The organism is Aestuariibaculum marinum (assembly GCF_014596975.1).
GTDB lineage: Bacteria > Bacteroidota > Bacteroidia > Flavobacteriales > Flavobacteriaceae > Aestuariibaculum > Aestuariibaculum marinum.
This window is the reverse complement of the sequence record NZ_JACVXD010000002.1, coordinates 423,951-539,293: the sequence shown is the minus strand read 5'-3', so window position 1 is coordinate 539,293 and position 115,343 is coordinate 423,951. Positions and strand designations below refer to the sequence as shown.

Annotated in this window: 103 protein-coding genes and 1 pseudogene (2 of these 104 cut by a window edge); 44 read left to right on the top strand and 60 right to left on the bottom strand. The window is 35.6% G+C overall.

All coding sequences use genetic code 11. The features are described from left to right. The 4 genes from ICJ85_RS06290 to ICJ85_RS06275 form a co-directional block, all read right to left on the bottom strand. A protein-coding gene (locus ICJ85_RS06290; protein WP_188222920.1) for a MutS-related protein crosses the window boundary here: on the bottom strand, nt 1–490 show its beginning. It extends 1,280 nt beyond the left edge of the window; the window shows 490 of its 1,770 coding nt (coding positions 1–490); its start codon is at nt 488–490; its stop codon lies off the left edge, out of view. Nucleotides 491–610: 120 nt separating this feature from the next. Beyond that, nucleotides 611–1,309 (bottom strand): zinc metallopeptidase, encoded by a 699-nt coding sequence (locus tag ICJ85_RS06285; protein WP_188222919.1) that lies wholly within the window; start codon nt 1,307–1,309, stop codon nt 611–613. A 162-nt stretch (nt 1,310–1,471) separates the two neighbouring features. Then, nucleotides 1,472–2,572 carry an alanine dehydrogenase gene (gene ald, locus ICJ85_RS06280; protein ID WP_188222918.1) on the bottom strand — a complete coding sequence of 367 codons (1,101 nt, stop codon included), beginning with the start codon at nt 2,570–2,572 and terminating at the stop codon, nt 1,472–1,474. 290 nt (nt 2,573–2,862) lie between these two features. Further along, nucleotides 2,863–5,838, bottom strand: coding sequence for a leucine--tRNA ligase (locus ICJ85_RS06275; RefSeq protein WP_188222917.1), 2,976 nt, complete (start codon nt 5,836–5,838; stop codon nt 2,863–2,865). A gap of 200 nt (nt 5,839–6,038) precedes the next feature. On the opposite strand from ICJ85_RS06275, the gene ICJ85_RS06270 reads away from it, so the two are divergent. After that, nucleotides 6,039–6,956 carry a DMT family transporter gene (locus ICJ85_RS06270; protein ID WP_188222916.1) on the top strand — a complete coding sequence of 306 codons (918 nt, stop codon included), beginning with the start codon at nt 6,039–6,041 and terminating at the stop codon, nt 6,954–6,956. 133 nt (nt 6,957–7,089) lie between these two features. On the opposite strand, the gene ICJ85_RS06265 is transcribed toward ICJ85_RS06270, so the two are convergent. Continuing rightward, a complete protein-coding gene (locus ICJ85_RS06265; protein WP_188222915.1) occupies nt 7,090–7,695 on the bottom strand; it encodes a porin family protein in 606 nt (201 codons plus the stop codon). Nucleotides 7,696–7,938: 243 nt separating this feature from the next. Between ICJ85_RS06265 and ICJ85_RS06260 the strand changes: the two genes are divergently transcribed. Both ICJ85_RS06260 and ICJ85_RS06255 read left to right on the top strand, forming a co-directional pair. After that, entirely contained in the window at nt 7,939–8,817 is an 879-nt protein-coding gene (locus tag ICJ85_RS06260) for a cell division protein FtsX (protein ID WP_188222914.1), read from the top strand. Between the two features lie 72 nt (nt 8,818–8,889). Next, nucleotides 8,890–9,141, top strand: coding sequence for a DUF3098 domain-containing protein (locus ICJ85_RS06255; RefSeq protein ID WP_188214574.1), 252 nt, complete (start codon nt 8,890–8,892; stop codon nt 9,139–9,141). Here ICJ85_RS06255 and ICJ85_RS06250 read toward each other — a convergent pair whose 3' ends face one another. Then, on the bottom strand, nt 9,142–10,269 hold the full coding sequence (locus ICJ85_RS06250) for a glycerate kinase (RefSeq protein ID WP_188222913.1): 1,128 nt from the start codon (nt 10,267–10,269) through the stop codon (nt 9,142–9,144). It abuts the gene before it with no gap. Nucleotides 10,270–10,378: 109 nt separating this feature from the next. Between ICJ85_RS06250 and ICJ85_RS06245 the strand changes: the two genes are divergently transcribed. From ICJ85_RS06245 to ICJ85_RS06235, 3 genes are read left to right on the top strand one after another with little or no spacing between them, the layout of a single operon-like run. Continuing rightward, entirely contained in the window at nt 10,379–11,176 is a 798-nt protein-coding gene (locus ICJ85_RS06245) for an undecaprenyl-diphosphate phosphatase (RefSeq protein ID WP_188222912.1), read from the top strand. A 1-nt stretch (nt 11,177) separates the two neighbouring features. Continuing rightward, nucleotides 11,178–11,879 carry a tRNA pseudouridine(55) synthase TruB gene (gene truB, locus ICJ85_RS06240; RefSeq protein ID WP_188222911.1) on the top strand — a complete coding sequence of 234 codons (702 nt, stop codon included), beginning with the start codon at nt 11,178–11,180 and terminating at the stop codon, nt 11,877–11,879. A 45-nt stretch (nt 11,880–11,924) separates the two neighbouring features. Further along, nucleotides 11,925–12,650 carry an energy transducer TonB family protein gene (locus ICJ85_RS06235; protein ID WP_194420822.1) on the top strand — a complete coding sequence of 242 codons (726 nt, stop codon included), beginning with the start codon at nt 11,925–11,927 and terminating at the stop codon, nt 12,648–12,650. Here ICJ85_RS06235 and ICJ85_RS06230 read toward each other — a convergent pair. Then, complete coding sequence (locus tag ICJ85_RS06230) at nt 12,634–13,251, bottom strand: thioredoxin family protein (protein ID WP_188222910.1); 618 nt, start codon at nt 13,249–13,251, stop codon at nt 12,634–12,636. The genes ICJ85_RS06235 and ICJ85_RS06230 overlap by 17 nt on opposite strands. A 95-nt stretch (nt 13,252–13,346) precedes the next feature. On the opposite strand from ICJ85_RS06230, the gene ICJ85_RS06225 reads away from it, so the two are divergent. Next, on the top strand, nt 13,347–13,913 hold the full coding sequence (locus ICJ85_RS06225; RefSeq protein ID WP_188222909.1) for a DNA-3-methyladenine glycosylase I: 567 nt from the start codon (nt 13,347–13,349) through the stop codon (nt 13,911–13,913). A gap of 74 nt (nt 13,914–13,987) precedes the next feature. Then, a complete protein-coding gene (locus ICJ85_RS06220) occupies nt 13,988–14,668 on the top strand; it encodes a DUF2490 domain-containing protein (protein ID WP_188222908.1) in 681 nt (226 codons plus the stop codon). A gap of 14 nt (nt 14,669–14,682) precedes the next feature. On the opposite strand, the gene aat is transcribed toward ICJ85_RS06220, so the two are convergent. The 3 genes from aat to ICJ85_RS06205 all read right to left on the bottom strand — a co-directional run bounded on the left by aat (nt 14,683) and on the right by ICJ85_RS06205 (nt 16,661). After that, the gene (gene aat, locus ICJ85_RS06215; protein ID WP_188222907.1) at nt 14,683–15,306 is read right to left on the bottom strand and encodes a leucyl/phenylalanyl-tRNA--protein transferase; all 624 of its coding nucleotides are present in this window, start codon (nt 15,304–15,306) and stop codon (nt 14,683–14,685) included. 71 nt (nt 15,307–15,377) lie between these two features. Then, nucleotides 15,378–15,755: a DUF3127 domain-containing protein gene (locus ICJ85_RS06210; protein ID WP_188222906.1), complete on the bottom strand. Its 378-nt coding sequence runs from the start codon at nt 15,753–15,755 to the stop codon at nt 15,378–15,380. 36 nt (nt 15,756–15,791) lie between these two features. After that, entirely contained in the window at nt 15,792–16,661 is an 870-nt protein-coding gene (locus ICJ85_RS06205; RefSeq protein WP_188222905.1) for a flavin reductase family protein, read from the bottom strand. Between the two features lie 116 nt (nt 16,662–16,777). Here ICJ85_RS06205 and ICJ85_RS06200 point away from each other — a divergent pair, with 116 nt between their 5' ends. Continuing rightward, nucleotides 16,778–17,929, top strand: a complete 1,152-nt coding sequence (locus ICJ85_RS06200) for a sensor histidine kinase (RefSeq protein ID WP_188222904.1) — start codon at nt 16,778–16,780, stop codon at nt 17,927–17,929. 3 nt (nt 17,930–17,932) lie between these two features. Beyond that, nucleotides 17,933–18,283, top strand: coding sequence for a hypothetical protein (locus ICJ85_RS06195; protein WP_188222903.1), 351 nt, complete (start codon nt 17,933–17,935; stop codon nt 18,281–18,283). Here the strand turns inward: ICJ85_RS06195 and ICJ85_RS06190 are convergent. Both ICJ85_RS06190 and greA read right to left on the bottom strand, forming a co-directional pair. Further along, on the bottom strand, nt 18,278–18,667 hold the full coding sequence (locus ICJ85_RS06190; RefSeq protein ID WP_188222902.1) for an HIT family protein: 390 nt from the start codon (nt 18,665–18,667) through the stop codon (nt 18,278–18,280). The two genes, ICJ85_RS06195 and ICJ85_RS06190, sit on opposite strands and share 6 nt — an antisense overlap. Before the next feature lie 89 nt (nt 18,668–18,756). Next, nucleotides 18,757–19,230, bottom strand: a complete 474-nt coding sequence (gene greA, locus ICJ85_RS06185; protein ID WP_188222901.1) for a transcription elongation factor GreA — start codon at nt 19,228–19,230, stop codon at nt 18,757–18,759. A gap of 157 nt (nt 19,231–19,387) precedes the next feature. Between greA and ICJ85_RS06180 the strand changes: the two genes are divergently transcribed. Further along, nucleotides 19,388–19,816: a Rieske (2Fe-2S) protein gene (locus ICJ85_RS06180; RefSeq protein ID WP_188222900.1), complete on the top strand. Its 429-nt coding sequence runs from the start codon at nt 19,388–19,390 to the stop codon at nt 19,814–19,816. Nucleotides 19,817–19,864: 48 nt separating this feature from the next. On the opposite strand, the gene ICJ85_RS06175 is transcribed toward ICJ85_RS06180, so the two are convergent. The 6 genes from ICJ85_RS06175 to ICJ85_RS06150 form a co-directional block, all read right to left on the bottom strand. Beyond that, the gene (locus ICJ85_RS06175) at nt 19,865–22,114 is read right to left on the bottom strand and encodes a TonB-dependent receptor (protein ID WP_188222899.1); all 2,250 of its coding nucleotides are present in this window, start codon (nt 22,112–22,114) and stop codon (nt 19,865–19,867) included. Nucleotides 22,115–22,337: 223 nt separating this feature from the next. Further along, entirely contained in the window at nt 22,338–22,745 is a 408-nt protein-coding gene (arfB, locus tag ICJ85_RS06170; protein WP_188222898.1) for an alternative ribosome rescue aminoacyl-tRNA hydrolase ArfB, read from the bottom strand. Further along, nucleotides 22,745–24,298, bottom strand: a complete 1,554-nt coding sequence (locus ICJ85_RS06165) for a DUF4301 family protein (protein WP_241739495.1) — start codon at nt 24,296–24,298, stop codon at nt 22,745–22,747. Before ICJ85_RS06165 ends, arfB begins: the two co-directional genes overlap by 1 nt. After that, complete coding sequence (locus ICJ85_RS06160) at nt 24,298–24,867, bottom strand: AAA family ATPase (protein WP_188222897.1); 570 nt, start codon at nt 24,865–24,867, stop codon at nt 24,298–24,300. The genes ICJ85_RS06165 and ICJ85_RS06160 overlap by 1 nt, the downstream gene beginning before the upstream one ends. Further along, nucleotides 24,828–25,460 (bottom strand): nicotinamide riboside transporter PnuC, encoded by a 633-nt coding sequence (gene pnuC / locus ICJ85_RS06155; RefSeq protein WP_188222896.1) that lies wholly within the window; start codon nt 25,458–25,460, stop codon nt 24,828–24,830. The genes ICJ85_RS06160 and pnuC overlap by 40 nt, the downstream gene beginning before the upstream one ends. Continuing rightward, nucleotides 25,444–25,704: a thiamine-binding protein gene (locus ICJ85_RS06150; RefSeq protein ID WP_188222895.1), complete on the bottom strand. Its 261-nt coding sequence runs from the start codon at nt 25,702–25,704 to the stop codon at nt 25,444–25,446. The genes pnuC and ICJ85_RS06150 overlap by 17 nt, the downstream gene beginning before the upstream one ends. Before the next feature lie 300 nt (nt 25,705–26,004). Here ICJ85_RS06150 and ICJ85_RS06145 point away from each other — a divergent pair, with 300 nt between their 5' ends. Continuing rightward, nucleotides 26,005–27,807, top strand: coding sequence for a rhamnogalacturonan lyase (locus ICJ85_RS06145; RefSeq protein ID WP_188222894.1), 1,803 nt, complete (start codon nt 26,005–26,007; stop codon nt 27,805–27,807). Here ICJ85_RS06145 and ICJ85_RS06140 read toward each other — a convergent pair. Next, on the bottom strand, nt 27,797–28,525 hold the full coding sequence (locus ICJ85_RS06140) for a geranylgeranylglyceryl/heptaprenylglyceryl phosphate synthase (RefSeq protein WP_188222893.1): 729 nt from the start codon (nt 28,523–28,525) through the stop codon (nt 27,797–27,799). The two genes, ICJ85_RS06145 and ICJ85_RS06140, sit on opposite strands and share 11 nt — an antisense overlap. Then, nucleotides 28,526–29,152 (bottom strand): 4'-phosphopantetheinyl transferase family protein, encoded by a 627-nt coding sequence (locus tag ICJ85_RS06135; protein ID WP_188222892.1) that lies wholly within the window; start codon nt 29,150–29,152, stop codon nt 28,526–28,528. A gap of 128 nt (nt 29,153–29,280) precedes the next feature. Between ICJ85_RS06135 and ahcY the strand changes: the two genes are divergently transcribed. Then, the gene (gene ahcY, locus ICJ85_RS06130; protein WP_188222891.1) at nt 29,281–30,597 is read left to right on the top strand and encodes an adenosylhomocysteinase; all 1,317 of its coding nucleotides are present in this window, start codon (nt 29,281–29,283) and stop codon (nt 30,595–30,597) included. Between the two features lie 108 nt (nt 30,598–30,705). Here the strand turns inward: ahcY and ICJ85_RS06125 are convergent, their stop codons facing one another. From ICJ85_RS06125 to ICJ85_RS06090, 8 genes are all read right to left on the bottom strand, one after another. After that, nucleotides 30,706–30,981 (bottom strand): hypothetical protein, encoded by a 276-nt coding sequence (locus ICJ85_RS06125; protein ID WP_188222890.1) that lies wholly within the window; start codon nt 30,979–30,981, stop codon nt 30,706–30,708. Nucleotides 30,982–31,098: 117 nt separating this feature from the next. Next, nucleotides 31,099–32,118 (bottom strand): phytase, encoded by a 1,020-nt coding sequence (locus ICJ85_RS06120; protein ID WP_188222889.1) that lies wholly within the window; start codon nt 32,116–32,118, stop codon nt 31,099–31,101. A gap of 13 nt (nt 32,119–32,131) precedes the next feature. Then, nucleotides 32,132–34,972: a TonB-dependent receptor gene (locus tag ICJ85_RS06115; protein ID WP_188222888.1), complete on the bottom strand. Its 2,841-nt coding sequence runs from the start codon at nt 34,970–34,972 to the stop codon at nt 32,132–32,134. A gap of 158 nt (nt 34,973–35,130) precedes the next feature. Then, complete coding sequence (locus tag ICJ85_RS06110) at nt 35,131–36,660, bottom strand: tetratricopeptide repeat protein (RefSeq protein ID WP_188222887.1); 1,530 nt, start codon at nt 36,658–36,660, stop codon at nt 35,131–35,133. A 184-nt stretch (nt 36,661–36,844) separates the two neighbouring features. Beyond that, nucleotides 36,845–37,105, bottom strand: coding sequence for a 50S ribosomal protein L27 (rpmA, locus tag ICJ85_RS06105; protein ID WP_188222886.1), 261 nt, complete (start codon nt 37,103–37,105; stop codon nt 36,845–36,847). Between the two features lie 23 nt (nt 37,106–37,128). After that, a complete protein-coding gene (rplU, locus tag ICJ85_RS06100) occupies nt 37,129–37,611 on the bottom strand; it encodes a 50S ribosomal protein L21 (protein WP_188222885.1) in 483 nt (160 codons plus the stop codon). 95 nt (nt 37,612–37,706) lie between these two features. Next, nucleotides 37,707–38,150 (bottom strand): DUF4199 domain-containing protein, encoded by a 444-nt coding sequence (locus ICJ85_RS06095; RefSeq protein ID WP_188222884.1) that lies wholly within the window; start codon nt 38,148–38,150, stop codon nt 37,707–37,709. Nucleotides 38,151–38,240: 90 nt separating this feature from the next. Continuing rightward, entirely contained in the window at nt 38,241–39,116 is an 876-nt protein-coding gene (locus tag ICJ85_RS06090; protein WP_188222883.1) for a DMT family transporter, read from the bottom strand. Nucleotides 39,117–39,218: 102 nt separating this feature from the next. Here ICJ85_RS06090 and ICJ85_RS06085 point away from each other — a divergent pair, with 102 nt between their 5' ends. Continuing rightward, nucleotides 39,219–39,599: a heavy-metal-associated domain-containing protein gene (locus tag ICJ85_RS06085; protein ID WP_188222882.1), complete on the top strand. Its 381-nt coding sequence runs from the start codon at nt 39,219–39,221 to the stop codon at nt 39,597–39,599. Between the two features lie 77 nt (nt 39,600–39,676). Here the strand turns inward: ICJ85_RS06085 and gldD are convergent, their stop codons facing one another. The 4 genes from gldD to mutY all read right to left on the bottom strand — a co-directional run bounded on the left by gldD (nt 39,677) and on the right by mutY (nt 43,220). Beyond that, entirely contained in the window at nt 39,677–40,264 is a 588-nt protein-coding gene (gene gldD, locus ICJ85_RS06080; protein ID WP_188222881.1) for a gliding motility lipoprotein GldD, read from the bottom strand. Beyond that, on the bottom strand, nt 40,254–41,567 hold the full coding sequence (locus ICJ85_RS06075; RefSeq protein ID WP_188222880.1) for a gliding motility-associated protein GldE: 1,314 nt from the start codon (nt 41,565–41,567) through the stop codon (nt 40,254–40,256). Before ICJ85_RS06075 ends, gldD begins: the two co-directional genes overlap by 11 nt. A 43-nt stretch (nt 41,568–41,610) precedes the next feature. Then, nucleotides 41,611–42,069, bottom strand: coding sequence for a single-stranded DNA-binding protein (locus tag ICJ85_RS06070; protein ID WP_188222879.1), 459 nt, complete (start codon nt 42,067–42,069; stop codon nt 41,611–41,613). A 110-nt stretch (nt 42,070–42,179) separates the two neighbouring features. Further along, nucleotides 42,180–43,220: an A/G-specific adenine glycosylase gene (mutY, locus tag ICJ85_RS06065; RefSeq protein ID WP_188222878.1), complete on the bottom strand. Its 1,041-nt coding sequence runs from the start codon at nt 43,218–43,220 to the stop codon at nt 42,180–42,182. 128 nt (nt 43,221–43,348) lie between these two features. On the opposite strand from mutY, the pseudogene ICJ85_RS06060 reads away from it, so the two are divergent. Together ICJ85_RS06060 and ICJ85_RS06055 are read left to right on the top strand one after the other, a co-directional pair. Then, nucleotides 43,349–43,648 (top strand): annotated as a pseudogene (locus ICJ85_RS06060) (HU family DNA-binding protein); the annotation flags it as partial. Between the two features lie 417 nt (nt 43,649–44,065). Then, a complete protein-coding gene (locus ICJ85_RS06055; RefSeq protein ID WP_188222877.1) occupies nt 44,066–45,613 on the top strand; it encodes an Rne/Rng family ribonuclease in 1,548 nt (515 codons plus the stop codon). Nucleotides 45,614–45,666: 53 nt separating this feature from the next. Here ICJ85_RS06055 and ICJ85_RS06050 read toward each other — a convergent pair whose 3' ends face one another. From ICJ85_RS06050 to ICJ85_RS06035, 4 genes are all read right to left on the bottom strand, one after another. After that, nucleotides 45,667–46,446, bottom strand: coding sequence for a carbonic anhydrase (locus ICJ85_RS06050; RefSeq protein WP_188222876.1), 780 nt, complete (start codon nt 46,444–46,446; stop codon nt 45,667–45,669). Nucleotides 46,447–46,649: 203 nt separating this feature from the next. Beyond that, nucleotides 46,650–47,690, bottom strand: a complete 1,041-nt coding sequence (locus ICJ85_RS06045) for an NADP(H)-dependent aldo-keto reductase (protein ID WP_188223138.1) — start codon at nt 47,688–47,690, stop codon at nt 46,650–46,652. 106 nt (nt 47,691–47,796) lie between these two features. Then, a complete protein-coding gene (locus tag ICJ85_RS06040) occupies nt 47,797–48,753 on the bottom strand; it encodes an OmpA/MotB family protein (protein ID WP_188222875.1) in 957 nt (318 codons plus the stop codon). Nucleotides 48,754–48,791: 38 nt separating this feature from the next. Next, complete coding sequence (locus tag ICJ85_RS06035; RefSeq protein ID WP_188222874.1) at nt 48,792–49,553, bottom strand: exodeoxyribonuclease III; 762 nt, start codon at nt 49,551–49,553, stop codon at nt 48,792–48,794. 180 nt (nt 49,554–49,733) lie between these two features. On the opposite strand from ICJ85_RS06035, the gene ICJ85_RS06030 reads away from it, so the two are divergent. The 4 genes from ICJ85_RS06030 (at nt 49,734) to ICJ85_RS06015 (ending at nt 59,160) form a co-directional block, all read left to right on the top strand. Further along, nucleotides 49,734–53,168 (top strand): hypothetical protein, encoded by a 3,435-nt coding sequence (locus ICJ85_RS06030; RefSeq protein ID WP_188222873.1) that lies wholly within the window; start codon nt 49,734–49,736, stop codon nt 53,166–53,168. Between the two features lie 83 nt (nt 53,169–53,251). Next, nucleotides 53,252–53,611 carry a hypothetical protein gene (locus tag ICJ85_RS06025; protein WP_241739494.1) on the top strand — a complete coding sequence of 120 codons (360 nt, stop codon included), beginning with the start codon at nt 53,252–53,254 and terminating at the stop codon, nt 53,609–53,611. An 80-nt stretch (nt 53,612–53,691) separates the two neighbouring features. After that, a complete protein-coding gene (locus tag ICJ85_RS06020) occupies nt 53,692–58,008 on the top strand; it encodes a CusA/CzcA family heavy metal efflux RND transporter (RefSeq protein ID WP_188222871.1) in 4,317 nt (1,438 codons plus the stop codon). 6 nt (nt 58,009–58,014) lie between these two features. Next, nucleotides 58,015–59,160 (top strand): efflux RND transporter periplasmic adaptor subunit, encoded by a 1,146-nt coding sequence (locus tag ICJ85_RS06015; RefSeq protein ID WP_188222870.1) that lies wholly within the window; start codon nt 58,015–58,017, stop codon nt 59,158–59,160. Between the two features lie 11 nt (nt 59,161–59,171). Here the strand turns inward: ICJ85_RS06015 and ICJ85_RS06010 are convergent, their stop codons facing one another. From ICJ85_RS06010 to ICJ85_RS05995, 4 genes are all read right to left on the bottom strand, one after another. Beyond that, entirely contained in the window at nt 59,172–60,092 is a 921-nt protein-coding gene (locus ICJ85_RS06010; RefSeq protein WP_188222869.1) for a M28 family peptidase, read from the bottom strand. Nucleotides 60,093–60,175: 83 nt separating this feature from the next. Continuing rightward, on the bottom strand, nt 60,176–60,916 hold the full coding sequence (locus tag ICJ85_RS06005; RefSeq protein WP_188222868.1) for a succinate dehydrogenase/fumarate reductase iron-sulfur subunit: 741 nt from the start codon (nt 60,914–60,916) through the stop codon (nt 60,176–60,178). Nucleotides 60,917–60,926: 10 nt separating this feature from the next. Next, nucleotides 60,927–62,939, bottom strand: coding sequence for a fumarate reductase/succinate dehydrogenase flavoprotein subunit (locus ICJ85_RS06000; RefSeq protein WP_188222867.1), 2,013 nt, complete (start codon nt 62,937–62,939; stop codon nt 60,927–60,929). A 12-nt stretch (nt 62,940–62,951) separates the two neighbouring features. Beyond that, entirely contained in the window at nt 62,952–63,635 is a 684-nt protein-coding gene (locus ICJ85_RS05995; protein ID WP_188222866.1) for a succinate dehydrogenase cytochrome b subunit, read from the bottom strand. Nucleotides 63,636–64,059: 424 nt separating this feature from the next. Between ICJ85_RS05995 and ICJ85_RS05990 the strand changes: the two genes are divergently transcribed. Continuing rightward, on the top strand, nt 64,060–65,352 hold the full coding sequence (locus tag ICJ85_RS05990) for an aminopeptidase P family protein (protein ID WP_188222865.1): 1,293 nt from the start codon (nt 64,060–64,062) through the stop codon (nt 65,350–65,352). A 78-nt stretch (nt 65,353–65,430) separates the two neighbouring features. Here the strand turns inward: ICJ85_RS05990 and ICJ85_RS05985 are convergent, their stop codons facing one another. Further along, on the bottom strand, nt 65,431–66,756 hold the full coding sequence (locus ICJ85_RS05985) for an aspartate kinase (protein WP_188222864.1): 1,326 nt from the start codon (nt 66,754–66,756) through the stop codon (nt 65,431–65,433). A gap of 180 nt (nt 66,757–66,936) precedes the next feature. On the opposite strand from ICJ85_RS05985, the gene ICJ85_RS05980 reads away from it, so the two are divergent. The 3 genes from ICJ85_RS05980 (at nt 66,937) to ICJ85_RS05970 (ending at nt 68,721) form a co-directional block, all read left to right on the top strand. After that, nucleotides 66,937–67,593 (top strand): hypothetical protein, encoded by a 657-nt coding sequence (locus ICJ85_RS05980; protein WP_188222863.1) that lies wholly within the window; start codon nt 66,937–66,939, stop codon nt 67,591–67,593. 20 nt (nt 67,594–67,613) lie between these two features. Then, complete coding sequence (locus ICJ85_RS05975; protein ID WP_188222862.1) at nt 67,614–68,393, top strand: alpha/beta fold hydrolase; 780 nt, start codon at nt 67,614–67,616, stop codon at nt 68,391–68,393. 61 nt (nt 68,394–68,454) lie between these two features. After that, nucleotides 68,455–68,721 carry a hypothetical protein gene (locus tag ICJ85_RS05970; RefSeq protein ID WP_188222861.1) on the top strand — a complete coding sequence of 89 codons (267 nt, stop codon included), beginning with the start codon at nt 68,455–68,457 and terminating at the stop codon, nt 68,719–68,721. Nucleotides 68,722–68,842: 121 nt separating this feature from the next. Here ICJ85_RS05970 and thiL read toward each other — a convergent pair whose 3' ends face one another. Next, entirely contained in the window at nt 68,843–69,880 is a 1,038-nt protein-coding gene (gene thiL / locus ICJ85_RS05965; protein ID WP_188222860.1) for a thiamine-phosphate kinase, read from the bottom strand. Between the two features lie 228 nt (nt 69,881–70,108). Here thiL and ICJ85_RS05960 point away from each other — a divergent pair, with 228 nt between their 5' ends. From ICJ85_RS05960 to ICJ85_RS05895, 14 genes are all read left to right on the top strand, one after another. Further along, complete coding sequence (locus ICJ85_RS05960) at nt 70,109–70,438, top strand: HesB/IscA family protein (protein ID WP_188222859.1); 330 nt, start codon at nt 70,109–70,111, stop codon at nt 70,436–70,438. Nucleotides 70,439–70,456: 18 nt separating this feature from the next. Further along, nucleotides 70,457–71,905, top strand: a complete 1,449-nt coding sequence (sufB, locus tag ICJ85_RS05955; RefSeq protein WP_188222858.1) for a Fe-S cluster assembly protein SufB — start codon at nt 70,457–70,459, stop codon at nt 71,903–71,905. 11 nt (nt 71,906–71,916) lie between these two features. After that, nucleotides 71,917–72,339: a hypothetical protein gene (locus tag ICJ85_RS05950; protein WP_188222857.1), complete on the top strand. Its 423-nt coding sequence runs from the start codon at nt 71,917–71,919 to the stop codon at nt 72,337–72,339. 2 nt (nt 72,340–72,341) lie between these two features. After that, the gene (gene sufC, locus ICJ85_RS05945; RefSeq protein ID WP_188222856.1) at nt 72,342–73,097 is read left to right on the top strand and encodes a Fe-S cluster assembly ATPase SufC; all 756 of its coding nucleotides are present in this window, start codon (nt 72,342–72,344) and stop codon (nt 73,095–73,097) included. Between the two features lie 9 nt (nt 73,098–73,106). Further along, nucleotides 73,107–74,420: a Fe-S cluster assembly protein SufD gene (gene sufD, locus ICJ85_RS05940; RefSeq protein ID WP_188222855.1), complete on the top strand. Its 1,314-nt coding sequence runs from the start codon at nt 73,107–73,109 to the stop codon at nt 74,418–74,420. A gap of 99 nt (nt 74,421–74,519) precedes the next feature. Then, on the top strand, nt 74,520–75,734 hold the full coding sequence (locus ICJ85_RS05935) for an aminotransferase class V-fold PLP-dependent enzyme (protein WP_188222854.1): 1,215 nt from the start codon (nt 74,520–74,522) through the stop codon (nt 75,732–75,734). 219 nt (nt 75,735–75,953) lie between these two features. Then, nucleotides 75,954–77,021 (top strand): zinc metalloprotease, encoded by a 1,068-nt coding sequence (locus ICJ85_RS05930; RefSeq protein ID WP_188222853.1) that lies wholly within the window; start codon nt 75,954–75,956, stop codon nt 77,019–77,021. 75 nt (nt 77,022–77,096) lie between these two features. Continuing rightward, nucleotides 77,097–77,525: a hypothetical protein gene (locus ICJ85_RS05925; RefSeq protein WP_188222852.1), complete on the top strand. Its 429-nt coding sequence runs from the start codon at nt 77,097–77,099 to the stop codon at nt 77,523–77,525. Nucleotides 77,526–77,564: 39 nt separating this feature from the next. Next, complete coding sequence (locus tag ICJ85_RS05920) at nt 77,565–77,987, top strand: SufE family protein (RefSeq protein ID WP_188222851.1); 423 nt, start codon at nt 77,565–77,567, stop codon at nt 77,985–77,987. 55 nt (nt 77,988–78,042) lie between these two features. Further along, nucleotides 78,043–78,366, top strand: a complete 324-nt coding sequence (locus tag ICJ85_RS05915) for an SUF system Fe-S cluster assembly protein (RefSeq protein WP_188222850.1) — start codon at nt 78,043–78,045, stop codon at nt 78,364–78,366. Between the two features lie 13 nt (nt 78,367–78,379). Beyond that, entirely contained in the window at nt 78,380–80,218 is a 1,839-nt protein-coding gene (locus tag ICJ85_RS05910) for an ABC transporter ATP-binding protein (protein ID WP_188222849.1), read from the top strand. Nucleotides 80,219–80,296: 78 nt separating this feature from the next. Then, nucleotides 80,297–80,803 (top strand): DUF2480 family protein, encoded by a 507-nt coding sequence (locus ICJ85_RS05905; RefSeq protein ID WP_188222848.1) that lies wholly within the window; start codon nt 80,297–80,299, stop codon nt 80,801–80,803. 113 nt (nt 80,804–80,916) lie between these two features. Then, nucleotides 80,917–81,843, top strand: coding sequence for a DUF3078 domain-containing protein (locus ICJ85_RS05900; protein WP_188222847.1), 927 nt, complete (start codon nt 80,917–80,919; stop codon nt 81,841–81,843). Between the two features lie 133 nt (nt 81,844–81,976). Further along, nucleotides 81,977–82,444, top strand: coding sequence for a hypothetical protein (locus tag ICJ85_RS05895; protein WP_188222846.1), 468 nt, complete (start codon nt 81,977–81,979; stop codon nt 82,442–82,444). Between the two features lie 19 nt (nt 82,445–82,463). On the opposite strand, the gene ICJ85_RS05890 is transcribed toward ICJ85_RS05895, so the two are convergent. After that, nucleotides 82,464–84,704: a transglycosylase domain-containing protein gene (locus ICJ85_RS05890; protein ID WP_188222845.1), complete on the bottom strand. Its 2,241-nt coding sequence runs from the start codon at nt 84,702–84,704 to the stop codon at nt 82,464–82,466. Between the two features lie 35 nt (nt 84,705–84,739). Continuing rightward, nucleotides 84,740–85,960: a GTPase HflX gene (gene hflX / locus ICJ85_RS05885; protein WP_188222844.1), complete on the bottom strand. Its 1,221-nt coding sequence runs from the start codon at nt 85,958–85,960 to the stop codon at nt 84,740–84,742. Nucleotides 85,961–86,038: 78 nt separating this feature from the next. Here hflX and ICJ85_RS05880 point away from each other — a divergent pair, with 78 nt between their 5' ends. Beyond that, the gene (locus ICJ85_RS05880) at nt 86,039–87,007 is read left to right on the top strand and encodes an endonuclease/exonuclease/phosphatase family protein (protein ID WP_188222843.1); all 969 of its coding nucleotides are present in this window, start codon (nt 86,039–86,041) and stop codon (nt 87,005–87,007) included. An 8-nt stretch (nt 87,008–87,015) separates the two neighbouring features. On the opposite strand, the gene ICJ85_RS05875 is transcribed toward ICJ85_RS05880, so the two are convergent. Together ICJ85_RS05875 and ICJ85_RS05870 are read right to left on the bottom strand one after the other, a co-directional pair. Beyond that, a complete protein-coding gene (locus ICJ85_RS05875) occupies nt 87,016–88,935 on the bottom strand; it encodes a DUF5689 domain-containing protein (RefSeq protein WP_188222842.1) in 1,920 nt (639 codons plus the stop codon). Between the two features lie 61 nt (nt 88,936–88,996). Continuing rightward, entirely contained in the window at nt 88,997–91,765 is a 2,769-nt protein-coding gene (locus ICJ85_RS05870; RefSeq protein ID WP_188222841.1) for a carboxypeptidase regulatory-like domain-containing protein, read from the bottom strand. Between the two features lie 131 nt (nt 91,766–91,896). Here ICJ85_RS05870 and ICJ85_RS05865 point away from each other — a divergent pair, with 131 nt between their 5' ends. Then, on the top strand, nt 91,897–92,949 hold the full coding sequence (locus ICJ85_RS05865) for an endonuclease/exonuclease/phosphatase family protein (protein WP_188222840.1): 1,053 nt from the start codon (nt 91,897–91,899) through the stop codon (nt 92,947–92,949). A gap of 44 nt (nt 92,950–92,993) precedes the next feature. Here ICJ85_RS05865 and ICJ85_RS05860 read toward each other — a convergent pair whose 3' ends face one another. From ICJ85_RS05860 to uvrC, 12 genes are all read right to left on the bottom strand, one after another. Next, entirely contained in the window at nt 92,994–93,434 is a 441-nt protein-coding gene (locus tag ICJ85_RS05860) for a hypothetical protein (protein WP_194420821.1), read from the bottom strand. 91 nt (nt 93,435–93,525) lie between these two features. Then, entirely contained in the window at nt 93,526–94,881 is a 1,356-nt protein-coding gene (locus ICJ85_RS05855; protein ID WP_188222839.1) for an endonuclease, read from the bottom strand. 70 nt (nt 94,882–94,951) lie between these two features. Next, a complete protein-coding gene (locus ICJ85_RS05850) occupies nt 94,952–96,061 on the bottom strand; it encodes a hypothetical protein (RefSeq protein ID WP_188222838.1) in 1,110 nt (369 codons plus the stop codon). 11 nt (nt 96,062–96,072) lie between these two features. Next, nucleotides 96,073–98,676 (bottom strand): TonB-dependent receptor, encoded by a 2,604-nt coding sequence (locus ICJ85_RS05845; RefSeq protein WP_188222837.1) that lies wholly within the window; start codon nt 98,674–98,676, stop codon nt 96,073–96,075. Nucleotides 98,677–98,833: 157 nt separating this feature from the next. Further along, nucleotides 98,834–100,453, bottom strand: a complete 1,620-nt coding sequence (pgi, locus tag ICJ85_RS05840) for a glucose-6-phosphate isomerase (protein ID WP_188222836.1) — start codon at nt 100,451–100,453, stop codon at nt 98,834–98,836. Between the two features lie 2 nt (nt 100,454–100,455). Continuing rightward, a complete protein-coding gene (locus tag ICJ85_RS05835) occupies nt 100,456–101,781 on the bottom strand; it encodes a M23 family metallopeptidase (RefSeq protein ID WP_188222835.1) in 1,326 nt (441 codons plus the stop codon). After that, complete coding sequence (locus ICJ85_RS05830) at nt 101,739–102,656, bottom strand: tryptophan 2,3-dioxygenase family protein (RefSeq protein ID WP_188222834.1); 918 nt, start codon at nt 102,654–102,656, stop codon at nt 101,739–101,741. Before ICJ85_RS05830 ends, ICJ85_RS05835 begins: the two co-directional genes overlap by 43 nt. A gap of 5 nt (nt 102,657–102,661) precedes the next feature. Beyond that, nucleotides 102,662–103,447 carry a DUF3108 domain-containing protein gene (locus ICJ85_RS05825; RefSeq protein ID WP_188222833.1) on the bottom strand — a complete coding sequence of 262 codons (786 nt, stop codon included), beginning with the start codon at nt 103,445–103,447 and terminating at the stop codon, nt 102,662–102,664. A gap of 202 nt (nt 103,448–103,649) precedes the next feature. Continuing rightward, nucleotides 103,650–104,810 (bottom strand): 4-hydroxyphenylpyruvate dioxygenase, encoded by a 1,161-nt coding sequence (gene hppD / locus ICJ85_RS05820; protein ID WP_188223136.1) that lies wholly within the window; start codon nt 104,808–104,810, stop codon nt 103,650–103,652. Nucleotides 104,811–104,967: 157 nt separating this feature from the next. Beyond that, nucleotides 104,968–106,125, bottom strand: a complete 1,158-nt coding sequence (locus ICJ85_RS05815; protein ID WP_188222832.1) for a homogentisate 1,2-dioxygenase — start codon at nt 106,123–106,125, stop codon at nt 104,968–104,970. A 198-nt stretch (nt 106,126–106,323) separates the two neighbouring features. Further along, nucleotides 106,324–108,555 (bottom strand): patatin-like phospholipase family protein, encoded by a 2,232-nt coding sequence (locus ICJ85_RS05810; RefSeq protein ID WP_188222831.1) that lies wholly within the window; start codon nt 108,553–108,555, stop codon nt 106,324–106,326. Between the two features lie 6 nt (nt 108,556–108,561). Next, a complete protein-coding gene (gene uvrC, locus ICJ85_RS05805; protein WP_188222830.1) occupies nt 108,562–110,355 on the bottom strand; it encodes an excinuclease ABC subunit UvrC in 1,794 nt (597 codons plus the stop codon). A gap of 128 nt (nt 110,356–110,483) precedes the next feature. Between uvrC and ICJ85_RS05800 the strand changes: the two genes are divergently transcribed. From ICJ85_RS05800 to ICJ85_RS05785, 4 genes are read left to right on the top strand one after another with little or no spacing between them, the layout of a single operon-like run. Continuing rightward, on the top strand, nt 110,484–110,909 hold the full coding sequence (locus tag ICJ85_RS05800) for an ATP-dependent zinc protease family protein (RefSeq protein WP_188222829.1): 426 nt from the start codon (nt 110,484–110,486) through the stop codon (nt 110,907–110,909). Next, complete coding sequence (rimK, locus tag ICJ85_RS05795; protein ID WP_188222828.1) at nt 110,906–111,784, top strand: 30S ribosomal protein S6--L-glutamate ligase; 879 nt, start codon at nt 110,906–110,908, stop codon at nt 111,782–111,784. Before ICJ85_RS05800 ends, rimK begins: the two co-directional genes overlap by 4 nt. Nucleotides 111,785–111,791: 7 nt before the next feature. Further along, the gene (locus tag ICJ85_RS05790) at nt 111,792–112,766 is read left to right on the top strand and encodes a succinylglutamate desuccinylase/aspartoacylase family protein (RefSeq protein ID WP_188222827.1); all 975 of its coding nucleotides are present in this window, start codon (nt 111,792–111,794) and stop codon (nt 112,764–112,766) included. 9 nt (nt 112,767–112,775) lie between these two features. Then, entirely contained in the window at nt 112,776–113,339 is a 564-nt protein-coding gene (locus tag ICJ85_RS05785; RefSeq protein WP_188222826.1) for a 5-formyltetrahydrofolate cyclo-ligase, read from the top strand. Here the strand turns inward: ICJ85_RS05785 and ICJ85_RS05780 are convergent. Both ICJ85_RS05780 and ICJ85_RS05775 read right to left on the bottom strand, forming a co-directional pair. Beyond that, on the bottom strand, nt 113,336–115,222 hold the full coding sequence (locus tag ICJ85_RS05780) for a hypothetical protein (RefSeq protein WP_188222825.1): 1,887 nt from the start codon (nt 115,220–115,222) through the stop codon (nt 113,336–113,338). The genes ICJ85_RS05785 and ICJ85_RS05780 overlap by 4 nt on opposite strands. Nucleotides 115,223–115,314: 92 nt before the next feature. After that, nucleotides 115,315–115,343: the 3' end of a lipoprotein signal peptidase gene (locus ICJ85_RS05775; protein ID WP_188222824.1), read on the bottom strand. It continues 598 nt past the right edge of the window; the window shows 29 of its 627 coding nt (coding positions 599–627); its start codon lies off the right edge, out of view; the stop codon is at nt 115,315–115,317.

Here is a 115,343-nt window from a genome sequence, read left to right as displayed (position 1 = left end):
TTATGGCTTTCTGTCTAACTTCTATATCATCAATAGCATTTGCCTTTAACAAATTGGCTAATGTATTCGTTCCTTCATTATTCGTGGTTCTATTGATAAACTGAAAGAAAGACCCACGACCAAACAAATCGATGTCTAAACTATAAAAATGTTTCGGATCCTGATATTGCAAACCTTCATCACGATGATGAAAATTTCCCGATAAAATTTTAAGTTCTTCTTCATTCAGTTCGGCTAACGCCTTATTAAAATTTCGTTTGGCTTTAACATCGTTATATTTCGTAAGTAAAAAAATAAATACTGAAATACCAACCACTGCTATTGCTACAGCTACCTGCCATTGATAAAAGAACAGATAAATTCCACCTGACGTCAACAGAAAAACCAATAAACGCAGACTACTTAAACCTGTCATTTTTCGATAGAACTTTTGCGTTTCGGCTGTATAAATTTCTAAATGCTCTTTATAATAAGATTCTGGTGATTTCATTTGATGATATTGAAAAAGAATTTTTGATCTAAAGGTAAAACTTTATAATCTCGATTATCGAGTAAAGAAACGAAAAAGCCCCGAAGATCTTCAGGGCTTTATTATTATTTTGTGGTTTTATTAGTCTCTTGAACCACCTAATACTCGTAATCCCCAGTATAATAAGTTTGCCAAGGCACCTATGGCAGCTACAAGATATGTTCTGGCGGCCCATTTTAACGCATCTTCAGAACCTTTATATTCTTCTTGAGAGACCATGTTTTTATTCTTAAGCCAAGCTAAAGCACGATTACTGGCATCGTATTCTACAGGTAAGGTAATAAAACTAAATAAAGTTGCTGCGGCCATAAATACCAAACCAAGCACGGCAATATAGAATCCCATACCAGCACTTTCGGCTGCCCCAAGAATTAAACCTCCAATCACTAACCATTGCGACATACCTGAAGTCACACTAACCACAGGAACCAATGCCGAACGCATTTTCAACCATTCGTAAGCCTGAGCATGTTGCACGGCATGACCGCACTCATGTGCTGCAACAGCTGCTGCGGCTGCATTACGCTGATGGTATACAGCTTCACTTAAATTCACCGTTTTATTTTTTGGGTTATAATGATCTGTTAAACGTCCTGGTGTAGAAATCACCTCAACATCTCTAATACCGTGATCGGCTAACATTTTCTCAGCAATCTGAGCTCCTGTCATTCCATTTCGTAAGTGCACTTTCGAGTATTGCTCAAACTTACGTTTTAATGTATTACTTACCAGCCAACTTACTAAAGCGATGGCTCCAATTAATATATAATATCCAAACATTGTTTTCTTTTTTAATTATGTTATTAAATATAACAAAAATAGCGCCAATTTTATAGGTATGATATTCTGTCAGCACCCAAAAAAGTGTTAAAATAACGGTATAAAAAAAGCGGAACATCTATTTCTAGATCTCCCGCTTTAAGCTTTATTAAAAATAATGTATTAAGACGCTAAAAACTCTAAACCGAAAGCTTCAGCGATTTCTTTATAAACGATATCTCCTTTAACAACATTTAAACCTTTTGCTAAAGACGCGCTGTTAGCACATGCTTGCTCCCATCCTTCGTTAGCTAATTTAATTACGTAAGGTAATGTTACGTTAGTTAACGCTACAGTAGATGTGTAAGGTACCGCACCTGGCATGTTAGCCACACAATAGTGTACTACATCATCAATAATGTAAGTAGGGTCTTGGTGTGTTGTTGCATGAGTAGTTTCGAAACATCCACCTTGGTCTACAGCAACGTCAACGATTACTGTTCCAGGACGCATGTCTTTAAGCATATCTTTAGTGATTAATTTAGGTGCTTTTGCGCCTTTAATTAATACACCTCCAATTACTAAGTCTGTTTTTGGTAAGTGTTTTCTAATGTTGTACTCACTAGAGAATTCTGTATTTACGTTAGCTGGCATGATATCAGCAATGTAACGTAATTGTTTCATGTTAATATCCATGATAGTAACATTAGCACCTAAACCAGCTGCCATTTTAGCGGCTTGAATACCTACAATACCACCACCTAATACTAATACATTAGCAGGCTTTACTCCAGGAACACCTCCTAATAAAATTCCGCGTCCTTTAATTGGTTTTTCTAAATATTTAGCACCTTGTTGGATAGACATTCTACCAGCAACTTCAGACATTGGCACTAATAACGGTAAAGAACCGTCTGCATCTTCTACTGTTTCGTAAGCGATACAAACCGATTCACTATCGATCATTGCTTTTGTAAGTGCTTCACTTGATGCAAAATGAAAATAAGTAAATACAACCTGATCTTTCTTAATTAAGCTGTACTCCTGCTCGATAGGTTCTTTCACCTTAACAATCATTTCAGCTACCTCATAAACCTCTTCAATGGTTTCCAGAATAGTTGCACCGGCATCGATATAATCTTGGTCAAAAAATCCACTACCAAAACCTGCATTTTTTTGCACGTAAACCTCGTGGTTTCTTTTAGTAAGTTCGAATACACCTGAAGGCGTCATCCCTACTCTGTTCTCATTGTTTTTAATTTCTATAGGAACACCAATTTTCATTTTGAATTTATTTAAAAAGTTAGTTATAAAATATTTACACCAAATAACTCCTTTTGGTAATTTTCAGCAAATGTCTGTTTTAAATACATTATTATTAACCGTTTTAACATTAAATTATGAAATAAATAAATACTATCGATTTAGTAGACTAAAATTAGAGATTCTTCAATTTAAATCACTAAAAATCAAACAAATAACACCTTTATTTACAGACAGATACAAAAAAAACATTGTGCAATATAAAAATGCACAATGCTTTCGTATTATTACTTGTATTTTAAGCTAAAGATTTAACCTACAATATTCACAATTTTACCTGGAACCACAATCACCTTTTTAGGCGTTCTGCCTTGTAATTGCTCCTGAGTTTTTTCGTGAGCCAATACCGCTTTTTCGATATCTTCCTTACTCATATCTAACGGCAATTCTAAGGTGAAACGCATTTTACCATTAAATGAAATTGGGTAATTCTTGCTACTCTCCACTAAATGACTCTTGTCAAACTTAGGGAACGCTGCTGTAGAAATCGATTCGTTATGCCCTAACTGACTCCATAATTCCTCAGCAATATGAGGCGCATACGGAGAAATTAATACTAACAACTGCTCTAGAACAGCTTTAGACGAACATTTTTGAGCTGTTAATTCGTTAACCGCAATCATAAATGTAGACACCGATGTATTAAACGAGAAGTTCTCGATATCTTCCTGAACTTTCTTTATGGTTTTATGAAGCGTTTTTAAACTGTCTGCACTTGGTTCGCTATCGTTAACTTTTAAGCCGTTATCGTCTACATAAAGCTTCCAAAGTTTCTTTAAGAACCCGTGCACACCAGTAATACCAGCTGTATTCCAAGGTTTATATTGCTCTAATGGACCTAAGAACATTTCGTATAAACGTAAAGAATCGGCACCGTAATCGATACAAATCTGGTCTGGATTCACCACATTGTATTTCGATTTCGACATTTTTTCAACTTCGCGACCGACTTTAAAGACCTCATCAGAACTAATACATTCAATTACTTTAATTTTTTGAAGATCTTGGTTAGGATATTTCCACTTATAAAATTCATCAATTATTAAATTATTTGAACTATCTATTGCATCAACGTGAACTGGTGTTCTATTAACTACAAACGTTTCTTCTATAATATCATTTTCAGAAACTTTATAATACTCATAATCTTGAATATTCTTTTTACGAAGAATTGACTTATATTCTTCCGTTAATTCTCCTTTCTGATTAACAGCATCAATTGGAACATAATAATTTGTTGACTTAGATCCTGTTCCTTCAGGTGTATTAAATTTAATAGCACAAATAGCCATATTTATATATCCACTTGTCCCTAAAATCATCCCCTGATTAATCAGTTTTTTAGCAAACTCATCAACTGGTACAACCCCTTTATCGAACAAGAACTTTTGCCAGAAACGCGCGTATAACAAGTGGCCTGTAGCGTGCTCGCTTCCACCGATGTATAAATCGACATCTTTCCAGTAATTCAACGCCTCCTGACTTGCGAAAGCCTCATTATTGGTTGAATCCATATAACGGTTAAAATACCATGAACTTCCAGCCCAACCTGGCATGGTGTTTAACTCTAATGGGAAAATTGTGTTATTATCAATTAAATCGTTAGAAACAACTTCATTTGTTTCAGTATTCCAAGCCCAAACAGTGGCGTTGCCTAAAGGTGGCTCACCTGTTTCGGTTGGTAAATATTTTTCTACTTCAGGCAACTGAATTGGCAAATGGGCTGCATCAATCATTTGTGGCATCCCATCGACGTAATACACCGGGAACGGCTCACCCCAATAACGCTGACGGCTAAATACAGCATCACGTAAACGGTAGTTGGTTTTTCCAACACCTTGCCCTAGCTGCTCTAATTCGAATATAACGCGCTTGGTTGCTTTTTTATAGTTCAGTCCGTTTAAGAAATCGCTATTGGCGATAATGGTTTTGTCTTTATCGGCAAAAGCTTCTTCCGAAATATCGGCTCCTTCAAAAATATTTGGAATCTCGATATTGAAATGCTTCGCAAAATCGTAATCACGCTGATCACCACATGGCACAGACATCACGGCTCCGGTTCCGTAGCCTGCTAATACGTAATCGCCAATCCAAACCGGAATTGGCTCTTTAGTAAACGGATGCTCAGCATATGCTCCTGTGAATGCTCCGGTAATAGTTTTAACATCAGCCATGCGCTCACGCTCGCTCCGTTTTGCAGTTGCTTCAATATAAGCCTCAACCTCAGCTTTTTGCTCAGGTGTTGTAATTTTAGACACCAAATCATGCTCCGGCGCTAAGGTCATAAAACTCACACCAAAGATGGTATCAGGACGTGTAGTAAAGACTTCAATCACGTCATCATGATCTTTCACATTAAAAGTCACAGCAGCACCAACCGATTTCCCAATCCAGTTACGCTGACTTTCCTTTAAAGAATCGGTCCAGTCTATTTTTTCTAAGCCTTGAAGTAAACGCTCGGCATACGCAGAAATTCGCATACTCCATTGTGTCATTTTCTTTCTCACAACCGGATGACCACCACGCTCAGAAACGCCGTTAACAATCTCGTCGTTTGCTAATACAGTTCCTAAAGCAGGACACCAGTTTACTTCGGTTTCTGCTAAATAGGTTAATCTATATTGTAATAAAATTTCCTGTTGCTCTTTCGATGAAAATGCCTTCCACTCTTCAGCTGTAAAGGTTTCAACAGCATCATCACAAACGGCATTAACATTTGCATTTCCTTCAGCTTCAAAAATTTTGATTAAAGTTGAAATATCTTCGGCTTTCTCAGCATCGTTATTATACCAGGAATTGAATAACTGAATGAAAATCCACTGCGTCCATTTGTAATAACTAGGATCGGACGTACGAACCTCACGAGACCAGTCGAATGAAAAACCGATTTGGTCTAACTGGCGACGATACGTTGCGATATTCGTTTCTGTAGTAATGGCAGGATGTTGCCCTGTTTGAATGGCATACTGTTCAGCCGGCAAACCAAAACTATCGTACCCCTGCGGATGCAACACATTAAACCCTTGATGACGCTTGTAACGCGCATAAATATCTGAAGCAATATATCCCAGCGGATGCCCAACATGTAATCCGGCACCACTTGGGTAAGGGAACATGTCTAATACATAATATTTAGGTTTGTCTGAATGATTTTCAGCCTTAAACGTTTGATTTTTGGCCCAGTATTCTTGCCACTTCTTCTCGATTTGATTGAAATCGTATTTCATCTACTTATATATTATTCTTTCAACAGGCATTCATCCTATTGTCATTCTGCTTTTTAAAAGCGCAAATTTACGGTTTCTTCAGAAAACAGAAAGCCTTTATACACAATTAATAAAATTGAATTTGACACGAATAATATAACAATCCTTTAAGCTTGCTTTTTAAAGACAATTTGTAATTTCGCAGCTTAAATTATCTGACCTTGATAAAAGACACCACCAAAGCACACTTAGCGTTATTAGGAGCCAACATTATTTATGGTGCCAATTACATTATTGCAAAAGGCATAATGCCCGATAAAATTGGTCCGACAGCCTTTGTTTTTATACGATTAGCCTGTTGTGTTTTATTGTTCTGGCTGATTAAATTCTTATTTGTAAAAGAAAAAGTTGAAAAGAAAGATTTTCTACGTTTGGCCCTTTGTGGATTATTTGGTGGCGCATTAAATCAAAGTTTGTTTTTTCATGGCATCAACTTAACCTCTCCAATTGATGCCTCTATCATTACCACAGCCACGCCTGTTATTGTTTTGGTGTTTAGCTATTTTATTCTGAAAGAACGCATCACAAAAAACAAAATCCTCGGCATTACTTTAGGCGCTATTGGTGCTGTTTTATTGATTTTATACGGAAACAAAGCCGTTGGAACCAGCTCCTTTTTAGGAAACTTATTCATTTTATTGAATGCCTGTAGTTATGGACTATATCTAGTACTGGCAAAAACGTTAATGCACAAATACAATGCTATGACCGTGGTAAGCTGGATTTTCCTTTTCGGATTTTTATATGTCTTCCCGTTTGGTATTAATTCGTTTCTGGATACCAACTTTGCTGGTTTCGATTTAGACACCTACTTAACCATCGGATACGTGGTGATCTTTACCACCTTTCTGGCCTACTTTTTCAACATTTACGCCCTTAATCATTTGGCGCCATCGGTAACCAGTAGCTATATTTATTTACAACCTGCAGTAAGCTTTATCATGGTAAGCATTATGGCTTATGTTTTTATGCAAACTCAATATGCACAAGATATTAATCTGGTTAAAATATTAAGTTGTGGTTTAGTAGCCTTTGGGGTTTATCTGGTAAGCAAACCGCAAAAAAAGAAGGCGATCTAAAACATCTAGTTACTGTCAATCTGAACTCGTTTCAGATTCTAATCCAATTAAATCCTAATATGTAGATTCTGAAATAAATTCAGAATGACAATATCCCATTTTTCCAGATGTTTTTATTGGCTAAACTCAATAATTAAAATCGGCGACCTATTGAAAACTGGAATACACTATTTTGGGCATCCGGATTATTAAAAACGTTGGTTACACCAATATTATATCGCGCCTGAGCAAACCAGTAGCGATCCAGATTTAAACTTAAACCAAAATTAAATCCTAAATCAAACGTATTGGCACCAGCATCGTAGTCATAATAATCGTCACTGTAGTTAGCTCGATCTTTAACCAAGAATCCTAATTGCGGGCCGAAATCTAAACTCAACTGATCACCTAAATAGAATTTAGCCATCACCGGTACCGAAACATAATCTAAGTAATATCGTGCCTGAAGACCATCTGAATATATCTCTTCACCTCCAACACGTGAAAACAGAAACTCGGGTTGAATCGCAAAATTCCTATTTATTCTGTTCTCGGCAGTTAAACCTATATGATACCCTAATAAACTGTTTCTAGCTATCCCATCATTCCCACCTTGAAAGGACGATACGTTTAATCCGGCTTTTAAACCAAATACATAATTAGAATTACTACTATACCTCTGATTATAACGCTGTGCCTGAGCTTGATTAAAAAATGTAGCTAATGTGACTAAGGCTAAAATTAGAATGTTCTTTTTCATAATGTTTGTTTTTCGATTTTAGTTTGACGTTTTCAACAACCATGCCAACAACTACAAAAATCACTAATACACTATTGTACAGGCTGTTTATAAAATGAACTTTTTATTCATTAAAACAGAGCTCCTAAACAACAATTCTTATTCCAATAAGTTATACATACCATAAGGAATTGTATTGCAAATAATTTAATTATAGTTTTCCTTTTTCTTTTAGTATTTTTACATCGTTAATCCCACATTTATATGAGTTCATCTTTCGAGAAACACCAAAAACGCCGACTTATATCATCGTACTTTTCAGTGGTTTTAAGCATCGCTTTGGTTTTATTTTTATTAGGATTATTAGGCCTGTTGGTACTTAATGCTAAAAAAGTTTCCGATCATTTTAAAGAACAGGTGGTTGTTACCATTTATTTGAAAGATTCGGCGAAAGATGTAGAAACCAAACAGCTTGAAAAAAGTCTGGCCATGGCAGATTACGTTAAGTCTACCGAATATGTTTCGAAAGAACAAGCGGCTGAATTTATGAAAGCTGAAAACGGAGAAGATTTTATGGATTTTGTGGGGTACAACCCTTTACAAAATTCTATTGATGTGCACCTTAAAGCCGATTATGTAACGTCTGAACATTTAGAAAAAATTTCTGCAGAAGCCTCATCTAAAAACTTTGTTGACGAAGTGACTTACGATAACGACTTGGTAAACTTGATGAACGACAACGTTAAAAAAATAAGCTTTTGGGTATTGGTATTGAGTAGCATTTTCACATTAATTGCGGTATTATTAATTAACAGTTCTATAAGACTGTCGGTATACTCCAAACGATTCACTATTAAAACCATGCAAATGGTTGGTGCGACAAAACAATTTATTCGTCGTCCTTTTGTTTGGAAAAGTGTACGCCTCGGAGTTATTGGTGCCGTTCTTGCACTTATAGGCATGGGTATTGTTTTATTTTACGTTAACAAAATGTTCCCGGAATTAGGCTTACTTAACGCACCCATTTTAGTGATCTTACTATTTGCTTTTGTATTTGCTTTAGGTATTGTGATTACATGGATTAGCACACATTTTGCAACGCAGCGTTTCTTAAATTTAAAAACCGACGAGTTATATTATTAGATAATTTATAACCCTGTTAACGTTTATGTTTTAAATAAATACGTTAATTTGCGTTACACTTTTACATACATTATGGGAGAACAAAAACAAAAAGACGCTAATAAAAGCCAGTTTATTTTCGGAAAGAAGAACTACAAATTCATGTTTATTGGTTTGGCTTGTATCGCTTTAGGCTTTATTTTAATGTCGGGCGGTGGTAGTGACGACCCTAATGTTTTTAACCCGGATATTTTTAGTTTCCGTCGTATTCGTTTAGCACCAATGCTGGTACTTTTAGGTTTTGGCATCGAGATGTATGCCATTTTACTAAACCCTGAAAAGTAATTATTCCCGTAAAAATTCAGCAAACACTTTAGCCATATGGCTCACATAATGTTTGGCATTTTTCATCGCGTCCTCAGTAGTTTTACTGTAACTTAACACCTTATCGGAATAATCTATTCCTAAGTTTTTTATGTACTGCTCTGGCAATTTAATATCTCCACAAAAGGCAGCAACTTGTATTTGTTTCGCTTTCGCGGAAGACAGCACGCCTTGAATCGTTTTACCCGATAAAGTTTGTGCATCTAAACAGCCTTCACCGGTAATAATCCAATTAGCACCCTGAAGTTTATTATCGAAATCGGCTAATTCTTTTATTAATTCCACACCTGGTTTTAAATCCCCATTCAAAAATATTTTTGAAGCAATCCCCATGCCTCCAGCAGCCCCTGCTCCTTTCTCTTCTTGCGGATTAATATGAAAAGTCTTTTGTATCACTTTTGCAAAATCTTCTAACCCCCTATCCAACATTTTAATTTCGTCATTAGACGCACCTTTTTGTTTCGCATAGACTCTTGCGGCACCTTGTTCTCCATATAACGGATTACTCACATCGCAGGCCACTTTAAATTCAATGTCTTTAAGTTTAGGATGCACACGAGATGTATCTATTGTTTTTATACGACTTAAATTTGCACCAATCGGCTTAACACCTTCATCAAAATCATCTAAAAACCGATACCCTAAAGCCTTAGCCATACCAATACCACAATCGTTGGTCGCACTGCCTCCAATACCCAAAATAATAGTTTTAGCCCCTTTATTGATAGCATCAAGAATCAATTCTCCTGTACCATATGTCGTTGCTTGTTTACAATTAAGTTCTTCAGGTTTTAGCAATTTATATCCAGAAGCTTCCGCCATTTCAATAAAGGCAGTTTTAGTAGTTTCAGCATATAGATATGATGCTTGAATCAGTTTAAAAAAAGGATTATGCACCATTACCTTTACAGTGTCTCCTCCCAAATAGTATTTAACAATATCAATAGTGCCATCACCGCCATCAGCCAAAGGTAATTTTAATATATCGGCATCAGGAGTTACAGAAAGTACACCTCTCTCAGTAGCTTCACAAAAACCTAAAGCAGATAAGGAATTTTTAAATTTATCGGGCGCAATAATAATTTTCATGATATTAAGAATAAAATCCAATCTTGATTATCGAACAAAATACTAATTAATCATTTAAAGTTTCGACTATCGACCACCAATTATACCGCTATTTTAATATTTTTGCCCCATGGATATAATAAACGCTATCATTCTTGGTATTATTCAAGGGCTAACCGAATTTTTACCAGTATCGTCAAGTGGACATTTAGAAATAGGAAAAGCCATTTTAGGCGACCAGTCTGTCCCGGAAGAAAGTCTGCTTTTCACAGTTGTTTTACACTTCGCTACCGCTTTAAGTACCATTGTTGTTTTTAGAAAAGACATTCTGGAACTTATTAAAGGGGCGTTACAATTTAAATGGAATGACGATTTACAATTTGTTGCCAAGATTGTGATTTCCATGATTCCCGCTGTTATTGTCGGCTTATTTTTTGAAGAACAACTAGAAGCTCTTTTTGGCGGTAACATCCTGTTAGTTGGTAGCATGTTAATTATAACGGCAGCGTTACTATTCTTTGCAGACAAAGCCAAAGACACCAATAAAAAAGTATCTTTCACAAATGCGTTTGTTATAGGCATTTCTCAAGCCATTGCTATGCTTCCTGGCATTTCACGTTCGGGAGCAACCATATCAACTTCGGTGTTACTTGGTAACGATAAAACGAAAGCCGCACGGTTTTCATTTTTAATGGTCGTACCATTAATTTTTGGAAAGATTGCCAAAGATATTTTAAGTGGGGACCTAACTTACGACAGCACACATTTCACATCGCTTTCTATTGGTTTTATTGCAGCGTTTATAGCTGGTTTATTTGCCTGCACCTGGATGATTGCTTTAGTTAAAAAAAGCAAACTCACCTATTTTGCGGTATACTGTGCTATTGTTGGATTAATTGCAATTCTATTTTCAATTTTAAACAGCTAGTATGAACTCACTAGAAGCATTCCAAGCGGGTAAAGTATTACTCATAGACAAACCTCTAAACTGGACCTCGTTTCAAGTGGTTAACAAACTGCGCTGGGAAATAAAGCAAGCCTTTAAACTAAAAAAGATTAAAGTAGGTCACGCCGGTACATTAGACCCTTTAGCCACTGGATTATTGGTGATTTGCACAGGTAAAATGACCAAACAAATCGATTCGTTTCAAGCACAAATAAAAGAATACACTGGGACCATTGTTTTAGGAAGCACGACGCCTTCTTACGATTTAGAAACTGAAATCAACGAGACCTTTCCGACAGAGCATATCACAGAAGATTTAATTAGAGAAACCACCAAACAGTTTATTGGAGATATTGAGCAATACCCGCCTGTTTTTTCCGCATTAAAAAAAGACGGCAAGCGTTTATATGAATTTGCCCGTGCTGGTGAAGATGTTGAAATTAAACCTCGAAATATTAATATCGCGGAATTTGAAATCACTAACATTAATGGCTTGGAAGTTGATTTTAGAGTGATTTGTAGCAAAGGCACCTATATTCGTTCTTTAGCTCACGATTTTGGAAAAGCGCTAAATTCCGGCGGCCATTTATCAGCGTTAAGGCGTACAAAAATAGGTGATTTTGATGTTAAAGAAGGAGTAAGCATTGAAGACTTCATAAGTTCGCTAAACAACCAAATTGAGTAATTTTACGTATATTTCAAGTAGAATTACCCCAAAAAACAACTCGATTTGCGCCTAACAGATCAACATAAAGCCCTACTCATTACGCTTCTTATCACAGGAACCGTCATCCTTTTTGTATTCAATCTTCATTTAAAACAGCAAAGCGAACAAATAGCAGAAAGCTATTATGAAATGGAGCCTGAAGAGGAATTAACTGAAGAAGAAATTAAAGTTTTGGAAGCTTTAGAACAACTACAAGGTAGTAAAGCGGAAACCAATCAGGCCTTTAATGAAACTGATAACAGCAAGCATTTTGCTCAAGCCTATAAAACTATAGCACCTCCCGAAGATTACGTACCTAAAACCAATACCAATACAGATACCGGCGACAGTGATAACACAAATGCTTTAGGTGAGCATTTTTCGGAAGATAAAGCCATAAAACAAGAAGAATTATCAGCCTTTAATAAAGTAAGCGAGCTTCTAAAACAGCAAAAAAGCGAAGGCGTTAACAAGAAGAGTACCATGAGCTACTCTCTTAAAGACAGAACGCACAACTTTATGCCTACCCCAATTTACCTATGTGAGGAAGGCGGAAAAATTGTTGTTAATATCACTGTAAATTCGCAAGGCACTGTTACCGAAGCCTCTATAAACGGTTCATCGACTTCAGACAATCAATGTCTAAAGGAACACGCTCTGGAATATGCCAGAGAAGCCACTTTTAGCGAAGACGCTTCGAAGCCTTCACAAGTTGGGACAATTACCTTTAACTTTATAGGCAAACCTTAGATTCTAATCCACATAGTATTTCGGTGACATCATTAACAATATTTTGTCCTTTGTCACTATTATACCAATGCTGTAAATCCTCTTTAAATTCAGGAGTCAATTTTCCGTTTTTAGCAATAAATCGTTGCACATAAGTTGTCGCTTCACTTGGTCTTGGGCCATAAGCACTTAATACTTCACCTGTATTATCGTCAATAATAATAACCTTAGGAATCGATCGTGCGCCCTTGGTTAAAAAGGCATCCATCAACTCAGGATTTTCATCACGAAGCACCACACGGTATGTTATATGCGGATTAACATCGGCAATCTTTTTAAGTACTGGCAAAACATGAGCGGCATCGCCACACCAACTCTCAGCAATAACCAACCAGGTGATGTCTTGAGTCAACTTAGAAATACGCTTTTGAGAAACCTCAGGTATTTTTATCGTTTTATCCCAACGTCTCATACGTCTGTCATTAAGTTTGGTAAAATCTTTATGACCTTCGGTTTGTTCGGATCCGGTAGTCGAATGCTCTTCGGCTAAACGTTTTACTAAATCTCTGTATGCCTCATACGACATACTACGATCTAAACTGGTTTTTATTATTGACTTCATAGTTTATGCTATTATCTGGGACAAAATTAGATGGTCACTCCTTCATTTAAAATGATTTTTGTCATACTTTTACATAAATCCTTACAGAAAATACAATGAATGAAAAACACAGATGTGGCTGGTGTGTTGGCGACCCACTTTATGAGGCCTACCACGATGAAGAATGGGGTGTTCCTGTTTATGATGACGCCACGCTTTTTGAGTTTTTAATTTTAGAAACCTTTCAGGCCGGACTAAGTTGGATTACCATTTTAAGAAAACGTGAAAACTTCAGAAAAGCGTTTGATAACTTCGATTACAAAAAGATAGCGAGTTACGAGCAATCTAAAATAGATAGCCTGCTGGAAGATGCGGGCATTATAAGAAATAAACTTAAAGTAAAAGCTACTGTAACCAATGCCCAAGCCTTTATGGATATTCAGGATGAATTTGGAAGCTTTAGTAAATACATCTGGAGTTTTGTGAAGGATACACCTATAAAAAACAAAATTAAAGATTACAAAGAAGCTCCTGCAACAACCCCCATAAGTGATACCCTGAGTAAGGATTTAAAAAAACGAGGGTTTAAGTTTGTTGGCTCGACAGTTATTTATGCCCACATGCAGGCCACTGGCATGGTTAACGATCATGAGGTTAATTGTTTTAGATATAACCAAGTGTAATTTAGTTCTCCTATCTTTGCTAAAACTCTTTTTATGGTATTAAAAACTCAAAATAAGACCGGTGTTTAAAGCTTATGAAATTAAAATACCTTTTTCTTTATATCGGCCTCTCCTGTTTTATTCATACTATAAAAGCACAAGATCATTCTGGAATACTTGGTGAGACTTCCTTTGTACTACATTACAGTGCAACCAGCAACTACAACATAAGTTTCACAGGACGCTCTCGTTATTTTTTGTTCGAGAACAAGACATTTAGCTTTCGGCAACAACAGTTAGATATTTTCCACATGTCAACATTCACTCTAAACTCTTCAAACCGCATTGGAGTAGGACTTTATTATAGACACCGTGATGTTTTTGAATCTGGAAGTGACGAGCTTCGCTTTATGCAGCAGTTTAAATACCAAAAACATAAAGCCAGAGTAAGCTTTGGTCATCGTTTTAGAACCGAACAACGAATTTTAGAATCAAAAACTATTTTTAGACAGCGCTATAGGTTTTCCGCTAATTTTCCAATTAGCGGACATAATGAAGATGTTGAAGCTCCTTATGTGTTATGTTATTTTGAAGGGTTATTAAGTTTAAGTAAACCTGATGCTCCCGAAATCGATCAGCGTACTGCCGTGTACCTCGGCTGGCATTTTGGAAAGCAACTAAAATTTAAAACCGGAGTTGAATACAGATTAGAACGCTTCAATCTAACCTCAAGAAATTATCTTTTTTTCTTAAACACCTTAAGTCTATCTATTTAAAAAAACTAAAGTTTTTACAAATACTTTAAAAATTTAGATCTCGGAATATCTTCTGCCCCTAAACTTTCCAGATGATTAGTATGCACCTGGCAATCTATTAATTTATAGTTACTATTCTGAATAAAAGTGATAAATCCTACTTTACTGGCATTGCTCACTCTTGAGAACATACTTTCCCCGCAAAACACGCCATTTCCCAAATCAACACCATACAAACCGCCAACCAAAGCTTCGTCTTGCCACACCTCTACAGACTTTGCATATCCCAATTCATTAAGTTTTATATAAGCATCAATCATATCGTTGGTGATCCAGGTATCATCTTGTCCTTCACGCTTTATTTTTGAACACACCTGCATTACTGACTTAAAATCTTTATTAATAGTAACAGTGAATTTTTTATTCCGAAGGACCTGACGCATACTTTTTGAAACCTTCAATTTTTCAGGAAACAACACAAAACGCGGATCAGGTGACCACCACAAAATAGGTTCATCCTCACTATACCATGGAAAAACACCAGACTCATAAGCAAACAACAAGCGCTCTGTAGACAGATCACCACCTATAGCCAATAATCCATCGGCACTGGCTTCACTGTAATCGGGGAACCATAAGTCTTGGTTTAAAAAATGCATAGTCTTTGTATTAAAACAAAAAACCTCAACATTTATTTAACATTGAGGTTTTTTAAATTCATTATGACGTCTTAGAACGGTAAATCGTCGTGATCGTCTTCATTTAAGTTTCCTGCAGGCTCAAAAGCATCCATAGGTGGTACCGGAGGTAAATTTTCTCCTGAACCTTCAGCTTGTAATGCTTCAATTCGCCATCCTTGAATAGAGTTGAAATATTTTGTTTCTCCTTGTGGGTTTACCCACTCTCTCCCACGTAAGTTAATACTAATCTTTACCTGTTGTCCAACTTGATAACTGTTTAATAAATCAGTTTTATCCTGCACGAACTCAACCATAATATGTTGTGGGTACTGCTCTTCAGTAGTTACAACAATTTCTCTTTTTCTAAACCCATTACTTCCAAAAGATTGAGTTTCTCCTATCATTTTAATTCTTCCTTGAACTTCCATGTATTTCTATTTATTCAGATTTATACTCTATTTACTCTAACTTAATAATATTTTCCAGGCGCTATCGACATCGCCATAACTCAAATAATTTTGAGCCAGTTTATGTTTCTCTCTATGCGAGGCTGATTTTATATTAGGATAACGCTCTCCTAAATCAGCTACAAATGTCATTACCTCTTCCTTACTTGGTAAAGCTTCAACATTCGCTAACATCCCTAAATCGTTACCGGTTAATACCATGCTGTTTTTTATATCTTCAGGTAAACAATCTACTCCTATTCCAACAGTTGCTAAGGGCTTTGGGATTTCAAAAAAACCTTTATTGGCTCTCGTATAATAACTTCCTCCAGCTCTGGCTACCAAATCCAGTTTCTCTTGAATTACTTTACCGTTTTCATCTAAAACGTCTTCGTCGATATGAAATTTTACAACTTCACAGATAATTAAATTACCAGCGCCACCTTCAGCTCCCAAATATATAATATCGTTGACCTTACATTCCATTTGCACCGGAGATTCCGCTACACGAAATGGCTTTACAATATCAGATTTCAACATGGTTAAACCTGACTTTTCAAACTCATTTACCCCTTCTGGAAAATCTGAACTCGATAAAGACATCTGCTGAACCATATCGTAATTTACCGCGTTGATAACCACTTCCCGAGTAGCTTCAACATTCTTTAATGTATGTTTTATTGTATTATCCCTAACACGTCGTGATGGCGAAAAAACCAATATTGGCGGATTCGACCCAAATACATTAAAAAAACTAAACGGCGATAAATTTGCACGGCCATCAGCATCAATAGTACTGGCAAAAGCTATAGGTCTTGGCGCTACTGCACTTAACAAATAACCATGTAACAAACTGGTTTTTATATCTTTCGGATCTATAGACAGCATCTAGTTTTGTTTCAACAAATGTAACTAATCTAAATTGTAACTAAAAACCAATTTACTAACAACTTAAACAATAATATTAACAGATTTGCATTATATTAGATACTAATTATTATAGTATGATTTTTACTAAATATAGTAACACGCTACGCTGGGTTATTATTGCAGCCTCTCTTATTATCGTTTCCTTGATTTTATGGAAAACTTACGAGTTTTTTCAGCATTTTAAAGAAGAAGAACGTACCAAAATGGAAAATTGGTCGTTTGCTCAAACCGAATTTATCAACTCTGAGGACGATGCTACTAATCTCGATCTTACACTAAAAATTATGAGCAGCAACGAAACAACCCCAATGCTGGTTATTAACGAAGATGGTAGCTTAAGTAGTTTTAAAAATTTAGATGAAACTAAAATTCAAGACTCGCTATACGTACAGAAACTAATCGCAAAATTTGCCGAAGAAAACCGACCAATTCCAGTAAAACTTGGAAACACCATTGCCAGCACCATTTATTATGGTAATTCACCACTTTTAAATAAACTTAAATATTACCCATTGGCGTTATTACTAATAGTCTTCTTATTTGGAGCTGTGATTTTCTTTTTCTATCGAAGTAATAAAAATGCCACCCAAAACAAACTATGGTCGGGTATGGCTAAAGAAACAGCGCATCAAATAGGTACGCCTTTATCTTCTTTAATTGGATGGACAGAAATCTTAAAATCTGAAAACGTTAATCCGAGTTACATCTCTGAAATTGAAAAAGATATAGACCGGTTACAAACCATAACTGAACGCTTTAGCAAAATTGGCTCAATTCCTACCCTAGAATTAGCAGATATTAAAAAAGAAACCTTAGAATCTTTCGATTATTTAAAAGCGCGCGCCTCCAAACTAATTGATTTTGAAATCATTATGCCCAAAGGAAGCATTTTAGTAAATTTGAACACACAACTTTACAGTTGGACCATTGAAAATCTGGTTAAAAATGCCATTGATGCCATGAAAGGCAGAGGAAAATTAATTATTGAAATTGATCAGATTGATAGTATTGTAAAGGTTAATGTTACTGATACCGGAAAGGGTATTGCCAAGAAAGACTTTAATAAAATATTTGAACCTGGCTATACGACAAAAAAACGCGGCTGGGGATTGGGGTTATCGTTAACCAAACGCATTATTGAAGACTTTCATGATGGCAAAATTAAAGTTTTACGCTCTGAAAAAGATAAAGGCACAACTATACAAATAACTCTTAAACGCGCTTAAGCTATGGCAGAACAATACATCAAAATTAAAGCTGTTAACCTTAACAATAATTGCCCGGAATGTTATAGTACCGAAGGTTTAAAACTCACATTTAAACAAAAATTTATAGAAACTAATTTCTATAAATCTATTACATCAGATATTAAATACGAAATGGATTGCAGTACATGCAACATGCCAATTTATCCTGTAAAATGGACTCAAGATATTGAGCGTGTGTTTGAATACCACAAAAGAGGATTTACTCCTAAGCAGGCTTCAACCCACTTGAAAAAAGCAACTTGGCTAGTCATTATTACAGGTATATTTATAGCACTATCTGTAATAGCTGCCATTCTATACTACACCCTATAATGCGGCTTTAATTTTTTCGGCTACAGCTTCAAAGTCTTCTTTTGTATGGGATACCTTTTTAATAAAACGGGCATCTTCCATGCTTGTTAATGGTATTAAGTGTACATGAACGTGAGGCACTTCTAACCCGATTACAGAAACTCCAACGCGTTTACACGGAATTGCCTTTTCGATGGCTATTGCTACTTTTCTTGAGAACTGCATTAACCCGATGTAAGTCGTTTCGTCTAAATCGAAAATTTTATCAACCTCTTTTTTAGGAATACAAAGCGTATGCCCAGAGCTATTAGGGTTTACATCTAAAAATGCTAAAAACTCATCGGTTTCTGCAATTTTATAACAAGGAATTTCTCCGTTAACTATTTTTGTAAATATTGAAGCCATAATATTAAGAATGAGAGGTTGTAAATATAAAAGATTCCTAACTAAATTTAGCTAGGAATCTTTTTTTAAACGTTGATTTTATCTTTTAGTTATCTCGAAATTTCAATGATATCGAATTTCATTACACCATTAGGCACCTGAATTTCAGCAACATCGCCAACAGATTTCCCTAATAAGCCTTTACCTATAGGTGAATTCACAGAAATTTTACCTGCTGCTAAATTGGCTTCGCTTTCTGCTACTAAGGTGTAAACCATTTCCATACCATTGGTCTGGTTTTTAATCTTCACCTTGGACAATACCAAAACCTTAGAAGTATCTAACTGCGACTCATCAATAATACGAGCATTAGATAATACTTCTTCTAGTTTAGAAATCTTCATTTCTAATAAACCCTGAGCTTCTTTTGCCGCATCGTATTCTGCATTCTCACTCAAATCTCCTTTATCTCTCGCATCGGCAATAGCCTGAGATGCTTTGGGGCGTTCTATATCTTTAAGTTGCTTTAACTCGTCTCTTAATTTCTTTAATCCTTCCGGTGTATAGTACGATACTTTACTCATAACTTCATCATTTTATAATTAAAAACACTGAAAATGTGTTTATCGATTTTCAGCATAAAAAAAATCCCGTTTTCACGAGATTGAGTAACAAATATACAAAATATTTAACTCAATTTGCTTTTTGTTGTAAATTGCATGAGAATATTTTGCGAATTTTATGAAGCTTCTTATATATATTTTTAGCCTTTTTTTACTTATTTCTTGCAGTAACAATTATGAAAATGAAAACTGTAAATTTCTGCTAGATATAAATGTAAATCTTTCTATCAATTTAAGCTTACCTGAATACGATCAACTACCTTTTGCAGGTAACTCGATATATATCCCAAATTACGGGAATGGAGGTATCATTATAGCAAGTACCGGTTTTGACTATTACGCATGGGATGCTAGAGATCCAAATCATGAACAAAGTTCATGCTCCATTTTGGAACCGTCTGGATTAGAAGCAACTTGTGGTTGTAATGACCAAAATAAATATAGTTTAGTTACCGGACAAGCCTTTGGTGAAAACGCTCCTCCATGTAGTTTAAGGTTTTACTCTGTGAGAAAAGATGGGAATATCCTATATATTTCAAACAATTAAAAAACGCCCCGAGTGCGGGACGTTTTCTTTTCATAGCAATTTCTGTTCTTAGAACCTTAAAGTCATTCCTAATAGAAAATTAATTTTAGCCTGAGGATAATAGAAATTTTCTGTTATTGCATTATCAGTAGAGGCTTGTGGTCTGTAATAGTAGCTATAGGTATATCCATTTGACACATACTCGTTATCAAAAATATTATTCACCAATAGGTTAAAAGCTATTTCTTTAATCCATTTTGGTTGAATTTTATACGATGCATTAAAGTTATTTACAAAATAAGCATCCATGCTTTTGCTCTCGCTTGATGTATTATCTAAATATTGCTTTCCTACATATTTAGAAATGAAAGCTAAATTTAAATTATCAAGAGGTGTAAAACGTAAAGTTCCGCCAGCTACAATGTTTGGAGAAAATGAAATATCTGTATCTTGATAAGATGTGGTTACTGCTTCATAAGAGACAGTTTCCCATGTATTAGGGTCGTATTGCGTGTCGTAAACTACATAGTCGAAATCTTTTATTTTATTCTGACTAAAGGTCGCATTCGCATCAAAACGCAACCTATCTGAAAACTTATAACCAGCCTGCAACTCAACACCTGCTCTATAACTCTCTTTTACATTTTCACGAATAGGATCTCCAACATTATCTAAATCTCCCGTCAACACCAACTGGTCTTTATAATCCATATAATACAAATTGGCTGTTGCGTAATAGTTTGTAGTTTTCAGCTTATAACCAAACTCGTAATCGTATAAACGCTCCGGTTGAGGCAATACAGGATTTTTTGTTAAATCATCACGATTCGGCTCTCTGTTAGCTATGGCTAACGACCCATAAAACGAATTATAATTATCAATAGAATAAGTTACTCCTACTTTAGGATTAAAGAAATTATACGTTTCTGAAACATTAATAGGAACCAAATCTGAACTCAATCCGTTAGACTTATAATCCACTCCTCTATACTGCACATCGGCAAATAAAAACCAGGTGTAATCTAGAGTATACTCCGCTTTTAAATAGGCATTGTAATCATTCTTTTCGCCAATACTCGTGTAATAATCGGTACGAATTGGAACTGAAACAGGAAAGGAGTCCCAGATTAATTCCCCAAAATGATTGCCATCATACTTATTATAACCACCTCCTAAATATAAATTTAGATTATCCTTTTTATAGTTGAACGAGGACACAATAGCATAAAAATCATTATCTAACCAACGGCGTCTAATCACATCACCTTCTTCATCAGCATTGGCACTATTAGGAAAATAATCACCAACAGCTTCACCGTCTTTATATTGCTCGAAATAGCCTTTTCCGCGTGTATAATTCCCCGAAAGGTTAGCTGAAAAATGATTATTAAACTGATGAGACATATGCAATTGATAATGTGTTTGCTCGTAATGATCAATCTCGTTATCGTAGGTGTAATAGTTATATGTTCTCCCAGAATTCAGTAAATTTTCAGCTTCTGCCTCCGACGAATAATTTCTATCTATAAAATCCTGAATACCTTGTGCATCACCTTTTACAACAGCTTCCGGTGTACCATACCATGATTGATACGTTTCTTCTTTACCACCAAAGACAATACCTTTAATGGATGTTTTTTCATCTAAATAGCCAGCTTCCACATAATAGGACGATAAATCTGAAGACGCACGATCAATATATCCATCACTCATAATTTTAGACAATCGCCCCTCTGCATAAAATCCGTTTTTCAATCCAGAACCTAAACTAATATTATGTTTACGTGTTCCGTAAGACCCAACCACATTAGTTGTGGTCGCATACCCTTCTGTAGATGGGTTAAGCGTTTTTAAATTCAGACTTGCTCCAAACGCACCTGAACCATTGGTACTGGTCCCTACACCACGTTGCAACTGAATATCTTCAACTGAACTCACAAAATCAGGCATATTTACCCAGAAGGTACCCTGACTTTCGGCATCGTTGTACGGAATACCGTTTATAGTTACATTTACGCGAGTCGCATCGGTACCACGCACACGAATACCTGTGTAGCCAACTCCGGCACCGGCATCGGAAGTGGTTACCACCGATGGCAACTGATCTAATAAAATGGGTAAATCCTGACCTAAATTAGTAGACTCTAAATCTTTTTTAGAAATATTTGAGAAGGCAACCGGCGTTTTATCTTTTGCCCGGGTTGCAGAGAGCAACACTTCGTCTAATTTTTCAACTTGTGTTGAATCTTGTTGTTGTTCTTGAGCATTAACCTGAAAAGTTAACACCAAAGCAGTTAAAACAATAAATAAATGTTTCATTACGATTATGACTTTATAATCGAATAAAAAGAGGTTATTATTCTTAACTAATTTGATTAAAATGTATTGATAAATAAATTTATCCAAACAGCGATTATCTATTCGCCTCCCTAAACAGCATTATCTGTTCTAGGTTCAATGGGTATGATCTCAGCCGATATAGGCACCCCTTTATGAGAACGCCGCAAAGGTAATAACCAATTGCGAATAGCAAAGTATAATTTTAGTCTAAATTAGGCTTTTTTCTATTTTCCTTTTTTAAAGACTGATTCTTCTTTCTTTTTAAACGTTTTTTGATAACAGATTTCGGAATTTTGGTAGGCACACGCTTTTTTTGAACTTTTAAAGCGTCTTCTATAAGATCTAGAAAACGCTTTATTATTAGTTCTTTATTTTTATGTTGACTTCTACTTTCACCACATTGAAGAATGACAACACCTTCATTGGTTAATCTATTTTGAAGTTTATCTTGAAGCCTTCCTTTTTGAAGATCGTCGAGAACAACGGAATCGTTCAAATTAAAACTTAACTCAACCTTTGAAGCTACTTTATTTACATGCTGCCCGCCCGCTCCGGAGCTTCTTATCGCTTTAAAGTGTAATTCTTCTAATAGGGCTTCGTTGTCAAACATTACAATACTTGATGCGCCGGTTTCAATAAATCGTTAACCGTTTTTACTGGATTGAATGTTGACAGTGGAATTTCAACAAAAATAGAATTCCAGTCAGCCATACTACCATTCCATAAACCAGGTAACTCTAAAGCTTTTATTTCTGTCCCATTTTGAGATTTTAAGGTTATAAAAGCCGCATTATGATCAACATAATTCTGCAGATTAAATTTATTGCCTTTGTAATCTTTGGTTCCACAAACTAAATCGGTCGGATTAAAATGTGTTGCATGCTTTACAATAGCCTTTTGAGCTTTATTATCAACATCAATCTGAGCAAACTCAATAATTTGTAATGACACATCACCTTTTGAACCTTTTACCCAAAAAGGTCCTCCTCCAGGTTCACCTTCGTTCTTAACCATTCCACACACTCGAATAGGTCGATTTAGCTTTTTATATAAATAAGATACTTTTTCATTAAAAGTGAAATCGTCAAACTCTGCATCTAATTTCACATTCATGCGATGTGTTAAAAACATGGCAATTTCCAATAACTTTTGTTCTGAAACAGAATCTTTATCTAATTCATTTAAATAATTAAAAGCCTTTTCCTGCGCATCTAATAAAACACCTGCTAACAACTTTTTAAACTCAGATTGCTTCTTATTTTGCTCTAAAACAACAATATTATCAATGTTCTTTATAAAAATAAGATCCGCATCAAGGCTGTTCAAATTCTCAAGTAACGCTCCGTGACCTGCCGGTCTGAATAATAAATGGCCTTCTGGTGTTCTATACAACTCATTATTAGATTTTATGGCAATGGTATCTGTGGATTTACTTTGGTACGAAAACGACACCTCAAATTTAGTCCCTGTTTTATCTTCAACATGTTCTTGAATCCTGCTAAGCTCCTCTTGAAACTTTTTGGCATGGCCTTCGGAAATGGTAAAATGTAAATTTGCCTTATTATTTGAAGAGGCATATAAAGTAGACTCCAACAAATGCTCGTGAAACGCTGTTAGCACTTCTTCATTATATTTATGAAATGGCAATAAACCCTTAGGACATGAACTACAATTAAGTCCGTTTTCGCCAAGCATAACGTTCACAAAAGCAATATATTTTTCCTCTATTTCTAAAGTAGCATAATTTGGAATCTGACTAACCACCTCATGAAAGAAAGGTAGTTTTTCCAAGCCATTAACAAACACCCAAAAGTTTTTATGGGTTTTAAGGTAATGCCCTAAACGCTCTTCATCTTCATGATAATCTTTTAAAAACTGATAAATGAATTTAAACATTCGGGTCGCAGCCCCCGAAGCCGGTACAAACTTTAAAACATTTAATGAATTTAATCGATCGTTATACAAATCAACATATTGCTGAATTTCGTGCTTATCGAATTTAAAAATACCTTTATTAATGGTTGCGGCTTCAACCAAATTCGAAAACGCCATACCTGATTTAAGACGCGCTATTTGCTCAATAACTTTATCTTGAGTAAGACCGTGATTTTCTATTTGACGGATATCCTTATCGGTAAACATCACCTCTTTTTCTGTAATCATTAACTTTTCTTTTTCAATAGTTTATCAATATGCCTTACTGCTGTTTCCAAACGTTCTTTTTTGCTTCCTCTAAGTAATACAAAAGGGCGTTCATTCTCAACTAAGGCATTATGGAAAGCTTCAAACATAGCCTCCCTATCGTTCGGCTTATCCCTCAAATCATCGGCTTCCCACGGAATATCAATATTAGTTAAAAAATATAAATTGTAAGTGTTTTCTAATGCATATTTTTCTAAAATAGGGTCGCAATGTCCTAAATAATACGCTTCGGAATACACCTTAGTCTCCAGTAAATCAGTATCACAAATTAAAATATCGTCTACTTTTTTAGCTAATTCATTTTCTAACTTTATTTGACCTTTAGCTATAGGCAATAAATCTCCCGGCTCACAGGTTTTACGTTCATTATTCCATTTATCCTGCAAATATTCTCGTGCATATTCCGGTACCCAAATGGAATTATAATGTCTAGCAAGTTGTCTTGACAATGTTGTTTTCCCTGTAGATTCAGGTCCAAATAGCACTACTTTTATGCAACTACTGGGTTGTTGTTTAAAGTCTTCTTCCATGCTTTATATCCATAAATAGCGATTATAGTAAATAACACATACTGAAATGATGTAAAAATTAACCCTTTGTAAAAATACAATGGCACCGAAATAACATCTCCTATAATCCAATACGTCCAGTTTTCTAATTTCTTCTTAGCCATGAGCCACATACCTACAAAAAATATGGCTGTCGTAACCGTATCTACGTAGGCTGTCCAATTATCAAACTTATCATTTACAATATAAACAATTACCACAAAAAACATTGTTAACATAAAAATGATCACACTCCATAAATGCTCCTTTTTAGTCATTTTTGTTATGGGCACCTCATGATTTTTATCATCCTTTCTCGTCCAGTAATACCAACCGTAAATGCTCATTAAAAAGTAATAGGCATTAATGAGCATGTCTCCCAAAAGGCTAAACACCCACAAAATATACACAAAAATTGCGGTACTTACTATACCTGTTGGATAAACCAGAATGTTTTCCTGCTTAGAATACCAAACACTTAAAAATCCGAAAAAAACTCCGAGTAGCTCAAGAACGATAAGGTAAGTATCTACACCCTGATATTGCGAAAACAACCAATCAAAAATGTGGCTCATATTCGTAGCGATCTGATTTTACAATTTTCATATACAACAAGCCACGCTCTATAAGTTCAAACGCTTCTTTTATCTCTGTAGTCAAAACCTGCATAACCTCATCATAATCTCCGTAAACCTGAGTACTCAAAGGGTTTTCTAAAACGTTTAAATTTGAAGCTCTTAACTTTTTAATAAAGTTTATAATCGCTGGCTCGTAATCGTCATGTAGCGGCGTAAGGGTTAGCTCTACTGATATTTTCATAAGTCTTTTTTTAAGACCTTAAAAGTACTACCTTTTATATCAAGAGAAAAATTACGATTCAGGATACCACAGGACAGACTAATTATATGTAAAATATACATTTGATTAAAACCAGCATTTTATCATTAAACTTTTCTTGATTCAGAGAGTCTTAACACCGAGCCAAACTATTCTAAACCACATAACTGACTTAAACAATTTATTAAAATGTTTCATTTCAAAAAAATAAAATCCTTAAATACACTTTCTTTTTTATCTGTTTTTCTTTTGTTTAATATCTCCATTTTCGCCCAAAACCAAATGGAAGATTTAGACCGTGGTACCGTAGCTGTTAGAACCAATGAAAATGAAGTTTTAATTAGCTGGCGTATTTTGGCTGACGAATTTGAAACCGCCTCTTACAACATCTATCGAGGATCTATAAAATTAAACCAAACCCCATTAACAGGAGGAAGTAACTATATCGACAAGACAACATCTAATGAATATTACAGTATTTCAGCCATAATTAATGGTAAAGAACAGAAAAAATCTAAACCTGTTAAAACTTGGAATAACATATATAAAACCATTCCGATAACGGCACCCACAGGCGGAATATCTCCTGACGGTCGAGAATACAAATATACAGCCAACGATGCGTCTGTTGGCGATTTAGATGGTGATGGACAATATGAAATAGTATTAAAATGGGAACCGACAAATTCTCATGATAACTCGCACCGCGGATATACAGGAAACACATTTTTACAAGGCTTAGAATTCGACGGTTCAGTTTTATGGACCATCGACTTAGGAAAAAACATCCGATCTGGAGCGCACTACACCCAATTTATGGTTTACGATTTAGACGGTGACAGCAAAGCTGAAATTACTTGCAAAACGGCTGATGGCACCACAGATGGAACCGGAAATATTCTTGGAGATGCTGATGCCGATTACAGAAACGAAAGAGGCTATATTTTGGAAGGACCAGAATATTTAAGCGTTTTTTCAGGGGAAACAGGTGAATTTATTTCAACCGAACCTTATTTACCTCCTCGTGGAAACGTTGCCGATTGGGGCGACCGCTACGGGAACCGAGTTGACCGGTTTTTGGCTTGCGTAGCCTATTTAGATGGGAAACACCCATCCCTAGTTTTTACACGCGGATATTACACGCGTACCGTTATTGCTGCCTACGATTTTAAAAATAATAAACTAAAAACACGTTGGGTATTTGACACCAATACCAAAGGGAACGAAAAATATTTTGGTCAGGGCAACCATAACCTCGCTGTTGGGGATTTAGACGGCGATGGCTTTGATGAAATTCAGTTTGGGTCTTGTGCTATAGATCATGATGGCACAGGATTATATTCCACAGAATTTGGCCATGGTGATGCTGCTCATCTTGGAGATTTCAATCCAACACGCAAAGGACTTGAATACTTTATGTGTCATGAAGAAGCCAACGGAACAACCATTCCGGCAATCGATTTTAGAGATCCGAAAACAGGAGAAGTACTTTGGAGTGTTAAAGGAGATGGCGATTTTGGTCGCGGTGTTACTGCCGATATCGACCCTAATTATTTAGGAGCAGAAAGCTGGGCTTCTAATGGTTCTGGGATTCATAATGTGAAAGGCGACGTTATTTATAAAACCTACCCAACGGCTGGTCGTCGTGGTGCCAGCTGGAATATGTTTGGTTGGTGGGATGGCGACCTGCTTCGGGAAATTGTTGACAAAACAGTTATCACAAAATGGAATCCAGAAACAAAATCTACCGATATGCTACTTAAAGCTTACGATTATGACGGCATGAAACTAAGAAGTAATAACTGGACAAAATCGAATCCATGCTTAATTGCTGATATCTTGGGAGACTGGCGCGAAGAAGTGATTTGGAGAAATGAGGACAATACTGAACTCGTAATTTTTTCAACGCCCTACCCTACCGAACATCGCATATTCACATTGATGCACGATCCGCTATATCGCGTGAGTATAGCCTGGCAGAATGTAGGTTATAATCAGCCAGCACATACCAGTTTTTATTTAGGTCACGGTATGGAAAAACCAAAAACACCGAATATAAAGATTGTAAAAAGGGCTAAGAAATAGTTACATTATTAAAGAACGATTCATCCTGTTCGAAAGCAGTCCCTATAACAACGATATCTGCACCTGCATTATAGGCTGACTCTAATTGTTTTTTGGTTCGAATGCCTCCACCTACAATTAGCGGCATGTTTAAATCAGCTTTAACCGAAGAAATAATTTTTGTAGTTATGGGTTGTATCGCTCCACTACCTGCTTCCAGATAGATTAATTTCATTCCGAGGAGTTCACCTGCTTTGGCGGTATCAACAATGCTTTGAATATGTTCTCTGGACATAGGTTTAGTTGCTGTTACACGTTGCACAGCAGTTTCTTTGCCGTTTTCAATAAGCAGATAACCGGTTGGAATGACTTCCAACCCTAAACCTCGAAGTTTTGAAACTGACTCCACATGCTTCCCAATAAGATACTCTGGATTCCTTCCTGAAATCAAACTTAAAAACAATAACGCATCCGCTTTAGGTGTAATTTGCGTGACATCACCCGGAAACAACACGAGAGGTAATGATGTGTGTGTTTTTATCACTTCAACCAAAACATGAGTCGCGTCATCTTCAACGGTGCTTCCGCCAACAAAAATATGAGTTGCTACCGAAGCATTTACTTTAGTTATAAAATCGGGAATCTTTTCAATTGAAAACTTGTCAGGATCAATTAAAACGGCTAATAACTTTTTACCAGAATCAACTGCGGACCGTATGTCTTTATAAACCGTTTTCATTTAAGCCATTGCGTAGGCACAGGTAAAACCTTCAAACTCTAAAAACTGAACGTGATATCTGTGTTTTTTATCGTTGTAATCAATCCAAGCGACAGTTTCATTTACATCGTCTGACGCTGGAATCATTAAACAATGTTGCTTAAAACTAAGTCCCGGTGTTGCAAAAAGCTTATATAACGATTCTTTTACGCACCAAATTACCGTTAGCTTATTGATATAATCTTCGGTATGTTCTTCCAGATAATTATATTCATAATCAATGAATTTATGAGCAATGACCTGAATTTTTTCACGCTGTTTTTCAATATCAATCCCAATAATACCATCACTAACAATCACCGCCGAAAACTGAAACGAATGGGTAATAGAAATCTGCTTACCGTCCTTTAAATGTGGTTTGCCGTTTTTATCGTAAAACAAATCAGAATCACTATAACCAAACGCTCTTAAAAGATGTCTTACACTTAAAAATCCACGCTGATGCATTTCACTTTTCATCCCTGAAACACGACTCAAACTTTCTGGTTTTAAGTCTAATCCATGCATTAAATCGTCAAACGACTCTGTTATTTTCCAGATTTTAACAGTAGTTTGTGAATTTGGAGTAATGGTTTTATAAAGAGGCATTTAATATTCTAAAAGTTATAGTTATCTTTGCACCGCCTAAGGCAATTTTACATTCTTGACAGGCGAATTTAACTATTTATGTTTTAACCACAAGAATGTTTAGTTTTAAAAACAAAACAAAGATTGATATGAGTACAAAAACGATTCCTTACGTAGCGCATAAAGTAAAAGATATGTCGCTTGCAGACTGGGGTAGAAAAGAAATAGAATTAGCCGAAGCTGAAATGCCGGGATTAATGAGTTTACGTGAGGAGTATGGTGCTTCTCAACCTTTAAAAGGGGCTCGTATTGCCGGATGTTTGCACATGACAATCCAAACGGCTGTATTAATTGAAACCTTACAAGCTTTAGGTGCTGAAGTAACTTGGAGTTCTTGTAACATTTTCTCAACGCAAGATCAGGCTGCCGCTGCAATCGCTGCTGCAGGAACTGCAGTTTACGCTTGGAAAGACATGACAGAAGAAGAGTTTGACTGGTGTATCGAGCAAACTTTATTCTTTGGTGAGGACAGAAAGCCGTTAAACATGATTCTTGATGATGGTGGTGATTTAACCAATATGGTTTTAGACAAATATCCTGAGTTAGCTGCAGGAATTAAAGGTTTATCTGAAGAAACAACCACTGGAGTTCACAGACTTTACGAGCGTGTTAAAAACGGAACATTACCAATGCCTGCTATTAACGTAAACGACTCTGTAACCAAATCTAAATTCGATAACAAATACGGATGTAAAGAAAGCGCTGTAGATGCGATTCGTCGCGCTACCGATGTGATGCTTGCTGGAAAACGTGTTGTAGTTTGTGGTTATGGTGATGTTGGTAAAGGTACAGCTGCCTCATTTAAAGGAGCAGGAAGTATTGTTACTGTAACAGAAATCGATCCAATTTGTGCATTACAAGCTGCTATGGACGGTTACGAAGTTAAAAAATTAGAAACTGTAGTTGGTAATGCTGATATTGTGATTACAACAACAGGAAATAAAGATATTGTAAGAGCTGAGCACTTTAAAGCGATGAAAGATAAAACCATCGTTTGCAACATTGGACACTTCGATAACGAAATTCAAATGGCTTGGTTAAACGAAAACTACGGAAACACTAAAAATACCATCAAACCACAGGTTGATAAATATACTGTAGACGGAAACGATATCATTATTTTAGCTGAAGGTCGTTTAGTTAATCTTGGTTGTGCAACTGGTCACCCAAGTTTTGTAATGAGTAACTCCTTCACAAACCAGACATTAGCTCAAATCGAACTTTGGAACAACGCTGAAGCTTACGGAAACGAGGTTTACATGTTACCTAAGCACTTAGACGAGAAAGTAGCCAAATTACACTTAGCTAAAATTGGAGTTGAGCTTACCGAGCTTAGCGACGAACAAGCAAAATATATTGGCGTAACTGTTGAAGGTCCTTTCAAACCAGAGCACTACAGATACTAAAAACATCTGTCACACTGAGCAGCCTAGTCGAAGTGTTTCAGCATCTCTTAATACACAAAATCCCGAGCTTCAAGGCTTGGGATTTTTTTGTTTTAAATTATGTGGTAATCATTCTTCAACCATATCCTCTTCAAAATACCACCACAAACTGGAATCTATTGCTTTTTGCATCTTAACAATATCGACATCATCATTCAAAAATACCGTAATATTTTCATTAGCCCGATTTTGGCCAACGGTTTCCCGTATTTCTATATGTTCTATTTCCTTAAAATGCTCTAAGTGCACCTTAATCTTCTCATCTAAAGATTCATCACCTAAATAAATTTTAATGGTTTGCTGCTTGGGGGAATTTCTAATTTCAGATCTAAAAGGGAGTTGCATAGTCTTTTGTTTAGTTGAGGATTTAACTTGCATTAAATTAATCATTTATTCCGAAATAATCAACAAAAAAAGCCTTCCCAAAAAAAGAGAAGGCTTAAAAGTATTGAAAAAAACTAACTAATCGATTAGCTTAAGTAAAGCTAAATCATGATATAAAAACGTTTTATCATCACTCATAGAAACAAATAAGCCGTTTGGATACTTACTTCCCAAAGCCATAGTAGTAACATCACAACCATCGGTTTCTACTGTTCCAAGATTTATTGCTTTAATAAAAGCATTAGTCTTCAAATCGTATACGTTAAACGTATGCTGTTGTTGGTCTGATGCTAACAAAAAACCCTTATCGCCATAATCGGCAATAGCAATACCTTCAATATCGGCTTTAAATTGTCCCTCACCAAAAAGGCTAATTTCTTCACTTCCTTGCTCCGGATTGGCGTGGTATTTTCTAATTCCAACACCTTCATCTGAATAATACACATATCCTGAGGTATCATCTACTGCAATGGCTTCAATTTCCTTCTGTCCACTAAACTTGCCAACTTTTCTAAGTAAGTTCGCTTTTACTCCTAAAGAATCTGATACCAATTCGTATTGATATAAATACCCTTCGGTTGGTCCTTCTTTTCTACTTACAAAAAATGAAATCTCATCATTTTTAGGGTTTTTATAAATTGAAACGCCCATTGGTCGCTTCATCGCAATGTCGGTTTCATCTGCAAAGACTTTAAAACCTCCATTATCCAAAGGTGTCATATCTGGCACCGAATACACTCTTACCTGGTGCTTTTCTCTTTCGGTAAACACCATAATGTCGGTTTTTGTAGAATCATTCAGTTTAAAACCATATTCTACATCCACATTATTCGGATAGCTTACACCTGTTAAACTTTTTTCTGGAATTATTTTTCCTTCAAGATTAAAGGCATAAACTCCGCCATTAACCTCATCTTTATCGGTTCCAAACACAATGCTTTGTTCCGGATTGGCTTTATTCACCCAAATCGCAGGATCGTCGGTATCGTGAGGTGTAGTTTCGGTTATTGCAGTTGCTACAATTTCGGGGAGTTTAGGTCCGCAACTTACCATTAAAGCTGCGACACCTAAAACTAAATTTATTTTTAATTTTTTCATTTATAATCTAATCTTACTTCTTTTTAAACAAATCGTATTTCAAACCAAAGTTCAGGCGTTTTTCATAGTATTCCATTTGCATGGTTCTTCCCTTAACTCCTTGGTAATAACGTAATGGTTGATTTGTGATATTATTTAAATTCACGTATAAACTTAACTGTTTTGATAAGGCTACATTAGCATTAAAATCTAAGAAAAACTGTTTGTCGTAGTAACGATCTTCGAATGCACGACCACCAATTTCATCAACATACGCATCAGAGAAGTTTCCTGATAAACGCACGCTAAAGTGTTTATCGGCATACCCTAACGATCCGTTAAACATATTTGGTGCTGTGTTTGGTAAATCTAAATCGGTACGCTCATCACCATCTTCGTTATAAATACCATCTGTGTTAGACGTTAAATACGTATAGTTTAAGAAAATGCTGAAGTTTTTAGCAAACCCTGGTAAGAAATTTAAACGACGTTGTAAAGACACCTCTGCTCCAAATACTGTAGCTCCATTTCCATTTAACGGTTTGTAAACTTCAAATCCGTTGTCGTCTTCAGAAACATTAGTATAGATAAAATCCTGAATGTCTTTATAGAATACACCTCCAGATAACAACCCTACAGATTTAAAATACTGCTCGGCCATAACATCGAAGTTCATCGATGTTGTTGGGTTTAATTCTGAGTTTCCGAAGTAAATTTCTTCATCCTCATTATTAATTTCCTGGTAAGGCACTAAATCTACATAATTAGGACGCGCTATTGTATTTGTCCACGCAAAACGCAACACTGTATTTTCAGCTACATTATATTTTAAATGTACGCCTGGTAATAAATTTGTATAGTTTGCTTTATCCTTAACAACCTGTGTACCATCATAATCACCATCTTCGTTAAAGACTAATGTATTTCCTTCACTGTCGATTGACGTATGCTCTAAACGCACCCCAGCTAACACAGAAAACTTATCTGAAAACTGCTGATTTAACATAGCGTAACCTGCATAAACATTTTCGTTTACATCGAAATTAGCAGTTAAATATTCATCTGGAAGATCTTCACCTTCAAAAAGACTTGAATCATTAAAATTTAATCCTCCTAAATAATCGGCAGAAGCAAACGAGCCAACCTGATACTGGCTACCTGCCAAGAAATCATTATCTGAATAGTTTTTAGTAGGAATATCACCTAAAAGATCTAAAGCTCCAGTCTCATCACTAAATTCCATAAAGTCGTTATCTCTGTTTTTGTTTTTTAAACGACTTTTAAATCCGAATTTCAAGAAACCTTCCTGATCTTCAACTAAAGTTAAAGGTGCTTTTACATTCACAAAAAAGTTTACATCTTGCTCTTCGGTATACTGATTCTCTTCAGAGATTTCATCTAATTCAAATAATATATAATCTGCTTCTGAAGCATTTAAAGGCGTAAATAATGGTTTATCGGCATTGTTGTTAAATGCTACACCGTATTCACTTTCATATTCTAAATAACGCTCATTTAAACGTTCTTCTGAAGCTTTTGAGAAAGACGCCATCCAATCTAACTCTACACTTCCCAACAAGTGATCACCACCTACACTGTAATTTTGCATACGTTGATCTTCAAGACGTGCATTTTTATTACGTCCGCCGGCAATACCGCCTTTAGTTTGACGCTTTGCTTCAACAGGGAAACTCGTTAAATTCCCATTCGCATCAACAGTAAAATCTCCTGCTCCAATATCTTCACCATCTAAAATTTCATTTTCTAAACGGAAACGGTTCTCACGGTCATCTCTCCAGTTATAGATTGATTTAAAATATAAATTATTAGTCTCATTTAATTTATAATCGAAGTTAGCAGAGAAACTTCGGCGCACACGTTGTACTAAATACTCTCTAATTTCGAACACTTTTGCATACGGATTTACAGCAACTTCCTCTAAGTTATCTTCGTCTCCGTTATTGAATTCGAATTCATCTTCCCATTCTGCTTCAACGTTATCACTTCCAAAATCGTTATCATTGATAGACGCAGAAACCATCCATCCGAATTTATCATTTTTAGAACGATTTCCGACTAAGAATGATCCATTTAAGATTCGTTTGTCTGTTATAAAATTTACCCCAGAACCTGCAGTAGCAGATAAACGGAACCCTTGTGGTGATGTTCTTGTTATTAAATTTACCGATCCACCAAGCGCATCGGCATCCATATCTGGAGTTACCGCCTTGTTTACCTCAATGGTTTGTATCATATCAGAAGGAATTAAATCCATCTGTACGTTACGATTATCACCCTCTGCCGATGGAATACGGCTTCCATTTAAAGTTACCGAGTTTAATTGTGGCGATAAACCACGAATTATAATATTTCTCGCTTCCCCTTGGTCAACCTGCATCGTAATTCCAGGAATACGTTTTACAGCATCACCGATATTAGCATCTGGAAATTTACCAATTTGATCGGTAGACACGATATTGGTAATGTTTTGTTTGTTTTTTTGCGTGTTTAACGCTCTGGCTTGTCCGCCTAAACCATATCCCGTTACAAGCACCTCATCTAGAGTTGTAGATTCAGAACTCATAGTAACATTTAAAGTCACTGTTTGATTTGCTTTTACAGTTACTTCTTTTTCTACGTTGGAATAACCAAGGAAGCTAAATACTAATTTTTGAAGCCCTTCGTTTACTCCAACTATGGTATAGCTACCATCAAAATCGGTAACAGCCCCTTTGTTAAAACCTTGCACAGCAATAGTGGCTCCAGGCACGGTAATACCATTTTCATCGGTAATAACCCCTTGTATATTTCCGGTTTGTGAAAAGCTACTTAAAGAAAATCCCAGCAGCATTAAAAAAACTAAATAGTGTTTCATTTTTGAGTTGATTGTTTTTAGTTAAATTCTTGGAGCAAAACTACCAACCAACACTCTCAAATAGCTAAAGCTAGTGTTAACAAACCGTAACAAACCACCGTACTTAGGGTATATAACAAGGCAACATTAACATTAGCGTAACATAGCGTTAAGTTTTGCTACACATTTGCCAAAAACTCATCTAATTTTTGTTTAGGCTGAAGTGGCAATTTTTTTCGCATACGGTAACGCGCAATTCGAACACTATCGGGTGTAATATGAAGAATAGATGCCATATCTTTTGAAGACAGATTTAATTTGATAAGCATGCACAAACGCAAATCGGAAGCCGACAATTCTTCTTTGGCCTTTTCTTTTAATTTATCGAAGAATCCCGGATGAATTTGTCCAAAGAAACCTAAGAGCTCACTCCATTCATTTTGTTGTGATAATTCGAAATTAATATCCTTTGCCAAACTCTCAAGTTTACTTTTTACAAGTTCGCTATTCCTGTCTTTTACATTTAACAAGGTTCTGGAAACATCGGAAAGCATTTTATTTTTCTGCGCCAGATTCAAACTATAATTAGTAAGTGCCGACACCTGAATATCTATTTCGCGTTTTAATGCTTTCTCTTCGGAAGTTTTACGCTCTAAATCCGCTTGCAGTAGCTGTTGTTTATATTGAAGAATCGTTTTTTCTTGTTTCTTTTTTTTCCTGAAATACATCAGAACACCAATAAAGATCATTGTTAAGGCAACAGCGAATAAACCAATGATTACCTGTCTTTGTTTACTTAATTCATTTTGTTTACTCAACAACTGAACTTCTGTTTCACGCTCCTTTACATCATGCAAAATTTGCATAGAACTCACCAATTCCGCATTATGACGCTTCAGTTCTTGCTCATTAGCAATCATCTGGTCACTTAAATACTGATAGGCCTTGTGAAAATCTCCCTTTTCTGCGTATGTTCTGGCTAGATCCTTTAAAGCACTTTCAATCTGAGATCCATTTTTTGTCTCGCGTGCCAACTTTAACGCCTGCTGTGTATAATGAAGTGCTTTATCGTAATTCCCGGATTTCCGATTGGCATCACCTAAATTATTGATGATATTAATTTTAACATCAGATATGCTGTGATTCGCATAATTAAAAGCCTTAGAAAAATACTGATAGGCCAAATCATAATCTTCTAAATCTTCGTATATGCTCCCAATATTTTCGTTGGTTATCGCCAAGCCTGTACTGTCATTTAAGGACTTAAAAAGCACCAAACTTGTTTCCTGGTAGTTTAAAGCCTCTTCATATTGCTTTTGTTTTTCTGCAACACTTCCTAATAAAGCATTCGTTTCAGCCAAATCTTTTTTATAATTCAAACGTTTTGAAACATTCAAGCTTTGTAACAAATATGATTTAGCCTCACCATACTGTTTAAGGTCAAGATGAATTTCAGCTAAATGATTATTAAGACCAACAAATAATGTATCCGTGTCACTATGAAATTGCTGTGCTAAATGATATTGCTTTACAGCTTCACTGTCTAAACCCAAACTTCTATAAAACATTCCAAGCTTCATGTAAACCGAAGCTACAGTAAACGAGTCGTTTTTAGTTTGCGCAGACTGTAATTGGGATTTAAGTGAGCTAAATTTTAAATCAACTTTAGCAGAATATATAGTATCCTGAGCCTGCAAATAAAGAGACATGATTAAAAAAAAGGGAGATAAAAGTAATTTTAAGTAAGGCACAATTAAAGTTCTATTTTATAAAAACCTTAAAAAAACGCAGCCTGTATTACTTAAACATGTATTTAATATTAAGTTTTAATTATTAAACACGAAAACCCTTCCTGTAAACAGAAAGGGTTTAATATTTTAAAAAGATTGTTTCTTAAGCTTCGAAAGGCTCGATAGAAACGTAAGACTTGTTGTCTTTCTTTTTAGTGAATTTTACAACGCCATCAACTTGAGCGTGTAAAGTATGATCTTTACCTTGGTAAACATTTTCACCTGGGTGGTGTGTGTTACCTCTTTGTCTAACGATAATGTTTCCAGCTAATGCAGCTTGACCACCAAAAATCTTAACACCTAATCGTTTCGATTCTGATTCTCTACCGTTTTTCGAACTTCCGACTCCTTTTTTATGTGCCATTTTATTTCGATTTTATTTTGTTATTAACTTAAAGCAGCAATTAAATCGGCTTTCTTCATTGAAGAATATCCTGAAATATCTTTTGCTTTCGCCATTTCTCTTAATTCAGCAACAGTTAAAGCGCTTAAATCTTGAGATGCTTCAGCTTTAGGAGCTTCTGCTTTTTTCTCAGCTTTAGCAGCTGGCTTAGCACCTGAAGCAACGATACTTTCAATAACAATCTCTGTTAAAGCTTGTCTGTGACCGTTTTTTACACGGTAACCTTTTCTACGTTTCTTCTTGAAAACTATTACTTTATCACCTTTAAGGTGCTTTAAAACTTTTGCTCCTACCTGAGCTCCGTTTATAGCCGGGGCGCCTACAGTTACATTGTCACCATCGCTTAAAAGAAGTACATTATCAAAAGATACTGCTTCACCTTCTTCTGTTGCTAAACGATTAACAAAAACTTTTTGGTCTTTTTCAACTTTAAATTGTTGCCCTGCTATCTCTACAATTGCGTACATAGCGTAACGTTTATTAATTAAATTTGTTATAAATACTACTAACCTTATATAAGGCGGGTGCAAATATACTGCTAATTAATTAATTTACAAACGTTTTATTTAGTTTGCGTACTATTTTTTAAAAATTGCATAACTACCAGAGTTGCAATGACTGTAGTGGCGAATCCCATGATTAGAACAACAAAGGTAACTAAGCCTGTATCAGCATCTAATCCACCATTAAGCACTTTAAATAATTCTGATAGAAAACCTGCATTTATTTCAGTGATGTAAAACAAGAAGAAGAATGTAAATAATATTGCTGCAATAAAACCTGTTATTAAGCCGGTTTTAAAACCTTCACCATACGAAAATGCTTCAGGCTTTTCTAACTTGGTTAGCTTAATAGCTTCGTAAATTCCAAAAGCAGTTATAACCGCATTAAAGAAACTAAACGCCGGATAAATATGCCTATGAAATAAAGCAAGAATTAGAAAATAAGCAATTAATACGGCACTGGTAACCAGACCAAATCGGATAGGAAGAGCTATTTTTTTCATTTTTACTAGAAATTAATTCTCTTAAATTTCGTGAAAATTCCTGAAAAAAAATAATTTAAATTCAATTATTAGCAACTGAATATCTGAAAGTTACTGTCGGCGATGCACTAAAAAAACACCTAAAAGAATTACAAAACTAGCCCCTCCCTGAACCAAACTAAACCGCTCACCATCAAGAAATCCCCACATTAAAGCGACGATAGGCATAACATAAGTAACCGACGACGTAAATACAGGCGTACTGATTTTAACCAGTTTATTAAACATGATTTTTGCCATCGCTGTACCAAAAAATGACAAGGTTGTTATATACACCATGGACATTTTGAACTCTGGATTTCTAAATGTCTTTTCTGAAAAGAAATCTACAAAGAACAACATAATTATGGCCGGAAAAAAGATTACCGTATAATTTCCTGCCGCAATGGTTAATGGTTTGACGTTATGTAAATAACGTTTGATTATATTCACATTTAAACCGTACATTAAACCAGATAAAAGTATAAATCCAGCATACCAGTAATTTTGATTCGGATTGATATCAGCGCCATTCAACATCAAAATACAAGATCCTATAAACCCGATAACTAAACCTAAAAACTGACGTTTAGAAGACGGAATATTAAAAAAGGCCAGCCCCAGCCAAAACGTATGCATGGGTACCAAAGAGTTTAGTACCGAAGTTACAGCACTATCAATTTCAGTTTCTGCAATAGCAAATAAAAATGCCGGAATAAAAGACCCTACCAGCCCCGAGACAGCTAACCATTTCCATTCGTTTAAGGTTACACTTTTCAAGCCTCTAAACCCTAAAGCCAATAAAATTAAAGACGTTATTAAATTTCTCAAAACCCCGAGTTGCATCGGTGTTAACCCTAAAAGTGATTTTTTAATTAAAATAAAAGAACTCCCCCAGATTAACGAGAGTATAAATAAATATACCCACTTTAAATTTTGACTTTTCACCTAGCTTTTTTGTTTTAGGCCACAAAATTAGAATTTCTAAAAGCAATAAACCGTATTATTTACTAATTTTGTGATTCTTAATACCTTTTAAAATCATTGAAAATGAAAAACATATTCTTTATAGCCTTATTATCTCTTCTCGCTTTTAACTGCAAAAATAAAGCTGAAGCTGAAATAAAAACTATTGAAGTTGCTACAACCAATACTGCTCAAAAGTTAGACCCAAATGCCATTTACGCTAAAGCAGAGTTTACTGTTGAAGGCATGACTTGTATGATGGGATGTGCTAAAACCATTGAAAATAAATTAGCTAAAATGGATGGTGTAAAATCGGCTAAAGTAGATTTCGATAAAAAACTAGCGATGGTTGAATACAACGACGCTATGGTTACCCCTAAAAACTTAACAGAAACTGTAACTTTGGTTAGCGACACTTATAAAGTAAGCAACATGAAAACCGTTGAACATTTTTCAATTGAATAAAACCTGACACAAAGCCCTGTTGCTTTACAATACACAATAACTTAAAAAGAAAACGTCTAGAAATCTAGACGTTTTTTTTATTTCCACCTTAAGGTTTCCATAATATGCTGAATATCTTTTTCAAGATAATTTGCTGCTGGTAAAATAGAATCGTAATTAGGTTTCGCGTAAAAATACAACGACCCTGTTAAAAAGTGATTCACGCTATCGGTTACGTAAAACTGTGCTGGCGAAGCCACATCACCTTTTACTTCAGAGAAAACACCATAAACTCTCTCTTTCTTGTTTTCAAAAGGAAACATTGGAGGAACCTCTTCTGCTTTAATCATGTGCTCTATAGTCAGCTTTTCAGCATCACGCAAATACTTTTCCAATACTTTTTTATCATTATTAACAGCCTTATACGTTACAAATATGGTTCCTTTCATTGAAGGATATTGCAAATCTATACCGTAACTCTCGGTTGCTGCTCGCATAGGTTTTACATTTACTTCGGTTGCCAGGTTATTGGTTTCAAACGAAAACGGCAACCCTGTAAAATCAGGCCTAACGTATTTGTGCTGCGGATAATCTAATCTTAAAAATGCTTTTGGCTTGGGCACATAATCGTCGCCGCAAGACATACATAGTACTATAAATAAGAGTAAGTAAATATTATTCTTCATCAAGAATGGTAAATTTTACAAGCTTTATACGTTTCTTATCTAAAGCTTCAATTTTAAAAACGAAATTTTTAAAATTTATTTTACTGTTTAACTTCGGAAAACTTTTTGAAATCTCTAACACAAAACCGGCAATCGTTTCTGCTTCGCCTTTATTTTCTTCGAAAATCGTTTCATCTTCAATTTTAATAATCTTATAAAAATCTTTCAGCGCTGTTTTCCCCTCAAACACAAAATTGTGATCATCGAGTTTTGAATAGGTTAAATCTTCATCGTCGAACTCGTCACTGATATCACCAACAATTTCTTCAATAATATCTTCCAAAGAAATCAGCCCTGAAGTTCCTCCATACTCATCAACCACAACTGCTAAATGCACTTTCTTTTCCTGAAACTCCGTCATTAAATCATCCAGTTTTTTGTTTTCAGGCACGAAAAAAGGTTCACGAATTAAGCTGGTCCAATCGAACTGTTTCCTATCGATATATGGCAATAAATCCTTCACATAAAGAATACCTTTTATCGTATCGATATTATCCTGATAGACCGGAATTCGGGAATAGCCATTGTCTATAATTTCGGCAAGGACATCGGCATATTTCTGCTCAATATTAAGCGCAAAAATATCAATTCTTGGGCGCATCACCTGTTTGGTATCGGTATTACCAAAATTTACAATACCCTGTAATATTTTATGCTCCTCTGTAGTCGTATCCTCTTCACTGGTCAACTCCAAAGCCTGCGATAACTGATCGACACTTAAATTAGATTTTTGCTTTCCCAGTTTATTATGAATCGCCAGAGTTACGCTTCGCATTGGCAAACTTAAAGGTGACAATAAAACATCTAGAACCTTTAAAGGATACGCCATAAACAGCGCAAACTTTAAATTGTTACGGCTGGCATAAATTTTAGGTAAAATTTCCCCGAATAATAAAATTAAAAAGGTTACAATAACCACCTCTATCACAAACTTTATTAAGGCCGATGTTATTCCTGAAAACACAAAGCTACTTAAGTAGGCAAACAAAATAACGACCGCAATGTTAATAAAATTATTAGCTACCAAAATAGTCGCCAATAATTTCTTAGGACGGTCTAATAACTCTGAAATGATTTGAATGGGTCTAGACTTCTCCTCTAAACCTTTTTCAATATCGCTACGTGAAAGTGAGAACATGGCAACTTCAGCTCCAGAAATAAGTGCTGAAGAACATAGCAGTATAAATAATAACACAAAACCAAAAACAACTGAATAATCAACTGCTGCTATTAAACTACTAAAACTGGCGGGCTCAGGGTCCAAATACTAATATTTAAGTTAAACATAAACGCTTTCTGGCGTTTTCTTAAAATGGAAGATCGTCATCTTCTATAGGTTCGCTTGAAACAGGTTTATTTTCTACTGGCTTTTCAGGCTGTGATGCACTTGGCGTATTGGAGGCTGCTGTTTGTTGTGCTTCACTTTCCTTTTTAGTAGTTAAAAATGTAAAATCTGTACATTGAATTTCGGTCGAGTAACGTTCATTGCCTGAATCGTCTTGCCATTTTCTGGTTTTAAGACGCCCCTCAATATACACCTTATCTCCTTTGCTTAAATACTTTTCGCAAATTTCGGCTCCTTTATTTCTAACAACAATATTATGCCATTCGGTATTGGTCACACGTTCGTTAGTTTGTTTGCTAACGTAAGTTTCATTAGTAGCCAAAGGAAAACGCCCCACGCATCCACCACCCTCAAAATAGTGCATTTTCACCTCGTCACCTAAATGACCAATTAACATTACTTTATTTAAAGTTCCAGACATATATTATAGTTTATACAAAGCAAAATTACAGAATTGCTTTTCATTATTTAGAATCGATTTCCATTTTTTTAAAATTAAAAAAAAATTGCGACTAGCCATGTATAACCTAATTAAAAATTAAAAGCCTCAATAAAATTCCCTATTAATATAGGTACAGCATAGTCGGACACGGTTTCTAAAGCCACACCATTATTTAACGGTGCATCAAGTTTTACAATCCAGAATTTTGTATGCAAATGCTGATGCGATAATTTATGTACAATAGCCTCCTTATTATACAAGGATAACTCAAAGGTTTTATCCTTTAATATAGAATGCTCCTTTACCAAACTTTTAAATTCCTCAAAAGCTACTTCGTTTTTGGTTTCTATTAAAGGAAACTGATACAGGTTTTGCCAAATACCTTTTCCTTGACGTTGTTCTAAAATAGTTTGATTGTTATTTGAAAGAATTACCAGGAAATTAAAATACTTCGTTTTAACCTTAGTTTTTTTCAACTTCACAGGCAAATTTTCAATATCACCTTTATTATAGGCCAAACAGCTATTTTTAAACGGACAGGTATCGCACTTTGGGTTTTTAGGTTTACAATGTGTAGCACCAAATTCCATAATAGCCTGATTAAAGGTCGCCGGATCTTGCTTATCGATAAGCTCCTGAGCCAAAGCTTTAAATTCCTTTTGTCCTTGAGTGGTATTTATAGGTGTATCGATGCCGAAATAACGCGACAGAACACGATACACATTACCATCTACTACCGCAGCAACCTCATTAAAACAAATAGAGGCAATAGCACTAGCGGTATAATCGCCAACACCTTTTAATTTTAATAAGTCTTTATAGGTATCTGGAAATTCACCATTCAATTCATTGGCGACATATTTTGCTGTTGCGTGTAAATTTCGCGCTCTGGAATAATATCCCAGTCCCTGCCATAATTTTAAAACCTGACTTTCGTCGGCATTGGCAAGATCAAAAACAGACGAAAATTCGGCGACAAATGCGCTGTAATATGGCAGTCCTTGCTTGACTTGTGTCTGCTGTAAAATAATTTCTGATAGCCAAATATAATACGGATTTGTGGTTTGCCGCCATGGTAATTCACGCTTATTATTTGAGTACCAATTGTTTAAAGTTTTATAAAATATCATCAATCAAATAAATACAGCGAACAAAAATAAACGTTTATAATCTTAAATTTTAATGAATTAGGTTTGAAATATTGAATATTTAATTCCTATATTTGCATCCCTTTTAAAATTATAGTAATCTAAAAAAATATATTAAAATGACGAAGGCTGATTTAGTAGCAAAAATTTCTGAGAAATTAGGAATTGAAAAAGGTGATGTTCAAGCGACGGTTGAAACATTTATGGAAGAAGTAAAATCATCTTTAGAAGCGGGAGATAATGTTTACTTAAGAGGTTTTGGAAGTTTCATCATCAAAACTAGAGCTGAAAAAACAGGTAGAAACATCTCTAAGAACACTACTATTAAAATCCCATCTCACAACATTCCTGCATTTAAGCCTGCTAAAGTTTTTGTAGAAGGCGTTAAAACTAATGTAGAGGTTAAATAACGAAACATTTAAAAGAAATTATTAATTTAAAAAACACTATTTATGCCAAGTGGTAAAAAACGTAAGAGACATAAGGTTGCTACGCACAAGCGTAAGAAACGTAGACGCGCTAACCGTCACAAAAAGAAAAAATAATCAAGAAAAGTAGTTAACAGCTACTTTTTTTGGTTTTACAAAACAAAACGTTCTTTGAAATGAGTTCAAGAGAATGTGAGCACATTTGTGCTTTTCCTGAACTCCACGGATTTAAAAAAATCCTGTGAAATCTGTTGCTATTACTGGCATCAGATAAAATATTATGTATAATCCATCTGTACAATTAAGTTCTAGTTACTGGTTTTTAGTCTATTAGCAGTTTGCTAAAAAAACAGAAAATTATAAACTATAGCCTAGAAAGTATGGATAAAAATTAACTAAATGGATAAAGAATTGATCATTAGATCTAGTTCCGATGATGTTGATTTTGCCTTATTAAAAGATGGAAAACTAATTGAATTACAGAAAGACGAAGGTGGTAATAACTTTTCTGTTGGTGATGTGTTTATAGCCAAAATAAGAAAAGCTGTTCCTGGTCTAAATGCTGCATTTGTTAATGTAGGTTATGAGAAAGATGCCTTTTTGCATTATCATGATTTAGGACCAAAACTTCCTTCCCTTCTAAAATTCACAAAAAGTGTAAGCACAGGTAAACTAAAAGATTTTTCTTTAAAAAATTTCCCATTTGAAAAGGATATTGATAAAGACGGTAAAATTGCCGATGTCTTAAAATCAAATCAGTCGCTATTAGTACAAATAGTAAAAGAACCAATCTCTACCAAAGGCCCTAGAATAAGCTCTGAGCTTTCTATTGCCGGTAGATATATTGTTTTAGTGCCTTTTTCTAGTCGTATTTCTATTTCTCAAAAAATAGAAGATAAAGAAGAAAAAGAGCGTCTAAAACGTCTGGTTAAGAGCATTACTCCTCCAGGTTTTGGTATTATTGTTCGTACGGTAGCACAAGGCAAAAAGGTAGCTGAACTAGATAAAGATTTGCAGAATTTGTTAAGTCGTTGGACTGCAATGTGCAAAAAGCTACACAAAGCCCATCATCCAAGTAAAGTATTAGGTGAAATGAACAAAGCCTCGTCTATATTACGAGACATTTTTAACGACACCTTTACAGCAATTCATGTTGATGATGAAGAGCTTTACATTAAAATTAAAGATTACGTGCACGAAATTGCACCTAATAAAGAATCAATAGTTAAGCAGTATCAATCAAATGTTCCTATTTTTGAAAAATATGGAATAGAAAGACAAATTAAAACCTCGTTTGGCAAAACCGTTTCTATGGCCAAGGGTGCCTATCTGGTAATAGAACATACCGAAGCCCTGCACGTTATAGATGTAAACAGCGGTAATCGTTCTAACAAAGCCAATAACCAAGAGGAAACCGCATTAGAGGTTAACTTAATAGCCGCTACCGAAATTGCCAGACAATTGCGTTTACGCGATATGGGAGGTATTATTGTAGTCGACTTTATAGATATGACTAATGCTGAAAACAGGCAGAAGCTCTTTAATCATTTTAGAGATGAAATGAAAGATGACAGAGCGAAACACAAAATACTGCCACCAAGTAAATTTGGATTGATACAAATTACAAGACAGCGTGTACGCCCAGAAATGAACATAAAAACCAGGGAACAAAACCCTGATGAACTTATGAATAATTCTGAGGTAGAAGCACCGATAGGAATCGTGCAAAACATTACACACGATCTTGAAAAACTATTAAAAAAAGACTATAAAAAGTTGACTTTAAACACACATCCTTTTATAGCAGCCTTTTTAACAAAAGGTTTTCCATCTATACGTTCAAAATGGTTTTTTGAACATAAGAAATGGGTTAAAATTTTACCAAGAGATGCTTACACATACCTAGAATATCACTTTTTTGACAAAGATGGTAACCAGGTAAAATAATCTTAAAAAACCCCTGCTATTTCTAGTTAGGGGTTTCTTTTTTTTTAAAGCTTTTAATAATTGTAACCTACTTTCCTTCCATTTAACGGCTGTTCGTTACGATAATTGTTAATAGGCATATTATTTCTCAACTTAAGCACTTCGGCTTCCGAAAGAACAATAGGCTCTTTAAAAACAACCCAGTTTACATTTTCTGTGCATGGCGGTGTTGTTAAAGACCCTTGATAAGAATAATATTGCTTTTCATTTAATAATAAACCGGATAAATCTACATGCTGGTTAATTTCCTTAGAAACTCCTTCTTTAATAGGTAAAAAACTCTCGAAAAACTCAAACAACTGACTTTCTTCGCCTTCTTCTCCTAAAACACCTAAGACAGTAACTTCTCCATTATCATCAAGATGCACAAGGTGCATTTCTATTGGATATACTACCCCATTAATTTTATGTTCTGAAGGCTCATGAAAATGTATCTGTTTTAAATAAGAAGTCTTATTATTATAATTTATTGAATCACCTAACTCAAAATCAAACTGAATGGAATGCCCGTTATTCTCAACCTTACTGATAAAAGTAGTTGCGTTATAACGTATTTTTAAATGAGATTGTTCTAAAGAGTCTGCATCTTTATGAATAATATTAATTGGCGATTGAAACGCTCCGCCACAAGACGAATTCTTTTCAATCTCTTCCCAGTGTTCTGGCGAAGTTTCACCTGAATAACTCCAATGCTTTTCAGTATGTAAAGCTATATCATTGGAGTGTTTAACTGCCTCATTACATGATGTAATAATAAAAACGAAACATAAATAATAATGAATTCGAGTAATCATAATTAAAAGAAATGGTTAATATCTCTCAAAATTACACTTCGAATTTCCTAAAAAACCTAACATTTATCAGCTTATCGCATACGACAAATAAAACTTATTAACTATTTCGTTTTCGGAAAGTTATACCGATAAAAATTAGTTAATAAAAGTAAAAAAGCCCAGGTCTAGACCTAGGCTTCCTGTTTATCTCAATTATGAAAATACTAAGTTGCCGGATTCGGAATTACAGCATGAACGGCATTAATTTTCTCCATAACCTCATTAGTTAAGCTAAGGTCAATTGAGCTAATATTTTCCTTGAGCTGCTCTAAGGACGTTGCTCCAATTATGTTACTGGTTACAAATGGTTGCTGATTTACAAAAGCCAAACTCATTTGCGCTAAAGTCATATCATAATCCTCGGCTATTTTCATATATTGTCTTGTAGCCTCTGTACATTGCTCACTACTGTAACGTGCAAATCGCGGAAACAACTTTAACCGGGCATTATCGGCAGCCGTGCCTTTAATATATTTACCAGAAAGCACTCCGAAAGCCATTGGTGAATACGCCAATAAACCAATATCCTCACGCATAGAAATTTCAGCTAAATCACCTTCATAAGTTCTGTTTAACAAAGAATAGGCATTTTGAATCGTTTTCATGCGAGGCAAGCTATGTGCTTTCGATTCTTCTAGAAAACGCATGGTTCCCCAGGCTTTTTCGTTAGACAACCCAACGTGACGAATTTTTCCTGCTTTTATCTGCTCATTCATCTTATGTAATACTTCATTAAAGTTATCCGTCCATTCGTCATCCGGATTGTGAACATAATCACGTTTGCCAAACGTATTGGTTTCGCGCTCTGGCCAATGAATTTGATACAAATCTATATAATCGGTTTGCAGGCGTTTTAATTCATTATCAACGGCCTCGGCAATAGCGTTTCCTTGTAAACCAGAGGTTCTTATATGCGCCGTATAATCACTTGACCGACCAACAATTTTACTCGCAATCACCACTTGATCGCGGTTTTCGCGTTTCTTTAACCAACTACCAATAATTCTGCTGGTTTCTCCCTGCGTTTCCGGACTAGCCGGCACCGGATACATTTCGGCAGTATCGATAAAATTGACACCTTGTTCCAGAGCATAATCTAACTGTGCATGACCTTCGGCTTCTGTATTTTGATTTCCCCAGGTCATGGTTCCCAAACAAATTTTACTAACTTTTATATCGGTTTTTGGTATGGTTGTATATTTCATCATTCTGAATAATTTCTGTGAAGCTATTTTAAAAATTAAAGATAAAAAAACCTTTCAGCTTACCGGAAACTGAAAGGCTTAAATCTATGTTAATCTTATAATTTACTTACTCATTTAAAAGCTCAGATAACTCATCTAATTTCGGAGTTAAAATCACTTCTATTCTACGGTTTTTAGCGCGTCCTTCCGGAGTTTCGTTACTTGCAACAGGCGCAAATTCACCACGACCGGCTGCTGTAAGGTTTTCAGGATAAATATCGTCGTTTTCTGCTAAGATATTCACAATAGCAGTGGCGCGCTTTGTAGATAAATCCCAGTTATCAATTAATGGTCCGTTACCTGAATACGGTACGTTATCGGTATGACCTTCAATTAGTACGGCGATATCCGGGTTTTGTCCAAGTACACTACCTAATTGCTGTACAGCACGACGACCATCGACACCTACTGCCCAACTTCCTGAGTTGAATAATAATTTATTCTCCATAGACACATACACCTTACCATCTCTCTGCTCTACAGTTAACCCTTTACCTTCGAAATCTGTTAAGGCTTTAGATATTGCGTCTTTTAAAGCTGTCATAGCTTCTTCCTTTTCGGCAATTAAACGTTCTAACTCGACCACACGAGCTGAACGCTCTTCTAACTCCGATCTTAACTTAGCCAAACGTGCAATTTCAGCATTTAAAGCTTGTTCCTTCGCGTCTAACTCAGCCAATAACTCACGATTCTTTTGCGAATTGGCCGCTATGGCTTTAGAACTGTTTTGCTCTAAGGCTTCATAAGAAGCTTTAAGGTTATCTAAATTTGCTTTAGTGGCGTTATAATCGCTTTGTAAGCGGTCACGTTGTTCCACCGCACTTGCATAAGAATCTTTTAATTTACTAAGTTCGTTTTCACAAACTGTTTTATCGTCTAAAAGGGTTTCGTTTTCTAAAAGAAGCTTACGATTTTCCTTTTTTAAACTATTGTATTTATTTTCTAAATCTTTATACACTTTTGGCGATACACACGATGCTAAAAACGATAAGGTCAATGCTGCTAAAACAAATTTTTTAATCATGTTTAAGTTCTCTTTGGTTTGTATTTTAACTCACTCTATTATTCTATTTCTACTAAAATAGGACAGTGATCACTATGCACTGCATCTTTTAGTATAACGGCTCTTTTTATTTTTTCTTGCAACGGCTCAGCAACCATCGCATAATCTAAACGCCAACCTTTATTATTGGCTCTCGAATTGGCACGATAACTCCACCATGTGTAATTATCGGCTTCTTTATTTAAGTGTCTGAACGAATCAACAAACCCACTATCTATAAAAGCACCAATCCATTCACGCTCGGCTGGTAAAAACCCAGATACTTTACTTAATCCTTTTGGGTTATGAATATCGATTTCTTCGTGACAAATGTTATAATCGCCACAAATAACCAGATTAGGAATATCCTTTTTTAGATTATTAACATACTCCTGAAACATATCCATATACTCAAACTTATGGTCTAAGCGCGCATCATTAGTTCCTGAAGGCAGATATAAGCTCATTACCGAAAGACCGTCAAAATCGGCTCTAAGGTTTCTTCCTTCTGCATCCATTGAATCAATTCCCGTGCCATACTCGACATGATTAGGCTCAATTTTACTTAAAATCGCCACACCGCTATACCCCTTCTTCTCAGCACTGAACCAATAGTTATATTTATAACCTGCTTCAACAAACAAATCCAGATCTAATTGTTCTTTTAAAGCCTTGATTTCCTGCAAGCAAATAACATCTGGATTTGCACTTTTTAACCAATCTAAAAACCCTTTATTAATTGCTGCCCGAATACCATTTACGTTATAAGATATTATCTTCATGTTTCTATTTAAAGTTTTACAAATCACTTATTTGCTGATAAATATGGTGATACTAAAGCTAATAAGTATATCTAATTTCTGCTAAAATAAATAATGCGTTACTTTTACACCACAATTTTGCGGTTCATTTAACAAAAACTCTAACGAAATATTTTAAACAATTTACTGTTTAAGTATCAAATGAAATATACAGTTTTCTTTTTTATGTTTTTTGTTAGTTTTTGGGTTATTGCCCAAGAACAAAATGCTAGTTACAAAAACATAAAGGTTGCTGTAAACGATACCATTGCCATCGATTCAGTGAGTATAAACCCAAATTATTTTTCAATAAAAACTCTCGACGGTTCGACTATTGACACTACTTATTATACGGTAGATTTCCCAAAAGCGACGTTGCACTTAAAAAAAAGTATAGCGCTCGATTCCATTATTATTAACTATTTAAAGTTTCCTGACTTTCTAACCAAGACCTACAAACAATTAGATGAAAATATTATTGTAGAAGACACCGATAATATTCAGAAACTATATCAACTATCTCAATCAAACACCAATAAAAACTATATTCCGTTTGATGGTTTAACTACCTCTGGAAGTATTTCACGTGGGGTTACTGTTGGTAACAATCAAAATTCGGTACTGAACAGCGAGCTGGATTTACAGATTTCAGGAAAACTAAATGAAAAAATTTCGCTTCGTGCTTCCATTCAGGATGCTAATATTCCACTTCAGGAAAGCGGTTACAGTCAGCGATTAGATGAATTCGATCAGATTTTTATTGAATTGTTAAGCGACAACTGGAGTGTTCGTGCAGGAGATATCGATTTGGAAAATAACAACTCGTACTTTGCCAACTTTTCTAAGCGTGTTCAAGGGTTATTAGTAAATGCTAACTTAGGGAACGACGATAAACAAACACAATTATTCGCTGCAGGTGCCTTAGTTCGCGGACAATTTACACGGAGTCAGTTTACTGCTCAGGAAGGAAACCAGGGTCCTTATAAATTACAGGGTCAAAACGGAGAACTGTTTGTCCTTATTGTTTCAGGTAGTGAAACCGTTTACGTCAACGGAAGCGCATTAAAACGTGGTGAAAATGAAGATTATGTTATTGATTATAATGCGGGTGAAATTATTTTCAACTCGACATACCCAATGACTTCCGAAATGCGTATTACCGTAGATTACCAATACAGCGAGCGTAATTACTCACGATTAGTGGCATACGGTGGCGGGAGCTACAAAAGCAACAAACTACAACTTGGAGTATCGGTATATTCTGAAAACGATGCCAAAAATCAACCTTTACAACAAAACCTATCGGAAGAACAGGTTCAAATATTATCGCAAGCTGGAGACGACCGTACACAGATGGTAGCGCCGTCGGAAATTCAGGAAAGTTATAACGATAACCGCATTTTATACCGAAAAGAATTAATTAACGGTGTTGAAGCTTTTGTGTTTTCAAACAATCCTGACGATGAATTATATCGTGTAACCTTCACTCAAGTGGGCGCCAATCAAGGAAATTATATTTTAAGCAGCACCAATGCCATCAGTAATATTTACGAATATATTGAACCTCAACTTGGTATACCACAAGGAAATTATGAGCCCGTTGTTCAACTGGTAGCTCCTACCAAATTACAAATTGCTGTTTTAAACGGAAGCTACACGCCTACCGAAAAGACAAATATTGTTTTTGAAGTCGCTGGAAGTAAAAAAGATTTAAACTTATTCTCTAACCTCGATGACAATAATAATGATGGTTTTGCTGGAAAGCTTAAAATCACGCAAAGCATCATCAAGACAGATAGCCTTTGGAACATAAATGTATTTGCCGATGGAGATTATATTCAGAAAAACTTCAATACCATTGAACGCTTATATAATGCCGAATTTAATCGCGACTGGAATTTAAGCGACCTTAACGGCACCACCTTTGTTAACGACTACGACAACCAAAACTTATTAAGCTCCGGTATCAATCTGTTTCACCCTGAAAAAGGAGGTATAAATTACCAGTTTGAACATTTAGGATATTCCGGGTTTTTCAATGGAAATCGTCATTTAGCGAATGTGAACCTCGGATTAAACAAATTCAATATTCAATCCTATTCCAGTTTTCTAGATGCCAATTCAACTTTAAGCTCCTCAACTTTTTTAAGATCGTATAATCGTGTAACGTATAGTATGAAACGTAGCTGGTTGGGAACAAAATTAGCTATTGAAGATAATAAGCAACGTGAACTTTTAACCGATTCTCTAACACCTTTAAGTCAGAAATTTAAATCGTACGAAGTCTTTTTTGGTGTGGGAGACAGTACGAAGATTTTCACCGAAATAGGTTATAAAAATCGTATAAACGACAGTATTAGAAACAATCAATTACAAAAAGTAAATACATCGAACACCTTTTATTTAGACACTCGACTCATTCAAAACACTAACACTAACCTGGTTTTATACGCCAATTACAGAACATTAAAAAGTGTAGAAGAAGATGTAGAAAACGAACAATCTATTAACTCCAGACTTCAATTCAGTCAAAAGCTATTCAAAAAACTCATCCTTTGGAACACACTTTTTGAAACTAATTCTGGAACTTTACCGCAACAGGATTTTACTTATGTGGAGGTCGAACCCGGACAAGGCACCTATACTTGGATAGATTATAATAACAATAGCATTCAGGAACTGGAAGAATTCGAGATTGCACAATTTCAGGATCAAGGGAAATACATTCGTGTCTTACTTCCTAATCGCGTGTATATTAAAACTCACCAAAACCGATTGAGTCAAACGGTGACCATTAATCCTTCTCAATGGGCTGTTAGCGATAATGCTTCAAAGAAATTCTGGTCTCATTTCTATAGTCAAACCAGTTATTTAATCGATAGAAAATTAAAACGCGATGGCAACGGTTTTAATTTAAACCCTTTTGAAAATAATGAAGACAACCAATTAGGACTTCAGCTTAACTTCAGAAATATTCTGTTTTTTAATCGCGGAAAACAGCACTATACCACGTCTTACACCTTTTTATCAAACCGAACGCGAAATATTCTTTCCACCGGCTTTGTTGAAAATGCTCTGCAAAGTCACCAGTTCAATTTCAATCATAAAATTCAAGAGAGCTGGTTAATCACTTTACAATCAGATTTTGAAAACAATGAAAGCTTAAGTGAAAATTTCATCAGTAAAAATTACAATTTTGATGAAACACGCTTGAGTCCTAAACTTTCTTATTTATTAAATGACAACACGCGCTTCGACATCTATTACCAATATGCTAACAAAGAAAATACGATTGGTAGTTTTGAAGCTTTGAAGCAATCTAAATACGGCACGTCATTTACCTTTAGTAACAATTCAAAAAGTTCGGTTATTGGAGAATTCAACTTTTTAACCAACGATTTTAACGGTAGCACAAACACTCCTGTGGCTTACCAAATGCTTGAAGGATTACAACCTGGAAAAAACTTTACATGGAGTTTATTAGCTCAAAAAAAACTAACCACTTTTTTAGATTTAAACCTAAGTTATTACGGTAGAAAAACCGAAACCAGCAAAACGATTCATACTGGAACTGTACAGCTAAAGGCCTATTTTTAAGCTACTCTTAACATTTTGCTCTTATATTTTTTGTACTATTGTAACTAGGTATGAGTAAAATAACGGTTATATTATTTTCTTTTTTGATTCTTATACAAAGTTTCAACATCAACTTTGACGACTTTTCAAAGTTCAATGCGTTATTGGAACATGCCAGCTATCACAAAAAAATGTATGGCGATAACTTCCTTCAATTTTTAGCAGAACATTACGGTGACGAAGTTGCAACCCACGGCGACAAACACGAAGAGCATAAAAATTTACCATTTAAAGATCACCAGCATTTGCTATGTCATATAAATGCTACATTTATACTTACTCAGCACATTTCATATGATATTAAACGTGATGAAATTGTAGAAAAACCTATAAATTTCTTCTACAAAGAACCGGTTTCTTTATTTGAAAAACCTTCGGTATTTCAACCTCCCAAATTAGCATAATTCTTTATCGACATTATTAAAACTATTTAAACCACATCGGTTTAAAATAGCCCTATTTAATTATTTGACTACATTGAATTATGTTAGAAAACATTATAAAATTCAGCTTAAAGAATAAGCTAATCGTTATACTTTTCACTGCATTTATATTTGGCTTTGGTATATACTCTTTAACCCAAATACCTATTGGTGCCGTTCCAGATATCACCAACAACCAAGTGCAGGTGATAACAACCTCTCGTAACCTTTCTACGCAGGATGTTGAGCAATTTATAACCTATCCCGTTGAACTGGAAATGGCCAATTTACCCGGCGTAGAGGAAATCCGATCGGTTTCAAAATTCGGTTTATCGGTGGTTACTATTGTGTTTAGTGATAAGATGGGCACCTACCTCCCGCGTCAACTTATTGCAGAAAAAATAAAATCGGCATCAGAAAAAATCCCTGAAGGTTTTGGCTCACCAGAAATGGGTCCTATCACGACAGGTTTAGGGGAAATACATCAATATATTCTAGATGTAAAACCTGAATATAAAGACCAATATTCCACTACCGATTTAAGAACCATTCAAGACTGGATTGTTAAACGTCAACTCTCCGGTATTCCCGGCGTTGTTGAAATTAACACTTGGGGTGGCTACTTAAAACAATATGAAGTGGCCATCAACCCAGAGAAGCTAAAAGCCATGAATATCACCTACCTTGATATTTTTAATGCCTTAGAAAAGAATAACAGCATTGCAGGTGGTGGGTACATTGAAAAAACCAATAAAGCATATTTTATTCGTGGTGAAGGTTTGGTTAATTCTTTAAGTGATATTGAAAACATTGTTGTAAAAAATGATGGTGTTCCTATTTATATAAAAAATATAGCAACTGTAGGCTTTGGAAGCGCTACTCGATTTGGAGCAATTACTGGAAATGGCGAAGGTGAAAAAGTACTCGGACAAGTTATGATGCTTAAAGACGGTAACTCTAAACAAGTTATTGAAGCTGTTAAAGAACGTATTGCGAATATTCGAACTTCGTTACCCGAAGGCGTTTATATTAATGAATTTTTAGAACGCAGTGAACTAATTGGAAAAACCACATTCACCGTTGCCGAAAACCTTATTTTAGGATCGCTAATCGTAATTTTTGTGGTGGTTTTACTTCTTGGAAATTTCCGCTCTGGACTTGTTGTCGCTTCCGTAATTCCGTTGTGTTTGCTATTTGCGATTTCCTTAATGAACATGTTCGGAATCGATGCCAACCTGATGAGTTTAGGGGCTATCGACTTCGGAATTATTATTGATGGCGCCGTCATTATCGTGGAATTTATAGCCTTTCAAATTACAAGTCAGAGTGCAAAGATCAATGCTTTATCTAAAGAAGACCGACAGGATGAAATAGACCAAATCACAAAGAAAAGTGCTTCAAAAATGATGAACTCGGCCATTTTCGGGCAACTCATCATTCTTATTGTATTCATCCCTATTCTATCGCTTAGCGGTGTTGAAGGCAAAATGTTTAAACCTATGGCGCTTACGTTCAGCTTTGCCTTAATTGGAGCCATGTTATTGTGTTTAACTTATGTTCCGGTTATTTCCTCTATGTTCTTAAAACCTGTAAAACACAGGGAGAAGAATATTTCGGTGAAATTGATGAACCGTCTTAACACATTTTATAAACCTTCCATTCACTGGGCTTTGCAACACAAAAAAATAGTGATTGCCGCTTCAGGTTTACTTTTGGCATCCAGCATTTATATTTTCACAACCATGGGTGGCGAATTTGTGCCGACGCTAGATGAAGGTGATTTTGTTATTCAACCGGTTTTAAAAACAGGAACCTCTTTAAAAAAGACCATTGAAATCACTACCAAAATTGAAAAAACGCTATTAGACAATTTCCCTGAAGTCGATCAGGTGGTTAGCCGAATTGGTGCTGCCGAAGTTCCTACCGATCCCATGAGTATGGAAGAAAGCGATGTGATTATTAAATTAAAACCAAAAGACCAGTGGGTGTCTGCCGAAAGTAAAGATGAACTCGCCGATAAATTCAAGGAAGCTTTAAGTATTATTCCGGGAATGGAGGTGGAATTTACCCAACCCATTGAAATGCGATTTAATGAACTTATCACCGGAGTAAGAGCCGATGTGGCGATTAAAATTTTCGGTGAAGATTTATCGGTTTTAGCGAGTAAAGCCAATGAAATTAAATCTCTGATTCATGATGTTGAAGGTGCATCTGATATTGTTATTGAAAAAGTGGAAGGTCTTCCGCAAATGACAGTGAATTTTAACCGGAGTAAGATTGCGCGCTACGGACTTAATATTGCCGATGTGAATCAAATTATTTCCATGGGATTTGCTGGTGCAACCGTCGGAAACATTTTTGAAGGCGAAAAACGTTTCGATTTGGTAATCCGTTTAGATAAAAACAAACGCACCAATATCGAAAATCTTCAAAATTTATATATCGACACACCAACTGGTGCTAAAATTCCTTTAAGCGAATTAGCCGAAATTAAATATACAACAGGCCCTGCTAAAATATCACGTGATAATACGCAACGTAGAATCGTTATTGGGATAAATGTTAGAAACCGCGATTTACAATCTGTGGTAGATGATGTAAAACATATTGTAGACTCCGAAGTAAAACTCCCTGTGGGGTACCGTGTTACCTATGGCGGACAATTTGAAAATTTACAAAGCGCTAAAGACCGTTTAATGATTGCTGTTCCTGTAGCTTTAATTCTCATTTTTATTATGCTACATTTTGCCTTTGGATCAATTAAAGAAGCTGCCATGGTATATTCTGCCATTCCTCTTTCGGCTGTTGGAGGGATCTTTTTACTGTGGTTTAGAGGCATGCCGTTTAGTATTTCGGCAGGTATCGGTTTCATTGCTCTTTTTGGTATTGCCGTACTTAATGGTATTGTTCTTATTGAACATTTTAAAGAACTCAAAGAAGAAGGCATCCTCGATATTGAAGAGCGTATCAAACGAGGTACAATCGAGCGTTTGCGTCCTGTTTTATTAACAGCATCGGCGGCTGCATTAGGTTTTCTTCCTATGGCCATTTCAACCAACGCTGGTGCCGAAGTTCAACGTCCGTTAGCCACCGTGGTTATAGGCGGATTAATAACGGCTACCGTTTTAACCTTAATTGTATTACCTGTGCTTTATGCCTGGTTTGAAGAGAAGAAACATATTAAAATGAATAAAAACATAGTAGCTTCAATAGTCCTTCTTTTATTCTGTTTTAAAATGAATGCGCAGACAGCTCCTTTATCGCTTGATGAAACCATTAATCTGGCTATTGAAAACAATGCGGGATTAAAAGCGTCTTCATTAAAAACTGAAGAAAGTAAAGCACGTATTGGTAGTGCCTTTAATTTTGATAAAACACACATTTTTTATAGCTACGATGAAAACAATATGGCTGTTAATGGTATTCCTTTAAAGGTATTTGGTGTGAGTCAGGATTTTAAATTTCCTACTTTATATTTTGCAGATAAGAAAGTTAACAAAGCTCAATACCAGTTACAAAATACAGATTATAACATACAATTAGAAATCTTAAAACGTGATGTTTCAAAAGCATATTATGAGTTGTGTTATACAACGAATAAAGCCGAATCGTATCGTTTTTTAGATAGCTTATATCAAAACTTTTCAAAAGCTGCCGAACGTCGTTTTGAACTTGGTGAAACCAATTATCTTGAAATGATAAGCGCCAAGTCTAAACAAAAGCAATTAGAAACCAAATACAGGCAATCGCTTCTGGAGGTGGCTTCTGCTAACGAACAACTCAAAAAAATGGTTCAAGTAGATACATTGCCCGAGATTGAAACGAATTTTAAAAAACTGGAACTTCAAAATATATCGATTGACGATAATATCGGTTTGGGGTATTACGATTTGTATAATGATTATTATAAGGCCTTAAATCAGCAGGAAAAACAAAACTTGTTACCAGATTTAAGTGTTGAGTATTTTCAAGGGTCTAACAGTTCCCTAAACGACAACATGATTGGGTATCAATTCGGTATTAAAATCCCTTTACTCTTTAGCGGTAACGCTTCAAAAATTAAAGCAACCAAATTAGCAAGAGAAGCCTCTGTCGCGGAACAGGAAAACTATAAGGTGAAATTACGAACCGAACACCAAAAACTGTTAGCACAATTAGAACAACATAATGCCTCCATTACTTATTACGAAAATGAAGGCAAAGCCTTATCTAAAGAAATTATAAAAACTGCCAATCGAAGTTTTAAAGAAGGCGAGATTGATTTCTTTCAGTACATACAAAGTATAGAAACCGCCACCGATATTCAGTTAAATTATCTGGAGCATTTGAATCATTATAACCAAACCATTATTACCATCAACCACCTTATTGTAAAATAAACGAAGATGAAAAACTTATATATACTTATTGCGCTATTAACGGTAATAGCCTGTAAAAATTCAGAAAAGAATGTAAATCCTGTTGTTGAAGACACCATGGAAGAGCATCTTTCGGTAAGCCAAAAACAGTTTGAAGCCGAAAATATGAAATTGGGGAATTTGGAACAGCATACATTCAATAAAACTATTAACGTTAGCGGAATCATTGATGTTCCTCCCCACAATAAGGCTACAATAAGTAGTTTTATGGGCGGATACATTACCAAAACACCGCTTCTTATCGGTGATCAGGTTAAAAAAGGCCAATTGCTGGTAAGCATGGAAAACCCTGAATTTGTAGAGTTACAACAACAGTATTTGGAAATTGCAGAACAGTTGACTTATCTAAAATCGGAATTTACCAGACAACAAAGTTTGTTTAATGAGAATATAACCTCTCAAAAAAACTTCCTAAAAGCAGAAAGCGCTTATAAAAGCGCACTTGCCGAATACAACGGTTTAAAAAAGAAATTAACCATGTTAAATATTAATCCGGCTTCTGTTGAACAAGGTCAATTAACATCGACAGTTAATTTATATTCTCCAATTGAAGGTTCTGTTACGAAGGTAGAAGTGAGTAACGGAATGCATGTTTCGCCTTCTGACATGATAATGGAAATTATTGATACCGACCATATACATTTGGAACTATCGGTGTTTGAAAAGGATATTTTAAACATCAAAAAAGGACAAAAAATAAACTTTAAAATACCCGAAGCGTCTACCCAAACTTTTAAAGCTGAAGTCTATTTAGTTGGTTCTACTGTAGATGAAAAAAATCGTATCATAAAAGTTCATGCGCATCTTTTAGACGAGGAACAAGCCAATTTTATTGTAGGTATGTTTGTTGAAGCCCAAATTATTAGCGATTCGGTTGAAAAATCTGCTTTACCTAAAGACGCTATTATTGAACATGAAGATAATATGTATGCTTTGGTTTTAAAAAATGAAGAAAATGGAACATATAGTTTTGAAAAACTTAAACTTAACTTAGGGCTACAAAACGAAACTTATGCTGAAATTCTAAATAGTGCTGATTTAATTAATAAAACTGTTTTAACCCAGGGCGGATTCATGTTGTTAGCAGAGGAAGGTGGTGGTCATTCCCATTAACCTTCAACCATTTAAAGCGATAAACTATCTAACTTTTCAAATACAGAGATAATAACTTTTACTGCATTAGAATAAAAAACCGGCTGAATGTTCTCGTAATCATCAGTCGGTTCATGATAATCACTATGGTCTTCTACGCCAAAATATATAAAAGGAATACCTTGTTTATGAAAAGGCGCATGATCAGAGGAATGTGTCCAGTCTTCTTTCCAATTGCCTTGGTCATGACCCATAGATAGTTTAAAATTATTAGGAGTTTCCATACCTTTAATTACCGATTTTAAAAACGGATAATGAGCCGCTCCTACAGCAAAAAGCTCATTGTTTTTACTGCGACTAATCATATCCATATTGATATTAAAAACAATATCCTTCAACGGAATTTTAGGGTTATTTACAAAGTATTTCGAACCTTGTAAACCTAATTCCTCGGCATCAAAAGCAGCCAATATAATCGAGTATTTTGGTGAATGATATTGATAATATTCAGCAAAACTAAATAAAGCTCCAACACCTGATGCATTATCATCTGCACCATTATAAATTTCACCATGCTTAATCCCTTCATGATCGTAGTGAGCACTTATTACGATGTATTTGTCAGGATACTTTTCACCTTTAATTACGCCTAAAACATTCGATGCTTCATAATATTTGCCATCCAGAGTAAAGGTAAAAGGCTGCTCGTAATTCCTTTTAAACAAAGGTTGCACACCTAACTTATAAAACTCATTAATAACATATTTTCTAGCTTTAATACCTCCTCTTGTTCCTGTTCTTCTACCTTCAAAAGCATCCGCAGACAAGTTTTCTATATTTTTCAATAAGGTTTCTTCGAAAAAAGACGGCTCGTAAATTTCACTTTTAGCCTGAGCAAATACATTGGAAAAAGACAAAAAGCAAATTACAATTAAACAGAATAGTTTATTCATCAGATACAGTTAACTTGATAAAGCTACACAAAAAAACCCAAGCCTAAGCCTGGGTTTTCATTTATATGTTGAAATAACAATTCTTAGAATTGTGCTTTCATTAACTCTCTGTTCATTCTTGCAATGTTTTCTAAAGAAATGCCTTTAGGACATTCAATCTCGCAAGCACCAGTATTAGTACAGTTACCAAAACCTTCTAAGTCCATTTGAGCTACCATGTTACGAACACGATCGGCAGCTTCAACCTGACCTTGAGGTAATAAGGCATACTGAGACACTTTAGCACCAACGAATAACATAGCACTTGAGTTTTTACACGTTGCAACACAAGCTCCACAACCAATACAAGTCGCAGCATCCATAGCCTCATCGGCAGCATGCTTAGAGATTGGAATATTGTTAGCATCTTGTGTGTTACCCGATGTATTTACAGAAATATAACCTCCAGCATGTTGAATACGATCGAAAGAGGTTCTATCTACTACTAAATCTTTAATTACCGGGAATGCAGCCGCTCTAAATGGTTCAATAGTAATGGTATCGCCATCGTTAAACATACGCATGTGTAACTGACAAGTGGTTACTCCTCTATCTGGTCCGTGTGCTTCACCGTTAATATACATAGAACACATACCACAGATACCCTCACGACAATCGTGATCGAAGGCTACAGGCTCTTCTCCACTAGCAATAAGTTGCTCATTCAAAACATCCATCATTTCTAAAAAAGACATATGCTCTGAAATATCAGTAACTTTATAATCGACCATTTGACCCTTTGCATTTGAGTCTTTTTGTCTCCAAATTTTAAGTGTTAAATTCATAATGTCTATTTTATTTGTACGAACGTTGTTTTAGTTCTATATCATTAAACTCTAATTCTTCTTTGTGTAAAACAGCATCGGCAGGCTCCCCTTTGTACTCCCAGGCAGCTACATAAGCGTAATCTTTATCGTTACGTTTCGCTTCTCCTTTTTGCTCTCCATCTAACTCTACAGACTCTTCTCTAAAGTGACCTCCACAAGACTCATTTCTGTTTAAGGCATCTTTAGCGAATAACTCCCCTAATTCAAGGAAATCTGCTACACGAGCTGCTTTTTCTAACTCAGGATTCATTTCGTTCGCACTTCCAGGAACTTTTACGTTTTTCCAGAAATCTTCACGTAATGCCTTAATTTCAGCCATCGCTTCTTTTAAGCCTTGCTCGTTACGAGACATACCACATTTATCCCACATAATTTTCCCTAATTTTTTGTGGTAGTAGTCTACGGAGTGTTGTCCTTTATTATTGATAAAGAAATCAATCATATCTTTAACACCCTTCTCAGCTTCGTCGAACTCTTTCGTATCTGTTGGAATTGCACCTGTTCTAATATCGTTTGCTAAGTAATCTCCAATAGTATATGGTAATACAAAATATCCATCGGCTAAACCTTGCATTAAAGCAGAAGCTCCAAGACGGTTAGCACCGTGGTCTGAGAAGTTAGCTTCACCAATACAATAAAGACCATCAACAGTAGTCATTAAGTTGTAGTCTACCCAAACACCTCCCATGGTATAGTGGGTTGCAGGATAAATCATCATTGGTGTTTTGTATGGATCTTCATCTACGATTTTCTCATACATTTGGAATAAGTTACCGTATTTTGCTTCTACGATAGCTTTTCCTAAATCATATATTTTTTGAGCTGAAGGATTTTCAATATTCTGAATTCTTGCCTGCTCTTTTCCGTAACGCTCGATAGCTGAAGCGAAATCTAAGTAAACCGCCTCTCCAGTAGCATTAACACCGTAACCAGCATCACAACGCTCTTTAGCTGCACGAGAAGCAACGTCACGAGGTACTAAGTTACCGAATGCAGGATAACGACGCTCTAAGTAGTAATCTCTTTCGTCTTCCGATAAATCGGTTGGTTTTTTACGACCTTCACGAATTGCTAAAACGTCTTCCATGTTTTTAGGCACCCAAATACGACCATCGTTACGTAAAGACTCAGACATTAATGTTAATTTAGACTGATAATCTCCTGAACGTGGAATACATGTTGGGTGAATTTGCGTATAACACGGGTTTGCAAAATACGCTCCTTTTTTATGTATTTTCCAGGCTGCCGTTGCGTTAGACCCCATAGCGTTAGTTGATAAGAAATATACATTTCCGTATCCACCTGAAGCAATAACTACAGCATGCGCTGAATGTCTTTCAATTTCTCCGGTTATTAAGTTACGAGCAATAATTCCTCTTGCTTTTCCGTCAACCTTAACAACATCAAGCATTTCATGACGGTTGTACATTTGAATTTTACCACGAGCAATTTGTCTGTTCATTGCCGAGTAAGCACCTAATAATAACTGCTGACCAGTTTGCCCTTTGGCATAAAAAGTACGAGATACTAATACCCCACCGAACGAACGGTTATCTAATAATCCACCATAATCGCGTGCAAAAGGAACCCCTTGTGCCACACATTGGTCAATAATATTTGCTGATACTTCTGCTAAACGGTAAACGTTAGCCTCACGTGAACGGTAATCACCCCCCTTTACAGTATCGTAAAACAATCTGTAAGTCGAGTCACCATCACCTTGGTAGTTCTTCGCTGCATTAATACCACCTTGTGCCGCAATAGAGTGTGCTCTACGTGGTGAATCCTGGTAGCAAAATGCTTTTACGTTATAACCTAGCTCTGCTAAGGTAGCAGCTGCAGACCCTCCTGCTAAACCGGTACCCACAACAATAACATCGATATGACGTTTGTTAGCTGGATTTACCAGATTAATATGATTTTTATACTCAGTCCATTTATCTTTAATTGGACCCTTTGGTACTTTTGAATCTAATGCCATAATATCTTAAGATTAATGGATATGATTAAAATGATGGAATAAAGCAATAATTATAAATCCTGCAGGGATAATAATTGAATATGCTTTACCAATGTTTTGTAATGTTTTCTTTCTTCCAGCTGTAGCTCCCATAGATTGGAACGCTGATGTAAACCCGTGTAACAAGTGTAATGCTAAGAACACAAAAGCTACAATGTAAGCTGCCACTCTTGCAGGGTTAACAAATTTTTCCTGTAACTCGTGGAAATACCTGTAACCTTCTACACCTTCGTGTACACCAGACCAATCGCCCTGAATGTACTTGGTGTTAATTTCTGGAAACCAGAAATCGATAAAGTGAAGCACGATAAAAGCTAAAATAACCAACCCACTATAAATCATGTTTCTACTAACCCAAGATGAGTTTGCAGCTCCATTATTTTTAGCATAGGCTACTCCTTGTGCTTTTTTGTTCTTAATTTCTAAAATGAATCCCATGATAAAGTGGAATACCACACCAAAAATTAAAACTGGTTGCATTACAAATTGAATTAACCAATTGGTTCCCATAAAGTGAGATACTTCATTGAAGATTTCACCGCTAAAAACTGATAAAAGGTTGATTACAAAATGTTGAAATAAGAAAATCATTAGGAAAAAAGCCGATAATGCCATCGCTACTTTTCTTCCAATCGAAGATTTAAAAAATCCGCTCATTATTTTGAAGTTAGTTTAATATCTAGATGCAAATGTAGTGAGCATGCCTATTTTAGACAAACTTTAACCCCGGTTTTATTAAGTATTTAGAATGGTTTTAAAGAAGCTAATACGTAGGCAAAAACAGTCCAAAACCTTTAATTACCAACACCTTCAAAGCAACTACCTCCCTTAACTAAGTATTTCCTTTAACAAATCTTTAGTATTCGATATAGAGGAACAATAAATTTTAACCTTTCGGTTTCAAATTAAAAATGTAATCGATTACGTAACAAGTCATTTTAAAAAACTGTACCCCTCTTACTCCCAGTCGACTAATTCAACTCACAACACCAAGCTAAGTACCTTATTTCCAATTATAACATTTATTAACATTTGAATTTTTTACTTTTGTGTCATTCACAAAATCTAATATTCTATTAACATGAAATATCACCCAATAGACAACGCTCTATTTATTCACAACAGAAAGAATTTCACAGCACAAATGAAACCAAATAGTTTGGCTGTTTTCAATTCTAATGATATTTATCCTATTGGTGCCGACAGTACCATGCCATTTCAACAAGATCGCAATATATTTTACTTAAGTGGTGTAGATCAGGAATCAAGTATTTTATTATTATTCCCTGATTGTCCAAATCCAAAACACCGCGAAATCTTATTTTTAACAGAAACTAACGAGCATATCGCTATCTGGGAAGGCGCTAAACTTGACAAAGATAAAGCTTTTGAAACCTCAGGTATTAAAACAGTTTACTGGTTGCAGGATTTCAACAAAATATTTAAAGAAGTAATGTCGCAGTGTGACACGGTTTATGTGAACACTAACGAACATTACCGCTCTAATGTTGAAACGCAAACACGTGAAGACCGTTTCAACAAATGGTTAAGAGAAACATTCCCTGCACACAGTGTTGCTAAAAGTAATCCAATATTACAGCGCCTTCGTTCGGTAAAACACCAGATTGAAATTGACTTAATTCAAAACGCTTGTAATATTACCGAAAAAGCATTCCGTCGTGTATTAGGTTTTGTTAAACCAGGTGTTTGGGAACATGAAATTGAAGCCGAAATGATTCACGAATTTATTCGTAACCGTTCAAAAGGTTTTGCTTACACACCAATTATTGCTTCAGGAAATAATGCTAATGTTTTGCATTATGTTGAAAACAACCAACAGTGTAAAGACGGTGATTTAATTTTATTTGACACTGCTGCTGAGTATGCTAATTACGCTAGTGACTTAAGTAGAACCATTCCGGTTAATGGTCGTTACAGCGATAGACAAAAGGATGTATACAATGCGGTATTACGTGTTAAAAACGAAGCTACAAAACTATTAGTTCCAGGTGCACTTTGGGCTGAATACCATGTTGAAGTTGGTAAAATGATGACTTCGGAATTATTAGGATTAGGGCTTTTAGACAAAGCCGATGTTCAAAACGAAAACCCAGACTGGCCGGCATACAAAAAATACTTTATGCATGGTACATCTCACCATATGGGATTAGACACGCATGACTACGGTATTTTAACTGAACCTATTAAACCTAACATGGTATTTACGGTTGAACCTGGTATTTACATTCCTGATGAAGGTTTCGGAATTCGTTTAGAAGACGATGTTGTCGTTCAAGAACAAGGAGAGCCTTTAAACTTAATGGCAAATATCCCGATTGAAGCCGAAGAGATTGAAGACTTAATGAATAGTTAATTCCAATAATTATTCCATACTTAAAATAAGAAAGGGTCGTTCTACAACGACCCTTTTTAACAATACTAAAATTATAATTTACAGAGTGACTAATTCAAATAAATAATCGTTTAGCTTGCTAAGTGTTTTTATTTTATCGTTAGAATTAATTAACAGCGAAATGTTGTTATTACTTCCGCCATATGAAATCATTCTAATTTTTACATCTTGTAATATTTGGAACAATCTGTAAGTATCGTGGTGGTTCACTACAGAGTGCCCCACTAAACATACGATGCTTTGGTTTTTATCGACTTCAATAGTTGCAATTTTTTCTAATTCAACTAAAATCTTGTCTAAATTTTTATCATCATCAATGGTTAACGACACCGCTACTTCCGAGGTTGTAATCATATCTATTGACGTTTGATACACTTCGAATATTTCAAATACTTTCTTTAAGAACCCATGTGCATTTAACATGCGTGCCGATTTAATCTTAATCGCAGTAATGCCGTCTTTTGCAGCAATGGCTTTAATACCAACTTCTGAATGGTTGTTGTTAATTAAAGTACCGTGTGCTTCCGGGTTCATAGTATTCTTTAAACGCACCGGGATATTATCTTCTCTGACTGGTGTTACCGTTTGCGGGTGTAAAATTTTAGCTCCGAAATACGCTAACTCAGCCGCTTCATCAAACGATAGGTTTGAAATAGGACGTGTATTTTCAACATATCTCGGGTCGTTATTATGCATCCCATCGATATCCGTCCAGATTTGAACTTCTTCAGCTTTTATTGCAGCTCCAATAATGGTTGCTGTATAATCGCTCCCACCACGTTGCAAGTTTGATATTTCATCTTCAGCATCTAAACAAATAAATCCTTGAGTGATGTAGATTTGAGCATCTTCAGCATTATCAAAAACAGTTTTTAAATGTGCTTTAATATAATCTATATCCGGATCCTTTTCAGCATCAATACGCATAAAACTCAAAGCCGGCAATAAGGTTGAACTTATTCCTTCTTGCTTCAAGTAGGCGTTTACCATGTATGTAGACAAAATTTCACCTTGCGCTAAAATTTCATTTTCTAAAGCTTGAGTAAACGCTTTCTCTGTAGCTCCTAATAGCAATTCGAATACACCAGACACATAGCTCTGAACATCCGCATTTAATTCTGCATTCGTATTTAAAAGGTTATTAACAACCACTTTATATGTTTCATGAAGCGCTTTTACTTTGGTAGCTGCTTCGCTTGCATTTCCTTCCTCAATATCCTTAGCAATAGACACTAAATGATTTGTTGTACCAGACATAGCCGATAAAACAACAATCTTCTTATCTCCATCATTAATAATGTTTTTTACATTACTAATACTCTCCACCGACCCTACCGAGGTCCCTCCAAATTTTAATACTTTCATATTTATAAATACTTAATGTATTTAGTGTTCTATACTGGCAGCTGTTGTTTCAACACCTCGAAACTTACAATTACCAGCTTCATTTTCATTATTTTGAGTGCTAAACTATAACTCCTTTCTATAAAAAAGATATTTATTAAAAAATATGTTTACTTTTGCACATATTGTTAAATAATTAACATGAAGACTGTATCAAACTGTGTTGAAGATATTTTAATAACACAACCTTATTTAGAAGAAGCGCTTTCGCGGAACATTATAAACTTTAGTGCTCTGGCTATCGAGCTAACCGAACCTATTAGCAAAATGCTCAAGAAAGACGTGAAGCCCGGTGCTATTATGATGGCCCTGAGACGCTATAATCCACCTACTACGTTAACCAATTCGGTGAAGATGAAAAAGGTGATGCAAAATTTAGGTGATATTACAGTTCGATCTAACCTAACCGACTTTACAGTTAAAAATTCGGATACCATTATTGATAACCACGCTAAGATTTTAGACCGCATTAATCAGGAACCGAAATTATTCTACACCTTCACCCGTGGTATTCACGAAAGCAACCTAATTGTTTCTAGTAGTTTAGATGCTTTTGTTAAAGAGTGCTTAGGGAACGAAACCTTTTTAGCTTCACAATCCGGATTATCGGCAATTTGTGTTAATCTACCTGAAGACAACTCTAAAATCGCAGGTTTATACTACCATTTCTTTAAGCGTTTAGCCTGGGAAGGTATTGTTTTATATGAAGTGATTTCAACCACTAACGAGTTCACTATTTTAGTTGAAGATGAATTTGTTGACAAAGCCTTTGCAGCCATAAAAAAAGTTAAAGCTTAGAATAAAGCAACTTTCAGTTTATGAATTTAACTTACAAAAACACATCCATAGCGTATACGGATACAGGGACAGGCAACGCAGTCGTTTTACTTCATGGTTTTTTAGAAAACAAAAACATGTGGGAGCCTTTTTTACCGGAATTCTCAAAAACGCATCGTATTATATGCATCGATTTGTTAGGTCATGGTGAAACCGGATGCCTAGGTTATGTCCACAGCATGGAACTCATGGCCGAAACGGTTGATGTGGTTCTTAATCATTTAGAAATTAAGAAAGCAACCTTTTTAGGACACTCTATGGGTGGTTACGTCGCATTAGCTTACGCTGAAGAGCACCCCAAAAAAGTAAACGGTATTTGTTTAATGAATTCCACAGCAAAAGAGGATAATCCGAAACGCAAAATTGGGAGAGATCGTGCCATTGAAGCTGTAAAACAAAATCATAGAACGTTTATCAGAATCGCAATTAATAATTTATTCCGACCGAAAAACAGAGAAATCTTTGCTGATAAAATAAAAGAGGTTATTGAACACGCGTTGCAAACTCCGCTTCAAGGGATTATCGCCGCCTTGGAAGGCATGAAAATAAGACCCAACCGCGAACATATTCTGGAAGCACATGAATTTGATAAACTCATGATGATCAGTAAAAAAGATCCAGTTTTAGACTATAAAAACCTAGTCAATCAAACCAAACACAGAGATGTAAAAGTGGTTGAATTTCCTGATGGACACATGGCTCACATAGAAAATTCATATGAATTTTCACTCAACACCATGCATTTCATCGAAAATTTATAGCGGTTTGTCGGTTTGTTTGTTTTTTTTAACTATGTTTAAATCAACAAATTAACCACAACCCATGAAAACCACTACTAACACCCAAGCATTTATACCGAAAATGTACTGTAGTCTTTTCGGTCATAACTACAAAGTAACAAAACAGGTTACGTACCACGTTAAAGAATACACCTGCTCACATTGCAAAAAGCAGTTAACAACAAATAGCAACGGCAATTTAATTGAATTAACACCAAAGTTTCAGGAAATCAACGATATTTTAGAGCGTATTCACCATTCAAGAATGGAACGCAAACAAAGAAAAATTATCGCTTCCTCACCTTATTAAGGTCCTGAAATCTAATTGCTTTTTATTTCTGCAGATTTAGGGTTCACAAAAACTCTGATTACTGTTCTTTGTACCTGAATGTAAAAACAGGCACCCCTCTTAAAATCAATTCATTAATATCTTACTCGTTAAAGTTTTTCCAACCTTGAGCTTTAATTGGTATTTTAGTTTCTGCCCTGGTTACTAAATGCATACCAGCACTTTCCTCAGTCATATAACCTATAACCGTTAAATTAGGATTCGCTTTAATTTTCGGATAATCGTCCTGTGAAATGGTCATTAACAATTCGTAATCCTCCCCCCCGTTTAAAGCCACCGTAGTACTATCAATATTGAACTCTTCACATGTTGAAATGACCTGAGGATCTAAAGGTATTTTTGTTTCGTACAAATCACACCCCACTTTACTTTGCTTACAGATGTGCATAATTTCAGAAGATAATCCGTCACTAATATCAATCATCGATGTTGGTTTAACATCTAAATCCTGCAACAACTTCACTATATCTTTTCTAGCTTCAGGCTTTAACTGACGCTCAATAACATAGGTATATTGATCTAAATCCGGTTGATTATTTGGGTTGACTTTAAACACTTCCTTTTCACGTTCCAACACCTGTAACCCCATATAAGCGGCACCTACATCTCCGGTAACCACTAATAAATCGTTAGGTTTTGCTCCGTTTCGATATACTTCATTTTCTACTTCACCTAAAGCAGTTACAGAAATTAAAAGACCTTTGTTAGAAGACGTCGTATCACCTCCAACCACATCAATATTATAAATTTTAGCCGCTGTTTCTATACCTGCATAAATTTCTTCTAAAGCTTCCAATGGAAAACGATTAGAAACCGCAATAGATACGGTAATTTGTGTAGCCGTAGCATTCATAGCGTACACATCGGACAAATTTACAATCACCGATTTATACCCTAAGTGCTTTAAAGGCATATAACTTAAATCGAAGTGTACGCCTTCGACTAACAAATCGGTAGTTACCACAACTTTCTTCTTAAAATCAAGCACTGCGGCATCATCACCTATACCTTTTACGGTCGATTTATGGTTGATTACAAAATTCTTAGTCAGGTGGTCTATTAATCCAAACTCTCCTAACTCACTTAAATCTGTACGCTGCTGGTTTTTATCTTCTATCATGCTGCAAAAATAAGAAGCTTATTTAGATTATTGAATACCCAAACACTAATAAAAATTCAAATTATTTGCCTAATAACTAAAATTATACAACAAACTATTGATTTTACAAACAATAAGAAAAACCTATAAAACTATATGTGAATATAATGTTAGGCTCTATGGTAATCCGCGACTTATATTGTATATTTGCAGTCAATTTTGACAATATATATTTTTATATAGATAATTATGATAAAAGTTTCTGAAACAGCTAAGAAAAAAGTTGTCGAGCTTATGCAAGAAGATGGCTTTGACCCGACGACCGATTATATCCGTGTTGGGGTAAAAAGTGGTGGTTGTTCTGGGCTATCTTACGATTTAAAGTTTGATAAAGAAAAAGTAGAAGAAGACAAAGTTTTTGAAGACAATGGTGTACAAATTATTGTTGACAAAAAAAGCTTTTTATACCTAATAGGAACCACTCTGGAATATTCTGGAGGACTAAACGGTACCGGATTTGTGTTTAACAACCCGAATGCCAATAGAACTTGTGGTTGTGGTGAATCTTTTTCACTTTAAATCAATAACTGAAGACTGATGAGTAAATATACTGAAGACGATTTAAGAGAAGAACTTAAGACTAAAGAATACGAATACGGATTTTATACCGACATAGAATCTGAAACATTTCCTGTTGGTTTAAATGAAGATATAGTACGTGCTATTTCTGTTAAAAAAGAAGAGCCGGAATGGATGACCGAGTGGCGTTTAGAAGCCTTTCGTATCTGGCAAGGTATGACCGAGCCGGAATGGGCTAACGTACACTATGAGAAACCAAACTTTCAAGCCATTTCGTATTATTCAGCACCAAATAAAAAACCTAAATACGAAAGTTTAGACGAAGTAGACCCTGAGTTATTAGACACGTTTAATAAATTAGGAATTTCTCTGGACGAACAGAAAAAATTAGCTGGTGTGGCTATGGATGTGGTTGTCGATTCTGTGTCGGTAGCAACTACATTCAAGAAAACATTAGCCGAGCAAGGCATTATTTTCTGCTCAATTTCTGAGGCGATTAAAGAACACCCGGAATTAGTAAAAAAATATATCGGAACTGTAGTTCCTAAAACAGACAACTTCTATGCTGCTTTAAACAGTGCGGTATTTAGTGACGGAAGTTTCTGTTACATTCCAAAAGGCGTAAAATGCCCTATGGAATTATCAACGTATTTCCGTATCAATCAAGCCGGAACCGGTCAGTTTGAAAGAACCTTAGTTGTAGCCGATGAAGGTAGTTACGTAAGTTACCTTGAAGGTTGTACAGCACCAAGTCGTGACGAAAACCAGTTACATGCTGCCGTTGTAGAGCTTATCGCTTTAGATAATGCAGAAATTAAATACAGCACCGTACAAAACTGGTTCCCTGGAAATGCCGAAGGTAAAGGTGGAGTTTACAACTTTGTAACCAAACGTGGTTTATGCGAGAAGAATTCTAAAATATCTTGGACACAAGTTGAAACCGGAAGTGCTGTAACCTGGAAATATCCATCATGTGTATTAAAAGGCGACAATTCAGTTGGTGAGTTTTACTCAATTGCGGTAACTAACAACTTCCAACAAGCCGATACTGGTACGAAAATGATTCACCTTGGTAAAAACACAAAATCTACCATTATTTCTAAAGGGATCTCGGCAGGTAAATCGCAAAACTCTTACCGCGGACTAGTGCAAGTGGCAAGCCGTGCAGAAAACGCACGTAACTTCTCGCAATGTGATAGTTTACTTATGGGTAACGAGTGTGGCGCACATACCTTCCCATATATCGAAGCTAAAAATAAGACAGCTCAAATCGAGCATGAGGCAACAACCAGTAAAATTGGTGAAGACCAGATTTTCTATTGTAACCAACGTGGTATCGACACCGAAAAAGCTATTGCGCTTATCGTAAACGGGTTCAGTAAAGAGGTACTTAACAAGTTACCTATGGAATTCGCCGTTGAAGCTCAAAAATTATTAGAAATTAGCTTAGAAGGAAGCGTTGGATAAATCTCTGTAATATGAAAAAAGCATTTGTTTTACTGTTAACACTTTCTGTTTTAACGGCGTGTAAAAGCGATAAAAAAGCAGAAACTACCGAAGAAACAATCACAGCCGATAGTCCTGAAAAAACCGCTAAACAAAGCGACGGGCTAACCCTTTTAAAAGGCGACTTTGTGTATTTCGATGGTGCCGCAGTAATACAAACGCATGCTAATATTTACGGCGTTTTTATAACCGATAAAATGCAAGAGCTTAATGAGCTTGCCGAAAAATATAAAACCGAACCTACAGATATGGTTCCGGTAGAAATAAGAGGAAAAATCACAAATAAAAAAGACGATAAAATTCTTTGGGATAATAAAGTTGAAGTGGTTGAAATTTTAAATGTTTCAAAACCCAATCCAGAGAGTAACAATGTTGTAAAACTAGGACAAGAATAGTTATGTTAAAAATTGAGAATTTACACGCTCGTGTTGAGGATAAAGCGATTTTAAGAGGTATTAACCTTGAAGTAAAACCAGGTGAAGTACACGCTATCATGGGACCTAATGGTTCTGGTAAAAGCACCTTATCATCTGTAATCGCAGGAAAAGAAGAGTACGAAGTTACCGATGGTAGCATCATTTTTGAAGGTGAAGATATTGACGAATTGGCTGCTGAAGAGCGCGCTCACAAAGGTATCTTCCTATCCTTTCAATATCCTGTAGAAATTCCTGGAGTTTCAGTAACAAACTTCATGAAAACTGCTATTAACGAAACTCGTAAAGCTCAAGGATTAGAAGAAATGCCTGCTAAAGACATGCTAAAATTAATCCGTGAGAAATCTGAACTTTTAGAAATCGATCGTAAATTTTTATCACGTTCTCTAAACGAAGGGTTCTCTGGTGGTGAAAAGAAACGTAACGAGATTTTCCAAATGGCTATGTTAGATCCTAAATTAGCTATTCTTGATGAAACAGATTCTGGTCTAGATATAGATGCTTTACGTATTGTTGCTAACGGTGTTAACAAATTAAAAAGTGAAGATAACGCGGTTGTAGTGATTACACACTACCAACGTTTATTAGATTATATCGTTCCAGATTTCGTTCACGTATTATACAACGGACGCATTGTAAAATCAGGAGGAAAAGAATTAGCTCACGAATTAGAGGAGAAAGGTTACGACTGGATTAAAGAAGAAGTGAACGCTAAATAAACCGAGCAAATGGATTTAAAAGATAAATTAGTATCATCATTTCTAGCCTTCGAAAACCGTGTCGATAACGATGCGTATGTTCACGATGTTAGAAGCGATGCTATCAAAATATTTGAGGAAAACGGATTCCCTTCCAAGAAAGAGGAAGCCTGGAAATACACCTCACTAAACAGTGTGCTAAAACACGACTATAGCCTATTTCCAAAACGCGAAGAGGCTCTAGATTACCGTGATGTAAAGAAATATTTTATCCACGAAATCGATAGTTACAAAATTGTATTTATTGATGGAAAATATTCCTCGCACCTATCGCAAACCACACACGATGGTATGGATGTATGTTTAATGTCTGCGGCATTAAGCAAACCTAAATACCGTTTAGTAATTGAAAATTACTTTAACAAAGCGGCAAGTAAAGACAGTTTAACATCGTTAAACACGGCATTTTCAAATGAAGGTGCTTTCATTCACATTCCTAAAAACAAACTCGTAGAAAAACCAATTCAAATTGTACATTTTTCTACAGGAAGCGAAGCTGCTACCATGTTGCAACCACGTAACTTAATTGTGGTTGACGAGAATTCGCATGTACAAATTATCGAGCGTCACCAAAGTTTAACCGATAACCCGGTTTTAACCAACAGTGTTACTGAAATTTTTGCTAATAAACGCGCTATTGTTGATTATTACAAAATTCAGAATGACAACCTTAATGCGTCATTGATTGATAATACCTTTATCAACCAAAAACGCGAAAGTCACGCTTCTGTACATACGTTTAGTTTCGGCGGTAAATTAACGCGAAACAATCTTAACTTCTTCCAAAACGGAGAACGTATCGATTCTACACTAAAAGGTGTGACCATTATTGGCGATAAACAACATGTAGATCACAACACTTTAGTACACCATATCGAACCTAACTGCGAAAGCCACCAGGATTACAAAGGTATTTTCGACGATAATGCCGTTGGCGTATTTAATGGTAAAGTTGTTGTTGAAAAAGAAGCGCAAAAAACCAATGCCTTTCAGGCTAACAATAACATTTTAATTAGCGATAAAGCGACGATAAACACCAAACCACAATTAGAGATTTTTGCCGACGATGTAAAATGTTCTCACGGTTGTACGATTGGTCAGTTAGACGAAAGTGCTATGTTCTACATGCGTTCGCGCGGAATTCCAGAAAAAGAAGCCAAAGGACTTTTAATGTATGCGTTCAGTAATAACGTTTTAAGTTCGGTAAAGATTCCAGAAATCAAACAACGTATCACGAAGCTTATTGCCAACAAATTAGGCGTTAATATTGGGTTCGATCTGTAAAATTATTTTGAAGCTCTTCCCGCTATCGGTAGTCGCTTTCCCGACACCTGCCGGGAAGAGCTTCAACAAATACCTCTATCGGGGCTAAACACACCAACTATGTTTAATGTAGAAACCATACGAAAAGACTTTCCTATTCTTTCACGTGAAGTAAATGGTAAACCTTTAGTATATTTTGATAATGCTGCAACCTCACAAACACCTCAACAGGTTATTGATGTGATTGTAGATTATTATTCAAACTACAATGCTAACATTCATCGTGGGGTACATAGTTTAAGTCAGGAAGCTACCGATAAATACGAGCAGGCCAGACAAAAAATTCAGGCACATTTCAATGCGAAACATGCGCATGAAATCATTTTTACTTCAGGAACAACACATGGCATCAACTTAGTTGCTAACGGGTTTTCATCGCTATTAACTAAAGGCGATGAAATTATCGTTTCAGCTTTAGAACATCACAGTAATATTGTGCCTTGGCAAATGCTTTGCGAACGTACAGGAGCCTCCTTAAAAGTCATCCCAATGAATCAGGATGGCGAACTCGTTATTTCAGAATTTGATGCTTTATTATCTGAAAAAACAAAGTTGGTTTTCGTCAATCATATTTCAAATGCCTTAGGAACGATAAACCCTATAGAGTATATCATAAAACAAGCACATTTGGTTGGCGCTGCTGTTTTAATCGACGGTGCGCAGTCTACACCACATATAAAACCAGATGTTCAGGCTTTAGACGTCGATTTTTATGTCGCTTCAGCACATAAAATGTGTGGCCCTACTGGACAAGGCATGCTTTACGGTAAGGAAGCATGGTTAAAAAAATTACCCCCTTATCAGGGTGGAGGCGAAATGATTGCCGAAGTCACTTTCGAAAAAACAACGTACGCCGATTTACCTCATAAATTCGAAGCCGGAACTCCAAATATTTGCGGCGGTATCGCATTTGGAGCTGCAGTAGATTATATGAATGCTATTGGTTTCGATACCATAGCAAGTTACGAGCAAGAACTTCTAGAGTACGCTACCAAAAACCTTCAAAGTATTGAAGGCTTAACAATTTATGGTACGTCTAAACATAAAACCTCTGTAATTTCCTTTAATCTTGATGGTATTCATCCTTACGATGTAGGCACTATTTTAGATAAATTAGGGATTGCGGTTCGTACAGGACACCACTGTGCACAGCCTATCATGGACTTTTATAGTATTCCAGGTACTGTTCGTGCCTCCTTTGCTTTTTATAACACCAAAGCTGAAATCGATGCTTTAGTTGTTGGTATTAAAAAAGCCAAAATGATGCTTTCTTAATAGGTTAAGAAAACCTTTTTACTACTTAACCTACTGATTCAGAATCGTATTTTCTGCATAAAATAATCTCATTCTTTAGTATTTCTTATTTTATTTTGTTAAATAAATAACAAAACACTGCATTTTGTCGAATTATTAACAATAATTTTCACTTTAGAACCATTAAACTCTAAAAATATCCTATCTTCAAAGCCGACTAATTCAAATTAAATTTAAAAAATGAAAAAATTAATTTTAAGTATGGCGGCTATAGGACTTCTATTTGTTGCCTGCGAGAGCGAAAAAAACGAAATCACTCAAGAACAGGAAATTGACATGAGTGATTTTTATGTTTACACAGATTTAGAAGATATTTCAGCTAAATCTGCTACCTCAAAAAAATCGCTTACCCCGTGTTACACCATGAACGTACTTAACCGTCAGCTTCAGGAAAATCCGGGTTTAGAGCAAAAAATGTATGCTATAGAGTACCACACCCGCAAATTCATAACTGCAAAGGGAAAACCTACGACCCCTGGAGGAGGAGGTAGTGGTGACACAGGTAGTACCGATGTCGACGTCCTTCCTATCGAGGATGGTTTAGGAACCATCACTATTCCTGTTTATGTTCATGTTGTACTGCCAAATGCAAGTGATATCACCGACAAACAAGTAACCGATCAAATATCAGTTCTAAATGATGACTTTAGTAGCACAAATACAAATCAATTACCAAGTGGGGCGACAGATTTTATTAATGATGCTACAATAACAGATATAGAATTCAACCTTATTACCACTTACAGACACGATGATTCCAGAAGTTCGTGGGGAACAAATGATGCTGTAAAAGCTGCTTATCCTCCTATCACTCCTGAAACCCATTTGAACATCTGGGTATGTAATATAGGAGGAGGTATTCTAGGATATGCACAATTCCCTGGAGGAAACCTTGCAACGGATGGTGTTGTATTATTACATGAGAGTTTACCTGGAGGAACGGCTGCGCCATATAACGAAGGAAGAACAGCAACCCATGAAGTAGGTCACTGGTTAAATCTCAGACACATTTGGGGAGACGGTAGATGTAGACAAGACGATTTTGTTGAAGACACGCCTTCTTCTGATGGTGCAAATTACGGTTGTCCATCTTACCCTTCTATTAGTTGTAAAGATGCTGATATGACTATGAATTACATGGATTATACCGATGATGCCTGCATGTATATGTTTACCGATGGCCAACGCAACAGAATGCGCGCTGTCTTTACATCTGGAGGTTTTAGAGCGTCTATGTTAGGAAACTAAATCAGAATGACATAAAATTCAAAAAGACGCCAACTTTGGCGTCTTTTTTGTATTATTAAATACCAAAATCATGTTATGAAACTATTTCTCGTCATTTTATCTGTTATCTTAAATCTTAATGGTTGTAAGGATTCAAACATTATTCAGGAGGCTATTTCTATAGAGTATTCAGCAATATCAAGAGGTACATATAAGAACATCATTATCAATAAAAAAGAAATATCATTTCAAAAAAACAGAGCGTCCAAAGCTTTGATTAAGCCCTGTTCAGATAAAAAATGGTCTACCATTTACAACATCTTAAAAACTATTGATATTCCGGATATTCCAAACTTAAAAGCCCCTTCAGATAAACGTATGTTTGATGCTGCTGCCATTGCTAAACTAAAAATAACATATCAAGATTCTATTTATCAAAGTCAGCCCTTCGACCATGGAAATCCACCTGAAGAAATCGCTCAACTTGTTAAAGAAATACTATCTCTTACAGAAAACATTGAATAGCTGATATTCTTATTGTATTTTTACATAAAATTTGAGATTGTGACTATAGAAGAAATTCAAAATGAAATTATCGACGAATTCTCAATGTTTGAAGATTGGGAAGAACGTTACCAATATATGATTGATTTAGGGAAAGACTTGCCCCTAATTGACGAACAATATAAAACCGATGACCATATCATTAAAGGCTGCCAGAGTAAAGTTTGGGTACATGCCGATATGCAGGACGATAAGGTAGAATTTACAGCTGATAGTGATGCCATCATCACTAAAGGTATTATTGCTATTTTAATTCGTGTGTTCTCTAACCAACACCCTAAAGACATTATCAATGCCGATATGGCTTTTATAGACAAAATTGGTTTAAAAGAACACTTATCACCTACCCGGGCTAACGGTTTGGTTAGTATGATAAAACAACTTAAAATGTATGCCATCGCATACCAAACACAAATAAAATAATATTATTCGTTAAGTCGCTTATCGGAATCCGACTAAGCCTGTAAACATTGAACATATGAGCGAAGCAATTGACACTGCCGATTTAGGCGAAAAAATAGTTAATGTTTTAAAAACCATTTACGACCCGGAAATCCCTGTAGACATCTACGAATTAGGGTTAATCTATGATGTTTTTGTAAATGAAGATTACGATGTTAAAATCTTAATGACATTAACCACACCTAACTGCCCAGTAGCAGAAACATTACCTCTTGAGGTTGAAGAAAAAATAAAATCATTAGATGACGTAAATAGTGCCGAGGTTGAAATTACTTTCGATCCGCCATGGACACAAGATTTAATGAGTGAAGAAGCCAAATTAGAATTGGGCATGCTTTAATAACAAATTTTAGATGGCTAAACGCACACCTAAATCATTAAAAGACGGCGGTAAAAAAACAAATTTAAAGTCGTCTTTTAATGCACTTACGTACATTCCCCGGTTTTTTAAAGAAATCTGGAATGTCAACAAAAAACTATTCTTACTCTCGGCCTTTTGCAGGCTCATTGGCGCCCTGCTTCCAGTTATTATTTTATGGGTTGGTAAATTAATTATCGACGAAATTATACATCAAATTTCACTTGATGCTACCGATTACACTCAACTCTGGACCTACGTTGCTATTGAATTCGGTTTAGTTATTTTATCCGACTTAATGAACAGAGCTATTTCGTTAACCGATGGTTTATTAGGTGATGAATACAATATAGCAACGTCGGTGACCATTATAAAAAAGACGAATCAAATTAATATTAGCTTACTAGAAGATTCTGAATTTTATGACAAACTGGAACGTGCCAGAACACAAACCACTGGTCGTGTTGGACTCATGTCTAATGTGCTTGGCCAGGCACAGAGTGCGGTATCAATAGTTACTTTAATTGCCGGATTGGTGTACTTTGAACCGTATTTAATATTACTGTTAATATTGAGTATTATTCCATCGTTTATTAACGAAGTGCGTTTTAGTCAACAGGAATACTCACTAGCCAGAAGCTGGACAGCAGAACGCAGGCAATTAGACTATTTACGCTTTATTGGTGCTAACGATAAAACAGCGAAAGAAATAAAATTATTTGGCTTAACCGATTTTATCGTCGATCGTTTTAAAAACCTTTCCGAAGAATATTACGAACTCAACAGAACACTTGCCGTTAAACGTTCGGCACTAGGTTTTTTATTCAATCTTCTGGGCTCTTTAAGTTATTATGGCGCTTATGTGTTTATTATTTATCGCGTACTTTCAGGTGCGATTTCTATTGGTGAACTTACGTTCCTTTCGGGCTCGTTTAACCGTTTAATGAAGAATCTCCAGGAGTTCTTTTCGCGTTTTACGCGTATTTCAGAGAGTGCTTTATATCTAAAAGACTATTTTGATTTTACAGATATTTCAGTTGCCTCGAAAACCGAGGAAGATATGCCACTCCCAAAAAGTATTAAAGAAGGTTTCGAATTTAAGAACGTATATTTTTCTTATCCGGGTTCGGATCATGAAATATTAAAAGACATAAATTTCACCCTTAAAGCCGGTGAGAAATTAGCCTTTGTAGGACAAAATGGTGCAGGAAAAACCACGTTAACCAAATTGTTATTGCGTTTTTACGAACCGACTTCGGGAGACATTTTATTAGATGGAATTAATATTAATCGATTTAACAAAGCAGAATACCAAGCCTTTTTCGGAGTAATTTTTCAGGATTTCTTCCGTTATGAATTCACCATTAAAGAAAACATTGCTATTGGTGATATTAATGAATTAGACAATCAAACAAAAATTGAAAATGCCGCTGAATTAAGTTTAGCCGATTCAGTTGTAAACGAATTAAAACTCGGTTACAACCAACAATTAGGAAAACGTTTTGCTAACGGGCAAGACCTTTCTGGTGGGCAATGGCAAAAAGTAGCCTTGGCACGTGCGTACATGAAAAATGCCGAAGTGATGATTTTAGACGAACCAACTTCAGCCTTAGACGCCAAAGCCGAAAGCGATGTGTTTACTCGTTTTATCGGGTTAACAGAAGGCAAAACGAGCATCATTATTTCACACCGTTTTAGCACCGTAAGACAAGCCGATCGCATTCTGGTTTTAGAAGATGGCAAAGTTCTGGAACTCGGCACCCACGAAGAACTCATGCGAAACGACAATTTATATGCACATTTGTTCTCGCTTCAGGCTGAAGGCTATCAATAAAAAACAGTGTCAGGTCGAGCGCAGTCGAGACCTATAAATTATTACAATAACTCTTTTTAATTTATTTAAATTTGCAGTATGGCAGATGAAATTATAAATCGCGTAGCGAATAGTAAACTGGTAACAATAAACTTAGAAGACTATTACCCAAAAGGACCTCGTATGGTTTTCGATATTAAAGACTGGCTTTTTGAAGGTTTTGTGCTTCGCGAAAAAGATTTTAGAACTCATGTTTCAGAACATGACTGGTCGCAATACGAGAACTGTTATGTGGCGTTAACCTGCAGTAGCGATGCTATTATTCCGGGATGGGCTTTTATGCTTATCAGTCTCCATTTAGACCCTTATGCCCAACATGTAGTTATAGGTTCTTTAGAAGATTTAGAGACTAGCGTTTATCAGAACATCATCAATAATTTAGAGGTTAGTGAGTACACCGATAAGCCTATTATTATTAAAGGCTGTTCAAAAAAACCGGTACCGCAAAATGCCTATATCATGTTAGCTTCAAAACTAAAACCCATTGCGAAGTCCATTATGTACGGTGAAGCCTGTTCTTCAGTTCCGCTATATAAAAACAAATAATTTTAAGTGACACTCACACAAAACAAGTGTCTTAAATCGTAATGATTTACGGCAGCTGTTGTAAGTCAATTATTTTAAAATTATATTTATACTCCATTCATAAACAAACCAATATGAAAAAAACACTTTTACTCTTGGCATTATTAATTGGTATGGTATCAGTTAATGCGCAAACAAAAGAAGAACTTGAAGCTCAGAAAAAAGAAAAAAAGGCTGAAGCCGATGCCCTTACTGCCGAGGTTAAAGCCATACAAGCTAAAATTGATGCACTTCCAGGTTGGCGAATAGGCGCCTTTGGAACCATTGGGGGAAGCATTTCGAACTTTAGTAACTGGTATTCGCAAGGGACGCCTAACAACCAATCCGGAAATATAGGATTTACATTAAATGCTTATGCCAATTTAATTCAGGAGAAATTCTTCTGGAGGAATGCCCTAACCACCAATTTAAACTGGGTAAAACTTGACGATAAAGACGACCCAAATGACGATGATAGCTTCAACCCAACAACCGATGTGTTTAACATTTCATCGCTTTACGGTAGAAACATTACCAAATCGTTAGCAGCTTCGGGATTAATGGAATACCGTACCACGCTTTTAGATAACTTTAATGACCCTGGATACTTAGATTTAGGTATTGGTGCCACGTGGACGCCAATCGAGAATCTAGTAGTGGTTATTCACCCATTAAACTACAACTTTGTGTTTAGTAGTGGGGAAACGATTTACGAATCGTCTCTAGGTGCTAAAATTGTTGCCGATTACACCAGAAGTTTCGGTGCTGTGAATTTTAAAACCAATCTGTCGATGTTCCAGAGTTACAAAAGTAATGACTACTCGAACTGGACCTGGACCAATTCGTTCAGCTACACCCTATGGAAAATGATTGGGGTTGGCTTTGATTTTGGCTTAAGAAACAACAGACAGGAAGCGCTTGATTTCGCTCTAGCACAAGACCCTGCAACCGCAACCGATTTTGATGATTTAGATAACAAATTACAGACATATTATACACTTGGTTTGAGTTATAAGTTCTAAACCAAGAACAAATAATATTTTAAAAAAAGCGGTTAATTTAAATTTAAATCAACCGCTTTTTTTGTAAGAATTAAAATTATATTTGCCGAGCTAAAAGCTTAGTCAAATTCTACAAAAATAATTGAAATACCTGATGAAAAAATTTATCATTTTGATAACTGCTTGTACATTCCTAACCGGATGTTCTAGAAACTTATTTAACTTTACAATTGTTTCAACGAAGGATATTGAACTTGAGAAATTAGCTTCTCTGAAAAAATCTTCTGAGAAAACAGAAGGAGAAGACAAAGCAAGCATAATTATATTTGTTCCCTCTAAAAGAATAAAAATTGATAAGGCGATTAGTAATACAATTGATGCATTTCCTGGTTGCGTAGCATTAATGAATGGAACTGTTTATTCTAAATTTTGGTGGATTCCATATATATATGGTAAAGAAAAAATTGTTGTTGAAGCTACCCCAGTCATAGACCCTTCAATCGCTCAATCATCAAGTCAGCTAACTCAGTATACTAAAGTGTATATTAACAGGAAAGGTAATATCGATTTTATTGAATCAATTTCAGAAGAAAAGTATTTAGATGAAAAAAACAAAATCTAATACTTTAACACAATAAACACTACTTCCTCTTAAACTTACGTTCCTTTTTCTTGTTTCCGAACAATCGTTTTAAGAACCCATCGCGCTTTTCAGGTTCGCAGTCCAGGTCTTGAAGCACGGCATCTGAAGGCGTTTCAAACTTCGATTTGGTAATCGTATTAAATTGTGAATCGGCATTTAGTTTTTGATAAAACTTTGCAAAAATAGGCAAAGCTGAATTTGCGCCCTGACCAATACCTGTGGTTTTAAAACCGATACTATGGTTGTCATTCCCAACCCAGGCTACCGTAACCAATTTAGGCGTAATCCCTACAAACCAACCATCTTTATTGTTTTGAGTCGTACCCGTTTTTCCAGCAATATCGTTTTTCAAATTATAACTTGAACGTAATCGGGTTGCTGTTCCTCTGTTTACAGTCGATTGCATAATTTGCAGCATGACTTCTCGGGTATAATCGCTATAGGCTTGTTCTTCGGCAATATCAGGTTTAAACTCTGCAATAACATGTCCGTTTTTATCGGTGATCTTGGTTATAGCATAGAGTTTAACTGGTTTACTATCGTTTACATAACTAGCATAGGCTCCGGTTAATTCTTTCAAATTAATTTCGGCAACACCTAAAGCTAAAGAGGGTTCTTCTGGCAATTCTTTTTGAATGCCCATTTTAGCCGCTTGCTCCACTACTTTTTCAATCCCTACTTTATTCAAAACCTTAACGGCAATCGTATTCACCGACTGACTTAAAGCTGTTTCAAGGTTATAATTTAAATGCTCGTCATCTTCCTCCTTACCTGCATTGGTTGGCGTCCAGTCGTCAAAATCGGTGTAGGTCACTGCCGATAATGAAAAATAAGTACACGGCTTCATGCCGTCTTCAATAGCTGCAGTATACACAAACGGTTTAAACGTCGACCCTACCTGACGCTCACTTTGCGATACGTGATCGTATTTAAAAAAGCGATAATCGATACCGCCAATATACGTTCTGATGGCTCCGGTTTGCGGTTCAACAGACAACATACCTGTATTTAAAAACTTTAGATAATGTTTTAAACTATCAATCGCCGAGACATTTTTTATGGTATCTCCTTTCCATTGAAACAATTCGGTTTTTCGTTTTACCGATAAAGAATCTAAAATCTGTTTTTCAGTTAAGCCTTGACTTTTATAGGTTTTATATGCTGGTAAGGTTTTTATAGCTGAATTTACTACTTTTTTAGAATTCCAAGGCGCGTACTTTCCATATGATTGCTCATGTGCCCTTTGTAAACCGGCTAGATGTTCTTTCATAGAAGTTTCGGCTAAAGCCTGCATCGTAGAATCTAAAGTAGTATGAACTACCAGTCCGTCGCGATACAAATCGTAAGGTTCACCATCGGGCTTTTTCAATGTATCTAAAATAATTTTAAGCTCCTTTTTTACACTTTCTCTGAAATAAGGTGCTAAGCCCACATCGTGATTAAACGATTTATAATTTAAAACGAGTTCCTGAGCACTTAACGAATCGATTTCCTCCTCTGTTAAATAATCATATTTATACATTTGCTGAAATACCACATCTCGTCGTAATTGTGTGCGCTCTCTATGCAATCTTGGGTTGTAATAGCTAGTCGCCTTCAACGTTCCAATAAGAGCTGCCGCCTCTGAATAATTTAAATGTATTGCAGGTTTGTTGAAAAACTTTCGGGAGGCACTTTCTATTCCGTAAGTATTATCAGGAAACGGCACCGTGTTGAAATACATGGTTAAGATATCATTTTTAGAATAGATATCCTCAATACGCTTAGCAATAATAGACTCTTTAAACTTATTAATGAGCATGCTAAAGACAACATAATTTTTCCTTCCGAATAAATTCTTAGCCAATTGCAGGGTTATGGTACTTCCGCCCCCTGCCGATTTATCTCCAAGAATAATGTTCTTTATAAATACGCGAAGTAAACTTACATTATCTACCCCATCGTGCTCATAAAAACGCACATCTTCAGTAGCCACTAAAGCATCAATAAGATGTTGTGGTATATCCTCAAACTCTAAAGGCTGCCGGTCGTAAATGTAATACTTCCCTATAAGTTTCCCATTCTTATCTAATAGTTGGGTAGCTTCAGCCTGTTTAATTGAACTTAAATCTTCTTTTGTTGGTAACTTACCAAATACACCTAAAAATACACTGGCGTATATTAGCGCAAAAAAGCCAACTACCGAAACACCTACTATTACCGCCCACTTTATCCATTTTCGTTTTAGTAGTAATTTCATTAATTTAATCTTTTGGGATTTCCTGAGTATATACGTTACGAATCGATAATATCGTCGTAATCAGGATAAAGAAAATTGTTGTAAGGGAAACGTGTAATGTGAATTTTACGTACTTCGTTGTATACTCGTTTTCTAAAATCTTCCAGATTCTCTTTATTTATAGCGGAAATGAACAAGGCGTTCTCCCCTATTTTACCCATCCAGGTTTTTTTCCATTCGTCTAAAGAATAGTGCTTTTTGGTACGCTCAATATCAAATTCGTCATCGCTTTCATAAGGTTCCGGCTTGTAAGCATCAATTTTATTGAATACCATAATGGTAGGCTTATTGATACTTTCTATTTCACCTAAAATTTTATTTACCGAATCGATATGTTCTTCAAAATTCGGGTGTGAAATATCAACCACGTGCAATAATAAATCGGCTTCACGAACTTCATCAAGGGTACTTTTAAAACTTTCAACCAATTGTGTTGGAAGCTTACGAATGAACCCTACGGTATCACTTAATAAAAACGGTAAATTTTGAATCACGACTTTTCTAACGGTAGTATCAAGCGTAGCAAATAGTTTGTTTTCAGCAAACACTTCACTTTTACTAATAACATTCATTAAGGTGGATTTGCCAACATTGGTATATCCTACAAGCGCCACACGAACCATCGCACCACGATTACCACGTTGTACCGACATCTGCTTATCGATGGTCTTGATTCGGTCTTTTAATAAGGCAATTTTATCACGTACAATACGTCTATCGGTCTCGATCTCGGTTTCACCCGGACCACGCATACCAATACCTCCTTTTTGACGCTCAAGGTGGGTCCACATACCTCTTAATCGCGGTAATAAATATTCACACTGTGCCAACTCTACTTGCGTACGGGCATAACTTGTTTGTGCACGTTGAGCGAAAATATCAAGAATAAGATTGGTTCTATCTAATACTTTACAGTTTAGTATTTTACTAATATTTCGTTCCTGTGCTGCCGATAATTCATCATCAAAAATAGCAGTCCCTACATGATTCTCTTCAATAAACTCTCTAACATCTTCCATCTTACCTGTCCCAATAAACGTTTTTGGGTTAGGCATATCCATCTTCTGAGTAAAGCGTTTTACTACTTCGCCTCCAGCAGTATAAGTTAAAAACTCAAGCTCATCCAAATACTCTTTAGATCGGGTTTCATCCTGGTCTTTAGTTACAATACCAATTAATACAGCTTTCTCTAAGTTTATATCTTTTTTCTCTAACATACTTATAAATAATATGCAAAGTTACATAATTGCATCCATTTTAATTTTTATATTTTTATTGCAAAATAAAAACTTCCTATGATCGATTTTGATGATGCCGAAGTAAGACCAAATTTATACACGACGGCATTTTATAATCTTGAAAATCTGTTTGATATTTACGACGACAAACATACAAATGACAATGATTTTCTACCTATTTCTAAAAAGAAATGGACGCCGAAACGCTATGACAATAAACTACGAAAATTAAGTTATGCCATTTCAAATATCGGACGACGGGAAACTGGAAAACACCCGGCATTAATTGGTATTGCCGAAGTTGAAAATGCCACTGCTATTAAAGCGTTAATAGAATTTAAACACTTAGAAGATTATAATTATGATTATGTACATTATAACTCACCCGACGAACGCGGTATTGATGTGGCTTTAATTTACGATCGTGATGTTTTTGAAGTCACTAATTCTGAAACTTACACCATTACCTTATTTGATGATGACGGCAGCCCGGATTACACCCGGGACATTTTACTGGTTTCTGGATTATTAGAAGGTCTACCTGTTCATGTACTGGTTAACCATTGGTCATCGCGACGTGAAGGTGAAAAAGAAACCGAACCCAAGCGCATCGTAGCATCAAAACGATTAAGTGAGGTTATTGATGAGTTAAGACAAGAACAACCTGAAGCCAAACTGATTATTATGGGCGATTTTAACGATGATCCGTCAAGTACCAGTATAAAATCGTTGGTGGAATCTCAAAACCTGTACAACCCTATGGAAACGCTTCGTTCGTATAGCCGAGGGACCACGTATCACAGTCGCCAATGGAATTTGTTCGACCAGATTATCATTTCCACTAACTTTTTTGAAAATACACCAAATAGCTTAGAATTTCATTCAGCTAATATTTTTGATGAAGACTTTTTAAAGCAATTCGATGGCAAGTTTAAAGGCACACCGTTTAGAACCTACGTAGGCTCCAAATACCACGGTGGTTACAGCGACCATTTTCCGGTATATGCCATTTTTAAGAAAAACTAATTTCTAAACTATTCAATTGTAAAATTATCTAGATATAAATTGTAAGCTACTTCTTTGCCTATTTTTAAAGCTAAAAAATCTTTGGTTGTATCGGAAATATTCAAATCTGTAATTCCCGATAAATCTAAGGTGATTTCTATCCATTCTCCTGCAGTGTTTATCACTCCAGCATATTGATTACTTGCTGATGCTAAAATAGTTGCACTAGTTGTTATATCTCCTAAATTAAACCTGTAATAGGTTCCATCAGCTTTATATAAATTTATAGAAATTGTTTTATCTGATGTTCCTTTTAATGCAAACTTTATTTTAGAATATGTACTTGGTAAATCGCTATTAGCTAAAGCCGTAAACACATAATCGTTACCTGTTGTTCCTGCTGTAATAAGACTTAAGGCCGTACTTCCATCTACACCATTACCTGTACTTTGAGTTGCATAATCTTTTATACCGAAACTATTAAGTCCTGAAATAAAAGCATTATAATTTTCAAAATCTCCTCCTAGGAAAGCTAGCCCTTCAGCAGAAGAAGATCCTCCTCCATTATTGCCTCCTGTATTAGTTGAAGGTCCTGCATAGAAATCATCGATTTGTATCGTTGTTGTTATGCTACTGGTTCCTCCTTTATATTTAAATCCAACGAAAATTGTTTCTCCTACATAAGCAGATAAATCTAATTCTCCCGAATCTATAAAAGTACTACCATAACCATTAGGATTAGTAGACGATATTACAGGATTTAATTGTGTCCAATTAGCAGCTGTAACATCACCTGAAAAATCGGTTGACACATAAACAGTTAACGGATTTCCATTATTGTACCCATCAATAGTTCCAAAAGACAGTACAGGATTTGATGTTAAGGCATCTATAACTAAACCCGGAGACACTAACCAGGCTTCCATAGAACTTTCCTCTGAACCAAATGCCTGAGCTTGGGCAAAAAAATTGTTATTATATTTTTCTAATGTAAAAACTTCTGCTCCTCCCGATGCACTAGTTGTATACCAACCTTCAATACTTAAATCCTGACCATCTACATAATTTCCTTCAAAATCCTGAGTATAAGGTAAACTTACAGGATCGGTTGGTTCGTAAGCTCCTGGTGTACAACGTTCATCATCAAACATTACATCGTTTGTATCACGAATGAATAATTGATAATCGGAATTATATTTACTAAACACCGCTACGATAGATCCCTGACCTATTGGAAATAATTCATTCTTAAAATCGGCAAAACCACTGTTTCTTAAAATAGTTTGAGAATTATCCTCACAATTTTTTAAATATCTATTTACCGTAAAGGTATTATCTGCATTAGCATAAGGCTCCCCGACTTCTGAACTATTTAACTGCATGTTATCTATCTGAACTAACATGTTTATATAGTTGTCATTAAACTCAGACGGAGTGATAACTTTTGGAACAATGGTTGCTACTTCAGCTGAACGAATAATATAATCATCGTAAGTAAATGCAGAAATTCTTCCAACACTAGTGCCATCAATCTCACCAATATGTAATACACTATTCAGTTCATCCATTCCCAGACCATTTAGCTTCACATACACCTTTTGCCCAGGTTTATATAAGGCATATAAAGACGTGACATCTACATCTAACTGAATGGCCGCGGTTGGATCTTCAGGTTTATCTTGAATAATCAATACTTTATAAAAATTACCTGCTTCATCGTTAGACACTACATAGCCTTCAATAATTAATTCGCCTTCATTATTAGCCTCGTTAAAATCTACCAGGCTACCAGCATACATATCTTTCACTATAGAAATGGTGGTATTCGCTTCAATATTTGGTTCTTCAATTTCTACATTAGGAATAGAATAATCGTCGTCATGGACACAGGATGTTAAAGCCAGCGCAAAACTTAGTGCCAGAGTTAAATATATATTTGTCGTTTTCATGATATTATTTTTTTTATGTTTTTTGAATGCTTCGCAGTTCATCTGTTTTGTGTTTTATACTTTAAAATCTGAAATAAAGATTAAGGAAATAATTTGCGCCACGCCCGTACCAGTATTTTGGTCCGAAAACACGAGTATCATTACTCATATCGTCTCTTAACTCTCGGTAATTGGCTGCGCGCCCTTGTTCGAAACCACCTGTTTTATATTCTTTATCTAACACATTTCCTATGCTTGCAAAGAACCCAACATAATAATCGTCTATTTTCCACGATTTACCTCCAATAAGATTCACTACCATATAGTCATCAAACTGTTCCTGTTTTAATAACTCTCTGGCAATATCCTCGTCGTAATCATTAAACGGTAAGCCATCTACCGGATCTTTATAAAAATTTGCCGTTCTGGTTAACGGACTAACATCTACATAAGTATTTGTGAAAAAATTGGCTGTGGCTCCAAACCACCAGTAATCCGGATCGCGATATTCAAACCCTACAGAATATGCTCCTTGCGGTCCACCAGCCACTTTATAATCTTTCATATTGGCCGGACCTTGTGGTGCTGTAGCCGCATCGGCCGTTAAAATTAAATTCGGATTATTATCGTAAGTGTATTGTCCTAAAGAGGCTGCACCTTTTAATTTAATGGTTGGCGTTACCTGCGCTTCAATACCGGTTTCTACTCCTAAATGAATTTTATCAATCCCTTGAAGAATTTCACTCACAAATTCTGAACTTTCTGTAAAACCGGTTACCCCATCGGCATAGTAAAACGAGATTTCATTAGCATCTTCCGTTTTAATATAGAATCCTGTAACCCGTGCTTTTATAGTTGGCGATCGGAAAATATAACTCGCGTCGAACGAGGTAATTTTTTCTTCTTTGATATCTGGCACTATATTATTATTAACACGCGCATTAGAAAAGGTATTTCTTAAAGATGGTGCTCGCGTAATGTAACCCGCATTAGCGTCAAACAAATGCTTACCAGAAAACTTATAAGTAAAGCCCCCTTTAGCACCAATACCTGTAAAATCTAACTTGTCGCCTTTTCCTAAGGAATTTCCTGTATTGGCTTCATTATCATATAACCCTTCACGTTGATAATCGGTTTTTGAAACACTTCCTGCCAGATAAAAATCAATTTTATTGTATTTAAACTGCGCCTGAGCATATCCAGACAGCACATTGGCAAACAGGTTATAATTGTACTTAAACTTATCTCCTTCAATAGCGATACGATTCGGATTCTGCAAATCAAACTGAAAACCATCAAAGGAATCGACATTTAAAAAGCCGTTACCGCCTAATAAATCCATAATTTCAGCGAAATTTTGAGACTTCAGCTTTCTGTAATTCACAGCAGCATTTAAAATGATATTTTCATTCAATTCTGAATTTAAAATAGAATTGAACGTCCATTGCTTATCATCATTTCTATCTTCATATAAAATATAGGTTGAATAATTCCCTACGTTCTCTAAATTGGTTTGATACAAACTATTCCAATCTATTTGGCCATCATTCAAGAATTCCTGTTCTGCTAGATAGGCATTAGCATAATTTGGACCCGCGGTTGGTGTTAACCAGTAACTAGGCAGTTTTTGGTAATACGCTGGACTTGGATTAGAACCACCACCTATAGGAAAGCCGTCATCATTTAAACGGGTCCCTCCATAATCTAATCGACTATTCCCGGTTTTACCAAACTGATAACCGACATTGGTATTTAAGGTAGTTTTACTTGAAATATCCCAGTAATGGTTAAGCATTAAAATAGGCTCCTCAACATCTTTAAAACGCGAATTACGTTTCTCGCCATCTTGCCAGCCCCAGTATTCGTTGTATTTAATTCCTTTTAAATCGTAAACTTCCTGAGTATTCGGCGCCGATTTTCCGCGTCGGTTAGGTGCATAAATTGAGGTGAAGTTAATACTATGCTTATCGTTAATAACTTTTTCAACAGATGCAAATAGCGACTTAGAATCGTATAAGGTCGCATCCTGGTACCCTTCATTACCCCAACGTCTGGAAAGCATTACGGTCATGGCCCAGCCTCCTTCCATCAAGCCAGTAGAATAACTCGCCATTAACCTATTCGTGTAACTACGATTAGATGAGGAATATGTTAATTGTCCCCCCGGACGATAATTTGTGGCTCTGGTATTAATATTAGTCGTTCCTAAAACACCTCCAAAATTATAAGCCGAAGGGGTTAATCCGGTGGTTAATTCCTGATTTCTAACCACATCATTTAATCCACCCCAATTACTCCATTGCGGCCTTCCATTATACATTTTGTTCATTTCGATACCGTTAATAAGCACCGAACCATTATCGGAATCTAAACCACGTAATCTAAAAAACGACGGACTAAATTCGAAAGCTGCAGTACGCTGAAACACATCTAAAGACGATGATAAGAGTCCTGAAATATTATCGGCTCCGGTGGTGTCGTCATTTAATTCATCATCAGAAAGTGTAATTGTAAATAACCCCTGTGAAGTTGTAACATCGACATCTAAAGTAATGTCCGACAAATCTACTGTTCTGTTTTCATTAACAACAATAGGAAAGCGTTTGGTTTGGTATCCGGGCTTCGATACGTTTAACATTTGTTCCCCAAGCGGAACATTACCTGAAAAAACAAATACTCCCTTAGCATCGGTTTCGGCGGATAGGGTTGTTTTTTCAACTGAAATAGTAACATCTGGTATGGGCTCAAAAGTAACACCATCTTTAACACTTCCGGTAATGATAGTTTGTTGTGCAAAAACAGTGAAAATTGAAAAAACACCAATTAAAAAAGTGAGTATAAATTTGTTCATAATTTAATCAGAATAAATTAACATGCTATTTAACAGCAATTTAACCCTTACTAATATACATTTTTTATAATTAATATGTAAATTTAACTACACGATTGTAGCTAAAATACCATTAATGTAACATTTTTATAATGAACAATTTTAAACGTAGTTTGACTATTTTTTTATTTAGCATTTGTACGATAAACTTTGCGCAATCTAATAAAACCTTTAAAATTCACACCATAGCCTTTTATAATCTTGAAAATTTGTTCGACACTATAAACGATCCAAAAAAATTTGATGAAGTCAGTCCGATGATGGAATTGAAAACAAACCGCTCTGAGGTGTACAAAAAGAAAATTCGGAATATGGCGATGGTTATTGCCGATATAGGCAAGGAAACCACACATAACTCACCAGCTATTATTGGGGTCTCTGAAGTCGAAAACCGAGAAGTTCTGGAAGATTTGGTTAACGACTCATCTTTAAGAGATAAAGATTACGGCATTGTGCATTTCAATTCTCCGGACGCCAGGGGTATTGATGTGGCTTTACTGTATCAGAAAAAGCTATTTACTCCTACCTCAACCACAACTAACGAATTAAAAATCTACGATGACAACTCTAAAAAACGTGTATATACCCGCGACCAGCTGGTTGTTAGTGGCACATTAGAAGGCGACCCGATAAGTATTATTGTAAATCACTGGCCATCGAGAAGAGGTGGTGAAGCACGAAGCCGTCCTAAACGTGTGGCTGCCGCTAAACTCACTAAACATCTGGTAGACTCTTTACAAGTTATTAACCCCTATGCGAAGGTATTTATTATGGGCGATTTGAACGATGACCCAACTAATAACAGTGTAAAAGACGTTTTAAAAGCTGAAAAAAATCGAGATAAGGTAAAATTAAAAGGTATTTATAACCCTTACGAAACCTATTTTAAAGATGGTTTAGGCACGACAGCCTATCGTGATGCATGGAGCTTGTTTGATCAAATATTAATGACTAAACCTTTATTAGATGATGACTACTCCTCCTTTCGATTATACAAAGCAGGTATTTTTAATAAAAACTATTTAATAGGTAATAAAGGCAGATATAAAGGTTATCCCTTACGTAGCTTTGCCAATGGAAGTTTTACCAATGGGTATAGCGACCACTTTCCTGTATATGTCTATGTTATTAAAGAAGTGGATTAACAGAATAAAAAAGGCAGCTAATAGCTGCCTTTTTTATTTTGTTTTTATCCTAACCAAACATCCCAAGGAATTCTTGATAATAACAACACTAAGCCAATAGTATAAAATATAGCAATTGGTTTAAGCTTTGCTTGTGAGGTTAATTTCTTTTTATGCTTAGAATAGCCTATGGTTATAGCTGCTATGGCTAAGATATTTACGATAGGATGCTCTACTAAATATAGACGTGCAATAGGGTTTTTCATGACTTCTCCTCCTAATTGACTCCATAATTCTAACCTTGGAGAAACCACGTAAAGAATTATACCAATTAACAATTGGGTATGTGTTAGGATTAATGTAAAAAGTGCCAATCTAAAATCCTTTACTTCATATTCCTTTTTACCAAATACTTTAATCAAAACGTTTATAACAGTAATAATTAAAACAATAAACAATAAATATGCCCAATAAGAGTGCAGACTTTTTACAGCTTCGTAAATCATGAAATTTATATTTTAAATTAGAGTAACAAATGTACTAATTAAAAACATAAAAAAACCGCTTCATTTGAAGCGGTTTAAAATATTAAAATAATTATTGCCAAGTATTTTCGGCGTCGTTTCCTCCCCAAATTAATGTTGCTATATACGGATTATCAATAAAAAGATTTCTGTTACCTTGTGCCGCATAAATTACATTATTACGTTGCCTTTCAAAATCGGATACAGGATCTTCAATATTCCATTTTAAAAACAATTCAAGAGATCCTACTTTTGGAAACGTTTCTCCATAACGAATATTTAAATACATTACCATTCTGGCTACATCACCTTTCCACTTATCGCCAGGATACCATGAATTTCCATTAATTAATTGATAAGTACCAGTTCCATCAACAAAAGGGTGATTACTTCTTTGACTATTAACATTATCTGCAGCACATCTTAAATGATGTAAATCTGTAACTGCATCGTTATCTTCTAATAAAGACTGAGGGTAAATATGCTCTGTATTAAATGTTTGAGGTGAATAAGAATTTGTTCCTGAAGTATATTCTTCCCAATATCTACTTTCACCAGAATACATTAAAATAACATTATCAGTATTATCTAAATCTTCATCAGCATTATATAAATAATTATGTCTTTGCCCGTAAGATAATATTGTGGTGTGTTTGTTAATTGTTAAGTTTTGAACTTCTTGAAGGGTTAACTCTGAATCATCTGAAAAAATAACACCTTCATAATAGGCTTGTAAATCTGCCGAAATATTAAAGTCTATAGCTTCAATTACGGTAACTGTAACTGTAGCCGTTGAACAAGAAGCTTCAGGCGTATCGTCGTCACAAATCGTATAAGTAAAGGTATCTTCACCAAGAAAATCCGTTTGCGGTGTATAACTAATAGATCCGTCTTCATTTAGAACTACTGTCCCCGACGATAAAGCGCCATCAATCGATGTGATTTTAGCTCCATCTATTGTTATATCATTATCTGTGAGACCTAAAATTGTTTTTGTACTGTTAGCTATGGCCTTAATTGCATCGTTAACAGCCACAGGGTTTCCTTCGTCGGTAACTGTAATAGTAACTGTAGCTGTCGAGCAGTTTGCAGGAGTTTCTCTATCGCATAAACTATATGTAAATGTATCGGTTCCAACAAAACCATCAATAGGCGTATAAGTATAAGTCCCATCTCTATTATCTTCGATTGTTCCGCCTTCTGTACTTTCGGCGTCAAAATCTCTAATTTTAAATCCGTCGAATACAGTATCATTATCTAGAAGATGGCTAATTACAACCGCTTGATCTTCTATTGTTTCTGCTACATCATCAACAGCGACTGCTTTTTCTACAGGGTCTGGATCAGGATCAACTCCTCCATCATCATTACCTGAACTGCTGCATGCAACAAAAGCAAAAACATAGAAAAAGATTGTTAGTTTTTTCATAATATATTAAGTTAAAAAACCTCTTGTCAAAAACAGACAAGAGGTTTTATTTTATTCACTACAGGTTATTTTATTGATACTCCCAAACACCTTCAGTTTTTATAACACTTTTTGTTTCATTAGTCGTTGAACCGTTATAAATAACATAAGTTAATACATATTTTTGCCCCTCTTCTGCTAAAGGATCCATTTCATCCAACAAAACATTAAAAGCCTCTAACAACATTGCATCTGACCAATAATTAGAACTACTATCCCTTCTATCAAAACTTCCGAAATACCCAACATTATCTGCCGGGCCAGGATATATGTCAATGAAACTATTTGAAATCAAAGTTACATCAGAACCAGTAAGAGTATACTTAATTGTGTTATCTGGCACCCAAGTACTACCATCATGCCCAAATTGAATTGTTACGTTCATTTCATTATCATAAGGTTCAAATGACATTCCATCAAAGACATAAGCAGCTGTAAAACTTCGAGTTACACCTCCGCCCATATACAATTCATACATAGACAACACTATATCACCCTCCGACCTTGGATCAAATTTATAAACATCCAATAATGCAATTGGAATTTTTTGATTAGCTTCATCCTCACTTGAAAAGTTTGGAAACCCTTCTCCCATGGCTTCATATTGGTCCTCTGTAAAACCAGTAAATTTCACCCATTCACCATCTTCATAAGCAAAACCATCTGTTAATGTAGTTTCTACTCCAGAATAATAACGATACCTCAGAGATACAAAATCACCGTCTTCTGCATTTGGATACGTGGCTTCTAAATATTGGTAAACATGTGAAGTTCTGTCAAAATTGCCATAAGTATTACCAGTAATTGCATTATGCTCTTCATCAGAAAGCTCGTAAACATCTGCTTCATAAGTATCAATTCTATTATATACTTTAAACGTTACCAATGCTGTTGACCCTTCTCCCCAAACAGGGTAAACATCGGTTAACAAATCTGGAATCAACTCTTTTGCTTCATCTTCAGAATTAAAGTTTCCATAAGTTTTATCTAAAGCTTCATAATCATCATCACTTAAAGTATAAACAACGTCTCCTACTACAGGTTTTGACTCCAAATTTAAATCTTCATAAACATCGTCCATAGGATTACATCCTGTAAAGAATGCTCCAAAAATCAATAGATAATAAAATATATTTTTCATTTTAATTTTTTTTAAAAGTTAATTTTAGCTCCAAGACTAAATGTTCTTCCATATCCGTAATAAACAAGTGATGTTTGAGCATTTGATCCTGAACCATCTTGCGCGTCTGATATATATTCTGTATCAAATACATTATTCATCCTTGCTGTTAAACTAGCATCAAAAGAACCAAATTTAAACCCATGTGTAAACCCTACATCGAATAATCCATAAGCTGGCATTTTCCATGTTTGAACTGGATCCGTAGCTAATATCTCATCTATTTCTTCTGGAGACAAGTTTGATGATAAGCCTCTATCGCTTGGATCGAAATCAGCATATAAATCATCATAATAATTGTAATCGATAATTAACCTGGTCTCTGGTGATATTTTATAATTTAGACCAAGTGCCATTGTTGTTTGAGCCGCGTCAGCTACTTTCAACCCCGAAATATGAAGGTTTACAGGAGAATCTGATATTTCATTTTGATCTTCATCAAATATTCTTACATCTCTAACATTTTTATCCCATGTCCAATCTCCCAAAGATAACATCCCTGTAAAATCCAATTTATCTGTAGCTCGGTAAATAAAATCTAATTCAATACCTTGATGTATTGCATTAACTCCTAAAATATTAGCTGAAGCTCTTGTATTATCTGGTTGCTGGAATGTTGCAATCTCAGTTCTATCATTCCATCTAGTATGATACAAATTTAAATTTGCTGATAATTTTTCACCTCTAAATCCATAACCTAACTCAAAACTAGAAATCTTTTGATTCTCTGCATCCGAATTTATATTGTCATTACTAAAATTTAAAAACACCGCATCAAACCCTGGAGCTTTTTCAAAATAACCAACATTAGCAAACACATTATGGTTTAATCCTATTCTATAATTAGCACCACCTTTTGCACTATATCCGAAAAAGTTATACCAATCTGTTTCCTGTAAAGGATCACTATCTAAATAATTAAAATAATCAACTCTTTTATAAGATGTGTTTGACGCTGCTAGAGATATAAAAGCATTAAAATTTTCATTTAAATCATATTCTAACTGTCCAAAAGCTCCAAGCCAACCAACTAGACCATCATTGTAATAATCTCTTTTATCACCAACCTGAAGAGCTGCATTCGGATTATTAACATTTCCATTATCTAGTGCATATTCTGCTCCTAACAAATCTGTTACTTCTGAAAAATGTATTCCTTTATAGTTTCTATAATCTAAACCTGCCAATAAAACAAGGTCATCAGTTAAATTTGTTTTTAATGTAGATAAAACACCGTACCAATTATGATCATTTCTTGAGGCTCTTAAATAAGTCTCTGCTCCATTAGCACCTGAAGCAATATTTTCCTCCACAATTTTATCAAAATTAATAGGGCCAAAATTACCTATTCTATAATCGCCTTTTCCTGTACTAGCATCAAATCCAAATTTGTAATCACCAGCAGTTCCTCCTCCACCTCCTGAACCAAAGGAAGCATATGCAGTTGTATTAATAGAAGTATTATCATTTAAATCCCAGTAATGATTTAACGACATTTGTGGTTTATTATAAAAATTATCTTCTTGAAAAGTGACCTGACCATTTTTATACCCCCAGTCAGCATTAAACTTTCTTCCACTTTCAGCATTTCTAAAAGTTTCTATTAATTGTCTATTTTGTCTCTGACCATGGCGTTGTTTAGAACCAAACACAGTAAAAGCAACTTTATGCTGTTCATTTATTTCTTGCGAAAGATTTAAAAAGTATGATACACCTGAAAACTCAGTACCATCTACATAACCATCACCTGTAGTTTTAGCAGCATTAACTGTGGCTGCAAAACCATTATCCATTAACCCTGTAGAATAAGTTACTCCATATTTAGTATATCCATTATTACCTACAGAAGTAAAAACATTTCCTCCTGCTTCCACATCTGTTGTTTTAGTAATAATATTTATAGTTCCTCCAATAGAAGGCACAGCAACTTTAGAAGCCCCTAAACCTCTCTGTACCTGCATGGTCGAAGTCACATCGCCTAAACCGGCCCAGTTAGACCAATAAACACGACCATTTTCCATATCGTTAACCGGAATTCCATTTATAAGTACAGCGACATTCTCAGAATTAAATCCACGAAGGTTAATTCTACCATCACCATAACCCCCTCCAGCTTTAGTTGCATAAACCCCTGGAGTGGATTTTAAAATTTCAGGAAACTCCTGAGTTCCTAACTTAAGTTCAATATCCTCAGATTTAATTGTAGATACAGCTACCGGTGTTTTTCGATCTACAGCTACAGAAGCGATAATTTGTATTTCTTGTAACCCCACTTGACTAGACTCCATCGATATGGTCCCTAAGTCTGCGTCTTTTGTAAAGGCAACTGTTTTAGTAGTATACCCCACGTAAGTAATCAAAATTTCCCCTGAATCTGATTCCGTTTCTAATGTAAAGTTTCCATCGAAGTCTGTTACAACGCCGTTGGTTGTCCCCTTTTCTATAACATTAGCGCCTGGAAGTGGCATGTTTATTCCAGCTTCTACAACAACTCCCTTAATTGTTGATTGTGCCAAAATAACTGAAGTAAATAACAATGCTCCTGCGAGCATCATAAACTGAGCGGTTTTTTTCATAATTAATTATTTGAATTAGTCAAGGCAAAAATACTGATAATCAGAAAACATTCATTACCAATATGTTAAATATTTTAACGATTGTTGATAAAAAAAACGCGTCAGCATTAAAAATACTGACGCGTTTTAAATATTCTTATGAGAATAATTCCTTTTTTTATGAAATTCCCCTATAATAATTCAATAAATTCTGAGTAGAGGAATCATGCACTGAATCCGCGCTATTGTTAAATTCATGTAAAATTTTGTTCGCTAACTGTTTACCCAATTCGACTCCAAACTGATCGTAACTAAAGATATTCCAGATAATACCTTGTACAAATATTTTATGTTCATACATGGCTATTAATTTACCTAAACTTTCTGGTGATAACTTGTTAATAAACACCGTATTTGTTGGTTTATTACCTTCAAACACCTTAAATGGCACCAAACTATCAGCTGTTCCTTCAGCTAAAACGTCTTCTTTAGTTTTACCATTCAGCAAGGCTTCGGTTTGCGCTAAAAAGTTAGAGATTAATTTATCCTGATGATCTTTATTATTATGTAACGATTTTGTAAATCCAATAAAATCGGCCGGAATTAATTTAGTTCCTTGATGTATTAACTGGAAGAAGGCATGCTGTGCATTGGTTCCTGGCTCTCCCCAAATAATAGTACCGGTTTGGTAGTCAATTGGGTTACCGTTTCTATCAACACTTTTTCCGTTACTTTCCATAATACCTTGCTGCAAATAGGTTGCAAACTGATTTAAGTATTGCGAATACGGTATAACAGCTTCACTTTCTGCTTTAAAGAAATTATTGTACCACACACTAATTAAAGCTAAAACCACTGGAATATTGTTGCTGAAATCCTCATTCTTAAAATGCTCGTCCATTTTGTGAGCTCCTTTCAATAGGTTTTCAAAATTGTTATATCCAACAGATAAACTAATAGATAAACCTACCGCGCTCCAAAGCGAAAAACGGCCTCCAACCCAATCCCACATCGGGAATATATTGTTTTCGTCAATCCCGAAGGCTTTTACGTTAGCAATATTAGTTGATACAGCCACAAAATGCTCAGCTATTGCGGCTTCATCAGCCGATTTTAAAAACCATGATTTTATGGTATTGGCATTAGACAAGGTCTCCTGAGTCGTAAATGTTTTTGACACAATAACGAAAAGTGTGGTCTCCGGATTTAATTTCTTAATCACTTCATTTACATGGTCGCCATCAACATTACTCACAAAATGTGTGGTTAAATGGTTTTTGTAATACTGAAGCGCGTCAACCACCATAGCAGGCCCAAGGTCTGAGCCTCCAATACCGATATTAACAATATCGGTAAATCGTTTACCCGTATAACCGGTTCTGTGTCCGTTTACCACTTCGTTGGTAAACTTTTCAATTTTCTTTTTTACGTCAAATATTTCCGGCATAACATTAACACCGTCCACTTTAAAATCTGCAGATTCCGGTGCACGAAGTGCCATATGCAATACCGAACGTCCTTCGGTTTGATTTATCGTTTCTCCTGAAAACTGACTATTTATGGCTTCTTTTAATTTTACCTCATCAGCCAACTCTAACAAATATTTTACAGTTTCTTCGGTGATTCTGTTTTTAGAATAATCGACATAAAAATCATCCCATGTAATGGTAAACTTACTTGCTCGGTCTTCATCCTCTGCAAATAAAGATTTCATGTGTACACCACTAATGGTTTCAAAATGCTCCTGAAGTTTTTTCCAGGACTTTGTTTCAGTTGGATTAATGTTAGGTAATGCCATAATTAAGAAGTTGCTTGTCTGATTTCTGGTTGTGTTAGTTCGCTACCCTCAACTTTTTGAGGTTTAAAGTTTGTATTATCTAATCTATATTTTATAGGTTTAATAAACTCTAAGTATTTTGTTTTCAAGCTATCTGGAATAGGCTCTGCTGCTGGTAACTTTTGCTTAAAAGGATCGACCTGTCTCCCATTTACCCAAAAACGATAACACACGTGAGGGCCTCCGGTATATCCTGTCATTCCGACCCAACCAATGATATCTCCCTGATTTACATGTTGTCCGGCTTTTACATTCTGCTTTTTCATATGTAAATACTGGGTTTCATAAGTACCGTTATGTCTAATTTTTACATAATTACCATTACCTCTGGTATAAGACGATTTCGTTACTGTTCCAGCTGCCGTAGCCATAATTGGTGTTCCTATAGGTGCCGCAAAATCGGTTCCTTTGTGTGGCTTAACTTTATAACCATAAACCGCAATACGACGTTTTAAGTTATAGCGAGATGAAATACGACTAAACTTAACTGGTGCTTTTAAAAAGGCTCGACGCAATGTTTTAGCATCATCATTAAAATAATCTACAATACCTTTTATACTATCTGTTTCATATCTAAAAGCATAAAACGGTTCTGTATTATGCTCAAAGTAAGCCGCTTTCACATCATGAACACCTACGTAAATACTATCGTCTATATACTTATCAGTGTAAATAACTTTGAAACGATCGCCTTTTTGAAGACGTCTAAAATCTATCGTCCATGCATAAATATTGTCGGCTAGTATATTGGTTAAAACCGGACTTATCCCCTGTTCATCCAAGGTTTCTGAAATACTACTATTTATTACGCCAGTAGCTAGCTTTTCAACATACTTAATTGGCTTTTTACTCTTGTAGGCATGGATAGAGTCTTTAAAATTTATAACAACATACTCTTCTAAACTAGGCTGATAAATAAACGTTTTAGGCAACTCCAATGAGTCTTTAGAGCATAAAATAGTATAGGGTCTTCCTTTCTGAAAATATCTGGCGATATCATATGTTTCCTTTGTTTTCTCCGCGATATGAAAAATTTGCGGATACCCGATTTTATTACGCTCTAAAATTTCACCAAAACTCTCGCCTGATTTTACTGTATCTCTTCTAACCACATATTCGTCGAGATTAAAACCGAACTCAATGTTTTCTTTTGGTTCTACTATGGCTAACTCTGGTTTCTCCTGTACTACCTCTTTTTCTTTGTCTTTACAGCTTACCAACCCTAAGGCCAATAGCGGTAAAATTGTTAAATATCTGTTCCCCAATTTTCTTTTTCTTGCTCTGTCCATAACTCTGGAAAAAATATTCTCTTTTGATATTTTGGGTGCATATATTTCACCCATTCACTTCCTCCTGTTGCTTCAGCGGTCTTTCCGCCAATATTTAAATAATGATTTGCTGTATTGTAATGCGCCATAACCCATTTTATATTAACGGTATAATCGTAATGACGCATCGCTTTTATTAACGCTTCATTCTCTCGTGCTTCCTTTGGAAGCGCCTTGTATTTAGCGTATAAATTATTTTTAAAATAAAATTTGGTAAATCTAATAAATTCGTCTTTGTATTTTTCTTCAAAAACTGTTAAAGTATAACTCTTTTTACCTGTTTTATAGTCTTTTCCAGCGGCCTGCCAATATAAATGCTCGAAAGCATTCTCGTAGGACGAATTTCTATCAATTGTATCTCTAAAACGCTTATCTATAAGATTGATTAATTCGGTAGAGGCAAACTCGATTTTTCGATATTGTGCACTTTGAAATCCACTTGCCGGTGTTAAGGTTTTTCTAAACTGATTGTATTGTTCTAAATCCATACCATCTTTCATAATACTGAAAGATGAAGTCAACATATTAAAATACCGACTAATGCGCATAATTTTTGTCGTATAGAAATCGGCATCAACCTTTTTGGTTTTTGCAACCTGATCGATTTCCCAAAGAATCATTTTAAACAATAACTCGTTGACCTGATGATACATGATAAAAACCATTTCATCTTTAAAGGTGGTACGTTGAATCTGAAGATTTAATAAGGCATCGGTTTGAATATAATCCCAATAATTTAAAGGCTTACTTTGCAATAAACCTTCCAGATAATCTTCTACATCCTGGTCTATCGCCTCGTATTTTTCCTTAAGTTGATTGGTTATTTTTTTATCCAAAGTTTCTAGTTTTTTCCAGCTATAATTTTAAATGAATGCTTTAACCCTTTGTACGCTTCTAAGTCCGCTCTCAATGAGCCCACAGCCAGATCTGCCTTAATTCGCAAAGGTACTTTATTTTTATCTTTTGAAACCCAAAGTGTTAAACTTTCTTCTTCCTTAAACACACGGCCCGCCATAACATAAGGTCTGAATTTTAAGGCAAGTACATTACCAAAATCGGTTTCAATAACTTCCTCTCCCAGGTACTTTAATTTAAACCCATAGTTTTCTTCATCGAAAAACATATCCGTTCTAATTTCCTGCCCGACTTTTAGTGATTTGATATCGATATTATCACGTAAATAGTAATACGTCGACACCATATCCTGAACATTTACCGGCGTATCAAAAACACGTTTAGTATTGTGTTTTTTATTAAACACATGAGCTTTATTCTGGTCATGATTAAAATTAATTTCAATATCTTTTATATGACCACCTTCATCTATTTTACGAATAAATTTGTACGGCTTAATAGCTTCCTTGTCAAAATAACTTTCATAAAGATCTTCAACTCTAAAAAACCATTTAATCATTCCTGTTGTCCAACCTTTACCAACCACATGGTATACCTCTTTACCGTCTACTTTTGCATCCTTAACAGTAAGTGTCGCGTTACCTGCTTTTAAAAATCCGCTATAACTCATTTTAAATTTAAACCATTCGCCTGCTCCAAAAGACGACTCTTGCTGAGCATAAGAGAGTGGCATTATTAGTAAAACGATTAATATAAATAGTGTTTTTTTCATGTGATTCGGGTACTGGTAATTTAACTTTTCAATTAAGTTTTTATTGCTTTTGGATTAAGGAATTACAATTACTATTCCAAAAATATAAAAATTAGTGGTACGCCCTGTAATATTAAGAAGACCTTTAAGTAAAATTGTTACTCCAAAAAACAAAAAAAGCTATCAAATAAATGATAGCTTTTCATCAAACTTAAAATTATAATTAAAGCGTCCCTCTGTTGGCCTGTTCCCTCTCAATAGATTCAAACAAAGCTTTAAAATTTCCTGCTCCGAAACCTTTAGCTCCCATACGTTGAATGATTTCGAAAAACAATGTTGGTCTGTCTTCAACCGGTTTCGTAAAAATTTGTAACAAATAACCTTCTTCGTCGGCATCAATCATGATTCCTAAACGTTTCAAGGTTTCAATATCTTCTTTTAACTGATGGTCATGCTCGTGCAAACGCTCAGGAACAGCTTCATAATAAGCTTCTGGTGGCGTCGACAAAAACTCTACTCCTCTGGCACGTAAACTTGAAACTGTACTTATAATATCATCTGTCGCTACGGCGATATGCTGCACGCCAGCCCCTTCATAAAAATCGAGATATTCTTCGATCTGTGATTTCTTTTTCCCTTCGGCCGGTTCGTTTATCGGGAATTTAATGCGCCCATTGCCATTACTCATCACTTTGCTCATTAATGCTGAATATTCGGTATGGATTTGCTTATCATCAAACGACAAGAAATTCTCAAACCCCATTACATCTTCGTACCATTTCACCCAGGTATTCATTTGTCCCCAGCCCACATTACCAACCATATGATCAATATATTTTAACCCCACAGGTTCTGGATTATACTCTGATTTCCACTCTCGAAATCCAGGCATAAACGTCCCATTGTAATTTTTACGCTCTACAAACATATGAACAGTTTCCCCGTAGGTGTAAATCCCGGAACGCACCACTTCACCGAACTCGTCAGTTTCAACTGTAGGTTCCATAAAAGATTTAGCGCCACGACTCGTGGTCTCTTCATAAGATTTTCTTGCATCGTCTACCCAAAGTGCTATCACTTTTACTCCATCACCGTGCTTAACGATATGCTCATTAATTGGGGATTTACTATTTAGCGGCGTAGTTAACACAAGTCTTATTTTGTCTTGTTTTAACACATAACTCACCGTTTCTTTAGATCCAGTTTCTAAACCTTTATAGGCGTAAGACTGGAAACCGAATGCCGTTTTATAAAAATGCGCTGCCTGTTTGGCATTACCCACATAAAACTCGACATAATCTGTTCCTAAAAGCGGAAGGAAATCTTTCGCTCCCTTAAATATTTTTTCTAAACCGTAATCTACGGATTTAATGTCTTTGCTCATTATACTGATGTTTATTCGTTTGTTTGTTGATTTGTTTAATTCTATTACCTTGTTTATAGCCCCGATTAAGGCTTTGTTGGAGCTCATTTTGTGAGATGCTGAAATAAATTCAGCATGACAAGCAAAATAGCGACTGCCGAAAGCGGGAAATAGCTTCTTATTCCAACCATGATTTATAATAATCTTCATCTGCTATTTTCATAGCCTCCTCGGTAACCATAAGCGGCTTAAAGGTATCGACCATAACCGCCAGTTCTTCGGTTTCCGTTTTACCTAGACTACGCTCTGTGGCTCCCGGATGCGGACCATGCGGGATACCAGCAGGATGTAATGAAATATGTCCCGCTTCGATATCGTTACGACTCATAAAATCCCCATCGACATAATACAAAACCTCATCACTATCAATATTACTATGGTTGTATGGTGCCGGAATTGCTTGAGGGTGATAATCGTATAACCTCGGTACAAAACTGCAAACCACAAATGCATCGGTTTCAAAAGTTTGATGTACTGGTGGCGGTTGGTGCACACGTCCAGTTATGGGTTCAAAATCATGAATGGAAAAGGCGTAAGGGTAATTATAACCATCGTAACCAACCACATCGAACGGATGGGTGGCATAAACCATTTCTATAATCTCACCTTGCTTTTTTACTTTCATTAAAAAGTCGCCAGTTTCGTTGTAGGTTTCTAACTCTTCAGGACGTCTGATATCACGCTCGCAAAACGGAGCATGTTCTAATAATTGTCCGAACCAGTTTCTATAGCGCTTCGGTGTATAAATAGGTCGATGCGACTCTACAATAAACAAACGGTTATCTTCGGTATCAAAATCTATTTTATAAATAATTCCTCTTGGAATTAACAGATAATCACCATATTTAAAATTGAGATTCCCAAGGTGAGTTCGTAATTTACCCGAACCTTTATGAATAAAAATCAGTTCGTCGGCATCGGTGTTTTTATAAAAATAGTCGTTTGTAGATTGTTGTGGTGCCGCCAGAATAATGGCACAATCGCTATTGACCAACACTGTTTTTCTACTCTCTAGAAAATCGGTTTCAGGTTTTACTTGAAACCCTCTAAAACGATACGATTGAATATTATTAGCTTTCGCAATTTTAGGCGCAACACTATATTGTTTTATTATTGCTTTTACCTGTGTTGGGCGCTGTTCGTGATAACTATTAGTAGACATACCATCGAAACCAATTGTACCAAACAACTGCTCGTAATACAAAGTTCCATTAAGTTTTCGAAACTGTGTGTGACGCTTATGCGGAATGCTTCCTAATTTATGATAAAAAGGCATAGCTTTAATTTTTAATTAATTAAACATAAAAAGACTTCGCCCTAACATTAAGGCTGAATTATTGGCTAGAGAAATACGCTCACTCAGGATTTCTCTTGATGAGGAAGTGTAGTAACAAAAGTAAGTCTTGCCAAAATACTTGCATAACATTACAAATATCGCAAAAAAAAGATGTAAAAAATAATTATTTATCAGTTTTTAAAACCAAAAACCAACATTAAAGTACCATTTACTATGTTTTAATTCGGGAGAATAACTGTATTTAACCTGAATGGGACCTAAAAACGTATCGACAGCATAACCCAAAGCATAGCCACTATAATCTGGAAGTGTAAACCATTCACCTGAATCAAAAATGTCATCCTCAATATTAGCGAAATTGCCTTCCAAGGTGATATATTGTTTTTTAAACACCTCGTAGTTTGCTGTAAAGGTAGCTTTCACAAAACTATTTCCTGTTAATTCTATAAAATCATACCCTAAAAACGGCGACAGGTTATTTATAAAATTGTTGCCGTAGCCTCCCAAAGCAAAATCCAGCGCCTTAGTCGATCTATCTCCGACTTTAAATCCTCCGCTAGATTGAATATTAAAAGCCAGTTTATCGGTTACACTAAAAGCATACCCCATATCGGCTTTAGCCATAGTAAAATCATCAAAATTTTCATTAAACCTTGAAGCCCATAAATACATGTGCAAATCGCCATCAAAATAAAACCCACGCTTTGGAAAGTATTTATTATCGTAAGTATCTAATTTTAAAGTACCAAAAACACTTAAATAATCAGTGCTTTCAAAAACAGTTTCTTCTTGTTGATTATCTATCAAAAAGGTTTCCGATTTCATCTCAAGTCGTTTATGTTCTGCCCCCATACTTAATGCAAAATCTTTTCGAAACAGTGTTTGTACATAGACCTGATTGGTTTGATCTTCCAGACTTGTTTCAATTTTATTAAGGTCTTCCTCTACAATAAAATCATTCTCCAAAAGCAATTGTGCATTAATACTCTTTTTAAATTGGTTAAACCTGGATTTTACACCTATACTCCAATAAAAACCCTTATCAATAAAATATTCAAAATTATAACGCACATTATCCCCAAGAATAAAATCTAAAGAGGCTAGGTCACTATCAAAGAACAAGCGCTTTTTAGTCAGGTTAATTAAAGCCGCACTTTTATATAAATCATCATAATGCAATCCGAGCTTTAAAAATGTGGTGGCTTTGGTTTCCTGGAGGTAAGTAATTAAATCATAGCCATCTGTACCCGCTCTTTTTTTAAGCTTATATTCAAATGAATCAAAATTATTAGTCGCTATTAGGTTGTTAATTCCTTTATTAAACTTCTCATAGCTAACCGTTTCATGACTCTTCAATTTTAATTTCCCTAAAATGTAAGCCCGGGTATATTTTTCATTACCACGCACCACAATACTCTCTATGGCAAGAGAATCCTGAGGCTTAATATTTACCAATTCATTATGAGAAAGTTTATCCGCCTTAACCAGTTTTTTAAGTTCTGCTATTTGAGTCAATGCGGCCACAGTACCATTTTCAATGATACTCGCGCCTTCATCAAATGACACCACCGAATACTCCTTAATATCAGGTTTAATGTAAACATTGGTCTTTTTGCCTTTCAATTTCATATCGTTGATGGTTCGGAAATTATTAATTTGAACCAAAACATCAAGCGCCGAACCCAGCTCGTCTTTATTTGCCAACCCGTCCTGAACATCGACTCCAATAATGATATCCATGCCCTTTGCACGAAGTTCATCGATAGGATAATTATTTACAACACCACCATCAATTAACACCACATCATTAATAATAACGGGCTGAAATAAAGAAGGTAATGCCGCACTAGCCATAACAGATTGAGCCAAATTCCCTTCATCTAAAACCACCTGCTGCCCTGTCTCGACATTAGTTGCGATACAGAAAAACGGAATGGGTAATTTGTCAAAATCTTCTGTTTCGTTGGCATGTAAAGTTAATTTTGCAATTAAATTATATGTGTTTTGTCCTCTGGACAATGCGGAAGGCAACTTTACTTTAAAATCCTCAAATGGCAATGATACAGCATATTTTTCCGAATTATTACGTTCAAAAAATGCCTTTGATGACCTGGGAATATCATCATTAATTAACTTATCGAAGTCTATTTCTCTAAATACAGAATCTAATTGTTTTCCTGTATACCCTGAAGCATAAATTCCCCCAACAACAGCCCCCATGCTGGTTCCTGCAATGTAATCTACTTTTACACCTAAACTATCCAAAACCTTTAAAACACCTATATGCGCTAAACCTTTGGCTCCACCTCCACTCAATACTAACCCAACCTTAATATCTTCTTTATGCTGACTTTGCGAAAATCCTGCAAAACAAACAAAAAGAAAAAGTACCAGGAAAACAGATCTCATATAGTGCTAATTGTTATGGTAATAGTTATAAATTTTTTCGGCTCTGGATGTTCCTACCACAGCTTCTAACTCATCAAGCTTGGCATTAGCAACTCTCTTTACCGATTTGAAATGCTTTAATAAATCTACGATTGTTTTTTCACCTATCCCAGAAATAGTTTCAAGTTCTGTATTCAAAGCACTTTTACTTCTGCGATTCCTATGATGCTCGATACCAAAACGGTGTGCTTCGTTTCGCAGTTGCTGAATAATTTTTAAAGACTCGCTCTTTTTATCTAAGTATAATGGAATTGGATCTCCCGGATAAAACAATTCCTCTAAACGCTTGGCAATGCCGATAATAGCAATTTTTCCTCGCAACCCTAAAACCTCAAGACTTTTTAAAGCTGAACCCAATTGCCCTTTACCTCCGTCGATAATAATAAGTTGTGGTAAAGGCTGATCTTCATCTAACAAGCGCTTATAACGACGGTACACAACCTCTTCCATGGAAGCAAAATCATCAGGCCCCTCAACCGTTTTTATATTAAAATGGCGATAATCTTTCTTGCTTGGTTTTCCATTTTTAAACACCACACAAGCTGCTACAGGATTCGTCCCCTGAATATTTGAGTTATCGAAACACTCAATATGCCTTGGCTCTTCATGTAAACGTAAATCAACTTTCATCTGCGCCATAATACGATTAGCATGCCGGTCCGGATCGGTTATTTTTATTTGCTTAAAACGTTCCATGCGATAATATTTCGCATTACGAACCGATAAATCTAAAATATGCTTTTTATCTCCCAGCTTAGGCACTGTAACTTTTATATCTTCTCCCAAATCAACTTCAAAAGGCACATAAATTTCTCTGGATTTTGAATTGAAGCGCTGTCTGATTTCAGTAATGGCTAACTCTAATAATTCTAAATCGGTTTCATCCAGTTTCTTTTTAATTTCTAACGTATGCGAACGGATAATTGATCCGTACGATATTTGCAGGAAATTCACATAGCCGTAACCTTCATCACTAACAATTGAAAACACATCAACATTACTAATCTTAGGATTAACAATAGTGGACTTCGCCTGATAATTTTCTAAAACTTCAATTTTTTCTTTAATACGCTGCGCTTCTTCAAACTGCATTTCAGCTGCGTAAGCATTCATCTGCGCACGAAACTGATTGAGAGAATCTTTAAAATTTCCTTTTAATATCTCCTTGATATCTTGTATATGCCCCTGATAAACCTCTTCACTTTCATAACCCTCACAAGGACCTTTACAATTTCCTAAATGGTATTCCAAACAGACTTTATATTTACCCGCATCAATTTTAGCTTCCGATAAATCGTAATTACAAGTACGTAAGGAGTATAGCCCTTTTATTAAGTCTAATAAAGTTGACACCGTTTTCATACTGGTATAGGGTCCGAAATACTCACTACCATCTTTAAAAACTCGACGAGTTGAAAACACCCTTGGGAAACGTTCCTTTTTAATGCAAATCCACGGATAAGATTTGTCGTCTTTAAGCATGACATTATATCTGGGCTGATACTTTTTTATCAGGTTATTTTCAAGCAACAAGGCATCAGTCTCCGTTTCAACAACAATATGTTTAACACTTGCTATCTTTTTTACCAGTACACGGGTTTTACCGTTATCGTGTGTTTTGGTAAAATAAGAACTTACACGTTTCTTTAAATTCTTGGCTTTACCCACGTAAATAATGGTTCCGTTAGCATCGTAATACTGGTACACCCCAGGTTGGTTTGGCAGTGTTTTTAATTGTATTTCTAGAGCAGGTTTATCCATCAATTCAAAGGTAATTATTTAATTTTTTATTGATAAAATTCACTATATTAAATCTATTAAACTTTTATGGGCAAATCATTTTTCAATTGACTTATTTGGTACATTGCGCCCATATTTAAAAATACAAGATGAGCAAAAAAATTATAGGCAGAGCGGATGTTATTAGCTTCCCCAAATTAGGCTTGTTCGATATTAACGTTAAAGTTGATACCGGCGCCTATACCTCTGCAATTCATTGTTCTGAGATTGTTGAAGAGAACAAAACTCTAAAAGTAACGTTTCATAGTGACGTTCACGAAAACTTCGGAAAAACCGAAATCCTGTTCGACGACTATTCACGAACAAACGTAAAAAGCAGCAATGGCTTTAAAGAAAACAGATATAAAATTAAGTCTGAAGTAATCTTTTTTGGGAAAACATATAAGATTAACTTAACTTTAAGCACACGCGACGATATGAGATTCCCCGTATTAATTGGAAGACAGTTTTTAAAGCGCAAATTTTTAGTTGATGTAGATTTAGAAAATGTTTCCTATAATTATAAAAACAAATGAACATAGTTATTCTTTCTAGAAATCCTAATCTATACTCAACAGAAAGACTTATTGAAGAAGGCAAAAAAAGAGGTCATAACATTGAAATTATCGACCCTTTAAAGTGTGACATCATCATTGAAAAAGAAAAACCAACCATTTTTTATAAAGACCGCTATCTGGATTATGTCGATGCGGTGATTCCGCGCATTGGTGCCTCCATTACTTTTTTTGGGTGTGCCGTAGTTCGCCAGTTCGAAATGATGGGGGTATTCACCATCGCTACATCTGATGCCATTCAACGTTCTCGAGATAAACTGCGCAGTTTACAGCGCTTGAGTAAAGCTGGAATAGGGATGCCTAAAACGGTTTTCACTAATTATTCACGTGATGTTGAAGAGGTTATTGAACATGTTGGTGGTGTTCCTGTAATTATTAAACTTCTTGAAGGTACACAAGGGCTAGGTGTAGTTTTAGCGGAAACTAAAAATGCAGCAGAATCGGTTTTAGAGGCCTTTAACGGATTGGAAGCCCGCGTCATTGTTCAGGAATTTATTGGTGAAGCTAAAGGGGCTGATATTCGTGCATTAATTGTAGACGGACAAGTGGTTGGTGCCATGAAACGTCAAGGTAAAGAAGGTGAATTCCGTTCTAATTTGCACCGTGGCGGCTCGGCAAATATCATTAAATTAAATGAAGCCGAATTGCGTTTAGCAATGAACGCCTCGAAAGTACTTAAGCTGCCTGTTTGTGGTGTGGATATGTTACAATCATCTCGTGGTCCATTACTTTTAGAAGTTAACTCTACCCCAGGTCTTGAAGGTATTGAAGCAGCTACTGGAAGAAATATTGCTAAAAACATCATTACATATATAGAAAGAAACGCGCGCTTGTAATAATTGTATGAACACAACTAAACCGGACATTTTAACCATTCTCGATACCCGAATTTTACCAGGCGAGAGCAAAGAAGTGAACTTTGATGTTGCTAATCTTCATACCTCATCTCCGGTTAATGTTCCTGTAATAATTGAACGTGCTAAAAAACCCGGGCCTGTTGTATTATTTACAGCAGGCATTCACGGCGATGAAGTTAATGGCGTTGAAATTGTAAGACAATTAATAGCCAAAGGACTTAATAAACCTAAGTGCGGCACCATTATCTGTATACCCGTTATTAATGTTTTTGGGTTTATTAACTTAAAACGAGAATTTCCTGATGGCCGAGATTTAAACCGAGTATTCCCAGGAAGCGTTGATGGTTCTTTGGCCAGTCGGGTCGCGCACAAGTTAATTAATGAAATTGTGCCCTACGTCGATTATATTATCGACTTCCATACCGGTGGCTCAGGAAGGTTTAATGCCCCACAAATACGGATTGTAAAAGAACACAAAGAACTTAACGACTTAGCTAAAGTTTTTGCTGCACCATTTGTATTATACTCAAAAAATCTAAATAAATCTTTTAGAAATACCTGCTATAAGCTCGGCAAACCTATGCTACTTTTTGAAGGCGGAAAATCATTTCATATCGATGAATCAGTAACCAATGCCGGAGTTAACGGTGCAAAGCGTCTATTGAGTCATTTTGGGATGTTAAATATTAAGTACAAAGCTAAACCTTCCAAAAAGGAAACTGTATTCATTAATGAAAGCCGATGGATTCGCGCTCATTTTTCTGGCATGTTCAGAGCTTCAATCCCCATAAGTTCTCAGGTGAAAAAAGGGGATGTCTTAGGTCATATTACCGACCCTTACGGCAAATTAAACCACGAAGTAAAAGCTACAAATTCAGGGTTTATAATAAATGTAAACGAAGCGCCCATTGTTTATCAGGGTGATGCGCTTTTTCATATTTCAAAAAAATTAAAACGTTAAAAAACTGACATGCTTAAATCGGACCTTCGAAAAACCTACAAATTACTGCGCAATAACCTGTCGGCAAACGATATTGAGGACTTAAGTTTAGAAATTGCCAACCGTTTATTAAAACTCCCTATTTGGGATTATTCGTTTTACCATATTTTTCTAGCCATTAGAGAATCTAAAGAGGTGGACACCGATTTTATTTTAAATATTCTATCCGGAAAAGACAAGCATATTGTGATTTCGAAAAGTAATTTTAAAACGATGGAAATGACAAATTACTTATTAACCGATAGCACCTTAATTAAAAAAAATAACTACAACATCCCAGAACCTGTCGATGGTATTGAAATTGCCGACAATAAAATTGACGTCGTATTCATTCCGCTTTTAGCATTCGACCAACAAGGGAACCGGGTAGGTTACGGCAAAGGCTTTTACGATCGCTTTTTAAAACGTTGTAAACCTGAAACCATCAAAATTGGATTGTCTTTTTTCGAAGCTGAATTACAAATACAGGATGTTCATAATAACGACATAAAACTAGATTACTGCGTTACTCCCAAAACACTTTATACCTTTTAATTATTACAACTTTCGCAATAGGTTTTTCTCAGATATTCATCTTCCAGTAGCTGGAAGGTAACCCCTCCTTTTTCAACAGCATTAAATAATTTACAGAAGCGCTCTTTGTTCATATTGACCGCATTAAGCAATACGGTTCGGTAATCTGAATCTTTTGTTAGCTTAGGATTAATCAAGGTTAAATTGAGATAGTAAAACAATAAATCTTCATCAATATCAATACTTCTGGCTTTTCTATCTAACAATTCTACTGCCAAATCAGTATTGGCATAAAAACTAAAGAATTGTGCCAAACTCAAATAATCATAATTCGATAACGGAAAATTTTTATAATTTCTATTAATGTATTCCACGGATTTGTCCTTATTAGCATAATCTCTGGAACGCATATAATTCTCAGCTTTAATAATGTGATAATTCACCATCATACGTGAAATAAGTCCGCTGCCAATACCATAGTTTTTAAGCGCATTAATTTGAGTTTTAAGTGCCGATTCGTCAACTTCAATAGCGTTATAGCGCCATAATTTAATCTTGACTGCCGCTATATTATACTTAACCCCCGCATCCTTCGGAGCGATTTTTTCAAGCTGCTGAAGTTCATTATAAACAATTACAGCTTCCCTGATATCGTTCATGTATTTATAGGCCGAATTCTTATTAAAAACCTTCACAAACTTATCCTGAAGCGGTATTTCCATTTTATTTAAAATCTCATATGAAGTTTCTCGAGATCTTATTTTTTCGAAAATAGAATTTTGAAGCTCCTCTACTTCTGTTAAGTTGTCTTCTGTTACGGCATTATTAAACCTAACCAGTAATTGTTCGGGAGTTTCATTAATATACTTATCCTTCTTTTCTAACTCAAGTTCGATAACCGCCTTTCTATGATTTTTTAAAATAGGTTCCATTTCTCTTGAAACGACCCCCTCAATTTTAGAGCGTACTTCGCTTTTTGTCAGGTTAGATAAGTTATCGTATTTCGTTCCTTTGATATCATTAAAAAATTCTACCCAGTTTTCTGAAGCTGACACCTCTGTTTTAATAGTCGACTTCTGAAAAGCCTGTAACGCCGCCACAATACTATTAGCACGTAATTCCTGTAATTCGATATTGCGCTGTGGGATACCTTCAATAGACGAATACGCTTTTATATCGATGGTTTTAATATTGAAGTCGGTTAATCGTAACGAATCATAAATCGGTTTAATATCGGCTTGAGAATAATTCGATTTATTCTTTTGAAACGGAATAATAAACTTCATGGTTTTATTCCGTATAGTGTAAGCTTCTCCTGTTGAGGATTCTATTTTTTTGGTATCATAAGTTAAATCGTCGAGATACATGCCCATATCCAGCAAATCCCAGGCATAAGATTCTAAATCATAAATTACATAATACTGACACAAGTTCTTATTACTTAAAAACAGAATATTAAACTCCATTTTATCGTTAAGTAAACCTTCGGGAATACTGCCGACATATACACTAAAACGATTTTCCCCATTAGGCTTTAAACCACTTTTTAAGGCCCGAGCATATACCGGTTTTAACAAAAACCCTCTAAGTTGGGTATTAGCAATTGATTCCTCACTACACGCATAACGATCTTTTACAACAATGTCGACCGCTATTCCGTCGCCGGAATTAACAAACAAGGTATTAAACCAGTCTTTATCATTAACTTCAAAAAACAGCTTAGCACCATTTCGTTTAATAGAGAATTTTACTTCTTTAGGCTTTTGTCTAAACGCATCGAAACACGTTTTACATTTTTGGTTTCTATCTGCGTTCGGAAAAACAATATCGTATGTGTGTTGAGAGAAAACATTGAAGCATGACAATAGCAATAATGATAGAAAGAGGAGGGATTTTCCTTTCATTTAGTTGAGAGATTTGAAAAATTGAATTAATTAATTTATAAAGTTAAAAAACTCTTTAACTTTTTAAATAAGTAGAAGTACGTATTTTTTGCTTATTTATTACTTTTTGGGAAGGCTTTTT

Excerpts from the sequence above, each read along its gene's own strand:
- ICJ85_RS05880 (WP_188222843.1), top strand. The coding sequence starts at position 86,039 with ATGATCGATTTTGATGATGCCGAAGTAAGACCAAATTTATACACGACG.
- ICJ85_RS06095 (WP_188222884.1), bottom strand. The coding sequence starts at position 38,150 with ATGAAAAAAATAGCTCTTCCTATCCGATTTGGTCTGGTTACCAGTGCC.
- sufB (WP_188222858.1), top strand. The coding sequence starts at position 70,457 with ATGAGTAAATATACTGAAGACGATTTAAGAGAAGAACTTAAGACTAAA.
- ICJ85_RS05890 (WP_188222845.1), bottom strand. The coding sequence starts at position 84,704 with ATGAAATTACTACTAAAACGAAAATGGATAAAGTGGGCGGTAATAGTA.
- ICJ85_RS06180 (WP_188222900.1), top strand. The coding sequence starts at position 19,388 with ATGAAGCTTCTTATATATATTTTTAGCCTTTTTTTACTTATTTCTTGC.
- sufD (WP_188222855.1), top strand. The coding sequence starts at position 73,107 with ATGGATTTAAAAGATAAATTAGTATCATCATTTCTAGCCTTCGAAAAC.
- ICJ85_RS06190 (WP_188222902.1), bottom strand. The coding sequence starts at position 18,667 with ATGGCTTCAATATTTACAAAAATAGTTAACGGAGAAATTCCTTGTTAT.
- ICJ85_RS06175 (WP_188222899.1), bottom strand. The coding sequence starts at position 22,114 with ATGAAACATTTATTTATTGTTTTAACTGCTTTGGTGTTAACTTTTCAG.
- ICJ85_RS06000 (WP_188222867.1), bottom strand. The coding sequence starts at position 62,939 with ATGGCATTAGATTCAAAAGTACCAAAGGGTCCAATTAAAGATAAATGG.
- truB (WP_188222911.1), top strand. The coding sequence starts at position 11,178 with ATGAACTCACTAGAAGCATTCCAAGCGGGTAAAGTATTACTCATAGAC.
- rplU (WP_188222885.1), bottom strand. The coding sequence starts at position 37,611 with ATGTACGCAATTGTAGAGATAGCAGGGCAACAATTTAAAGTTGAAAAA.
- pgi (WP_188222836.1), bottom strand. The coding sequence starts at position 100,453 with ATGGCATTACCTAACATTAATCCAACTGAAACAAAGTCCTGGAAAAAA.
- ICJ85_RS05930 (WP_188222853.1), top strand. The coding sequence starts at position 75,954 with ATGAAAAAATTAATTTTAAGTATGGCGGCTATAGGACTTCTATTTGTT.
- arfB (WP_188222898.1), bottom strand. The coding sequence starts at position 22,745 with ATGTTTGACAACGAAGCCCTATTAGAAGAATTACACTTTAAAGCGATA.
- ICJ85_RS05895 (WP_188222846.1), top strand. The coding sequence starts at position 81,977 with ATGAAAAAATTTATCATTTTGATAACTGCTTGTACATTCCTAACCGGA.
- ICJ85_RS05995 (WP_188222866.1), bottom strand. The coding sequence starts at position 63,635 with ATGAGCGGATTTTTTAAATCTTCGATTGGAAGAAAAGTAGCGATGGCA.
- greA (WP_188222901.1), bottom strand. The coding sequence starts at position 19,230 with ATGAGTAAAGTATCGTACTATACACCGGAAGGATTAAAGAAATTAAGA.
- ICJ85_RS06030 (WP_188222873.1), top strand. The coding sequence starts at position 49,734 with ATGAAATATACAGTTTTCTTTTTTATGTTTTTTGTTAGTTTTTGGGTT.
- ICJ85_RS06150 (WP_188222895.1), bottom strand. The coding sequence starts at position 25,704 with ATGAAAATATCAGTAGAGCTAACCCTTACGCCGCTACATGACGATTAC.
- ICJ85_RS05915 (WP_188222850.1), top strand. The coding sequence starts at position 78,043 with ATGAGCGAAGCAATTGACACTGCCGATTTAGGCGAAAAAATAGTTAAT.
- ICJ85_RS05790 (WP_188222827.1), top strand. The coding sequence starts at position 111,792 with ATGAACACAACTAAACCGGACATTTTAACCATTCTCGATACCCGAATT.
- rimK (WP_188222828.1), top strand. The coding sequence starts at position 110,906 with ATGAACATAGTTATTCTTTCTAGAAATCCTAATCTATACTCAACAGAA.
- ICJ85_RS05845 (WP_188222837.1), bottom strand. The coding sequence starts at position 98,676 with ATGAAAAAAACCGCTCAGTTTATGATGCTCGCAGGAGCATTGTTATTT.
- ald (WP_188222918.1), bottom strand. The coding sequence starts at position 2,572 with ATGAAAATTGGTGTTCCTATAGAAATTAAAAACAATGAGAACAGAGTA.
- gldD (WP_188222881.1), bottom strand. The coding sequence starts at position 40,264 with ATGAAGAATAATATTTACTTACTCTTATTTATAGTACTATGTATGTCT.
- ICJ85_RS05905 (WP_188222848.1), top strand. The coding sequence starts at position 80,297 with ATGGCAGATGAAATTATAAATCGCGTAGCGAATAGTAAACTGGTAACA.
- ICJ85_RS05980 (WP_188222863.1), top strand. The coding sequence starts at position 66,937 with ATGAAGACTGTATCAAACTGTGTTGAAGATATTTTAATAACACAACCT.
- ICJ85_RS05900 (WP_188222847.1), top strand. The coding sequence starts at position 80,917 with ATGAAAAAAACACTTTTACTCTTGGCATTATTAATTGGTATGGTATCA.
- ICJ85_RS05810 (WP_188222831.1), bottom strand. The coding sequence starts at position 108,555 with ATGAGATCTGTTTTCCTGGTACTTTTTCTTTTTGTTTGTTTTGCAGGA.
- ICJ85_RS06140 (WP_188222893.1), bottom strand. The coding sequence starts at position 28,525 with ATGAAAACGGTTTATAAAGACATACGGTCCGCAGTTGATTCTGGTAAA.
- ICJ85_RS06205 (WP_188222905.1), bottom strand. The coding sequence starts at position 16,661 with ATGCTGTCTATAGATCCGAAAGATATAAAAACCAGTTTGTTACATGGT.
- ICJ85_RS05990 (WP_188222865.1), top strand. The coding sequence starts at position 64,060 with ATGAAATATCACCCAATAGACAACGCTCTATTTATTCACAACAGAAAG.
- ICJ85_RS06255 (WP_188214574.1), top strand. The coding sequence starts at position 8,890 with ATGGGAGAACAAAAACAAAAAGACGCTAATAAAAGCCAGTTTATTTTC.
- thiL (WP_188222860.1), bottom strand. The coding sequence starts at position 69,880 with ATGATAGAAGATAAAAACCAGCAGCGTACAGATTTAAGTGAGTTAGGA.
- ICJ85_RS06260 (WP_188222914.1), top strand. The coding sequence starts at position 7,939 with ATGAGTTCATCTTTCGAGAAACACCAAAAACGCCGACTTATATCATCG.
- ICJ85_RS06210 (WP_188222906.1), bottom strand. The coding sequence starts at position 15,755 with ATGGAAGTTCAAGGAAGAATTAAAATGATAGGAGAAACTCAATCTTTT.
- ICJ85_RS06250 (WP_188222913.1), bottom strand. The coding sequence starts at position 10,269 with ATGAAAATTATTATTGCGCCCGATAAATTTAAAAATTCCTTATCTGCT.
- ICJ85_RS06265 (WP_188222915.1), bottom strand. The coding sequence starts at position 7,695 with ATGAAAAAGAACATTCTAATTTTAGCCTTAGTCACATTAGCTACATTT.
- ICJ85_RS06220 (WP_188222908.1), top strand. The coding sequence starts at position 13,988 with ATGAAATTAAAATACCTTTTTCTTTATATCGGCCTCTCCTGTTTTATT.
- ICJ85_RS06015 (WP_188222870.1), top strand. The coding sequence starts at position 58,015 with ATGAAAAACTTATATATACTTATTGCGCTATTAACGGTAATAGCCTGT.
- ICJ85_RS06040 (WP_188222875.1), bottom strand. The coding sequence starts at position 48,753 with ATGATTAAAAAATTTGTTTTAGCAGCATTGACCTTATCGTTTTTAGCA.
- ICJ85_RS05910 (WP_188222849.1), top strand. The coding sequence starts at position 78,380 with ATGGCTAAACGCACACCTAAATCATTAAAAGACGGCGGTAAAAAAACA.
- ICJ85_RS05815 (WP_188222832.1), bottom strand. The coding sequence starts at position 106,125 with ATGCCTTTTTATCATAAATTAGGAAGCATTCCGCATAAGCGTCACACA.
- ICJ85_RS06005 (WP_188222868.1), bottom strand. The coding sequence starts at position 60,916 with ATGAATTTAACACTTAAAATTTGGAGACAAAAAGACTCAAATGCAAAG.
- ICJ85_RS06230 (WP_188222910.1), bottom strand. The coding sequence starts at position 13,251 with ATGAAGTCAATAATAAAAACCAGTTTAGATCGTAGTATGTCGTATGAG.
- rpmA (WP_188222886.1), bottom strand. The coding sequence starts at position 37,105 with ATGGCACATAAAAAAGGAGTCGGAAGTTCGAAAAACGGTAGAGAATCA.
- ICJ85_RS06115 (WP_188222888.1), bottom strand. The coding sequence starts at position 34,972 with ATGAAACACTATTTAGTTTTTTTAATGCTGCTGGGATTTTCTTTAAGT.
- ICJ85_RS06085 (WP_188222882.1), top strand. The coding sequence starts at position 39,219 with ATGAAAAACATATTCTTTATAGCCTTATTATCTCTTCTCGCTTTTAAC.
- ICJ85_RS05935 (WP_188222854.1), top strand. The coding sequence starts at position 74,520 with ATGTTTAATGTAGAAACCATACGAAAAGACTTTCCTATTCTTTCACGT.
- ICJ85_RS05870 (WP_188222841.1), bottom strand. The coding sequence starts at position 91,765 with ATGAACAAATTTATACTCACTTTTTTAATTGGTGTTTTTTCAATTTTC.
- ICJ85_RS06050 (WP_188222876.1), bottom strand. The coding sequence starts at position 46,446 with ATGATTACTCGAATTCATTATTATTTATGTTTCGTTTTTATTATTACA.
- ICJ85_RS06125 (WP_188222890.1), bottom strand. The coding sequence starts at position 30,981 with ATGCAACTCCCTTTTAGATCTGAAATTAGAAATTCCCCCAAGCAGCAA.
- pnuC (WP_188222896.1), bottom strand. The coding sequence starts at position 25,460 with ATGAGCCACATTTTTGATTGGTTGTTTTCGCAATATCAGGGTGTAGAT.
- ICJ85_RS06200 (WP_188222904.1), top strand. The coding sequence starts at position 16,778 with ATGATTTTTACTAAATATAGTAACACGCTACGCTGGGTTATTATTGCA.
- ICJ85_RS05835 (WP_188222835.1), bottom strand. The coding sequence starts at position 101,781 with ATGGACAGAGCAAGAAAAAGAAAATTGGGGAACAGATATTTAACAATT.
- ICJ85_RS06160 (WP_188222897.1), bottom strand. The coding sequence starts at position 24,867 with ATGGAAGAAGACTTTAAACAACAACCCAGTAGTTGCATAAAAGTAGTG.
- ICJ85_RS06020 (WP_188222871.1), top strand. The coding sequence starts at position 53,692 with ATGTTAGAAAACATTATAAAATTCAGCTTAAAGAATAAGCTAATCGTT.
- ICJ85_RS06120 (WP_188222889.1), bottom strand. The coding sequence starts at position 32,118 with ATGAAAAAATTAAAAATAAATTTAGTTTTAGGTGTCGCAGCTTTAATG.
- ICJ85_RS06055 (WP_188222877.1), top strand. The coding sequence starts at position 44,066 with ATGGATAAAGAATTGATCATTAGATCTAGTTCCGATGATGTTGATTTT.
- ICJ85_RS06070 (WP_188222879.1), bottom strand. The coding sequence starts at position 42,069 with ATGTCTGGAACTTTAAATAAAGTAATGTTAATTGGTCATTTAGGTGAC.
- ICJ85_RS05975 (WP_188222862.1), top strand. The coding sequence starts at position 67,614 with ATGAATTTAACTTACAAAAACACATCCATAGCGTATACGGATACAGGG.
- ICJ85_RS05950 (WP_188222857.1), top strand. The coding sequence starts at position 71,917 with ATGAAAAAAGCATTTGTTTTACTGTTAACACTTTCTGTTTTAACGGCG.
- ICJ85_RS06135 (WP_188222892.1), bottom strand. The coding sequence starts at position 29,152 with ATGCCTCTTTATAAAACCATTACTCCAAATTCACAAACTACTGTTAAA.
- ahcY (WP_188222891.1), top strand. The coding sequence starts at position 29,281 with ATGAGTACAAAAACGATTCCTTACGTAGCGCATAAAGTAAAAGATATG.
- ICJ85_RS06110 (WP_188222887.1), bottom strand. The coding sequence starts at position 36,660 with ATGTCTCTTTATTTGCAGGCTCAGGATACTATATATTCTGCTAAAGTT.
- ICJ85_RS06225 (WP_188222909.1), top strand. The coding sequence starts at position 13,347 with ATGAATGAAAAACACAGATGTGGCTGGTGTGTTGGCGACCCACTTTAT.
- aat (WP_188222907.1), bottom strand. The coding sequence starts at position 15,306 with ATGCATTTTTTAAACCAAGACTTATGGTTCCCCGATTACAGTGAAGCC.
- ICJ85_RS06285 (WP_188222919.1), bottom strand. The coding sequence starts at position 1,309 with ATGTTTGGATATTATATATTAATTGGAGCCATCGCTTTAGTAAGTTGG.
- ICJ85_RS06245 (WP_188222912.1), top strand. The coding sequence starts at position 10,379 with ATGGATATAATAAACGCTATCATTCTTGGTATTATTCAAGGGCTAACC.
- ICJ85_RS06275 (WP_188222917.1), bottom strand. The coding sequence starts at position 5,838 with ATGAAATACGATTTCAATCAAATCGAGAAGAAGTGGCAAGAATACTGG.
- ICJ85_RS06045 (WP_188223138.1), bottom strand. The coding sequence starts at position 47,690 with ATGAAATATACAACCATACCAAAAACCGATATAAAAGTTAGTAAAATT.
- ICJ85_RS05855 (WP_188222839.1), bottom strand. The coding sequence starts at position 94,881 with ATGAAAAAACTAACAATCTTTTTCTATGTTTTTGCTTTTGTTGCATGC.
- ICJ85_RS05865 (WP_188222840.1), top strand. The coding sequence starts at position 91,897 with ATGAACAATTTTAAACGTAGTTTGACTATTTTTTTATTTAGCATTTGT.
- sufC (WP_188222856.1), top strand. The coding sequence starts at position 72,342 with ATGTTAAAAATTGAGAATTTACACGCTCGTGTTGAGGATAAAGCGATT.
- ICJ85_RS05875 (WP_188222842.1), bottom strand. The coding sequence starts at position 88,935 with ATGAAAACGACAAATATATATTTAACTCTGGCACTAAGTTTTGCGCTG.
- ICJ85_RS05825 (WP_188222833.1), bottom strand. The coding sequence starts at position 103,447 with ATGAAAAAAACACTATTTATATTAATCGTTTTACTAATAATGCCACTC.
- ICJ85_RS05860 (WP_194420821.1), bottom strand. The coding sequence starts at position 93,434 with ATGATTTACGAAGCTGTAAAAAGTCTGCACTCTTATTGGGCATATTTA.
- ICJ85_RS06010 (WP_188222869.1), bottom strand. The coding sequence starts at position 60,092 with ATGAATAAACTATTCTGTTTAATTGTAATTTGCTTTTTGTCTTTTTCC.
- ICJ85_RS06035 (WP_188222874.1), bottom strand. The coding sequence starts at position 49,553 with ATGAAGATAATATCTTATAACGTAAATGGTATTCGGGCAGCAATTAAT.
- ICJ85_RS05925 (WP_188222852.1), top strand. The coding sequence starts at position 77,097 with ATGAAACTATTTCTCGTCATTTTATCTGTTATCTTAAATCTTAATGGT.
- ICJ85_RS05785 (WP_188222826.1), top strand. The coding sequence starts at position 112,776 with ATGCTTAAATCGGACCTTCGAAAAACCTACAAATTACTGCGCAATAAC.
- ICJ85_RS05800 (WP_188222829.1), top strand. The coding sequence starts at position 110,484 with ATGAGCAAAAAAATTATAGGCAGAGCGGATGTTATTAGCTTCCCCAAA.
- ICJ85_RS05960 (WP_188222859.1), top strand. The coding sequence starts at position 70,109 with ATGATAAAAGTTTCTGAAACAGCTAAGAAAAAAGTTGTCGAGCTTATG.
- ICJ85_RS06165 (WP_241739495.1), bottom strand. The coding sequence starts at position 24,298 with ATGATTACAGAAAAAGAGGTGATGTTTACCGATAAGGATATCCGTCAA.
- ICJ85_RS05780 (WP_188222825.1), bottom strand. The coding sequence starts at position 115,222 with ATGAAAGGAAAATCCCTCCTCTTTCTATCATTATTGCTATTGTCATGC.
- mutY (WP_188222878.1), bottom strand. The coding sequence starts at position 43,220 with ATGATATTTTATAAAACTTTAAACAATTGGTACTCAAATAATAAGCGT.
- ICJ85_RS06195 (WP_188222903.1), top strand. The coding sequence starts at position 17,933 with ATGGCAGAACAATACATCAAAATTAAAGCTGTTAACCTTAACAATAAT.
- hppD (WP_188223136.1), bottom strand. The coding sequence starts at position 104,810 with ATGAGCAAAGACATTAAATCCGTAGATTACGGTTTAGAAAAAATATTT.
- ICJ85_RS05850 (WP_188222838.1), bottom strand. The coding sequence starts at position 96,061 with ATGAAAAATATATTTTATTATCTATTGATTTTTGGAGCATTCTTTACA.
- ICJ85_RS05985 (WP_188222864.1), bottom strand. The coding sequence starts at position 66,756 with ATGAAAGTATTAAAATTTGGAGGGACCTCGGTAGGGTCGGTGGAGAGT.
- uvrC (WP_188222830.1), bottom strand. The coding sequence starts at position 110,355 with ATGGATAAACCTGCTCTAGAAATACAATTAAAAACACTGCCAAACCAA.
- hflX (WP_188222844.1), bottom strand. The coding sequence starts at position 85,960 with ATGTTAGAGAAAAAAGATATAAACTTAGAGAAAGCTGTATTAATTGGT.
- ICJ85_RS05970 (WP_188222861.1), top strand. The coding sequence starts at position 68,455 with ATGAAAACCACTACTAACACCCAAGCATTTATACCGAAAATGTACTGT.
- ICJ85_RS06145 (WP_188222894.1), top strand. The coding sequence starts at position 26,005 with ATGGAAGATTTAGACCGTGGTACCGTAGCTGTTAGAACCAATGAAAAT.